This is a genomic window from Methylobacterium sp. Leaf361 (genome assembly GCF_001424445.1).
Lineage (GTDB): Bacteria > Pseudomonadota > Alphaproteobacteria > Rhizobiales > Beijerinckiaceae > Methylobacterium.
The window spans coordinates 52,060-160,329 of the sequence record NZ_LMPY01000012.1; the positions used below are offsets into that span (position 1 = coordinate 52,060).

Consider the following 108,270-nt stretch of genomic DNA (forward strand, 5'->3'; position numbering starts at 1 on the left):
AGCTCGTCTTCAAGGACGAGGAGTTGGACCTCATCAACGAAGAGGGCCGCGACCTCTACGTGGCGCGCATCGCGGCGTCCGAGGTGGTCCACCTTCGGCAGTGGCTGATCGACTTCCTGCCGGCGTCCGAGGCCGAGATCAGCGCGGGGCATGGCGTAGCGCCGCCCGTGAGCGTCACCGTTCCCGCGCCCGGCACCGAGGAACGGCTCTTCTGGCTGGAGGCGGCCGAGCAGCACGGCTTCGAGGCGACCGACGGCGAGGAGGAGCTGCCCGCCTTTGACCCGCCCGCCTACCTCGCCACCGAGGACGAGGTGCTGAAGCTCATGGCCGCGGCCCGTGAGCAGGGCCGCAAGGATGTCCTAGCGTCCCTCGCCCCCGCGACCGAAACGTCGGGAGCCTGAGAGATGGCGAGCGAAAATCTCAGCCGACAGGTCGCTGACCAGTGCCGCGTGGTGGCGCATCTCGCGACCGCCATTGCCAAGGTGCATTCCGACTACGCCGCCCTGATCGAAGCCGGCGCCATGTCGGATCTCCACGAGCGCATCGGCCGGCGCACGGCGTCGCTGATGGAACGCCTCGGCGACGCCCTCAACGGCATGGACGCGACCTCTGCGGATGACGACTGGACCTATCCGGTCTTCCGCGAGGCGCAGCGTCTCTTTCCTACCTCGGAGGCCTGAAGCCATGGCCGAAGCAACCAACCCGATCACCACCGCTTCCTGCCCGCGTGTCGGAGAAGACTGGGTTCTCGTGCCGCGCGTGCTGGATGAGCGCATGCGGAAGACCTTGCACAGCAGCGTGTCGATCCGCTGCTACCTCGACAAGCGCGAAGCCTCCATCCTGAACGATCAGGCTTGGTGGGAAGCTGTCCTTGCGGCTGCCCGCGCGCCCGTCGCCAACAGTCCGGCCGAACTCTCGGCGCTCGCCGAACTGTCGGATGCCGCCACGCCCGGCGCTTGGTACACCGTCGATACGCCCTGGGGCGACGGCACTTGGCTCGTCGCCGGCAACCCCGACCCGCACGCCGGCACGATGGTCTGCGACTGCCAGGACGTGAACGAGAGCCGGCCGGAAGACGGCCCAGATGCGGCCGATGATGCCGCTTTCATTGCGGCCAGCGTGAACTACGTCCGGAAGCTGCTCGCCCTCCGCACCCTTCAGGCTGGCGGGGAGGTGCGCAATGGGTGAGATCGCATCCATGATCCTCGACGGCACGCTGGATAGCGAGACCTTCGAATATCTCGGCGAGCCAGTGGGCTATCCCCGCACTGCCCACGATGAGCAGGCCGAGCGCCGCGTCAAGCGCACGAAGGAACGCCGCGAGCGCCGGAAACGGTCGAAGGCTCGTGCTGCCCGCAAGGATGGAGGCTCCAATGCCTAATCTGATCGCAGCAGATCGCACCCCGAGTTTCACGACGGCGCTGGCGCCTCTGGACGATGAGAGCCGTCCGCTCACAGACAGCGCCCTGCCGTCCAGCATGATCTGGGCAGGCGGGGAGGCATACGACGAACTGCGGCGCAGGTGCGCACTGCCGGCCGAAGATCCAGATGCCTTGGATCTGGATAGCTGCGCTCTCGCGGTCGGCATCTACCGGGCTATGATGAAGGCTTTGGTCGAGGATGTACCCAGGGTCTTTCTCACCCCCTCCGACGCTCCGTCCACCACGGGGGCGGATCGATGAGCGTACTTTCCGCTGTCCTCATTCTCATCGACACGCTCACCGACGAAGAGCGCCTGACGGTGCTCCGTCGCCTGCGACCCGAGGGCCATGTCATTGCAATCCGAGGTGACGTGTCAAGCCGCGTCGCCGAGGTGATCCGGCCCGGTCGCGAGTACGGCATCGACGAGATCGCCGTCGCCGTGCGGGCCGACGCTCCAGAGACCACCTACAAGCAGATCTACAACGCCCTGGCCTATCTCGTCCGCCATGGCGGCGTGCGCCGAGTCCGGTACGGCGTCTATCGCTCCTCCGAAGCTCTGGAGGCGGCGGAATGACGTCCCCCGCCCCCGATACCGGCCGGACGGCCGAGGACGAGATGGAGGCCGAGATCGGCTTTGCCTTCGCTCGCTACCTGAGTGCAAGCGATCTCGACGTGTCTTTGCGCAGGCGCGTCAAGGCGGCCGTCGAGCCGATCCTTGAAGACCTCATAGCTGCACGGAAGGAGCGGGATGAGGCACTTGTTCGATCCACTGAGGACGAGATCGCCTCAAGCTGGGATCAGGCCATTTCGGACCTGACCAAGGGCATGCTCGCGAAGTCCGAAGCCAACCTCATCACCCTCGCCAAGATGTACGGCGAGGCGTGCCGGGAGCTAGCGAAGGCTCGCTTGGATGCTCACCAGCAGCGCTTGGTCGTGGACGCCTGCCAGCAGGTCGCCGGCAAGGCCCTCGGCTACCCGTGGTTCAAGGACGACCAGAAGAACTTCCCCGGCAGCACCGAGGAGCACGGCGTCTGCATCGGCGAGCACGTCGAAGAGACCATCGTCGAGGAGCTGGCCAAGGCATACGCCCACCTCCGCGCCGAGAACGCCAACCTCCGGGATAGGGTGAGGGAAGCGGAGAAGGCCCTCAAGCCGTTCGCGGACGTCTGCGACGCTGACCACATGCGGTACGTCAAGGACGAGCAGGTTCTTGAGCTTTCGACCCGTGCCGAGGTGCCGGTCAGCGAGAAGCTGCGGGGCCGGGATTTCAGAGCCGCCCGCTTCGCTCTCGTCGCCAAGGCCGCTCCTCTCCCCGACAGTGACACAGGAGGATTCCGTGATTGACCCCGCGCGCAGTGTCGTGCCGTTCCAGGCGGCCGCTCGCGAGTTAGGCCTGCACCCGGCGACGCTTCGTCGGATGTGCAAGACCGGTCGCGGTCCTACGCTTCTTCGGCTTAGCGAGCGGCGGCTCGGGATCCGTCGCGGCGACCTGGAGGACTGGATTAAGACTCGTCACGAAGCCCCCGAGCGCGTCTAGGGCCTCGCGCTTCTCCGTGGCGTAGACCGCCCGGTTGTAGATGCCGGCCACGCCCGCCTTGTGGCCGGAGATGTGGTTGAGCACCGCCTCGACGACGTGCGGGAGCACCTTGAGCCGGTCGGTCATGAGCGTCGCGGCCGTGCGTCGGAGATCGTGCAGCCGCCACCCCGTGACGCCGGACCGCTTGTCGAGCGCGGCCTTCGCCTTCGAGAAGCCCTGGAACCCGTTCCCACCCTGGCCGAACACGAACGCCTGCCCCTCGATGTCCTGCATAGTCGAGAGGATCTGCAGGGCAGGGGCCGACAGTGGCACGTCGTGGTCGAGGCCGTTCTTCACCCGGGCCCCGGGCAGCGACCAGAGGGCGCCCGCGAGATTGAGCTCCGGCCACATCATCTCGGCGACCTCGTCGCGCCGCTGCCCGGTCAGGAGCAGCAGCCGCACGATCCGTCCGAAGTCGTCGTCCCGGCAGGCCTTCAGCACCCGGGCGATCTCGTCCTCCGAGAGCACCCGCGCGCGCCGCACTTCCGGCGCCGGCTTCGGCACCCCCATGACGGGGTTCAGCTCGGCCTTGCCCGTCCCGACGAGCCACGCGAAGTGCGCCGACAGTGCTGACCGGGCGCGGTTGGCCGCGTGCGGCCCGGTCTCGCGCCGGATCTCGGCGAGCCGGTCCGAGATCTTCTGGCGGTCGACCGTGTGAAGCGGCACTTTGTGCAGTGGCTTCCAGACGGTGCGGAGGTATCGCGTCGCCTCGGCGTGGTAGGCCGGCCGCATGTTCGGCTCCGCCGCCTCAAGGTAGGGATCGACGACGGCGCCGAGGGTGATCGCCGCGCGCGCTTTGGCCTTCGCCTTCTCGGCGTGCGGGTCCTCGCCGAGCTTCGCCCGGGCCAAGCGCTCGCCGGCGGCCCGGCGCGCATCGGCGGCCGTCAGCACCCCAACCTTGCCGAGCGTCTCTCGTTTCGATTGCCCGAGCGCATTCCGGTACTGGACGACCCAGGCCCGCGAGCCGCCCTGGCTCACGCTCACCCCGAACCCAGGCAGGTCGTCGTCGAACACCACGACCTTGTCGCGCCCAGCCGGGACCTGGAGGGCGAGGGCGGTCTGGTTGGTGAGGCGCATGGGGATCCGGTAAGCAGATAGTAAGCGGTAAGCACGCGGCGGGTTAGCAAGTCGGCTCGCACCATGAGAGGGTACACGTACACAAGCCTCTCAGCGCCTTAGGCTTCTGCGGTCCGGTAAGCAGTCCTGTCAACTAATTCCCTGTATACCCCGTGTTTCGTAATGAGGGGGTCGGGGGTTCGAATCCCTCTTGCGGCACCACTTCCCCCGGACGTTTCCCGAAAGCATACACGAGCGAGCCGCTGGCCGACGTCCTGTGCCGGCTCGAGCGGGCGTGAGCCCGTCGGCTGAGGCGCGCGGCGACGGGCTCGCTCAGGCTATGGCCAGCACGGCCGCGATCGCCGCCACGCCCACGGCGAGCCAGGCGGCGTAATCGCCAATCAAGCCGCTATGGAGCATTTCCAGCGCGCGGGTCGGCGCCGATTGCGTCGCGCTGACCGGCCGGACCACGAACGCGGGCAGGTGTCTGCGGAACAGCCCGTAGCCCGCGCCGACCAGGGCGGCGGCGACCGAGGCCCAGGGGAGCCCGCCGGGCCCCTCCGCCAGCGCGTGCACGGTCGACCGATGCATGAAGGCCGACGCCGCCCGCGGGAGGGCGTGCTCGATGAGAGCCGCCGGCAGAGCGATATCGAGCGCGAGGAGAAGGCAGCACGGCGCCAGCATCAGCCAGAGCGGCCGGTTGGCCTTCTCGCGCTCGTCCGCGCTCGGGGCGCCGGCTTCGTCGCCGGGATCGGGCCCGAGCCCGAGGAAGATCCGGCCCGCGGCCCGCAGCACCGCGGCCCCGGTCAGCGCCGCGCCGATGGCACCGGCCGCCGGCGCCACCCCGTGCCCCTGCTGCCAGAGCGCGCCCTGGATGAGGCGCGTGCCCTGGTCGAGCACACCGAGGGGCAGGCCGCAGAGCAGCAGCCCGGCCAGGGCCATGGCGACGCCGGCGGGCCAGATCCCCCGTCCGAGGCCGCGCAGGGCGATCTCGTCGATGCTGGCCTGGGTGGCGAGCAGGATGCCGGCGATCATGAACAGGGCGCCCTTCACCAGCCCGTGCCCGACCACATAGACGAGCATCCCGCCGGTCCCGTCGACCGAGAGGGCGCCGAGGCCGGTGAGCATGATGCCGGCATGCGAAATGGTCGAGAAGGCGAGCAGCCGCTTGAGGTGCCGCTGCAGCAGCGCCATCCAGCCGCCCAGGAGGGCGGTGAAGCTGCCCAGGCCGATGAGGAGCCCCGGCAGGGCGTGCTGGACCTGATCGGAGCCGCCGAACACGACGGCGCTCACCTTCGCGAGGCCGAACAGGCCGAGCGAGACCATCGATCCGGAGAAGATCACCGAGACCGGGCTCGGCGCGACCGCGTGCGCGTCGGCGAGCCAGAACTGGAACGGCACGATCGCGCCTTTGATCATCAGGGCGGCCGCGACGAGGCAGAACGCCCCGGCCACCACCGGATCCCGGCCGCCCCGCGCCACCGCCGCCGCGATGCCCTCGAAGTCGAGCGTGCCGGTCTGGGCGTAGATCAGCCCGATGCCGCCGAGCATCAGGAAGCCCGCGAGGCTGTTCACCACCGTGAAGTTGATGGCGCCCGCCAGCGACGACTCCGCCAGGTGGTAGGCCGTGAGCGCGAAGGCCGCGACGCTCATCACCTCGAACCACACGAACAGGTTGAACATGTCGCGGGTGAAGCAGAACCCGACCATGGCGGCCAGGAACAGCAGCATCAGGATGTGGAAGTGGCCGTGGGTGCGGTCGAAGAAGCCCCAGGCGAACACGAAGGTCAGCGCGTAGAGCAGCCCGATGAAGGCCGCGACCCAGCCGCTGGCCTCGTCCACCGAGAAGCCGATCCCGAGATGGACGCCGTCGCGCGGCTCCCAGCCGCCGAACCAGTAGACCAGCGGCCCGTCGGCGGCGTGTGTGGCGATGACGCCGCAGAGCACCGCGACGGTGAGCGCCGCCAGCGTCGCCAGGATGTCGGGCAGGCGGCCGGGCAGGACGTGCGCGGTCGCCAGCATCGCGGCGCAAACCACGAGCGGGACGGCGACGGGCAGGGGCAGGAGGGCGGCCGGGAAGGCGGTCACGGGGCGTTCCGCTCCGCGTCGCGCACGCGGCCGGATCCCGCATCGCGCCCGGACTTGCCGCCCGCGCGCATGGGCCGGAGCTTCTCCGGGTCCAGGCTGCCGCCGCGCTTGTAGGCCTGGATGGTCAGGACGAGGAGGAGGGCGGTGAGCGTCGCGCCGACCACGATGTCGGTGAGCACCAGCGCCTGCATCACCGGGTCCACGGCGGGCGTCCCCGGCGGATGGTCGTAGAAGATCGGCGCGATGCTGCCCCAGCGATAGCCGAGGCCGAGCAGCAGCACGTAGGTCGCCGATTGGCACACGCCGAGGCAGCCCACGAGGTGGATGAAGTTGCGGCTCGTGGCGATGCCGTAGAGGCCGATCCCGAACAGCCACGCGGCGACCGCGTAGGGCAGGACACTGGTGACCGCACTCACGCGGATTCCTCCCCCGGCTCCTCGGGCGCGTCGGCCTCGCGGGTCTCCTCCATGAATTCTAGGAAGAGCTGCGTGAAACCGCCCGTCACCGCGAGGGCGACGCCGAGGTTCTCGACCAGCATCAGGCCGCCGGAGAACAGGTCGCGGAAGGTGCCGAACGGCAGGATGTTCTGCATGAAGGCGGCGCCGGTGAGCATCGGCACCAGCCCGCACAGCGCGAAGAGCAGCGCGCCGCCCCCCTCCAGGGCGTCGAGCCAGTGGCTGCGGATGGCGTCGCGCCAGCCGGCATAGCCCTCGCCGAGGTAGATCAGCAGGGTTCCGGAGGCGAGGATGACGCCGCCCTGGAAGCCGCCGCCCGGCGTGACGGTCGCGTGCAGCACGACGTAGAGGCCGAACAGCGCGGTGAGCGGGCCGGCGACGCGGCACGCGAGCACGACGGCCTCGGAGCGCGGGATCACGGCCCGGCCGGGCCGGCGCATGGCGCGCTCGGAGTTGCCCTCGCCGCGCCGCCCGCGCAGCAGCACCACCGTCCCGGTGATGGCGGCGAGCAGCATGAACTCCTCGCCGAGGGTGTCGAGGCCGCGCAGGTCGAAGTTGATGGCACTCACCATGTTGGCGACGTGCCGGGCCTCCGGAACGATCGCGTTGATGCGCGCGCCGTACTGGGCGATCGTCGATCCGAAGGGCGGCAAGCCGGCGATCACCGCGGCCGCGCCCGGGAGGAGGACGAGGCCCGCGACGGCCAGGAGGGCGACGCGGGCGCGCGGGCTCACGATTCCTCCTCGGGCGGCTGCGTCCGCACGGCCATCAGGGCCACGAGGAAGAGGAGCGGCACCGCCGCCGAACCGACCGCCAGCTCCGAGAGCGCGACGTCTGGGGCCTGGAGGGCGTCGAATAGGATCGCCAGGATGAGCCCGTTGACCGCGATGGCGAAGACCTGCCGCGCGGGGTCGCGCACGAGGACCACGGCGGTTCCGGAGACCGCGGTGAGCAGGAAGAGCAGCGGCAGGATGACCGTCATGCCGAGCGGCCCTCGCGCATCAGCACGGCCCGGCCGGAGACGTGCGACAGCACCGCCGCCCAGGCGAGGAACACCACCATCATCACCAGGATCTTGAGCGAGCGCCCGGAGACGCCGTCCGCGAGGAAGGCCGCCACCGTCACGAGGATCGCGGCCGCGACGTTCAGGAACGCGGGCGCGTGAATCCGGTCGAGCGCCCGGGGCAGGCGCCAGAGGGCGAGGGCCGCGAGCCACGCGGCCGCCACGGCAAGGGCCAGGACCGAGCCGATCGCGACGCTCATATCCAGCGCTCCAGGAAGACCGCGAGCAGCATCGTGCCGGGCAAGTTGAGCAGGACCAGGGTGAGGGCGAGATCGGTGATCGACGCCTGATCGGTGGCGAAGGCCATCAGCGTCAGGATCAGGACCGTGACGCTGCCGGCGAGCTGGTAGGCGGCGAAACGCTGACCGGGTCTGCCCCGCCACGCGAGCACCGCGGCCACCGCGAGCGGCGGCAGCAGCGCCAGGATGGCGACCGTCCAGACGCTCATCGCGCCTCCTCCAGGCCGTGCGTCACCACGGTTCCGTGCGCGCGGTCGAGGGTGAGCACGTAGCTGTCGGGGGCGAGCGACGCGGCCAGAAGCCCGACCGCCCGCGCGGCCGGCGCCGCCTCGCCCTCCGGCGTGGCCCAGGCGATCTCGGCGGCGCTCCGCTCCCGGGTCGCGCCGCCGCCGGCGCGACCGAGGACCGCGCGCAGGAGGTGCAGCCCGACGCGGGCGCTCTGGCGCGGCATGTCGCGGATGGCGGGGCCGAGCGGGCGGAGCGCCTCACGGTCGAAGCGGAAGCGCAGCCCGCCGCGCCGTCCGACGCCCCACCACCAGAGTGTGCCGAGACTGGCGCAGCCGACGGCGGCCATCCCCTCGTTCAGGCTCACCGAGCCGGCGAAGACCATGTAGGTGAGGGCGAGGACGACCCAGATCGCTGCGCCGTCGCGCCGCGAACGCTTCCCGAGCCCGCCGATCGGTCCTGCCTGCGTCGATCCTGCCCGCATCGATCCTGACCGGCGCGCCCCGCGGAAGCGTGACCATGCGCGTGTCCGACCAAACGTGGCCGCGGTCGTCGGCGTTCCCGGAACCCGGGGACACGGTTCCGTGTAGGGCGATGAGGAGTGGGAGTGCCCATGAAAGCCGAGATCCTCACTATCCGCTTCGTCCACGAGGGCTGGAGCCGCTTCGGGATTGCGCGGGTGCGCCTCGCCGACGGGGCCGTCGTCGAGCGCGAGATCGAGGACCACGGCAACTCGGTCGGGATCCTGCCCTACGACCCGGAGCGGAAGGTCGCGACGCTCGTGCGCGAGCTGCGGGTGCCGCCGCTGTTCGCGGCCGGCGAGCAGGTTCAGCTGGAGGCCCCGGCGGGGCTGATCGACGCCGGCAGCCCGGAGGAGAATGCCCGCCGCGAGGCGCTGGAGGAGGTGGGCCTGCGCCTGCGGGCGCTCGAATTCGTCGGCGCCACCTATTCCTGCGCCAGCCTGACCACCGAGAAGATCCACCTCTACCTCGCGCCCTACGGCCGGGCGGATCGCGCGGAGGCGGGCGGCGGGGCCGAGGGCGAGCACGAGAACATCCGGGTGGTCGAGATGCCGCTGGCCGAGCTCGCCGCCCGCGCCGACCGCGCCGAGATCACCGACCTCAAGACGCTCACCCTGGTCCTGGCGCTCCGCGCCCGTCATCCGGAGCTGTTCGCCCTGTGAGACGCCGCCGCGCGTTCGCCCGGGGGCTGCTGACCGCGCTGGTGGTCGTCGGCGTCGCGTGGGTCGCTTTCCACCTGCGCTGAGCGGGGCCCGGGCGGCCATCGTGCGGAGGGGTCCAGCGCGTCGAAGAGCCCGCGCCCCGTCTTGATCGCCGGCCGCGACGGGCCCATCGTCCGGGCCACACACGGGAGGTCACCGGATGACGCGCGCCTGCATCGTGGGCTGGGCCCACACCCCCTTCGGCAAGCTCGAGGAGCCCGATGTCGAGGGGCTGATCGCCCGGGTCTCGGGCGAGGCGCTGGCCCATGCCGGCGTCGAGGACGCGCAGGTCGACGGCATCTACGTGGGCTCGATGAACACCGGCTTCTCGAAGCAGGGCTTCGAGGGCTCGCTGGTGGCAGTGAACCGGCCGGGCCTCGCCCACGCCCCGGCAACCCACCTGGAGAACGCCTGCGCCACCGGGTCGGCGGCCCTCTACGCGGCCCTCGACTTCGTCGACAGCGGCCGCGGCCGGGTCGCCCTGGTGATCGGCGCCGAGAAGATGACGGCCAAGAGCGTCGCCGAGACCGGCGACATCCTGCTGGGCGCCTCCTACCGGAAGGAGGAGGCCGACATCGAGGGCGGGTTCGCGGGCGTGTTCGGGCGGATCGCGGCGGGCTACTTCCAGCGCTACGGCGACCGCAGCGAGGAGCTGGCCCGCATCGCCGCCAAGAACCACCGCAACGGCGTCGGCAATCCCTACGCGCATCTGCGCAAGGATCTCGGCTTCGACTTCTGCAACCGGGTCTCGGAGAAGAACCCCTACGTGGCCGCCCCCCTGCGGCGCACGGACTGCTCGCTGATCTCGGACGGCGCGGCGGCCCTGGTGGTGGCCGATGCCGAGACGGCCGAGGGCCTGGAGCGGGCGATCGGCTTCCGCGCCCGGGCCCACGTCAACGACATCCTGCCCCTGTCCCGCCGCGACCCGGCGGAGTTCAAGGGCGCGCGGATGGCTTGGGAGAGGGCGCGGGCCCAGGCCGGGATCGCCAACGAGGACCTCTCCTTCGTGGAGACCCACGACTGCTTCACGATCGCCGAGCTGATCGAGTACGAGGCGATGGGCCTCGCCGCGCCGGGCGAGGGTTTTCGCGTGGTGCGCGAGGGGCTCGCCGAGAAGGGCGGCCGGCTGCCGATCAACCCGTCCGGCGGGTTGAAGGCCAAGGGTCATCCTGTGGGGGCGACCGGCGTGTCGATGCACGTCATGGCCTGCCTCCAGCTCATGGGCGAGGCCGGTGAGATGCAGGTGCCCGGGGCGGAGCTCGCCGGGATCTTCAACATGGGCGGCGCGGCGGTCGCCAACTACGTGTCGATCCTGGAGCGGCGGCGCTGAGGCCGTCCCGGTTGCGGCCAATCCCTGCCCGCCGTGGCCGTCCTCGCGGGCAGCGCGAAGCAATCCAGCGGCCTCACGATCGTCGAGATCGCGCGGCTCTGGGTCGCTTCGCCGCGCTCGCGATGACGGACTAGAGGAGGCGATCCAGCGCCTGCTGGAGATCGGCGATGAGGTCGGCCTCGTTCTCCAGCCCGATCGACAGCCGCACGGTCTCGGGCCCGACCCGCGCGGCGGCCTTCTCGTGCTCCGGCAGCTGCCGGTGCGTGGTCGAGGACGGGTGGATCGCCAGCGACTTGATCTCGCCGATGTTCACCAAGTGAGAGATCAGCTCCAGGCCGGCGATGAACCGCAGCGCCGCCGGCTCGCCGCCCTTCAGCGCGAAGGTGAAGATCGAGCCCGGCCCGTCCGGGGTGTAGCGGCGGGCGAGGTCCTCGCCGGTCTGGCCCGGCAACATCGGGTAGCTCACCCAGGCCACGGCCGGGTGATCCTTCAGGAAGGCCGCCACCGCCCGGGCGTTGGCGCAGTGCCGCTCCATGCGCAGCGGCAGGGTCTCGATCCCCATGAGCGTCAGGAACGCGTTCATCGGCGACAGGCCGGGCCCGAGGTCCCGCAGACCGAAGAACCGGCACGCCGCCGCGAAGGGGGTCGCCGGGAAGGCTTCGGTGAGCACCAGCCCGTCGTAGTCCGGCCAGGGCTCGGTGATCAGGTTGTAGCCACCGGCCTTCGCCCAGTCGAAGCGCCCGGCGTCGCAGATCACGCCGCCGATGGTCTGGCCGGAGCCGCTCAGGAACTTCGAGGTGGAGTGCCAGACGATGTCGGCGCCGTGCTCGATCGGCCGGATCAGGGCCGGCGAGGCGAGGGTGTTGTCGACGACGAGCGGCAGGTTGTGGCGGCGGGCCACCGCGGCGATGCCGTCGAGGTTCACCACCGACGCGCAGGGGTTCACGATCGATTCGCAGAAGATGGCCCGGCAGTCCGGGGTGATCGCCGCCTCGAAATCCTCCGGGGCCATACCGCGCGCGAAGCGCGGCTTCAGGTCGTAGCGCCCGTCAAGCCGGCGCATCAGGCCGAGCGACCCGCCGAACAGGCGCGGCGACGCAACGTAGGCGTCGCCGCCCTTCAACAGCGTCATCAGAATGAGCTGCATGGCCGACTGTCCGGAGGACACCGCCACACCCGCCTTCGCGCCTTCCAGATCGGCGATCCGGCGCTCCAGCGCGGCGACCGTCGGGTTGGATCCGCGCGAGTAGGAGAAGCCGGTCCGGCGGCCCGCGAAGATGTCGGCGGCCTGCTCGGTCGAGTCGAAGACGAAGCCGTTGGTGAAGTAGATCGGCTGGACCCGGGCGCCCGTGGCGGGATCGGGCGCCGCGCCGGCGTGTATGGCCCGGGTCGCGAAGCGGTGCGGTCTATTCTTGTCCGTCATGGCTCTCGGTCGGGTGTTCAGGGCCCGGACCGGGTGTCAGCCCGAGCGGATCCGTGCGTCAAGCCGCGCGGCGGATGAAGGCCTGCAGGGTCCGGACCAGGGTGGTCGGCTCGTAGGGCTTCGGGATGAACCGGGCGCCCTCCGGCATGTCGTTGGGACCGGGCGTGCCCATGCCCGACACCACCAGCACGGGAATCGACGGCCAGCGATGCGCGACGAGGCGCGCCAGGGCGAAGCCGTCCATCGAACCCTGCGGCATGTCGACGTCGGTCATCAGGACCCCGACGTCGTCGCGGTTCTCCAAAACCTTCAGCGCCTTGTCGGCATGCGTCGCCTCGACGACGGTGAAGCCCGCATCCGCGAGGGTGTCCGAGGCCTCCATCAGAAGGAGGCCGTCATCTTCCACGAGGAGAACGACGGGGTGGTCGGACGGGCTATCTGACATCAGACCTGCGAAGGTGCGTCTCAATTCCGAAACCCGCGCCCTATTCCTCCGGGGCTCCCCCCGTCAAGGCGCGGGGCCGGATCCGTCAGGCCGCCTCCTCGCGCTTGCCGAGGCGCTTGTCGAGGTAGGTGTCGACCGTCTGTGTCAGTTCCTCGACCTTGCCGTCGAAGAAATGGTTGGCGCCCTCGACCATCTGGTGCTCGATGATGACGCCCTTCTGGGTCTTCACCTTCTCGATCACCGGCATGACCTCGCGGGCGGGCGCGACCCGGTCCTCGGAGCCGTGCACGAACAGGCCGGAGGAGGGGCAGGGGGCCAGGAAGGTGAAGTCGTAGCGGTTCGCCATGGCGGCGATGGAGATGAATCCCTCGATCTCGGGGCGGCGCATCAGGAGCTGCATCCCGATCCATGAGCCGAAGGACACGCCGGCGATCCAGCAGGACTTCGCCTCCGGGTTGACCGATTGCACCCAGTCGAGGGCGGCCGCGGCGTCCGACAGCTCGCCCGAGCCGTGGTCGAACGACCCCTGGCTGCGTCCCACCCCGCGGAAATTGAAACGCAGGGCCGCGAATCCGCGATTGGCGAAGGTGTAGAAAAGGTTGTACACAATTTGATTGTTCATCGTACCCCCGAACTGGGGGTGCGGGTGCAGGATGATGGCGATCGGCGCGCCGCGCTTCTTGGGGGCTTGATAACGGCCTTCCAGGCGGCCGGCCGGGCCAGTGAAGATCACTTCGGGCATCGCTCGTCTCTCGCTCCGGAGATCGCCCGCCGGGCGATCGGCGCGGCGGCGCAGCAGCCTTGACTCATCGCGCGCGCACCATAAAAGCAGTCTTAGAACAGTTCTAGGCGATTAGAACTGTTCTAAACAAGCCGTCCGAAGCACTGCGTTGGCTGCCACGCCGACCGTGCTGGGTCGGCGGGATCTCATTTTCTCGGCGCGCCTTAGCACGCCGAGCCGGCGCGCGGGCAAGGAATTGTGACGCGCCGCAGCAGAGGGCTTAACGGAACGCGGATGAGCCGGGCACGCGCCTATCTCGACTACAACGCCACCGCGCCGGTCCGCCCGGACGTCGCGGTGGCGGTCGCGCGCGCGCTCACGCTCCCCGGGAACCCGTCCTCGATCCACGCGGAGGGACGGGCGGCCCGGGCCGCCCTCGAAGCGGCCCGTACCCAGGTGGCGGCGCTCGTGAACGCCCGGCCCGAGCAGGTCGTCTTCACCAGCGGCGGGACCGAGGCGGCGAACGCGGTCCTGTCGGGCGCCCTCCGTCGCGGCGGCGCGGCGGCCCCGAGGCGGCTGCTCCACTCCGCCACGGAGCATCCCTGCGTCGCCGCCGGTCACCGGTTCCCTGACGCGGCCGTCGAGGAAGTCCCGGTCACCGCCGACGGCGTGGTCGATCTCGCCGCCCTGGAGGCGCGCCTGGGTGCTCTCGCCGACGAGACTCTGCTCCTCTCGGTCCACGCCGCCAACAACGAGACCGGCGCGGTGCAGCCGCTGGCCGAGATCGTCGGCCTGGCGCGGGCGCACGGCCGGACCCTGGTCCACAGCGACGCCGTGCAGGCCGTCGGCAAGATCCCCCTCGACATGGCGGCGCTCGGCCTCGACGCGCTGACCCTCTCGGGCCACAAGTTCGCGGCGCCCAAGGGGGTCGGCGCGCTGGTCCTGGCCGAGGGCGTCAGCCTGGAGAGCGCCTTCCTGCGCGGGGGCGGCCAGGAGCGGCGGCTGCGCTGCGGCACCGAGTGCCTGCCGGCCATCGTCGGCATGGGCGAGGCCGCCCGGATCGCCCGCGCGGCGCTCGACGCGGAGGCCGCGCGCCTCTCCGTCCTCCGGGACCGGATCGAGGCTGGCGTGCGCACCATGGCGCCCGACGCGGTGGTGTTCGCCGCCGGAGCGCCGCGCCTGCCCAACACCCTGAGTTTCTCGGTCCCGGGGCTCGACGCGCCCTCGGCCCTGATCGCCCTCGACCTCGCCGGCGTGGCGGTGTCGTCGGGCTCGGCCTGCTCGTCGGGCAAGGTCGCGCGCTCGGCGACGCTCGCCGCGATGGGCGTCGGTTCCGACCTCGCCGGGGGGGCGCTGCGCGTCAGCCTCGGCTGGAACACGGTGGACGAGGAGGTGGCATGCTTCCTCGACGCCTTCGAACGGGTCGTGGAGACCCTATATAGACGGCGAGGCCAGGCGGCCTGAGCGCCGCCCCCCCGCTTTCCGACAGACGCTTCCCGGTCCTTGACGCCGGAGATGCCTAGGAGACGCTGATGCCTGCTGTGCAGGAAACCATTGATCGGGTCCGCTCGATCGACCTCGACCAGTACAAGTACGGGTTCGAGACCACGATCGAGATGGAGAAGTCCGAGAAGGGCATCTCCGAGGACGTCGTCCGCTTCATCTCGGCCAAGAAGAACGAGCCCGCGTGGCTGCTGGAGTGGCGCCTCGACGCCTACCGGCGCTGGCTGACCATGAAGGAGCCGGAGTGGGCCCGCGTCTCCTACGACAAGGTCGACTACAACGACATCTACTACTACGCCGCCCCGAAGCGGCAGGGCCCGGAATCGCTCGATGAGATCGATCCCGAGATCCTGAAGACCTACGAGAAGCTCGGCATCCCGCTGCGCGAGGTCGAGGTGCTGGAAGGCATCGCGCCGGAGCGCCGGGTCGCGGTCGACGCCGTGTTCGATTCGGTCTCGGTGGCCACCACCTTCAAGAAGGAGCTGGAGAAGGCCGGCGTGATCTTCATGCCGATCTCCGAGGCGGTGCGCGAGCACCCCGAGCTGGTGCAGAAGTACCTCGGCTCGGTCGTGCCGGTGACCGACAACTTCTTCGCGACGCTGAACTCGGCCGTCTTCTCCGACGGGTCGTTCGTCTACATCCCGCCGGGCGTGCGCTGCCCGATGGAGCTGTCGACCTACTTCCGCATCAACGAGCGCGACACCGGCCAGTTCGAGCGCACGCTGATCATCGCCGACAAGGGCTCCTACGTCTCGTATCTCGAGGGCTGCACCGCCCCGAAGCGCGACGACAACCAGCTCCACGCCGCGGTGGTCGAGCTGGTCGCCCTGGACGATGCTGAGATCAAGTACTCGACCGTTCAGAACTGGTACCCGGGCGACAACGAGGGCAAGGGCGGGATCTACAACTTCGTCACGAAGCGCGGCGACTGCCGCGGCGCCCGCTCGAAGATCTCGTGGACGCAGGTCGAGACCGGCTCGGCGATCACCTGGAAGTACCCGTCCTGCATCCTGCGCGGCGACGATTCCCGCGGCGAGTTCTACTCGATCGCGGTGTCGAACGGCATGCAGCAGGTCGATTCCGGCACCAAGATGATCCATCTCGGCAAGAACACGACGAGCCGGATCATCTCGAAGGGCATCTCGGCCGGCCGGTCGCAGAACACCTACCGGGGCCTCGTCTCGGCGCACCGGAAGGCCAAGGGCGCGCGCAACTTCACGAACTGCGACTCCCTGCTGATCGGCGACCAGTGCGGCGCGCACACCGTGCCCTACATCGAGTCGAAGAACGCCTCGGCCGTCTTCGAGCACGAGGCGACGACCTCGAAGATTTCCGAGGAGCAGAAGTTCTACTGCCAGCAGCGCGGCCTCTCCGAGGAGGAGGCGACCGCGCTCATCGTCAACGGCTTCGTCCGGGACGTGCTGCAGCAGCTGCCGATGGAGTTCGCCGTCGAGGCCCAGAAGCTGATCTCGATCAGCCTGGAAGGCTCGGTGGGCTGACCACCTGGGCGGATACGACGACGACGTGCTGCGCGCGGCCCATCGGCACAGCGCGCGGCACGCCGACGAGGTCAGGAGCAGCGTCCTGTGCGGGTGCTTCTTCTGCCTCGAGGTTTTCGCGCCGGACGAGATCGCGGGCTGGATCGCCGATGAGGGCACCGCCCTCTGTCCCCGGTGCGGCATCGACGCGGTGATCGGCGACCTCTCCGGCTACCCGGCCGGGAGCGCCGCGTTCCTGCGGGCGATGCGGGACGAATGGTTTTGAAGGACTTGGACTGACATGCTGGAAATCAAGAACCTCGTCGTGCAGATCGAGGACAACCGCATCCTGAACGGCCTCAACCTGACCGTGAACGACGGCGAGGTCGCGGCGATCATGGGCCCGAACGGCTCGGGCAAGTCGACCCTCTCCTACGTCATCGCCGGCAAGGAAGATTACGAGGTTCTCGACGGCGAGATCCTGCTCGACGGGCAGAACGTTCTGGAGATGGCTGCCGACGAGCGCGCCGCGGCCGGCATCTTCCTGGCCTTCCAGTACCCGCTGGAGATCCCCGGCGTCGGCACCATGACCTTCCTCAAGGCCTGCCTGAACGCGCAGCGCAAGGCGCGCGGCGAGGCCGAGCTGTCGACCCCCGACTTCATCCGGGCGGTGAACGGCGCGGCCGACAAGCTCGAGATCAACAAGGAGATGCTCAAGCGCGCCCTCAACGTCGGCTTCTCCGGCGGCGAGAAGAAGCGCATGGAGATCCTCCAGATGGCGCTGCTGCAGCCGAAGTTCTGCGTGCTCGACGAGACCGATTCCGGCCTCGACATCGACGCCCTGCGGATCGTCTCCGAGGGCGTGAACGCGCTCCGCGACCAGGGCCGCTCGTTCCTGGTGATCACCCACTACCAGCGCCTGCTCAACCATATCGTGCCCGACACCGTGCACGTCATGTCGAAGGGCCAGATCGTGAAGACCGGCGGCAAGGAGCTCGCCCTCGAGCTCGAGGCCTCCGGCTACGCCGAGTACCGCACCGGGGAGGCGGCCTGAGCCATGGCCGACGTCACCAACCTCCGCTCCCCCGCCGAGGCCGGCCTGTCGAAGCTGTTCGAGTCGGCCCGCCAGAGCTTCGCCAGCGAGAAGGCGATCGCCCGCGAGGAGGCCTTCCGCTTCTTCGAGGCGACCGGCCTGCCGAGCCGGCGGGTCGAGGCTTTCAAGTACACGGACCTGCGCGCCGCCATCACGGAGGCCGCGCCCCCGGCCGAGGCGCCGAGCCTCGACGTCGCCCGGGCGGCCGTCGCCGGGGCGAAGGGCTTCTCCGGCATCGAGGCCGCGCGCCTGACCTTCGTGAACGGCCATCTCGTCCGCGAGCTGTCGGATCTCGACCGGATCCCCGAGGGCATCACGGTCGTCCCGATGTCCGAGGCGCTGACGAAGGCGCATGTCGACCTGAAACAGCTCGCGCCGGTGGCGCAGGCCCGGGAGAACCCGGTCTACCAGCTCAACACCGCCTTCCTGGCGGACGGCGCGCTGATCACGGTGGCGCCCGGCGCGAAGCCGGCGCGGCCGCTGCACCTGCGCTTCGTGGGCGCCGGGAACACGCCGTTCTCGACGGCGACCCGCGTGCTCGTCCAGATCGGCGAGGGCGCGGAGTTCGGTCTCCTGGAGAGCCACGAGGGTCCGGACGGGCTCACCTGCCAGCCGAACGACGCCCTCGACGTGGTGGTCGGCCCCAAGGCCGCCTTCCGGCACACCCGCCTGAACAAGCAGGGCGACGCCGCCATCGCGCTCTCGACCCTGTCGCTCAAGGTCGAGGCCGAGGGTCAGGTCGAGACCGTGAACCTCGTGACCGGAGCGGTCCTGTCGCGCCACCAGATCTTCGTCCACGTCGCGGGCGACGACACCAACGTCGTGGTCAACGGCGCCGCCATGCTGCGCAAGGGTCAGCTCGCCGACTCGACGCTGCTCGCCGATCACGCCGCTGTCGGCGGCGTCGGCCGCGAGCAGTTCAAGTGGATCATCGACGGCGACGCCACCGGCGTGTTCCAGGGCAAGATCATCGTCCGTCAGGCTGCCCAGCAGACCGACGGCAAGATGAAGTCCGACTGCCTCCTCCTCACCGACGAGGGACAGATGATGAACAAGCCGGAGCTGGAGATCTTCGCCGACGACGTCGCCTGCGGCCACGGGGCCACCTGCGGCGCGCCGGACGAGGATCTGCTGTTCTACCTGATGGCCCGCGGCCTGCCGCGCGCGACCGCCGAGAGCCTGCTCGTCCAGGCCTTCGTCGGCGAGGCCGTCGAGGCGGTCACGCACGAGGGCGCCCGCGCGGCGCTCATCGGCGAGATCGAGGCCTGGCTCCAGGCGCGCGGCTGATCGGACCCGGCCGGTCCGCTCCGCGGACCGGCCCTTCTCGATGCCTGATCCCGGCCTGAGGCCACCGCGGCAGCGCGCCTCGGGGCGGGGTCCAGGAATCGCAACGCCAGCCGGAGGCCTCCGAGGCCTCCGCTTCGCTCCGGCACCTCAGGATGAGGGCTGTTCCCGGGATCGGCGAAGTCTTCGGAAGGTCGCGACCATGAACGCACCCGTCCTCACCCCCACCTACGACGTCGCGGCGATCCGGAAGGATTTCCCGATCCTGGGCCAGCAGGTCTACGGCAAGCCGCTCGTCTACCTCGACAACGCCGCCTCGGCGCAGAAGCCCCGGCAGGTGATCGACGCGATGGTCTCCTGCATGGAGACCGGCTACGCCAACGTCCATCGCGGCCTGCACTACATGGCGAACGCCGCCACCGAGGGCTTCGAGGGCGCGCGCGAGACCACGCGCCAGTTCCTCAACGCCGCCTCGACGGACGAGATCATCTTCACCCGCAACGCCACCGAGGCCTACAACCTCGTGGCCTCGTCGATGGGCTGGGCCGGCCTGATCGGGGAGGGGGACGAGATCATCCTCTCGATCATGGAGCACCACTCCAACATCGTGCCCTGGCACTTCTTGCGCGAGCGCCGGGGCGCCGTGATCAAGTGGGCCCCGGTGGACGACCAGGGCAATTTCCTGGTCGAGGAATACGAGAAGCTGTTCTCGCCGCGGACCAAGATGGTGGCGATCACCCACATGTCGAACGTGCTCGGCACGGTGACGCCCGCCGCCGAGATCGTGCGCATCGCCCATGCCCACGGCGTGCCGGTCCTGCTCGACGGGGCCCAGAGCGCGGTGCACCAGCCCGTCGACGTGCGGGCGCTCGATTGCGACTTCTTCGTCTTCACCGGCCACAAGGTCTACGGCCCGACCGGGATCGGCGTGCTCTACGGCAAGAAGGAATGGCTGGAGCGCCTGCCGCCCTACCAGGGCGGCGGCGAGATGATCCGGACGGTCAGCGAGGACGCGATCACCTACAACGATCCGCCCCACCGGTTCGAGGCCGGCACCCCGGCCATCATCGAGGCGGTCGGTCTCGGCGCCGCGCTCGAGTACATGATGAATCTCGGGCGCGACGCGATCGCCGCCCACGAGGCGAAGCTCACGGCCTACGCGCAGGAGCGCCTCGGCGCGATGAATTCCCTGCGCCTCATCGGCACCGCACCGGGCAAGGGCGGCGTGATCGCCTTCGAGATGAAGGGCGCGCACGCCCACGACATCGCCACGGTGATCGACCGGCAGGGCGTGGCGGTGCGGGCCGGGACCCACTGCGCGATGCCGCTGCTCAACCGCTTCGGCGTCACCTCGACCTGCCGCGCCTCGTTCGGGCTTTACAACACGACCGCCGAGATCGATGCCCTTGCCGAGGCGCTCGGCAGAGCAGAAATGCTGTTCACCTGATACTGGGATGAGGCTGGTCCCGCCCGCGCGGGCCCGGGGAGAGTGAAGCGATGAGCACCGACGCCACCATCACGGGCGGCAAGAACGCCCCCGACGTCGCCGGCGACTCGACGATCCCGCAGGCGGAACTGGACCGCCTGACCGACGACATCGTCGCGGCGCTGAAGACGGTCTACGATCCCGAGATTCCGGCCGACATCTACGAGCTCGGCCTGATCTACAAGGTCGATATCGGCGACGATCGCGTCGTCGCGATCGACATGACCCTCACGGCGCCCGGCTGCCCGGTCGCGGGCGAGATGCCCGGCTGGGTCGAGAACGCGGTGTCCGCCGTGCCGGGGGTCCAGTCCTGCGCGGTGACCATGGTCTTCGACCCGCCGTGGGACCAGAGCCGCATGTCCGACGAGGCCCGCGTCGCCCTCGACATGTGGTAGCGCCCCCGCGGAGCGTCACGGCTTCCCGAAGGGACTCCCGGGCGCGACGCGCGGACCCTGCGCGTCGCCCGATCGTCGTTGCACGGGAAAGGCTCGCACCGCGCCCCGGTCGCGGGCGGCGAGTGTCGACGCCGGCGCGATCTGCGGACTTCTACGCAGCCGTTAAGGCCCCGCTAACCATGACCCCGCAGATCGGTGGCGGCCGCCGCGAGGGCGGCCTCTCCTCGATACAGTTGGTGGAAGCGGATGGCTGCGGGCTACGTGGTCGCGGCGTTCTTGGAGGCGGCCGGGCTGGCCGGCCTCGTGATCGCCGTGCTCAAGATGCGGACGGAGCGGCGGGCGCGGGCCGCGGACTTGCGGAGCTTCCTTCGCTCCGGACAGATCCCGTCCGTCGAGATCGGGGGGATGCGCCGTCCCGCGGACGCCGCCCTGCGGTTGATCGCCGTCCCGTACACGACCGGCCGGGGCGGCGCTTCGGCGGCTCGGCCGTCGGCCGCCCGCGCGGCGCTCGGACGCGCCTTCATGTCCGGCGGCGCGGCGCCGCGGGCCGGGTTGATTGGCGCGATCAGCGCAGGATGACGTCGAGGCCGCTGCCGAGCAGGACCACGGCGCTGAGCGTCAGCATGAACTTCAGGTCTTCGAGACGGGCGCTCATGATCGATCCTCGATGTTCGGCTGAAGGGCCGCCGTTCCGATGACCGATGATCACCAGATTAACGAATTTTTCGCGAGTCCTTTCAGGATCCGTTAGGGATTTACCGACGGTTTCCCTTTGCTAACGTTACCGATGTGTTAAGGCGCCTTCCGGAGCCGCCGGCTCAATCTGGTCCGGCGAGGCGGCACGACACGCGCCGGCCGGCACTCACGAAGGTTCGAGCCATGTCTCCTCGTCCGCGCACGACCTTCGGGCGGGCCGTCGACTGGATGTTTCGCGACCGGACCACCGGCGCGATCACCGTGGCGCAGTGGCCGAACCTGCCGCTCTGGCTGTTCGCGGGCCTGAGCCTCGCGGCCTGGCTGGCCCAGGACAGGGGAGAGCTGGCCCCCTGGCTGCCGGCCTCCTCTCTGTCCTTCGGGGCCGATATCGCGCTGACATGGTGGGCGATCGACGAGCTCCTGCGCGGCGTGAATCCCTGGCGCCGGATCCTCGGTGCAGCGACCCTGATCGGCCTGGCCGCGCTGATCACGCTTCGGCGAGCGGCCTAGTGCCGGAACCATGCTACCGGCAATTGTATTTCTGGATGTTGATTCGGAACGGAGGCTGAACCGACTTCGCCGATTACAGATGAGCGGCACAAGATCTCGGTCCGGGGTGGCTGTCCGCGCGTTCTGGACAGTGCGGCCCTGCCAAGCTGATACCATAACGGTAGGTTGCACCCGCCGAGAAAGTGTGGATGGTCGTGCCGCGCGCCGCGTGAGCAGCGTCCGTGGGCATCCCGTGCATCCGAGCTCGGCCGAAGGACTGGTTTCGAAGAGATCATGACGGACGCGGGCGGATTCGATCTCGACGGCACGGCGAACTCCGCTCATGAGCGGGAAGTGCTGCTTCGCCAGATCGCCCACGCGCTGAACGTCCCGGTCTCGATCTTCCGCGGGCCGCCGGGGTCCCCGGCAGCCGGCGGCCCGAGCGCCGCGGAATGCGCCGCCCTGCTGACCGCCTTCTCGCGCATCGAGGATCCGGAACTCCGCAAGGAGTGCCTCGCGCTGGCGGAGCGCCTCGGCCGCCGGTGAGCGGCGGGCGCCCTCGCGGTGCGGTGGCGCACACGGGCTCGGTCAGCGCCGGTCATTCACCATGCTATAGGGGCGCCCGCCGCCGGAGGCGTCCCGCTCGGCCGGCCCCTCGCGTGTCCGGCGCCTGAGCATGGTTGCCGGACCCGTGCACGCTCCCGCTCGCACCAGGCTCTGATGCCGATCATCTCCATCTCGAAGCTGTCGAAGACCTACACGTCCGGCTTCACAGCCCTGCGCGACATCGACCTCGCCATCGAGCGCGGCGAGATCTTCGCGCTGCTCGGTCCGAACGGAGCGGGCAAATCCACGCTCATCAACATCGTCTGCGGGATCGTCACCGCGAGTGCGGGGACCGTCCTGGTCGACGGCCACGATATCGCGGCGGATTACCGCGCCGCGCGCCGGGCCATCGGGCTCGTCCCGCAGGAACTCACCACCGACGCCTTCGAGACGGTGCTGAACACCGTGAGCTTCTCCCGCGGCCTGTTCGGGCTGCGGCCGGATCCCGGGCATATCGAGCGGATCCTCCGGGCGCTGTCCCTCTGGGACAAGCGCGACAGCCGGCTGATGACCCTGTCGGGCGGCATGAAGCGGCGGGTGCTCATCGCCAAGGCGCTGTCGCACGAGCCCCGGGTGCTGTTCCTCGACGAGCCCACGGCGGGCGTCGACGTGGAGCTGCGCCAGGACATGTGGCGCCTCGTGCGCGACCTGCGCCAGCAGGGCGTCACCGTCATCCTCACCACCCACTATATCGAGGAGGCCGAGGAGATGGCCGACCGCATCGGCGTGATCCGCCGGGGCGAGATCATCCTCGTGGAGGAGAAGGCCGCGCTGATGCGCAAGCTCGGGCGCAAGCAGCTGACGCTCCACCTCCAGCAGCCGATCGCCGCGGTACCGCCGGAACTCGCCGATTACGGCCTGGCGCTCGGCGGGGAGGGGACCGAGCTGGTCTACACCTACGACACCCGCGCCGAGCGCACCGGCATCACCGGGCTCCTGACCGGCCTCGCGGCGGCGGGCATCCGCTTCAACGACCTCCACACCGAGCAGAGCTCGCTGGAGGACATCTTCGTCGGCCTCGTGCGCGAGGAGAGGGCACAGCCATGAGCGCGGCGTTCAGCATGAACTGGCCGGCGATCCGGGCCATCTACCTGTTCGAGATGGGCCGCTTCTGGCGCACCGCCGGGCAGAGCATCCTGGCCCCGGTCATCTCGACGACCCTGTACTTCGTGGTGTTCGGCGCGGCGATCGGCTCCCGGGTCTCGGCGGTCGACGACGTGCCCTACGGGCTGTTCATCGTGCCCGGCCTGATCATGCTCTCGCTGCTGACGCAGAGCATCTCCAACGCCTCGTTCGGCATCTACTTCCCGCGCTTCGCCGGCACGATCTACGAGATCCTGTCGGCACCGATCTCGCCGCTGGAGGTGGTGCTGGGCTTCGTCGGCGCCGCGGCCTCGAAGTCGATCCTGATCGGGCTGATCATCCTGGCCACCTCGGCCCTGTTCGTGCCGCTGCGGATCGACCACCCGCTCTGGATGATCGGGTTCCTGCTGCTCACCGCGGTGACGTTCAGCCTGTTCGGCTTCGTCATCGGCCTGTGGGCGGACGGGTTCGAGAAGCTGCAGCTGGTCCCGCTCCTCGTGGTGACCCCGCTCACTTTCCTGGGCGGCAGCTTCTACGCGATCAGCATGCTGCCGCCGTTCTGGCACGCGGTGAGCCTGCTGAACCCGGTCGTGTACCTGATCAGCGGGTTCCGCTGGGCGTTCTTCGGCAAGGCCGACGTGAACATCGCGGTCAGCCTCGGCATGACCGCGCTGTTCCTGGTGATCTGCCTCGGCCTCGTGACCTACATCTTCCGCACGGGCTACCGGCTGAAGAGCTGAGGCCTCAGGGCTGCGCGGCCAGGAAGGCCAGCACCCCGTCCCGGTGCGGCTTGGCGCCGACCGCCGTGGAGTGGTCCTTGCCCTCGATCTCGAGGGCCCGGGCGTCCGGGATCAGGGCGGCGAGGGCCGGCCCAGAGCCCGCGACCGTGTCGAGGGTCCCGACCGAGACCAGGACCGGCACCTCGATCTGCGCGAGCTCGCCCCGGCTGAGCGTCTGGCGCGAGCCGCGCATGCAGGCGGCGAGCGCCCGCAGGTCGCTCCGGGTCTGCTCGGCGAACATCCGGAAGGCCGCCGCCGTGGGGTTGGGCGCGGGCGTCCCGGCGGGCGCCTCCAGGGCCTCGGCGATGCCGGAGGGCAGGCCCTTGCCCTCGATCAGGTGCATCCCGAGGCCGCCGATCAGGGCCGAGCGCACCCGGTCCGCGTGGTCGAGCGCGAGATGCGCGGTGATCCGCCCGCCCATCGAGTACCCCATGACGTGGGCGCGGCCGATCCCGAGATGGTCGAGGAGCCGGACCGCGTCGCCGGCCATCGCCTCGGAGCTGTAGGCGGCCGGATCGTAGAGCTTCTCGCTCTCGCCGTGGCCGCGGTTGTCCAGCGCGATCGCGCGGTAGCCGGCCTGAGTCAGGGCCTTCACCCACTGGGTGTTGACCCAGTTGACCGCGTGGTTCGACGCGAATCCGTGGATCAGCAGGATCGGCTTGCCCGGACCGTCCGCCGGCGGGACGTCGATATAGGCGATCCGCACGCCGTCGGAATTGAAGGACTCCATGCCGCGCAACCTGTGTTCATCAAGCTCGGCCACGGCTTAGACCACCCGGGCGCGCGGGAGCAACGCGGATCGATCCGCTTGCGGGTCGGAGCGCCGGCTGGCAAACCGCCCCGGTCATGACGGACACGCAGCCCTACGGCACCTACGAACCGTCCGGCCTCGTGGCGGCGATCACCCGCCGCACGAACCGGATCCCGGCCGAGTCCTGGTACGGGCGGCGCCTCGCGCTGTTCCTGCGCCGGATCGCGATCGCGCGCCTCGGGGGCAAGCCCCTCGACGTGACCCGCTACGGCGCGCGGATGCGGCTGCACCCGTACAACAACAACTGCGAGAAGAAGGTGCTCTTCACCCCGCAGTTCTTCGACCCGGAGGAGCGGGCGCTGCTGCAGGAGCGCCTGCCGCGGGACTGTGTGTTCCTCGACATCGGCGCCAATGTCGGCGCCTACGCGCTGTGCGTGGCCGCCTTCTCGGGGCCGGGCGCGCGGATCGTCGCGGTCGAGCCGCAGCCGGACGTGTTCGACCGCCTGACCTACAACATCGCCCAGAACCCGTTCCACACCGTCAAGGCGGTCGCCTGCGCGGTGGCCGACAAGGCCGGCGAGCTGACCCTGTTCATCGATCCGCGCAACCGCGGCGAGTCGAGCCTGCGCATCGTCGGCACCAACGAGGGCGCGCGGATCACCGTGCCGGCGGTGACGCTCCTCGACCTGCTGCGCAGCGAGGGCCTCGACCGCGTCGACGCCATCAAGCTCGACGTCGAGGGCGCCGAGGACCTGATCCTGGAACCGTTCCTCCGCGAGGCGCCGGACGCGCTCCTGCCGCGGATCCTGCTGGTCGAGAACGGCACCGGCCAGTGGCAGCTCGACCTGCTGCGGCATCTGGGGCGCTACGGCTACCGCGAGATCGCGCGCTCGCGTCTCAACCTGATGTTCGAGCGCGGCGCCGTCAGGCCGGCGTGATCACCGGGATCTCCTCGGCGATGGCGACGCCCTCCGGCGCGACGGCGCAGCGATAGGCACGGACCGCCACGCCCGCCGCGCGCGCCTCGCGGAACGCCCGGTCGAAGGCGGGATCGATGTCCCGGGCGACGTCGAAGGCCTCGGCCCGCAACTGCACGACGATGACCACCAGCGCGCGACCGCCCTCGGCCACGACCTGGGCCAGGTCGCGCATGTGCCGGGCGCTGCGGGCCGCCTTGCAGTCCGGGAACTCGGCCAGGCCCGCCCGCCGCATCAGGTGGCAGTTCTTGACCTCGACGTGGCATGGCCCCGTAGCCGCGCCGCTCGCGAGGAAGTCGACCCGGCTGGCCGCGGCGTAGCGCACCTCGGGCCTCAGCGCGTCGTGGCCGTCGAGCGCCGCGATCGCGCCGGCCCGGAAGGCCTCGGCCACGAGCGCGTTCGGCCGCATCGTGTTGATGCCGACCCACTGCGCCCCGCCGGGGAGGTCGGCCTCCACCAGCTCCCAGGTGAGCGGCAGCTTGCGCGCGGGGTTGCTCGAGCGCGACAGCAGCACGCGCGCGCCCGGCGTATTGAGCCCGAGCATGGCTCCGGGATTGGGGCAGTGAACGGTGACGCGGCCGTCATCGGTGTCGATATCGGCGAGGAAGCGCTTGTAGCGCTGCACGAGCCGTCCCGGCACCAGCGACGCGGCGAACTGCATGGGATCCTCGGGGTTCACGTAGTCGCGGGCCGCGGTCGCGCTATCTGCCTGCAGGACCCGCCCGACGCCAGAGTTCCATGAACCAGCCTTCCGAATCCGTCACCGCCGCGATCCTCGTCATCGGCGACGAGATCCTCTCGGGTCGCACCAAGGACAAGAACATCGGCACCATCGCCGACTTCCTCACCGCCGCCGGGATCGACCTGCGCGAGGTGCGGATCGTGCCCGACGAGGCGGCCATGATCGTCGAGGCGGTCAACGCCCTGCGCGCCCGCTACACCTACCTGTTCACCACCGGCGGGATCGGCCCGACCCACGACGACATCACCGCCGACTGCGTGGCCGAGGCCTTCGGGGTCGGCATCGACGTCGACGAGCGCGCCCGGGCGATGCTGCTGGAGCGGCACAAACCCGAGGATCTCAACGAGGCCCGCCTGCGCATGGCGCGGATCCCGTTCGGGGCCGACCTGATCGCCAATCCTGTCTCGAAGGCACCGGGCTTCCGCATCGGCAACGTCCACGTGATGGCCGGCGTGCCCAGCATCATGCAGGCCATGCTGGACTCGATCGCCCCGACGCTGACGGGCGGCGCCGCGATGCTGTCCGAGACGATCGAGGCGGCCGGCCTCCCGGAGGGCAGCTACGCGGGCGGCCTCGGCGAGATCGCGAGGGCGCGGCAAGCCGTCTCCATCGGCTCGTACCCGGCGATCACGCCGGAGGGCTTCCGCAACCGGATCGTCGTGCGCAGCCGGGACCCGGAGGCCCTCGCCGAGGCGCGCGGCGCCGTCGAGGCCCTGCTGGCGCGGCTCACGGCCTGACTCGTCCCGTCCGATCGATCGTGTTGCGTAGCGGAGCTGTCGGATGGTGCGGGATAGGGACAAGCGGGCCGACCCCGAGACGCGCCGGGACGAGCTGCTGAAGGAAGTCTCCGAGATCGGCCGGCCCGACGCCTACGTCCTGCACGAGGTCATCCGGCTCGAGGGCGACGAGGAGCTGCGGCGCCACGGCCTCGCGCTGTTCCTCTCGGCCTTCGCGGCCGGGCTCAGCATCGCACTGTCGCTGATCGTGCCGGGCGTCCTGCGGACCCACCTGCCGGAAACCGACTGGGCCAAGATCGTCGGCTCGATGGGTTACGCGGTCGGGTTCCTGGTCGTCGTCCTGGGGCGCCAGCAGCTCTTCACCGAGAACACCATCACGCCGATCCTGCCGCTCCTGCACGACCGCTCCGTGAAGACGGCGCTCCGCGTCGTCAGGCTCTGGATGATCGTGCTGTCGGGCAACATCCTGGGCACACTCGCGATCGCGACGGTGCTGGCCTATTCGGGCGCCTTCGAGCCGCCGGTCCTCAGGGCCTTCGCGGAGATCAGCCACGACGCCATCGCGCACGGGTTCTGGGCGACCTTCGTCAAGGCCGTCTTCGCCGGATGGATGATCGCCCTGATGGTCTGGTTCCTGCCGGCCACCGCCAGCGCGGCGCCGTTCGTGATCCTCCTGATGACGTGGCTGGTGGCGCTCTGCAGCCTCGCCCACATCGTGGCCGGCTCCGTCGAGGCCTTCTACCTCGTGGTCACGGGCGCCGCGTCGCTGCACGATTACGCGGTGAAGTTCTTCCTGCCGACGCTGCTCGGCAACACGTTCGGCGGCGTGGCGCTGGTGGCGGTGCTGAACTACGGGCAGGTCGCCCCCGAGGTCGAGGAGACCAAGGCGGTCGAGGGCGAGCGTCCGGACTGAGGCCGAGGACTCGGGCCGAGGACCGGGCAGCCGGGCGGCACCGCCCGCCGCCCGCGACGACGGATCCGCGCCGGCCGCCTCAGTCGAGCCGCACCGGCGGGCTGATCAGGTGGTCGAGATCGTCGAGGACCCAGGTCATCGTCCCGCGCAGCGGGCCGTAGAGCCCGATCTGGTGCTGCCGGTAGAGGAGGTCGTGCGTCAGCCGCGCCGAGAGCCCGTTCAGGCGCCCGCCGCCGAACGTGTAGCGGCCGAGCGTGCCCCAGCCGTTGAAATCCGCGAGCGAGACGATCGCGCCCTTCTCGGCATAGCGGAACGGAGGCAGGTCCGCGTCGGGCGCATCCCCGCGGGCCAGCGCGCGGCCGAGATGGCGCGCGAGATGCTGCGCCTGCTGGCGTGCGGCCTGCGCCGTTGCCGGAACGGGGTGGCCGGTCCGGGAGTCGGTGAGGCTGGCGCAGTCGCCGAGGGCGACGATGGCCGGATCCCGGGTCGTGCGCAGGTCCGGGCGGACGACGAGTTGCCCGGCCCGCGAGCGCTCCAGGCCGTCGAGGCCGGCAAGCACGTCCGGCGCCTTGACGCCGGCGGCCCAGACCTTCAGCCCGGCCGGGATGCGGCGGCCGTCCTTCAGGATGAACCCGTCCGCGTCCGCGGCCGTCACCGTCGCGCCGGTCCGGACCTCCACGTCGAGATCCGACAGGGTGCGGGCGGCGGCGCGCGACACCTTCTCGGGGAAGGCCGGCAACAGGCGCGGCCCGCTCTCGATCAGCGTCAGGCGCAGGCGCCCTGGCAGGTCGGGCGAGCCGTAGGCCGCGAAGAGGTTGATGGCGTGCTTGAGCTCGGCGGCCAGCTCGACGCCGGTCGCACCGCCGCCCACGATGGCGATCTCCAGCAGGCCGCCGCCGTCGAGCCGGGCCAGGAGATGGCACCGCAGCTGTTCGTGGAAGTGCTCGGCCTCGGTCAGGTCGTCGATGGTCAGACAATGCTCGGCCACGCCCGGCGTGCCGAAATCGTTGGCGCGGCTGCCGATGGCGAGCACCAGCAGGTCGTAGGCGCGCTCCACCTCCGGAACCCCCTCCGCGGCCTCGACCGCGAGCCGGACGCGCCTGGCCGCCCGGTCGATGCCCACGAGGGCGCCGGGCTGGAATCGGAAGCCGTTGCGGCGCGCCTGGGCGAAGAGATCCACCTTCTGCCGGTCGGCTCGGGCCGTACCCGCCGCGAAGGTGTGCAGCATCGGCTTCCAGACGTGCGAGAGGCTGCGATCGGCGAGGGTGACGTCGGCCCGGCCGCCGCGTCCGAGGCTGGTCGCCACCTCGATCCCGGCGACGCCGCCGCCGACGATCACGATCCGTGGTCTCTCCGCCATGACGTCTCCGCATCCTCACGGGTCGGGAACGCCGGTCACGGCCTCGATGTTCGCCTCGGCGCGCGCCGATTCCGCCCGGCGTCGGAAGCGCTTCCTGCGCGGCCCGTCGACCATGAAAAAAGCCGCCCGGAGGCGGCTTTCGTGAACGTCGCGCTGCTTGCTGCGTCCGGATCAGGAGCGCATGCGGGTCCGCACCTCGCCGAGGCTCGCGCGGATCAGGTTCTGGGCGGCGTCGCCCTGCATCCGCTCGCGCAGGATCGTCTCCGAGACCTTCACGGCGGCCTCCGCGGCGGCGGCGCGGACCTGAGCCTCGGCCTGGGCTTCCGCTTGGGCGATCTTCGTCTCGGCGGCCTTGGTGCGGCGGGCCAGGAAATCGTCCAGCTTGCGGTGGCCTTCCTCGGCGGCGCGCTGGGCCTCCTCGCGGGCACCGGCGACGATCGACTCGGCCTCCTTCTCGGCCTCGGCGCGGCGGCGCTTGTAGTCGGCCAGCACGGCGGCGGCCTCCTCGCGCAGGCGCTTGGCCTCGTCGAGCTCGTGGCGGACGCGGTTGGCGCGCCCGTCCAGGCCCTTGAGCATCGTCGAGAAGGCGCCGGCCTTCCAGGCGATGCCCATGAAGATGACGAACGCGACGGCGACCCAGAATTCGGCTTCGAGCAGCATCGTGGGATCCCGTCAGTGTGCGGTGGCGTCGAGGGCGCGGTCGAGGCTCGTCCGGTCCGGGGCCTGCCCGGTCAGACGCTCGACGATGGCCGACGCGGCCTCACCCGCGATCGAGCGGACGTTGCCCATGGCGGCCTCGGTCCGCGTGCGGATCGTCGCCTCGGAGGCGGAGAGCTTGGCGTTCAGCTCGTCCTCCAGCGCCTTGCGCTTGGTCTCGGCCTCCGCGGCCAGTTCGTTCCGGGTGGTCTGCGCGATGTCGCGCGCCTTGCCCTGGGCGTCTCGGAGGGCGGTCTCGAAGGCCACGCCGGCGGCATCCGCCTCGGCCTTCATCGCCTGCGCCTGGTCCAGGTCGGCACGCAGGCGCTCGGCGCGGGCGTGCAGGATCGACTGGATCCGCGGCAGCGCGATCTTGTCCATCAGGTAGTAGAGGAGGCCGAAGGCCAGGGCGAGCCAGATCAGCTGCGCCAGGAAGCCCGAGGTCTCGAAGGGCGGGAAGGCGCCGGAATGCGCTTCCGTATGCTCGACATGGCCCGGCACGACCTGCGTGTCGGCGCCCGGGGGCGGCGTGGTGAGGGGATTGGGCTGCGCCATGAGACCGCTACACTGACACCGTTCGCTGAGGCCACCGCCGGCGCGGTGACGGACGAAGGCGGACGCCCCGTCGCGGGAGCGTCCACCCGTTCATCGGGCCGGGGCCCGGGAGGAGACCGCGGGGACCGCGGCCTCCGGCGCCGATCAGACGGCGAAGAGCAGCAGCAGCGCGATCAGCAGCGAGAAGATGCCGAGCGCCTCGGTGAGGGCGAAGCCCAGGAGCAGGGTGGCGCGCTGGCCGTCGGCCGCGGACGGGTTGCGAAGGGCGCCGGCGAGGAACTGACCGAACAGGTTGCCGAGGCCGATGCCCGCACCCGCCATGCCGAGGCAGGCGAGGCCGGCGCCGATGTACTTCGCAGCGACGGGATCCATGGTAACTCCTGAGGTCTCTTCAGATCGAAACGTGCGGTGACGTTTGCGGCGGGTGGAGCCGGCCGATCAGTGGCCGGGGTGAAGGGCGTCGTTGAGGTAGATCGCCGTCAGCGTCGCGAAGACGTAGGCCTGAAGCGCCGCAACGAGGAACTCGAGAGCGGTCAGCGCGATCGTCAGGAACAGCGGGAGCGGCGATAGCACGCTCCAGGCGCCCGCGAGAAGGAGCTGGACCACGAAGAACGCGAAGATCTTCATCGCGATGTGGCCGGCCAGCATGTTGGCGAACAGACGGACCGACAGGCTGATCGGGCGCGAGATGAACGAGATCACCTCGATCGGGACCAGGATCGCGAGGAGCGGCTTCGGCACGCCCGACGGCACGAACAGGCCGAAGAAGTGGGTGCCGTGCTTCATCACGCCGAAGATCACCACGGTGGAGATCACCAGCGCGGCGAGGCCGAAGGTGATGATCAGGTGGCTGGTCACCGCGAAGGCGTAGGGGATCATCCCGAACAGGTTCAGGACGAGCACGAACATGAACAGCGAGAACACGAGCGGCATGAACCGCTTGCCGCCGTCGCCCGTCGCCTGGTGCACGGTGTCGGCGATGAATTCGTAGAAGATCTCGGCCAGCGACTGCATGCGGCCCGGAACGACCGAGCGGGACGCGGTCGCCACGATGGTGATGAGCGCGATCACGCCGACGGCGGCGAACATGTAGAGGGCCGACTGCGTGAACGCGAGCTGCTGGTGGCCGATATGGCCCAGCGACACGAGCGGCTTCAGCTCGAACTGATGGATCGGGTCGATCGTGACCGCCATTCCCGCTTCCGCCCTTCTTGTCCGGCGCGCCGACGGGTGTCGGCCGCCCCACATTCCCCACTGACCGGCGCGCCTTATGGCTCCTGCCGATCGCGCCGTCCCGGACGCGCGCCGGCGAAACCCGACGCCCGCATCACGTTGTAGACCCCCGCGACGAACCCCAGCATCAGGAGGACGATCAGGCCCCAGGGCTTCGTCCCGAAGACATGATCGACGATCCAGCCGAGTATGCCCCCCGCGATCACGCCCGCGACGAACTCCGTGGAGAGCGTCATGGCCTGGCCCAGCGAGGATGGCCCGCCGTCCCGAGGGCGCGTGGAATGACCGGGAGCAGCCTGCGGCCGCTTCCGTTCGATCTGCGTCTCGAGACGTCTGAGCCTCGCGGAGAGTTCGCTGTCCGTCGGCGTCTGCTCGGTCCCTCTCCCATCCCTCGGATCGTCGCCGTTCACGGCTCAAAACTCATCGGGCGGGAGGCTGTGGAACCGGCTGGACACCCCCAGCAAGCGGGGCGCACCATAGTTTCGCCTATCTTGAGTGTCAAGGCGAACCCCATACACCGTAAGTAATTGATTTTAGTTTGGTATTCCAACTTTGTGCGATGCGCCGGAGCCGCGCCGCGCGCGAGGCCCCGGCGGGTCGATCAGGCGCCGATGATCGGCTTGATCACCTTCTCCATCCCCTCGACGGTCATCTCGCCGGTGTAGCGCTCGCCGTTGATGAAGAAGGTCGGGGTCGAATCCACCTTGAAGACGTCGAGGCCGCGCTGCTTCACGGCGTTGACCGCGCTGTAGATCTTCTGGTCCTTCAGGCAGGCCTCGAAGGTCTGCTTGTTGTAGCCCGCCTGCCGGAGCATCTGCTCCAGCGCGTCCACGGGCTTCGGCGTGAAGGCCCAGGCCGCCTGCTGATCGAACAGCAGGTCGGTGATCGGGTAGTACTTGGCATCGCCCTGGCAGCGCGCCAGCATGAAGGCCGCCGTGGCCAGCGGGTCGAGAGGGAATTCGCGCAGCGTGAACCGCACCTTGCCGGTGTCGATGTAGCGCTCCTTCAGGGTCGGCCACGTGGTCCGGTGGAAGGCCGCGCAGTGCGAGCAGGTCATCGAGGCGTACTCGATGATCGTGCACTTGGCGTCCGCCGGGCCGAGCCAGACATCGCCGAGCGGGCCCGGCTGCAGCAGGGCCGCCATCTCGGAATTCTGCGCCCGGGCGGGCCGCCCGAGATACGGCAGGGCGAGGCCGGCGCCGAGGGCGAGGCCGGAGAACTTGAGAGCGTCGCGTCGCGTCGTCATCGGGCAGGCTCCGCCGGATTGATCAGTCGTGGCGTCCGGATGCCGGTACTCGGGCGCGACCGTCCTGGCAAGGTGACCGAATCGACCGTTCACCGCTCCGGGCGCGTCGCCACGGCGGCGGTACCGAGGCGGTCGAGGGCCGCGCGCAGGCCGTCATCGGCGATTCCCGCCACGGCGCGCTTGACCTCGACGGCGGCGGCCGGGTCGACCCGCGCGCGGGCGGGCGCCCGGCCGGCGCGCCCGACCCGGTCCTGCTGCAGCACGATCCGGGAGACGCAGGCCCAGCCGTAATGGGCGTTGATCCGCTGGATCACCACCGGTGCGAGATGCTGCAACTCGAGCGCGAAGACGCCCTCGACGCGCACGACCAGCGTGCCGGATTCGGGCGCGGCGGACTCGCTCCGGCGGCGCTTCGGCCATTCCAGCTTGGACGGGCGGCAGTAGCGGGCCAGCCGCTCGCCGACGATCTCCGGCCACGCGGCCAGGATGTCGGTCGAGGCGAAACCCTGCGCCGCGAAGGCCGGCCCGATGCAACTCTCGATCAGTTCGGCCAGCGGTTTGACGCGCGCCATGGTGGTTCCGGCCCCGTGGATCCGCGGAGGTTAGCGCAGGATGGTTGACGAAGGGAGCACGCGCCGGCGCTTTCGCCGCCCTATGATCGCCGCGGCGCTCCGGCTATGCAGCGCGACCCCTGTCGACCCGCCCATGCCACCTCGCACAGCCACGGATCCTGAAGCCGGTCCCGGACCGCGCGCCGACGACCTGCTCGCCTGGTACGACCGGCATCGGCGGGTGCTGCCCTGGCGGGCGCTCGCCGGCGCGGTCGCCGATCCCTACCGGGTCTGGCTGTCCGAGGTGATGCTGCAGCAGACCACCATCGCGGCGGTCCGGCCGTATTTCGAGCGCTTCCTGACGCGCTTCCCCGATATCTTCGCCCTGGCCGAGGCCCCCGAGGAGGCGGTGATGTCGGCCTGGGCCGGCCTCGGCTACTACTCCCGCGCGCGCAATCTGCATGCCTGCGCGAAGGCGGTCGCGGCGGCCGGGGGGCGCTTCCCCGACACCGCCGAGGGCCTGCGCAAGCTCCCGGGAATCGGCGCCTACACGGCCGGCGCGATCGCCGCGATCGCGTTCGACCGGCCGGAGGCCGCCGTCGACGGCAATGTCGAGCGGGTCCTGAGCCGGGCCTACGCGGTGGAGGCGCCGCTCCCGGGCAGCCGGCCGGAGATCCGCCGCCTGACGCAGGCGCTCGTCCCGCAGGAGCGGCCGGGCGACTTCGCCCAGGCGCTCATGGATCTCGGCGCGACGATCTGCACGCCCAAGCGCCCCGCCTGCGCGCTCTGCCCGTGGATGCGGCCCTGCCGGGCGCGGTCGCTCGGCACGCAGGAGACCTTCCCGCGCAAGATCAGGGTCGCCAAGGGGGCGCTCCGCCGCGGCGCCGCCTTCGTGGCGATCCGCAGCGGCGACGAGGCGGTGCTGCTGCGGACCCGCGCCCCCGAGGGGCTGCTCGGCAACATGGCCGAGCCGCCGGGGAGCGCCTGGGAGCCGGATTACGACGTGGCCGCCGCCCTGCTGGACGCGCCCCTCGACGCGCGGTGGAAGCGGCTCCCGGGCCTCGTCCGCCACGGCTTCACGCATTTTCCCCTGGAGCTGACGGTGTTCGTGGCCCGCGTCGCGCTGGCGACGCCGGCTCCGGCCGGCATGCGCTTCACGCCGCGCGGCGCCCTCGCGGACGAACCGCTGCCCGGCCTCATGCGCAAGGTCCTGGCGCACGCCTTCGACCCGAAGCCGGAGCCCGAGAAGAAGCCGCGCGGGCGCCCGCGGAAGGAGCCGCCGCCGATGCCGCTGCTGGCGGCGATGGAGGCGCCGATCTCGATGCCGGATCCCGAGCCCCGACCGCGCGTGCGGGCCGTCCCGAAGCCCCAGCCGAAGCCGGCGCCGGTGCCGCCGCAGGAGACGGACGAACTGTTCGACGGGGAGGTCGAACCATCGCCCGCACCGGCGCGGGCCCGGTCATCGCCGCGGCGGCCGGGGCCGGCCCGGAAGCGGTAGCCGACCGTCATCGCGAGCGCAGCGAAGCGAAGCGACCCAGGGCAGCGCGACATCTGTCTGCGTGGCGCTGCTGGATTGCTTCGCTCCGCTCGCAGAGACGGTGTGCTGGCTCAGCCGTTGGCCATCGCCTGCCGGAGACCGGCCCGGTAGCTGTCGATCACCACCGGCTTGCCGCCGCGCTCCACGTGCCAGAACGTCCAGCCGTTGCAGGCCGGCAGGCCCTGCACCAGCGCGCCGATCTTGTGGATCGAGCCGATGACGAGGCCGTTGTCGAGCTGGCCGTCCGGGCGCACCGTGGCGCGGAACCGGCGGCGCTCGTCGGTCACGGTCTCGCCGGGGCGGATGTGGCCCGCCTCGATCACCGACAGGAACGGGACCCGCGGCTCGGCGCGCTTGGTCGGCGCCACCATGAGGGCGGCCCTCGACAGGGTCTCCACGGCGGCGATCCGCTCCCGGGCCGCCTCGGCGTAGGTCGCCTCGCGCTCGATGCCGATGAAGCGGCGGCCGAGGCGCTTGGCGACGGCGCCGGTCGTGCCGGTGCCGAAGAACGGGTCAAGCACCACGTCGCCGGGATTGGTCGCCGCGAGCAGCGTCCGGGCGAGCAGAGCCTCGGGCTTCTGGGTCGGGTGGACCTTGCGGCCCTCCGCATCCTTCAGCCGCTCCTCGCCGGTGCAGAGGGGGATGAACCAGTCCGAGCGCATCTGGAGGTCCTCGTTGCCCCCTTTCAGCGCCTCGTAATGGAAGGTGTAGCCCTTCGAGTCGGCCGAGCGCGAGGCCCAGATCAGGGTCTCGTGGGCGTTGGTGAAGCGCTTGCCGCGGAAGTTCGGCATCGGGTTGGCCTTGCGCCAGACGATGTCGTTGAGGATCCAGTAACCGAGATCCTGCAACGCGCTCCCGACCCGGAAGATGTTGTGGTACGACCCGATCACCCAGAGGGTCGCGTTCGGCTTCATCACGCGGCGGCAGGCGGCGAGCCAGTCCCGGGTGAAGGTGTCGTAGGCCTCGAAGGTCGCGAACTTGTCCCAGTCGTCGTCGACCGCGTCGACGCGGCTCTGGTCCGGGCGCAGGAGGCCGGCGTCGCCGAGCTGAAGGTTGTAGGGCGGGTCGGCGAACACGCAGTCGACGCTCGACGCCGGCAAGGCGTTCATGGCCGCGATGCAGTCCCCGACGAGTACCTGGTCGAGGGGCAGAGAACGCTGGGCGGGTACGAGACCCATCCGTGGCGCCGACGCGGGCCGCCCGGCACGCGAGACCTGTTTCCGGGCGACGGCGTCGGCAGCCACGGTACGCGGGGAAGCCATGGCAAACACCGGTTACGCGACTGACCGGCAGACCATGCGCCGGGTACGGTAAAGGTCACGTTGTCGATTTCGCGTCCGGCGCGTCCCGTTCTGGGGCTGCAGATTTTGCCGACCGGGCGCCCGGACAATCCTCCGACAGATTAAGCAACCGTTACCCGGCCGCGCCGCGCCGCCGGGATCGGGCGACAACACTCTATCCCTGCGGGTCGCGCGCGGCCGCGGCAGCCTGTGCTTGGGAAACAGCCGCGCACGACAATCATCGTCGTGCCACGGGCGCCGGGCGGGTCGCGCTTCCACCTCAGCGGGACGCAGGGTCACGCTCCGCGCAAGACTTAAGAATGATATCCTATTTTGCATCCTCCCCGACGGAGGCGAGCAGTTCTTGCTGAATACGCAGAACCACACGCCAATGCATCACCCGCAACAAGAGCGGAAATAAACTGAAATAAGCCGCCATGTAATGGGGATGACCAGCGCGAAATCGGCCAAAATGTGACCCCGACAGCCAGAAAAAGCCTGCCATATTCCGGCCCGTTTCGGGCACGACTGGCGCCGCCCCGACAAAAACAATGGGAATGCGTCGAGAATGTCTTTCGGTTTCGGTAAGCTCGTTGTCTCGCTTGGAATGCTGTCCACCGTCGTCGGAACAAGCCTCCCGGCCGCCGCCCAGAGCGGAGCGGCCTCCTGGTACGGGAGCGGCCATCGCACCGCCAACGGCGAGCGTTTCAACCCCAACGGACTAACCGCCGCCCATCGCAGCCTGCCGTTCGGCACCCGGGTCCGCGTCGAGAACAAGCGGACCGGCCGCTCGATCGTCGTGCGCATCAACGATCGCGGTCCGTTCGTGCGCGGCCGCATCATCGACCTGTCGCGCGGCTCCGCCCGCGCCCTCGGCATGGGCGGCGTCAGCTACGTGTCGCTGCAGGTCGTGCACTGACCCTTCACGGGCATCGAGCGCCCCGGCGCGCCTCCGCCCCGCGCGGGCGGGGCAGCCTCCGGGGCGTTGTCTGCCGGACCCGGACGCACCATCTGCTGCCGGGTTCAGCTCGGATCACCCGCCCATGCCCAAGCCCCTCATCGTCGACATCCCGCACGACCTCGGCCGCGACGAGGCCAAGCGGCGCCTGGAGCACGGCACGGATCAGGCGCGGGCCCTCCTGGCCAAGAGCGGAATCACGGTGGACCAGCTCGCCTGGACGGGCGACCGGCTCGATTTCGGCGTGTCCGCGGTGGCGCAGAAGATCGCCGGCACGATCGACGTGGGCGCGGAGAGCGTGCGCCTCGAGGTGAAGCTGCCGTTCCTCCTCGCCCTGTTCGCCGAGAAGATCCAGAAGGTGGCGAGCAAGGAGGGCAACCTCCTGCTGACGAAGAAGTAGCCCTCCGGAACCGGATCCGCCGCACTCTGTTTCCGCGGGACCGGTGCCGCTGTGCACCACCGGTCTCGCGGAGGATGACGGTGCCCGATTTCACGCTCGCCGACCCGGGGCAGGTCCCCGAGGTGCCGCCGCAGCCGACGCCGGTGCCGGACCGCCCCTACGATCCGCCGCAGGCGCCGACCCAGCCGCCCGGGCCGGAGATCCCCGGGAACACCCCGGCGGAGGCGCCGGGCATCCAGCCGCCCGAGATCCCCGTCAACGATCCGGGCGTGCCCGAGATCAGCCCGCCGACGGGACCGGCCAACCCGATCGCCTGACCGGGCGCCGACCGACGGGGGCGGCTCTGTTTGAACAGGCCGCCCCGCGCTGCCATAAGCCGGCCCATGGCCGCTCCCCCGCTCCTCACCCTCCAGGACGTCGCGCTCACCTTCGGCGGCACGCCGCTGATCACGGGCGCGAGCCTCGCCATCGCGCCGGGCGAGCGCACCTGCCTCGTCGGCCGGAACGGGTCGGGGAAGTCGACGCTCATGAAGATCGCCGCGGGCCTCACGGAGCCCGACCGGGGCCGGCGCTTCGTCCAGCCCGGCACGACGATCCGCTACCTCGCGCAGGAGCCCGATTTCACGGGCTTCGCCACCACCCTGGATTTCGTCGAGGCCGGCCTGCCGCCGGGCGAATCGACCCACCGCGCCCGCTACCTGCTGGAGAGCCTCGGCCTGACCGGCGCGGAGGATCCGAGCAAGCTCTCCGGCGGCGAGGGGCGCCGCACCGCGCTGGCGCAGGCGCTCGCCCCCGAGCCCGACGTGCTGCTCCTCGACGAGCCCACCAACCACCTCGACCTGCCGGCGATCGAGTGGCTCGAGACGGAGCTGAAGGGCACCCGCGCGGCCCTCGTGCTCATCAGCCACGACCGGCGCTTCCTCTCGGCGCTGTCGCGGGCCACGATCTGGCTCGACCGCGGCGAGACCCGCCGGATCGACCAGGGCTTCTCCAGCTTCGAGGCGTGGCGCGACGCCTTCTTCGAGGAAGAGGAGCGGGACCAGCACAAGCTCGACCGCAAGATCGCCGCCGAGGAGCACTGGCTGCGCTACGGCGTCACCGCGCGGCGCAAGCGCAACGTCCGTCGCCTCGGCAACCTGCACGAACTCCGGCAGAACCGCCGCGAGGTGCGCCGCCCCGTGGGCAGCGTCAGCATGCAGGCCTCGGACGCCGAATCTTCCGGGAGCCTCGTCGTCGAGGCCCGGGACATCGCGAAGAGCTACGGCGAGCGCAGGATCGTCGACGGGCTGTCCCTGCGGGTGATGCGGGGCGACCGGCTCGGCATCGTCGGGGCGAACGGTGCGGGCAAGAGTACCCTGATCAACCTGCTGATGGGCCGGCTCGCGCCGGATGCCGGGCAGGTGGTGCTCGGCACCAACCTGCTGCCGGTGGTGCTCGATCAGGCCCGCGCCGTGCTGGAGCCCGGGATGACCGTCACCGACGTGCTGACCGGCGGCCGCGGCGACAGCGTCACGGTGAACGGCCAGAGCCGCCACGTGATCGGCTACCTCAAGGACTTCCTGTTCACGCCCGAGCAGGCGCGCACGCCGGTCTCGGTTCTGTCCGGCGGCGAGCGCAACCGGCTGCTGATCGCCCGCGCCCTGGCCCAGCCGGCCAACCTCCTCGTCCTCGACGAGCCCACCAACGACCTCGACCTCGAGACCCTCGACCTGCTCCAGGAGATGCTGGGCGACTACCAGGGCACGCTGATCCTGGTGAGCCACGACCGCGACTTCCTGGACCGCGTGGCCGGCAGCGTGCTGGTCTCGGAGGGCGCCGGTCGCTGGGTCGAGTATGCCGGCGGCTACAGCGACATGCTGGTCCAGCGCGGCCAGGGCGTCGAGGCGCGGACCGTCGCGCCGAAGGCGAAGGAGTCGCGCGAGCGCGCCGCCGCGCCGGCCGCCCAGCCGTCGGGCAAGCCCAAGCTCGGCTTCAAGGACCAGCACGAATTGAAGACCCTGCCGGCCCGCATCGAGAAGCTGGAGGCGGCGATCGCCCAGCTCCGCACGATCCTCGCCGACCCCGAGCTCTACGCCCGCGACCCGGCCCGGTTCGACAAGGCCTCGACCATGCTGGCCCAGGCCGAGACCGAGCTGTCGCAGGCGGAGGACCGCTGGCTGGAACTGGAGATGCTTCAGGCGGGATGAGACCCGCCGCATCGCGCCGCGAGACGTACCCGACCGGAGATCGCATGACCGCCTATCAGACCCTCGAACAGCGCTTCGCCCGGCTCGCCGCCCTGGAGGGCGCGGCCGGGATCCTCGGATGGGACGCGCAGACGCTGATGCCGGACGGCGCCGCCGAGGCCCGCGGGGACCAGCTCGCGATCCTGCGCGGGCTCGCCCACGGGATGCTCACGGCCCCCGAGGCCGCCGAGGAGCTGGCGGCGGCCGAGCAGGGCGGGGGCCTCGAGCCCTGGCCCGCCGCCAACCTGCGGGAGATGCGCCGCGCCCAGGCCCACGCCACAGCGGTCCCCCGCGACCTCGTCGAGGCCAGCTCCCGCGCCGTGTCCCGCTCGGAGATGGTCTGGCGCGAGGCGCGGCGCGACGCCGACTTTGCCAAGCTCGAACCCCACCTCGCCGAGGTGCTGCGGCTCCAGCGCGAGATCGGCGAGGCGAAGGGCGCGGCCCTCGGCCTCGCCCCCTACGACGCGCTGCTCGACAGCTACGATCCCGGCATGCGCCGGGCGACGATCGACCCGCTCTTCGCGGACCTGACCGACTGGCTGCCGGCCCTGATCGCCCGCGCCCGGGAGATCCAGGCGTCCCGGCCGGCGCCGCTCCCGCTCGCCGGGCCGTTCGACGTGGCGGTGCAGCGCGACCTCGGCCTGAAGCTGATGGAGGCGGTCGGCTTCGACTTCACCCGCGGCCGGCTCGACATCAGCCTGCACCCGTTCTGCGGCGGCGCCACCGACGACGTGCGGATCACGACGCGCTACGACGCGGCCGATTTCGGCCGGGCGCTGATGGGCGTTCTCCACGAGACCGGGCACGCCCTCTACGAGCAGGGCCGGCCGGCGGCGTGGCGCAACCAGCCGGTCGGCGCGGCGCGGGGGATGAGCCTGCACGAGAGCCAGTCGCTCATCGTGGAGATGCAGGCCTGCCGGAGCCGGGAGTTCTTCACCTTCCTGGCGCCGCTCCTGCAGGCGGCGTTCGGGCGGTCCGAGCCCGAATGGTCGCCGGAGAACCTGCACGCGCTCAACACCCGGGTCGCGCCCGGCTTCATCCGGGTGGATGCCGACGAGGCGACCTACCCGGCCCATATCCTGCTGCGCTACCGGCTGGAGACCGCGATGATCGCGGGCGACCTCGCGGTGCGCGACCTGCCGGGGGCGTTCAACGACGGCCTGCGCGACCTCCTCGGGCTCACGGTGCCCGACGACCGGGTCGGCTGCCTCCAAGACATCCACTGGCCGAGCGGGGCGTTCGGCTATTTCCCGACCTACACCCTCGGCGCCCTGGCGGCCGCGCAGCTGTTCCGGGCGGCCCGCGCGGCCGAGCCGGCGCTGCCGGGCTGCCTCGCGCAGGGCGATTTCGGCCCCCTGCGGGACTGGCTCCGCACGCATGTCCACGCGGTGGGGAGCCTGCTCGACACCGACGACCTCCTCACCCGCGCCACCGGGACGAGGCTCGGCACGGCGGCGTTCCGGGCCCATCTGGAGGCGCGCTACCTCGGGGGTGCGGGCGCCTGAGACGCGGTGGCCGGGGAGGGGACGAACGACCCCTCCGCCGGCGACGCCTAGAGCGTCACCACGTCGACGGCGTCGCCGAGCCGGTCGCGAGCGATGTCCGCGACGTGGCGGTGGTGCGTGAACAGGATCGGCTGGACCCGGGCGCCGATCGCCGCGAGCGCATCGAGGCCGTAGCCGGTCCGGGTCTCGTCGAAGGTCGAGAACAGGTCGTCGCCGATGAAGGGGGCCGGCTCGGCGCGGCCGGCGTAATCCTCCAGATAGGCCAGCCGCAGGGCGAGGTAGAGCTGGTCGCGGGTGCCCTCGCTCATGCCCTCGATCCCGACCGTGCCGCCGCCGGCGCGCTGCCCGGCGAGCTTCGGCGTGTCGGCCTCGTCGTAGATCTGCGCCAGACCGGAGAACGCGCCGCCGGTGAGAGCCTGGAACAGCGCGCCCGCCCGGGTGACGAGCGGGTCCTGCTGTCCCGCGCGGTGGCGGGCGACCGCCTGCCCGAGCATCAGCCCGGCGAGCCGCAAGACGGCCCAGGAGCGGGAAGCCGCCTGGAGATCCGCCTCCGCGGCCTTGCGCTCCGCGAGGGCCAGCTCGGCGCCGGTGCCGCCCTCGAGCTCCGCCCGCCGCCGCTCCGCCCGGTCGCGGTCCGCGAAGATGACCTGCCCGCGCTCGGCCTGCTCGTCGGCCTCGAGCGACAGCCGCGCCAGCTCCGCCTCGATCGCCTCCGGCGACACGGTCTCCAGGCCGGCGCGCAACTCGGCCTCCGGAAGCCCGTCCGCCGCGCCCGCGAGCGTGCCGCGGAGCCGCAGGCGCTCGGCGCGCAGCGCTTCCCGCGCGCTGAGGCGGCCGAACAGCCGGTCGATCTCCGGCGTCGGTGCCGCAGCGAGGTCCGGCATCACCTCGGCCACCTGCCGGGCGAGCGTCGCCCGCGCCGCGTCGCGCGAGTCGCAGGCGCCGCGATGGGCGGCCTCGGCCTCGTCGCGGCGGCGGTCGAGCTCGGCGCGGCGCGCCTCGCGGGCCTGCGCGGCGACGAGGCGGCCGTGGAGCGATCGGACCGCGCCGGCGGGCGACACCTCCGCGAGGTCGGGCGCCAGGGCCTCGACCAGGGCGGCGGCGTTGGCTCGGAACGCCTCCATGTCCCGGCGGATCCCCGCCGAGCGGCGCTGCAGGGCGGCCCGCTCCGCCAGCCGGTCGGGCACGCTGCGCCACGCCTCCAGCGCGCCCTCGGCCTCCTCCGGACCGGCCGTGCCGTCGAGGCCGAGGGGCAGCAGCGCCGCCTCCCAGTCGGCCCGCCAGGCGGCGCGGCGGGCGGCGGTCTCCGCGAGGCTCGCCTCCAGCCGCGCGACGGACAGTCCGGCCGCGCGCAGCAGGCCGGCGGTCTGCAGGTTGGCCTCCCAGCGGCTCGCCAGGGCGGCGATCCGCGCTTCGAGACCGTCCAGCGCGGCGGCGATCTCGAGGTCCGGCGCGGCGTCGAGGCCGGCGCGGCTGCGCAGGTCGGACAACGGCGCCCGCGCGGCCTCGATCCGCGCCAGGAGGCGGTCCGCCTCGATCCGCTGCGCGGCGAGGCGCTGCTCGGCCTCGATCAGGCTCTCCACCTCGGCGAGCCAGGCCGCCATCTCGGCCGGGGGACCGGGCACGAGCCCGGCGGGCCGCCACGCCTCGCGCCACGCCGCCTCGCCCGCCGCGATCTCCGCGGCGAGACCGGCGAGGACGTCGTCGGCTCGCGCGGCCTCCGCCTCCTCGGCGGCGAGCCGTTCCAGGTCGGCCGCGTGGGCGGCGACCCGGGCGGCGTCGGAGGCGCGCTCGTCCGCGACGCGGTCGGCCTCGAGGAGCGCGCGCTCGAAGGCCGCGACCTCGGCGACGGCGGCCGCCCGGCCGGCCGCGAGGGCGTCGCGCAGCGGCGCGAACGCCGCGTCGCGGGTTGACCGCAGGGCGTCGAGCCGCTCCCGGGTGGCGACGGGCCGGCCGGCCTCGCGCTCGCGCAGCCGTGCCCGGGTGACCGCGACCTGCCGGCGGGCCGCGTCGCACCGGTCGGCGGCCCGTTCGTGCTCGCGGGTCTTCGCCTCGAGGCCCTGACGGTAGCGCGCGACCGTGTCGGGGGCGGGCAGGGGCGTCCGCACGAGGGCGGCGAGGTCGGGCACCGGCGGCGACAGCCGCTCGGCCTGGTTGCGCAGCAGCGCCGCCTCCCGGCGGATCGCGCCGTCGAGGGTGTCGCGGGCGGCGATCCACTCGTGCAGTCGGGCGAGGGGCTTCAGCGCCTCCCGGAGCGGGGTCGGATCCCGGGCCGCGTCGGCCGCCTCCACCTCGCGGGCGAGGCGTTCCTGCTCGGCGCGGGCGGCGGCGAGATCGCGGGCGATCTGCTCCTCGGCGGCCGCCAGGGTCCGGCCGTCGCGGATCAGCCGCTCGGTCCGCGCCCGCGCGGCGTCCGGGGGCTGGCGGGCCTCGAGCGCGGCGAGGTCGGGCACGCCGATCCGGGCGCGCAGCCGCTCCAGATCCAGCCCGACCTTGTGGGCGTCGCCCTCGATGCGGGGCAGGTCGGTGCCGCCCTTCTCGAACTCCCGGGTGCCGCTGAACGCCGCCAGGATCTCGTCCGCCCGATGGGTCAGCCCCGGCTCGACCGGCACCGATTCGGCCTCGCCGCGGGCCCGGTCGCGCGCGGTCTCGGCCCGCTCCGCCTCGGCGTCCGCGGCGCGGCACGCGTCCAGGGCCGCCCCCAGGCGGGCGATCCAGGCGGGATCCGCGTCGACGAGGTCGGTCTCGGCGGCGATGCGCCGCTCGAGCGCGTCGATCTCGGCGATGATCGGGCGGACGCGCTTGAACCGTTCAAGCCGCGCGCGCGCGACCGCGCCGGCCTTCTGCTCGGACCGGAGCGCCTCGAGCTGCGCGGCCGCCGCGGCGATCTCGTCGTTCAGGGCGCGCCAGTCGCCGGCGCGCAGGCCCCGCTCGCGGATCGCCCGCCGGGCCGTCTCGTGGCGCTCCAGCGCCTGGTAGAAGGTCCGGTGCTTGGCCTGGCGCGGGGCGAAGATGGCGTCGGCCTCCGCGTCGAGCGTCGTCTGCAGCTCCGTGAGGCCGCGCAGGCCCGAGCCCGCCGCGAACAGGCTCGCGCCGACCTCGCCCTCCACGTCGACCATCTCGCGGCCCCCGGCCCGGAGGCTCGCCGCGTCGAGTCCGAAGGCCCGGCAGAACACCGTCCGGGACAGGCCGCCGAGGAACGGCGCCAGCGCGTCGTCGGCGAGCGGCGCGTCGTCGGCGTCGATGAGGGTACGGCTGTTGCCCTTCCGGCGGCGGAAGGACAGCCGGCGGCCGTCGGCGGCGGCGATCTCCGCGCCGAGGCGCAGCTGCGGCATGTCGTGCAGGAAGGCGTAGGGCGTCGTCTTCCCGAAGCCGAACAGCAGGTCGGTGACCGCCGCCAGCGCGGTGCTCTTGCCGGCCTCGTTGGCGCCCAGCACGACGTGCAGGCGCGCGTCTGGCCGGAACGCGACGGTGCGGTCCGTGAAGGCGCCGTAGCGCTCCAGGGCGAGGCGGATCAGGCGCATCGGGGGTCCATGGGCGCGCGCCTCAGCAGTGCCGGCCGCCGAGGCGCCCGAGGACGAGGGCCTCGGCCTCGGCGCAGAGCGCGTCGAACTCCGCGTCGAGGTCGGCCTCGGCGGCGGCCGTCCCGGGCATCCGGCCGCCGATCTCGGCCAGCGCCGCCTTCGCCCGGGCGCGGAACTCGGGGTCGCGGTCGAGGTCGGCGAGCAGGGCCGCGGGGTCGATGGCGGCGCCGGTCGGCTCCGCCGCGGCGCGCGGGCGGCGGGTCTCGATCTTCAGGCGCTCCAGCCAGATGTCCTCGTGCAGCCGGTGCGCGGCCGCCTGGATCTCGGCCGTCAGGGACTCGCGATCGGCCGCGAGGGCGTCGTGGGCCCGGGTCGTCCCGGCGAGGTGGACGCGGACCAGGAGCAGCCGGCGCGCCGCGATCCCGGCCAGGGGCCTCAGTGCCGCCTCGACGGCCTCGACGGCGCCGCGCGCGTCGGCCACCGCCGCGAGGTCGACCGTGATCTGCTCGAATCGCGCCCGGTCGAGGGGCAGGCGGCTGACGCCGGTCACCCGACCGTCGGCGACGTCGACCACGACGGCGCCCTTCTCGCCGCACTCGCGCACGCTCCGGCCCTGGAGATTGCCGGGGAACACGATCCAGGGATCCCGGGACAGCTCCGCGTACTCGTGGATGTGGCCCAGCGCCCAGTACTCGTAGCCCCGGGCCGCGAGGTCGGCGACCGAGCAGGGGGCGTAGGTCTCGTGGGCGGCGTGGCCGGTGCAGGAGGTGTGCAGGACCCCGAGGTTGAACCAGCCCGGCACGGCGGCCGGGTAGGTGAGCGAGAGGTTCTCCTCCACCGCCCGGCCCTGGAAGCTGCGGCCGTGGACCGCGACGCGGAGCGCGTCGAGGCGCAGGGTGCCGGCGCGGGCGGTCGGGAAGACGTGGACGGATTCCGGCAGCGTGATCGAGCGCGTGATGACGCTCTCGGCGTCGTGGTTGCCGCGCACGAGGATCGTCCGGATACCGGCGCGGTCGAGGCGGGCGACCTGCCGGGCGAAGAACAGGCCGATCGTGGTGTCGGCCCAGTCGCCGTCGTAGACGTCACCCGCGACAACCACGAAGGCGACCGACCGCTCGATCGCCTGGGTCACCAGATCCTCGAAGGCCTGCCGGCTCGCCGCGGCGAGGCGCCGGGCCAGTTCCGCGTCGCGCGCGGCGAGGCCCGACAGCGGGCTGCCGAGATGCAGGTCGGCGGCATGGATGAAGCTGAACGCCGTCATGGCCTCCGGACGGGATCGGTGGGATGGCGGCGCGCGGCACTCCGCGGAGCGGCCGGCGTCGCCCTGCCGGCTCTTAGGCCGCCGACCGGGTCCGCCTCAAGCGGCGCCCGGCGATGGGCTGTGGGGCGCCCAGGTCGGACCGCGCCGGCGCCGACCGCGGCGCGCCCGCGCCCGGCGCGCATGCGGTCGAACGTCCCGGCTCCGGGCGCGTTAGAGCGTGGCGGTGGCGGGAGCGCCGCGCGTTGAGGTACGAGACCGGCCCGATGAATCCTGCTGCACGCCCGGCCCGCTCCAACACCGCACCGTCACCCGTCACGCCGATCCGCCCCGCCGAGCGGCCGCACCAGCCCTTCAAGATCGTGAGCTGGAACCTGCTGCGGCGCACCGGCGCGGCGGTGGACGACGTCGCCGCCCTCGTGGCGCAGGAGAAGCCCGACCTGCTGCTGATGCAGGAGGCGACCCGCGCCATCGGCTTCCTGCTGGACCGGATCGGCGGCCACTACGCCTGGGCGCCCCTGCCGGGCCGGATCCACGGGCTCGCCATGTGGAGCCCGAAGCCCTGGGCGGCGCCGCCCCGGGTCATCGCGCTCCCCTCCGGCGCCCTCGTGCACCGGGTCTGCCAGATCCTCGATCTCGGCGAGTTCGGCGTGGCCAACGTCCACCTGTCGCACGGACAGATGCTGAACCGGCGCCAGCTGCGGCGCATCGTCAGCGAGCTGCCGCCGCGAGCGGCCGTGCTCGGCGACTACAATATCGTCGGCCCGGCGCTGATCCCGGGCTTCCGCGACGTCGGACCGCGGCAATCGACCCACGCGATGGTCGAGGTGCTGCCGCTGCGGCTCGACCGCTGCCTCGCCCGCGGGCTCGTCTGCCACGCGCACGCGGTGCTGCCGCGGGGACGCTCCGATCACCGGCCGATCGTCGTCCATCTCGGCCCAGCGCCGGAGGCGCACGCCCCCGCCCGGTTCAAAGGTATGGCAGCAGCAGTCGCACGCCTGCGTCGCGCAGACGGATCGGCAGGCCGCGCGCGGCGAGATCCTCCCGGCTGAGCCGCGCCTCCATCTTGCCGCGCATGAACCGGTCGAGGTCGGCGGCGAGGTCGGCGTCGATGATCTCGACGTTCAGCTCGAAATTGAGCCGGAAGCTGCGCATGTCCCAGTTGGCGCTGCCGACGAAGCACCAGATGTCGTCGACCACCATCGCCTTGGAATGGTCGAAAGGCGGCTCGTCGAGCCAGACGTTCACGCCGGCCCGCAGCAGCGGGTCGAGATGCGCCCGGGTCGCCCAGTCGATGTAGGGATGGTCGCTGACCCGCGGGATGATCACGTCGACGGTGATGCCCCGGGTCGCGGCCTGGGCCAGGGCGCCGGTCACCAGCTCGTCGGGCAGGAAGTAGGGCGTCACGAAGCGCACCGACCGGCGCGCGCAGGCGAGCGCCTGGAGGATGACCTGCTCGATCTTCTCGACGTCCGCGTCCGGGCCGGAGGTCACCGCCCGGGCGACGCTCGGTCCGCAGGGCTCGAGGTCGACGAACCACCGGGGGCCGTCGAGGATCTCGCCGTCCACGAAGGCCCAGTCGGCCGCGAACGCGGCGGCGAGCTGCTCGACCACGGGGCCGGTCATCCGGAAATGGGTGTCGCGGATCGGGTGCTCGGGCTTCAGGGCGACGCGGTTCGGGTGCGAGATGTTGAGGCCGCCGGTGAAGGCGATCCGCCCGTCGACGATCAGCAGCTTCTTGTGCGAGCGCAGATTCAGGAACGGCATCCGCCAGGGGAGGGCGGAGTGCATGAACAGGGCGGCCGGCACCCCGGCGGCCGTCAGGCGGTGGTAGACCGGCGCGCGGAAATAGCCGCCGCCGATCCCGTCGATGATGACGCGGACCTGCACGCCCCGGGCCTTCGCCTCAACGAGGGCGTCGCAGAACTCGCGGCCGGTGGCGTCGTCCCGGAAGATGTAGCTCGACAGGCCGATGCTGGACCGCGCCTCGCGGATCGCCGCCAGCATCACCGGATAGCCGGCGTCGCCGTTGCGGAACATCTGCACGGTGTTGCCCGCGAAGGCCGGCAGGCTCGTGATCCGCCGGATGGCCCGGTCGAGGGGCCAGAGCGCCTCCGGCACCACGGCGTCGTCGGTGTCGGGCAGCTGCGTCGCGTCGGACGGCTTGGTCCGCAGCCGCCGCGCGCGGCGCGAGACCCGGTTGATGCCGAAGGTCAGGTACAGGGCGGTCCCGAAGATCGGCGACAGCCACGCGAGCCCGATCCAGCCCACCGCCACGCTGACCCGGCGCTTGCGCAGCAGGGCGTGCAGGGTGACGCCGATCGCCAGCGCGAAGCCGATCAGAGCCTCGACATCCGACCGCATCAGGGCGGTCGACTGGACCCAGCGGGTGATCGCGTTTTCCAAGGTGAGGCTATCCGGGTTCGCGTCGGGAGGCGCCGGATCGACCTGAAGCGCATGCGGCGGGCGGATTAATCCGCCGGCTTGGCCGGATGCGCAATGGCCGCGGCGGCCGCGGCGGCCGCGGGCCGCTCGCAGCGATAGGGTCCGCTGCCGTCGAGGGCCCCGTACAGGACCCGGCCGCCGGAGGCGATGCAGCGCGCCTTGGCCTCGGCATAGGGCCGGTGGAAGCTCCAGATGGTGATCATCGGCCCGATCGTAGCGAGGCAGACGCCGCCGAAGATCACGGCGGCGGCCCAGGTGGCGCCGTTGCGGTTCGGCCGCGGGGGCCGCGGCGGCGGCATCGTGCCGTAGAAGGACAGCGTCAGACCGAGCAGGTCGAGGGTGCTCATCAGCCGTTCCGCGTGGCGGCGCCGAGCCCGGCAGGGTCGGACAGGCCCCTCATCCTAGGGCAGGGCGGCGCCATCACCTATGCGCGTCGCGCCGGAGGGCCTGCGTCGTATCGCGCCAGTGCGCGGACCGGGACGCCGGCTCACGGCTCCCAGCGGGGCGGCCGCTTGCCCAGGAACGCGTCGATCCCCTCCTGCGCGTCGGCCATCATCATGTTCCGGGTCATGACCTCGGCTGTGTAGCCGTAGGCGTCCTCCAGGCCCATCTCGATCTGCCGGCCGAACGCCTCCTTGCCGATCGCCAGGACGCGCCGGGCCTTCCCGGCGATCCGGGCCGCCAGGGCGCCCGCCGCCGCGTCGAGCTCCGCCTCCGGCACCACGCGGTTGACCAGCCCGATCCGCAGGGCCTCCGCGGCGTCGATCGGCTCACCGACCAGCAGCATCTCCAGGGCGGCCTTGCGCGATACGGCGCGCGACAGGGCGACCATCGGGGTCGAGCAGAACAGGCCGATCTGCACCCCCGGCGTGGCGAAGCGGGCGGTCTCGGCGCACACGGCGAGATCGCAGGTGGCCACGAGCTGGCAGCCGGCGGCGGTGGCGATCCCGTGCACCCGGGCGATCACCGGCTGCGGCAGGCGCGTGAGGCTCAGCATCAGCCGGGCGCAGGTGCGGAACACCGCCTCGGTCGCCTCGCGGGACGGATCGGCGCGCATCTCCTTGAGGTCGTGCCCGGCGCAGAAGGCGGGGCCGGCCCCCTCCAGGATCACCACCCGCACGGACGGATCCGCGCGGATCGCGTCGAGCTGCTCCTGGAGCGCGCCCATCAGGGCCATCGACAGGGCGTTGCGGGCCTGCGGCCGGTTCAGCGTCAGCGTCGCGACCCCGTCGGCGTCGCTGCGCAACAGCACCGGCGCCTCCGGGCTGGCGGCGTGGGCCGTGGCAAGGGCTGCGGTCATGGCGGCGTCTCCCGGCGCCGGCCTCCCTGGCACGGGGCCGGTCGCGTCGCCGGACGGTAGCACGCAGGGTTCAGGTCCGCGACGGTGCCGCGGCCCGCGATCCGCGATGCGGCGGTTGTCAGGCGTGCTCGGCGAGGGCGAGGTCGAGGCTCGCGTAGTCGGCGCCCGGACCGTTCCACCACACCGCCGGATAGGCGGTGAGCCGGCCCATCACGCCGGCATAGGCGTCGGCGAGCGCGGCATCGACCACGACCAGCCCGGCGCCCGACTGCGCGAGGCTTTCCGCCAGCGCCGCGTCGCGGCCGGCGCAGTCGAGGCAGACCACGCGCAGCCCGAGGCGGGTGAGGCCGAGGCGCATGGCCTCGAGCTGCCCGAGATCCTGCACCATGAGCGCCACGGCCTGCCCGGCCCGCAGGCCCTCGCCCCAGGCCCAGCGCGAGACGCGGTGCGGACAGACCGCCGCGACCGGCAACGCCGCCGCGCCGCGCCGCTCCGCGCTGGCGGCTCCTTGCGCACCCGGCCGGGCGCGCCGGTCGGCGTCGCGAGCCGGGAGTGGGATGGAGGCCGCCGGGTGATGGACGCCGTACATGCGATGCGGACCGCCTGAATCTGGACACACTGCAGGTCCTGGCGTGACGCGAGCAGGTTAACACTCTCTCTCACCCGGGCGTTCCGTCGAAAAACGACCGTCTTTTCGTCGACGCGCGGGCCGGCGACTGGACCTATGGCGAACGGGCCGTGAACCGGGACGGGTGAATTGCCGACATCTCGGGTCGCATCTTCGGTCGCATTGGCGCGCGCGCGGGTCCGGCCTATGTCCCGCCCGCCAGAGGCGGCCCGCGAGAGGCCGCCCCCGATCGAGGAACCGCCGCGCATGCGCCCCACAACGACCCGGATCACACTCCTCGCCGCCGTCACGCTCGCGGCCCTGCCGGCGCAGGCGCAGATCCGGAACGCCCCGTCGCCGCGGGCCCTGGAATTCGCCGCCTACATCTTCGCGGCCTCGAACGTCTGCGGCTACCGGATCGGCAGCGACCAGTTCGAGGCCCTGCTGGCGAAGCAGAACGTGCAGATCGGCGACGTCCAGCCGCGCGGACCGTTCGGCAACCGGGTGCAGACCATGTTCACGCTGATGTCGAACCAGATGGCGCAGAACCGCGACCAGGCCTGCCTCGCGGTGGCCGGCGAGTACGGGCCCGAGGGCACGGTGGCCAAGAACGTGCTCCTGCCCGCCGGCCAGGACCCCGCCGCGCCGGCGAAGCCCGCCGAGCCCGCCAAGCCGCAATAGCCCATTCGCGGGATCGCCGCCGGCCTCAGCCGAGGCGCCAGTCGATCGGCGGGCGCCCGTGCGCGGCGAGCCACCGGTTGGCCCGGCCGAACGGGTCGGAGCCGGGGAAATCCCGCGCCCGGTTGAGCGGCGACGGGTGTCCGCTCTCGAACACGCCGTGGCGGGTCGCGTCGATGAGCGCGGCCCTGGCCCGCGCCTGGGCGCCCCAGAGCAGGAACACGGCGGGCTCCGCGCGGGCCGAGACGGCGCTCACGGCCTGATCGGTCAGCGCGGCCCAGCCGTAGCGCAGGTGCGCCCCGGCCTTGCCGGCCTCGACGGTGAGCGCGCTGTTGAGCAGGAGCACGCCCTGCCGCGCCCAGGGCGTCAGGTCGCCGCCGGCGGCGCGGTCGGATCCCGCCTCCGCCAGGATCACCTTCAGCGAGGCGGGCAGGCGACCGGAGCCCACGAACGAGAAGGCGAGGCCGTTGGCGTCGCCCGGTGTCGGGTAGGGGTCCTGCCCGAGGATCACGGCCCGCACGTCCGGCTGCGGGGTCTCGGCCAAGGCGCGGAAGATCCGGTCCGGTGCCGGCAGGACGCGGGCGCCCGCGGCGATTCGGGCATCGACCCGCGCCGCCACGGCGTCGGCCTCCCCGCCGGCGAAGAACGGCAGGCTCAGCCAGGGCGAACCGGAGGCGCGGAAGGCCGTGAGGGCGTCGGCGACGGGTGTGGCGGCCATGGTCTCTCGCGATCGGTTTCCACGCCGAGATAGGAGGCGGACGCGCACCGTCATCGGCGCGGCGGTTGCGGCCGGGAGCCGCCCGTGTTTAGGGACGGGGGTCGAGCGCGCGGCCTGTCGCGGTGCGGCATGTCGCGTCCGCCCTTCGCCGGGCGGCTTCGCACCCTACATGGAAGCGCACCCGACGGGGTTTAAGCGCCGGCCAAGCCGAGGCGTACCAGGGCGTACGCGCCGGCCGCCGGATATCGGAAGCCAGAGGAAGGATCTCGGCGCGCGGCGCCGGAACGCTGCCATGAACGAACGCGTCGAACCCGCCGCGCTGGCGAATGGCCGGCCCCTCGCACCGCTGCAGCCCGCGGCGAGCACCCTTCCGGCCGACCACCCGAAAGTGGCCTGGGGCCGCGTCGGCGTGCTCCTGATGAATCTCGGGACACCCGAGGGCACGTCCTACTGGCCGATGCGCCGGTATCTCAAGGAGTTCCTGTCGGACCGCCGGGTGATCGAGGTGCCGCGGCTGATCTGGTGGCCGCTCCTCAACCTGATCATCCTGACGAAGCGCCCCGGGCCGAAGGGCCGCGACTACGCCAGCGTCTGGAACAACGCGCTCAACGAGGGGCCGCTGAAGACGATCACGCGCGGCCAGAGCGAGCGCCTCCAGGCGGCCATGGGCGAGTCCGTGGTCGTCGACTGGGCGATGCGCTACGGCAAGCCCGAGGTCGCCGGCCGGATCCAGGCGCTGCTCGACCAGGGCTGCGACCGGATCCTGCTGGTGCCGCTCTACCCACAATACGCCGCCGCGACCTCGGCCACGGCCTGCGATCAGGCCTTCCGGGCGCTGATGGACATGCGCTGGCAGCCCACGGTGCGGGTCTCGCCGCCCTATCACGACGACCCGGTCTACATCGCTGCCATGGCCGATTCGATCCGCGAGGGCCTGGCCAAGCTCGACTTCGAGCCGGAGGTGATCCTCACCTCGTTCCACGGCGTGCCGCGGAGCTACCTGCTCAAGGGCGACCCGTACCATTGTCAGTGCCACAAGACCGGGCGCCTGATCCGCGAGGCGCTCGGCCTGTCTCCGGAGAAGATGCGGGTCACCTTCCAGTCGCGCTTCGGCAACGAGGAGTGGCTGAAGCCCTACACCGACGAGACGGTGATGGAACTCGCGAAGTCGGGCGTGAAGCGGATGGCGATCGTCGCCCCGGGCTTCACGGCGGACTGCCTGGAAACCCTCGAGGAGCTCGACGGCGAGAACCGGCACTATTTCGAGGAGAACGGCGGCGAGCGCTTCGCCTACATCCCCTGCCTGAACGACAGCGACCTCGGCATGCGCGTGATCGAGCACGTCGTGCGCCGCGAGCTCCAGGGCTGGATCTGAGATCCCGGCCGGGATGCCGCTTGCGGCGCGGCCCGGCCCGCCTATTATTTTCCTAAGCCGAACGGGCCCATCGGTTCGGCGCGGGAGGATCACATGGCGTTCTTCATCGGCATCGCGTGTCCGTGGCTGCTGATCGCGGTGCTCGACAGAATCGCCGAGGGGCGCCGCGGCGCCGAGCTCTCGGCCCTCGGCATCACGCCCCAGCCGGCCCCGGCGCGATCCAGCTACCTCGTCCCGGATCGGCCGTACTGACGACGGGGCGCGGCCCCGCGGGGCCGCGCCTGTCAGCCTTGAACCGTCACTTCTTCGGTTCGGGCGCGGTCTGAGCCGCCGGCGGCGTGTCGGCGCGGTCGATCTTGGCCTCCGAGCGGAGCTTCAGGATCATGTCCTGCTGCGCCTTGCGGATCAGGTGCTGGTCGATCTGCTCCTTGAGCTCGTCGAAGGTCGGCTGCGGCTTGGTCCGCTTCTCCTCGACCTTGATCACGTGCCAGCCGAACTGGGTCTTGATCGGGTCGGAGACCTGGCCGGGCTTCATCGCGAAGGCGGCGTTGGCGAAGTCGGGCACCATCCGCTCCTTGGTGAACCAGCCGAGATCGCCGCCCTCGGCCTTCGAGCCCGGGTCCTTGGACGCCTCGGCGGCGACCTTGGCGAAGTCCTCGCCGCCCTTGATGCGCGCGGCGATCTTCTTCGCCTCGGCCTCGTTGTCCACGAGGATATGGCGGGCGTGCACCTCCTCCTCGGGCTTCATCAGCTTGACGGTCTGGTCGTAGATCGCGTGCTCCGCCTCGGGCGTGACCGCGCGCTTGGCCTCCTGCTCCAGGTAGTCATCGAGCAGGAGCTTGTCGCGGAAGTAGGCGAGCTTGCGCTTGAACTCGGGCGAGTCGCCGATCTTGGCGGCCTCGGCGGCCTGCGCGCCGACGCGGAGGTCGACCATGTAGTCGACGAGCAGGCTCTTCTTCTGGGCCTCGTCGACGCCGGGCAGTGACAGGGCCGGGTCATCGGCCGCGATGGCGAGGTCGCCCTGCGTGATCGGCTTGCCGTTCACGCTCGCCACGACCGCATCGGCGCCCGGCACGGCGGCTGGGGCGGCGCTCTGGGCGGCGGGGGAAGCGGCGGCCGGCGTGTTGGCGGCCGGCGTCGGGGCCCTCTGGGGTGCCTGGGCCAGCGCCAGTCCCGGCATCGCGACCATGACGGCGAGCGCGCTGACGCGCCGGAGAAGGGCGGTGTTCGGCATACGGGCGAAGTCCTCGGCTCACGTCTCGGCGCCGCGCCGGATCGGCCGGGCGTCGCGCCGCGGCACAGGTGGCCCGCGTCGGGCGAGAAGGCAAGCGCGGCCATTTCACCGGTGCCGGAACCGTGACCGTACCGGCATGCGTTGAGGGCTGCCCCTTCCAGGTGCGCCGGGCGATGTTTACCTCTATAAGCCCGGCCAACTCCGTCCAGGCCGGCCCGCCACGCTCACCCGTGGGCGGGCTCGCGCGTCCGCAGGTCTATGATGCTCGGCTCCATCGCCAAGAAGATTTTCGGCTCCTCGAATGACCGCCGCGTCAAGGGCTACCGCCCGCGCGTCGCGCAGATCAACGCGCTGGAACCGGAGATCCAGGCCCTCTCGGACGAGGCCCTGCGCGCCCGCACCGACATGCTGAAGGCCGAACTCGCTAACGGCAAGAGTCTCGACGACATCCTCGTGCCGGCCTTCGCCACGGTGCGCGAGGCGGCCAAGCGCGTCTTCGGCCAGCGCCACTTCGACGTGCAGCTCATCGGCGGCATGGTGCTCCACGAGGGCGGCATCGCCGAGATGAAGACCGGCGAGGGCAAGACCCTGGTGGCGACGCTGCCGGTCTACCTCAACGCTCTGGAGGGCAAGGGTGTCCACGTCGTCACCGTGAACGACTACCTCGCCTCGCGCGACGCCGAGTGGATGGGTCAGGTCTACCAGTTCCTGGGCCTCTCCGTCGGCACGATCGTGCACGGGCTCGACGATGCGCAGCGCAAGGAGGCCTACGCCTGCGACATCACCTACGGCACCAACAACGAGTACGGCTTCGACTACCTGCGCGACAACATGAAGTACGAGCTGTCCCAGCTGGCACAGCGCGGGCACAACTTCGCGATCGTCGACGAGGTCGATTCGATCCTGATCGACGAGGCGCGCACGCCGCTGATCATCTCAGGGCCGGTGGATGACCGGTCGGAACTCTACGTGGCGGTCGACGCGCTGATGCCGCGCCTGCGCAAGGAGTTCTACGACCTCGACGAGAAGCAGCGCACGGTCTCGCTGACCGAGGAGGGCAACGAGTTCATCGAGGAGGCGATGCGCGAGGCCGGCCTCCTGAAGGAGGGCGACCTCTACGACGCCCACAACGTCACGCTGGTCCACCACGTGAACCAGGCCCTGCGCGCCCACACGCTGTTCACCCGCGACAAGGACTACATCGTCAAGAACGACGAGGTGGTGATCATCGACGAGTTCACCGGCCGCATGATGCAGGGCCGGCGCTACTCCGAGGGGCTCCATCAGGCGCTGGAGGCCAAGGAGCGGGTCACCATCCAGCCCGAGAACCAGACGCTGGCCTCGATCACCTTCCAGAACTACTTCCGCCTCTACAAGAAGCTCGCCGGCATGACCGGAACCGCCTCGACCGAGGCCGACGAGTTCGCCGAGATCTACAAGCTCGACGTGGTCGACATCCCGACCAACAAGGAGGTCGAGCGCGTCGACGAGGACGACGAGGTCTACCGCACCGTCGGCGAGAAGTACGACGGCATCATCGCGGAGATCGACAAGGCGCATAGCCGCCATCAACCGATCCTGGTCGGCACCGGCTCGATCGAGAAGTCGGAGCACCTCGCCGAGATGCTCAAGAAGGCCGGCTACAGCCTGCTCGACTACTCCGACCCGAACGCGCTGACCGACGTCTACGCCGCCGCCCGCGAGGGCCGGGTGACCAAGCGCTTCGCCGTGCTCAACGCCCGATTCCACGAGCAGGAGGCCTACATCGTGGCCGAGGCGGGCGTGCCGGGCGCGATCACCATCGCCACCAACATGGCCGGCCGCGGCACCGACATCAAACTCGGCGGCAACCTCGAGATGCGGATCGAGAAGGAGCTGGGCCACCTCGCCGACGGTCCGGAGCGCGACGCCGCCATCGCGGCGATCAAGGCGGAGATCGCCGAGAACCGCACCAAGGTGCTGGCCTCGGGCGAGCCGGCCGATCCGGAGGCGGGCCGCAAGAAGGCGCTGCCCGGCGGCCTCTACATCATCGGCACCGAGCGTCACGAATCGCGGCGCATCGACAACCAGCTCCGCGGCCGATCCGGGCGCCAGGGCGATCCCGGCCGCTCGAAGTTCTACCTGTCGCTTCAGGACGACCTGATGCGCATCTTCGGCTCCGACCGCATGGACGGGATGCTGCAGAAGCTCGGCCTGGAGCAGGGCGAGGCGATCATCCACCCCTGGATCAACAAGGCGATCGAGAAGGCGCAGCAGAAGGTCGAGGCGCGCAACTTCGACATGCGCAAGAACGTGCTCAAGTACGACAACGTCATGAACGACCAGCGCAAGGTCGTGTTCGAGCAGCGCCGCGACTTCATGGGCCAGGACAGCGTCCGCGAGACCGTGGACGAGATGCGCGAGGGCGTGATCGACGACCTCGTCGCCCGCCACATCCCGGAGAACGCCTACGCCGAGCAGTGGGACGTCGCCGGCCTGCGCGAGCAGGTGAAGGAGATCCTCAACCTCGACGTGCCGGTCGAGGACTGGGCCAAGGAAGAGGGCATCGCCGACGAGGAGATGCGCGAGCGCCTGCTCAAGGCGGCCGAGACCGCCTACGCCGAGCGGACCGAGAAGAACGGCGCCGAGGTCACGGCCTATATCGAGAAGCAGGTCCTCCTGCAGACGCTCGACCATCTCTGGCGCGAGCACCTCGTGACGCTGGACCACCTCCGGCAGGTGATCGGCTGGCGCGGCTTCGCCCAGCGGGACCCGCTGAACGAGTACAAGTCCGAGGCCTTCGACCTGTTCAACGGTCTCGTGACCGCCCTGCGCGAGCAGGTGACCGCGCAGCTCTCGCGGGTCGAGATCATGATGCAGGAGCCGCAGGAGGAGTACCCGCCCGGCGGTCCGGCGCTGCCGCCGATGTTCGCCCAGCATCTCGACCCGGTCACCGGCGAGAACGAGATGGACTACGCCGGCCTCGGCTCGGGCAGCGACGGCGGCGGGGGACCGGCCTACGGCTTCGCGGCGCAGGGCCTCGCGGCGGATGGCGCCGTGCTGGAGCGCGACCCGACCGACGCCGCCACCTGGGGCCGCGTCGGCCGCAACGAGCCGTGCCCGTGCGGCTCGGGCAAGAAGTACAAGCACTGCCACGGCAGCCTCCAGGCCTGAGGCGGGGATGCCCGCGCGGGCGCTGTTCATCGCCGGGGCCGGGACCGAGATCGGCAAGACCTACGTCACCGCCGCCCTGACCCGCCGCCTGCGGGCGCAGGGCCGGGCGGTCCGGACGGTGAAGCCGCTCGCGAGCGGTGTCCCGCCGCTCAGCGATCCCGGCTTCGTCGAGAGCGACACCGCCCGGCTGCTGGACGCGCAGGGGCTCGCCCTGGACGAGGAGGCCGTGGAGGCCTGCTCGCCCTGGCGATTCGCGGCACCGCTCTCGCCGGATCAGGCCGCCGTGCTGGAGGGGCGCACCCTGGACCTCGCCGACCTCGTCGGCTGGTGCCGGGCTGAGATCGCCCGCACCCAGGACACGCTGCTGATCGAGGGTGTCGGCGGGCTCATGAGCCCGGTCACGGAGGCCGCCACCGGCCTGGACTGGCTCCGCGCGCTCGGCGTCCCGGCGCTCCTCGTCTCGGGGAGCTATCTCGGGGCGATCAGCCACGCGCTCACGGCCTGCGAGACCCTGCGGCTCCACGATGTGCCGCTGCGCGCGGTGGTGGTCAGCGAGAGCCTGGGCGCGCCGGCGCCCGCCGCGACCGTGGCCGCGGCCATCGCCCGTCATGCCGGCGCGCCCGTATTCTGTCTGCGCCGTGGCGACGCCTGCCCGGAGGAGCTGACCGGCTCGATCTGAGCGCCGCGAGAGCGTCGCTGGACAGCGCGGCCGTGGCCCCTAGCTTTACCGCCACGGCGTCGCGCCCGGCGCCCGGATGGTCGAGGCCGGGTGGCGCCGTGGGGGAATCCTGCGGTGAGCCAGACCCTTGCCCCGGCGGCGAGTCCCCGATCCGAGACCGGCGCGGTCGACGCGGAAGCGGCGCGTGACAGGCTCCGGCCCGCCCTCGTGTTCGGCGCGCTGGGCGTCGTGTACGGCGATATCGGCACGAGCCCGCTCTACGCGTTCAAGGAGGCGGTAAAGGCCGCGACCGCCGGCGGCCTGATCCTGATCGTGTCGCTGAAATACGCGGTGCTGATCCTGCGCGCCGACAACCGCGGCGAGGGCGGCATCGTCGCCATGCTGGCGCTGCTCGGCGCCCGTCAGGCCCGGCCTGGCACGTGGAAGGCGCTGCTCCTGGTGGTCGGGCTGGTGGGCGCGGCGCTGCTCTACGGCGACGGCGCGATCACGCCGGCGATCTCGGTGCTGTCGGCGATCGAGGGCCTGAAGGTCGACGCGCCGTCACTCGGGCCGTACGTCGTGCCGATCACGCTGGTGATCCTGGTCGGGCTGTTCCTGGTCCAGCACAAGGGCGTCGCCGCCATCGGCCGGGTGTTCGGACCGGTCATGCTCGTCTGGTTCGTTGTCCTCGGGCTCCTCGGGATCGCCGGGATCGTCGCCAAGCCCGAGATCCTGGCGGCGGCGAACCCGTTCCGGGCCGTCGATTTCATGCTCCATGCCGGCTGGCACGTCAGCTTCGCGATGCTCGGCGCGGCCTTCCTGGCGGTGACCGGCGGCGAGGCGATGTACGCCGATCTCGGCCATTTCGGCGCCCTGCCGATCCGCATCGCGTGGTTCGCGCTGGTCCTGCCGGCGCTGGTGCTCAACTATTTCGGCCAGGGCGCCCTGCTGATCGCCGCGCCCGACGCCCTGGAGAACCCGTTCTTCCGCCTCAGCCCCGACTGGGGCCATCTGCCCCTGGTCGCGCTCGCCACGATGGCGACCATCATCGCCTCGCAGGCGATCATCTCGGGCGTGTTCTCCCTGACCCAGCAATCGGTCCAGCTCGGCTTCCTGCCGGCCATGCGCATCGTCCAGACGGCGCACGAGGAGCGCGGCCAGATCTACGTGCCGGCGGTGAACTGGCTGCTCGCCGTGGCGACCCTGACGGCCGTGGTGGTCTTCGGCTCCTCCGACGCCCTGGCCGGCGCCTACGGCATCGCGGTCTCGATGCTGATGGGCATCACCACGCTGCTCGCCGCGCTGATCGCGCTCCGCTGGGGCTACAACCCGATCCTGGTCTTCGTGGTCAACGGCTTCTTCCTCGGCATCGACCTCGTGTTCTTCGCCGCCAACAGCGTGAAGATCCTCGAGGGCGGCTGGTTTCCCCTGGTGCTCGCCGGGCTCGTCGCCGCGATGATGCTGACCTGGAAGAAGGGAAACGAGCTGGTCGAGGAAGCGAGGGCCGCCCTGCGCCTGCCGGAGGACGTCTTCCTCGGCGGTCTCCAGCACCGTGACCTGCTGCGGCTGCCGGGCACGGCCGCGTTCCTCTCGGCGGCCGAGCACGGCATCCCGCTGCATCTCTCGCGCTTCGTCGAGCGCAACCACGCCCTGATGGAGCGCATCCTGATCATCACGGCGCTCTACGAGGAGACGCCCACCGTCCCGCGGGACCGGCGCGCCCACGTGACGATCCTGGCGCCGGATTTCTACCGGGTGATCCTCCGCTACGGCTTCATGGAGGAGGCCTCGATCCCCGAGGGGCTGGCCTGCGCGGTGGAATCGCGCCACCTGCCGCCGCACGTCCTCGACGACATGACCGTCTTCGTCGGGCACGAGACGATCATCCCGCGACGGGACAAGCGGGGCATGGCGCCCTGGCGGGAGAACCTGTTCGCCTTCATGCAGCGCAACGCCGAGCGCACCGGCGCCTTCTTCGGCGTGCCGACCCGGCAGGTCGTCGAGGTCGGCACCGAGATCGAGATCTAGGCCTCGGCCCGAGACGTTCCCGCCGCCTGGCAAGTCACCGCGGCGGCGCGATCCAGAACAGGCCGAGTCGTGCGCAGAGATCGGAGCACCCGCCCGGCCGCGATGTGCCTCGATCTGATCCCGGCGATTGACGCCGCGCCCCTCCTGGACGCTTCGCCGGTCCGGACCTGTTTCCAGCGCCGGCTCGCCGATGCACGGAAACTTGAGGCCGTTCCGCCGCTCCTCAGGGAACCGTAGCCTTCCGCCGTCGTTCCGCCCCGACGCAGGCGTCGCGTCCCCGGGGCGCGCGCCGGAATGGAGAGACAGCATGAACAGGGATCATCTCGAGGGCGGCGTTCGCCATCTGCGCGGCCGGATCAAGACGGCGGCGGGCGCGGTGCGCGGCCGGGCCGTCGACCAGCTCGACGGCGCCTACGATCAGGCCGCCGGCGCTGCCCAGTACGCCTACGGCGAGGCCCGGGATACGGTCCGCGACCTGCGCGACGGCGGCGAGCACCTCGTCGAGGAGGGGCGCGCCCGGTTCCGCGACGCCAGCGAGCGCGGGCACGCCCTGGCGGACGAGGCGCTCGAGCGCGGCCAGCACTACCGCGACCGCGCCGTGCGCCACGGGCGCACCCTCGCGGCGCGCGCGGACGAGAACCGCGGCACGACCCTCGCCCTTGTGGCCGCCGTCGCGTTCGGCCTCGGGTGGCTGGCGCGGCCGACCCGCTGAGCGGCGGGCGGGACCTGATCCGGGGCGGGGCGGGCGTTCGCGCGGCCGCCCCGCCGATCAGAACGCATAAAGACATCTTTATGTCTTGATTGCTTCGTAGGCCGCGCGGTGGTAGGGGGTTGCCCCGACCCGCAACGCGAACACGGAGCCATCGACTCATGGCCAAGGATTTTATCGTCAAGGATATCGGGCTGGCCGATTACGGCCGGAAGGAGATCTCGATCGCCGAGACGGAGATGCCGGGCCTGATGGCGGTCCGCGAGGAGTACGGCGCCGCGCAGCCCCTGAAGGGCGCGAAGATCGCCGGCTCGCTCCACATGACGATCCAGACCGCCGTGCTGATCGAGACCCTGAAGGCGCTCGGCGCCGACATCCGCTGGGTCTCGTGCAACATCTACTCGACCCAGGACCACGCCGCCGCCGCCATCGCGGCCGCCGGCATCCCGGTCTTCGCCGTGAAGGGCGAGACCCTGGAGGAGTACTGGGACTACACCTCGCGCCTGTTCGACTGGCACGACGGCGGCATGCCGAACATGATCCTCGACGACGGCGGCGACGCGACCATGTTCGTCCATCTCGGCCTGCGCGCCGAGAACGGCGACACCGCGTTCCTCGACAAGCCGGCCAGCGAGGAGGAGGAGGTCTTCTTCGCGCTCCTCAAGCGCAAGCTCGCCGAGAAGCCGAAGGGCTGGTTCGCCGGCCTCGCCGACAGCATCAAGGGCGTCTCCGAGGAGACCACCACGGGCGTCCACCGCCTCTACGTGCTGGCCAAGGAGGGCAAGCTGCTCTTCCCGGCGATCAACGTGAACGACTCGGTCACCAAGTCGAAGTTCGACAACCTGTACGGCTGCAAGGAGTCGCTGGTCGACGGCATCCGCCGCGGCACCGACGTTATGATGGCCGGCAAGGTCGCGATGGTCGCGGGCTTCGGCGACGTGGGCAAGGGTTCGGCCGCGTCCCTGCGCAACGCCGGCTGCCGCGTGCTCGTGTCGGAGATCGACCCGATCTGCGCGCTCCAGGCCGCGATGGAGGGCTACGAGGTCGTGACCATGGAGGATGCGGCCCCGCGCGCCGACATCTTCGTCACCGCCACCGGCAACAAGGACATCATCACCATCGACCACATGCGGGCGATGAAGGACCGGGCGATCGTCTGCAACATCGGCCACTTCGACAACGAGATTCAGGTCGCCGGCCTGAAGAACCTCAAGTGGTCGAACATCAAGCCGCAGGTGGACGAGATCACCTTCGCGGACGGCCACCGCATCATCCTCCTGTCGGAGGGTCGCCTGGTGAACCTCGGCAACGCCACCGGTCACCCGTCCTTCGTGATGTCGGCCTCGTTCACCAACCAGACGCTGGCCCAGATCGAGCTCTGGTCCAACCCGGGCAAGTACCAGAAGCAGGTCTACACCCTGCCGAAGACCCTCGACGAGAAGGTCGCCGCCCTGCATCTGGAGAAGATCGGCGTGAAGCTCTCGAAGCTCCGCCCCGATCAGGCCGCCTATATCGGCGTCTCCGAGAGCGGCCCGTTCAAGCCCGAGCACTACCGCTACTGAGCCCGCATCGCCGGTGGCGCGGACGGCCTCGTTTCCGGGGCCGGCACCGTGCCACCGCGATCCGGCGGCGCGGCCCGGTGGAGAGATTTGGAGGCCCGGCGCGCTGCGCCGGGCCTTCTCGTTTGTCAAGCGCAGACGGCCGAATCGAACTGTGTCTTCTGTGTGTCGTTAACGGCTGATTATGCCGACTTTGCCCAAAGCCACGCTTCGTTCCCCTTCCGGGGCGATTCCGCCGCACCTAGAGTGCGGGCGAATCTTAGATCGATGGGGCTGCGGCGGTTGGGGAGAATCGCCGCGGGAACGGTGCCTTCTGCGCCGCGCGGCGACGCGCGCCGGTCGGACAGCCATCGGGTACGGGGGCGGGGCAAACCATGGGTGTCGGTCGTGCGACACACGTTCGGATCGGCGTGGGCGCGCTCGCGCTGACGACGGCGAGCGCGGCCTTCGCCGAGCTGCCGGAGGCCGCCGCCGCGCATCCCGCGCGGGAGATCCACAGCGTGGCCGCCCTGGCGATCTTCGGCGGCCTCGTGGCCTTCGCGGTGATCCTGTCGCTTCTGCACCTCTACGAGCGCGGCCGGTGGACCCGCCGCGAGCGCGAGCTCGCCGCGACGCTCGACGTCCTGCGCGGCGCCCATGACCGGGCCGAGATGCTCCTCAACGCCGAGCGGCAGATCATCGTCACCTGGGATCATCGCAGCGAGCCGGTGGTCGAGGGCGACATCAGCCTCGCGATCCACGGCGAGCGACCGACCTCCGGTTACGCCCGCCGCGTCCTGGCCTTCGGCACGTGGCTCGTCGCCGCGGACGCGGCCGCCGTCGAGGCCGCCGTGGAGACCCTGCGGGCGCGCGGCACCAGCTTCGCGCTGAGCCTGCGGACCCAGACCGGCCGCAACATCGAGGCCCACGGGCAGGCCGTGGCGGGGCGGGCGCTCCTGCGCTTACGCGAGACCAGCCAGGAGCGCTGCGAGATCGCCGACCTGCGCGCGACCCTGGACGAGACCCGCCGGGGACTGTCGGCCCTGTCGGGGCTCCTCGACGCGATTCCCCAGCCGGTCTGGCGGCGCAACCGCGACGGTGGCCTGAGCTGGGTCAACGCCGCCTACGTGGCGGCGGTCGAGGCGGAGAGCCGCGAGGCCGCCCTCGATGCCGGCCTGGAGCTGTTCGACCGGCCGGCCCGCGAGACGATCGCTCGCGAGGAGGCAGCCCGGTTCGCCGGCCTGACCCGGAGCGTCCCGCGCCTCTCGGCCATCGTGGCCGGGAACCGGCGGATGCTCGACGTATTCGAGACCGGGCTGGAGACCGGCCGCGTCGGCATCGCCATCGACGTGTCGGAACTCGAGAGCGTGCGCGCCGACCTGCAGCGGCAGATGAACGCCAACGTGCGGACCCTGGACCAGCTGCCGACCGCGGTCGCGATGTTCGACGTCTCGCAGCGGCTGATCTTCCACAACGCCGCCTACCGGCAGCTCTGGGACCTCGACCAGGCCTTCCTCGACGGGCGTCCCTCTGACGGCGAGATCCTCGACCACCTGCGGGCGGAGCGGAAGCTCGAGGAGCACGCGGATTTCCGCGGCTGGAAGCAGGGCGTTCTGTCCGCCTACCGGGCCGCGGAGGCGAACCAGACCTGGTGGTACCTGCCCGACGGCCGGACCCTGCGCGTGGTCGCGGACCCGAACCCGCAGGGCGGCCTGACCTACCTGTTCGACGACGTCTCCGACCGCCTGAACGCCGAGTCCCGCTACAACGCCCTGCGCCGCCTGCAGGCCGAGACCCTGGACACGCTGGCCGAGCCGGTGGCCGTGTTCGGCGCGGACGGGCGCCTGTCCCTCGCCAACCGCGCCTTCTTCACCGTGTGGCGGCTCGACCCGGAGATGATCGAGGAGCGCCCGCACGTGGACGCGGTGATCGCCGCCTGCCGGGCGCTCGCCCCCGTCGAGGAGCCGTGGCTCGACATCCGCGACGCGGTGGTCGGCCTCGAATCGCGCACGGCCCGGACGTGCCGCCTCGAGGTGGTCGACGGCACCGTGCTCGACTGCGCCGCGCAGCCGCTCCCGGAGGGCGCGACGCTCCTGACCCTGATCGACGTCACGGCGAGTGTGAACGTCGAGCGGGCGCTCACCGAGAAGAACGATGCCCTGGAGAAGGCCGCGCAGCTGCGCGACACCTTCGTGCACCACGTCTCCTACGAGCTGCGCTCCCCGCTCACCAACATCATCGGCTTCACCCAGCTTCTCGGCGACGAGACCGTCGGCGCGCTCAACGAGCGCCAGCGCGAGTATTCCGACCACATCATGCGCTCCTCGGCGGCGCTGCTCGTCATCATCAACGACATCCTCGACCTCGCCTCGATCGACGCCGGCTCGCTGGAGCTGCAGCGGGAGGAGGTCGACGTCCAGGCCACCGTCGAGGCCGCCGTCCGCGGCATCGAGGACCGGCTCGCCGAATCGCACATCACCCTCGCCCTCGACGTGCCGGAGGATATCGGCAGCGTCCACGCCGACGGGAAGCGGGTGCGCCAGATCCTGTTCAACCTGCTCTCGAACGCCGTCGGCTTCTCGGATGCCGGCCAGCGCGTGGAGGTCCATGCCCGCCGGACCGCGCAGGAGCTTCTCCTCAGCGTGCGCGACCACGGCCGGGGCATGCCGCCCGAGATCGCCGATTCGGTGTTCAACCGCTTCGAGAGCCACACCCTCGGAACCCGCCACCGGGGCGTCGGCCTCGGCCTGTCGATCGTGCGCTCCTTCGTCGAGCTGCACGGGGGACGGGTGCAGCTGGAGACCGCGCCGGGCAGCGGCACCCGCGTCACCTGCACGTTCCCCACCGACCTCGCGGGCGAGGGCCGGCGCGCGCCGCCGCTCGAACCCGAGCCGCCCGTCCTGTCGCCGCCGCCGCCGCCGCCGCCGCGCAAGCCGACCCTGACGCTGCAGTCGAGCAGACCGGAGCCGCCGACATCCGACCGGCGAACGTCACCGTAGCGCTTGATTCCGCGGCCGGTCCCGCGCAGCAGGAGGCATGTCCGCGCATGATCGTTCCGGCTGGGCCGTCTTCGGCATCGGCGACTTCCGCCTGTTCGGCTCGGCCCGGTTCCTCACGGGCCTCGCCTACCAGATGCAGGCGGTGGCGATCGGCTGGTACGTCTACGACCTGACCCATTCCGCCCTGGCGCTGGGCCTCGTGGGCCTCGCGGGCTTCCTGCCGGCGGTGCTGTGCGCGCTGATCACCGGCCACGTCGCCGACGCCTACGACCGGCGCCTCGTCGGCGCCGCCGCCTTCGCGCTCCAGAGCGCCGCGAGCCTCGGCCTCCTCGCCTGCGCCCTCGCGGGCGTGCACTCCGTCTGGCCGATCTACGCCCTGGTCATCGTCGTCGGCACGGCCCGGGCCTTCGCCAACCCGGCCCTGCAGGCGCTGCTCCCGACCCTGGTGCCCGGGCCGCTTTTCGGCTCGGCGATCGCGTGGAACGCGTCCCTCTGGCAGAGCGCGTCGGTGATGGGGCCGGCGCTCGGCGGCTTCCTCTACGCCCTCGGACCCGCCGTCGTGTTCGGTGGGGCAGGGGGCAGCTTCGCCCTGGCCAGCGCCTTGACCCTGCTGATCCGCTACCGGCCGGCGGCGGTGAGCGAGCGGCCGCCGATCACCTGGGCGGCGCTCTCGGCCGGGATCGACTACATCCGCTCCCAGCCGGTGGTGCTCGGGGCGATCAGCCTCGACCTGTTCACGGTGCTGCTCGGCGGCGCCACGGCGCTGCTGCCGATCTACGCCGCGGAGGTCTTGCACGTCGGCCCGCTCGGCCTCGGCGCGCTCCGGAGCATGCCGGCCTTCGGGGCTGTCGCCATGGCGGTGCTGCTGGCGAACTACCCCCTGCGGCGCCACGCGGGCGTGCGCATGCTCCGCGCCGCCGCGGTATTCGGGGCCGCCACGGTCGCGTTCGGGCTGTCGACGTCGCTGCCGCTGTCGATGGCCTGCCTGTTCGTCACGGGCGCCGCCGACATGATCTCGGTCTACGTGCGCCAGACCTTCGTGCAGGGCGAGACGCCGGACGCGATGCGCGGCCGCGTCTCGGCGGTGAACACGGTATTCATCGGCGCCTCGAACGAGCTCGGCGAGTTCGAATCGGGGCTGCTCGCCGCCGCGATCGGCGCGGTCCCGGCGGTGGTGGTCGGCGGCGCCGCGACGGTCGGGGTCGCGCTGCTCTGGGGCAGGCTCTTCCCGGCGCTGAGGGCCCGCGACCGGCTGATGATGCAGGGCTAGCGCGCCATCGCGCGGCTCGGGACGCGACGCGTCCCGGATGACGGCCGTGGCGATCGTGGCCCCGCGAGCCGGCGCCGCACGAAACGCGGGTCCCCTCTCCCGTGTAGGGGAGAGGGGTAAGGCGCAGCTCTCTCGACCGGAGCTGCCGTCCTGCCGAACCGTTGCACCAGGATCGGGAACGGTCCCGGAGCCCGCCTCGTGAGCCGGGCTCCGCGACGCGCTCAGCGGCCCGACAGCAGCGGCGACCAGGTCGGGTCGGACGCGTAGGCGGGCGTCGGGACCGGCTGCTCCACCTTGCCGGTAATGTCGACCATGAACAGCTTGCCGCCGCCCTGGCCGCCCGGATCGCGGAAGAACAGCACGTACTGGCCGTTCGGCGCGAAGGTCGGGCCCTCGTTGTGGAAGCCCTCGGTGAGCACGCGCTCGCCGGAGCCGTCGGGCTTCGAGACGCAGATGGCGAAGCCGCCGTTGCGCTGGCGGGTGTAGGCGATCAGGTCGCCCCGGGGCGAGAAGGCCGGCTGCGAGGCCGAGCCGGGCCCGAAGGTGATCCGGTGCGGGTTCGAGCCGTCCGCCCCCATCACGTAGACCTGCTGGGAGCCGCCGCGGTCGGACTCGAAGGCGATCTGCGACCCGTCCGGCGAGTAGGTCGGCGAGGTGTCAATCGCCATGCCGTTGGTGATCGAGCGCTGGGCCTTCGAGGCGAGGTCCATCGTGACGATGTCGGCGTTGCCGCCCTGCTGGACGCTCATCACGATCTTGCGGCCGTCCGGCGAGAAGCGCGGGCTCGCGCTCATCGAATCGACGTTGCCGAGCGCCTGGCGGGAGCCGGTCTCCAGGTTGATCATCTGCACCCGCGGCTGGTGGCCGGTGGCCTGGGCCATGAAGGCGATGTCCTGCGTGGCTGGCGAGTAGCGCGGGGCCACGATCGACATCTCGCCGGTGGTGATCGCCCGGACATTGGCGCCGTCCTGGTCCATGACCATCAGGCGCTTGCGGCGGTTCTCCTTGGGACCGGTCTCGTCCACGAAGGCGATGCGGCTGTCGAACCAGGGTCCGAGGCCGGTGATCTTGGTGTAGACCCCGTCGGCGATCAGGTGGCCGGTGCGCCGGACGTTGGCGGCGTCGGTGCCGTATTGCTGGCCGGTCATCTGCTGGCCGTTGGTCACGTCCCAGAGCCGGAACTCGACCTTGACCCGGCCGCCCTCGCGGACGACCCGGCCGGTGACGAGGCCCTGCACGCCGGTGGCGCGCCACTTCTCGAAGTTCGGCGCGGCGTCGAAGTTCGGCTGCTCGGGGAAGCGGGCGTGGTCGAGCGGCGTGAAGTAGCCGGAGCGGCGCAGGTCGTTGGTGACCACGCCGGAGACGAGGCCCGCGAGGCTCGGGTCGCCGCCGAAATCCGCGATGGCGATGGGCATCGGCTGGAAGTTGCCGCCGCCGATGCGCAGCTGCAGCTGCGCCTGGGCCGGCCCCGCCAGGAGGCCCGTCAGCATCACGAGGAGCGCGAGCAGGCGCGTGGCATAGGACGTCAGGAGGCGCCCGACGGAGGGGAGGTGCAGCATGGTGGGTCGGATCCGAGTGACGATCAGACGGGAACGCGGGGACGGCGGGACACTGGCTGGAAGACCTCAGGTCGCCGTGAACTCGAACTCCGCGTTGATGGCCTTCCAGTCGTTGTAGTACGGCGCGTAGGTGGCCGGAATGTTGTACGGCGCGCAGCGGCGGACCGCCCGGAGTGCGGCCTGCGCGATCGACTGGTCGACCGCGCTCGCCCCGCCGCGCATGATCCGCGGCTCCGTGCTGAGCGAGCCGTTCGGGTTCAGGCGGATGTCGAGCACCGGCAGGACCACGCCCTGGGCCGCGCCGGGGGGCGCCGAGTAGCACCGCTCGATCTGCTGCTGGAGCAGGCCGACCAGGGCGTCGCGCAGCGACGGCGAGAGGCGCTGCGCGTTGCCGGTCGCGGCGCCGAGCGCCGCCACCTTCTGCACCGCGTGGCCGGTGGCGCCGGTCGACTGCGACGGCGCCTTCGAGGCGAGCATCGAGCGGATGTCGCCGGCGTTGAACTTGTCGGCGAGTTCGGCCTGCTTGCGCGCCTTGGCCTCGGCATCGGCCTTGGCCTTCGCGTCCGCCATGGCCTTCGCCTTCGCCTTGGCGGCGGCCTCGGCTTTGGCGGCCGCCTCGGCCTTCGCGGCCTCAGCTTTCGCCTTGGCGGCGGCCTCCGCCTTCTCGCGCTCGGCTTCGGCCTTGGCCTCCGCGATCTCCTTCTGACGCTCGGCTTCGGCCTCGGCCTTGGCCTTCGCGTCGGCGGCCTTCTTGGCCGCTTCCTTGGCGGCTTCGGCCTTCTTCGCGGCGGCGGCCTTCTGGGCGGCCGCCGCGGCCTCGGCCTCCTGCTTCTCGATCAGCTTCTCGAGCTGCTCGCGCTTCTCGGCCTCGGCCTTCGCGACCGCCTCGGCCTTGGCCTTCGCCTCGGCCTTGGCGGCGGCAGCCTTCTCCGCGGCGGCCTTCTCGGCCGCTTTCTCGGCCGCCTTGGCGGCAGCCTTCTCGGCGTCGCGCTTCTCCTGCGCCGCCTTCTCCGCCGCCTTGGCGGCCTGGGCCGCCTCCTGCGGATCGGGCTCAGCGCGCAGCGGCATCTCGTCCGCGTTGGCGAGCTTCATCTCGGCCGTGCGGGTCGGGGCGGTCGGCGCGTCCTGCTTGGAATTCTCGGGCTCGCGGTCCTCGAACTTCTCGGCCTTGCGGTCGGCCCGCGAGGTGGCGTTCGGCATCGGCTTGTCGGCCTGACGCTCGCCCTTTGTGATCTCGGAGAACTGGTTCTCGGTGATCACCTCGACGGGCACGCCCTCCTGGGCCTCCGGCAGGGCCGGGGCCGCGACGCTGACCAGCGCCAGCGCGAGGAGCGCGACGTGGGTGCCGGCGGAGATCCAGACACCCGGTTCCTTGCGGTCGAAGCGGAACTCCACGGGACGGCCCTACTGATGCTCAGGCTCGGTGACGAGGGCGACCTTCTTGAAGCCGCCGCCGGTCACGATCGCCATCACCTGCGCCACGCGGCCGTAATCGACCCGCTTGTCGCCGCGCACGAAGACGCGCTCCTCGGTCCCGGACTTGGCAGTCTCCATGAGCTTCGGCACGATCGAGTCGTCGGTGAGCTCGTCCTCGCCGAGGAAGACCTGGCCGGTCTGGCGGATCGACAGGGTGATCGGCTTCACGTCGGAATTGAGCGGCGAGGCCTTGGATTGCGGCAGGTCGAGGGGCACGCCCACGGTCATCATCGGCGCCGCGACCATGAAGATGATCAGGAGCACGAGCACGACGTCGATGAACGGCGTCATGTTGATCTCGTTGATGGGTCCGCCGCGGCGGCCCCGGCGCCGGCGGCGCTTGCCGCCCTGCGATGCGCCCGCTGCCATGCCCATGGATCGGTCTCCTCTGGATCAGCCGGTTCAGGCGGCGAGCGGCAGGCGCTCGTCGATCTGGCGGGAGAGGATGGCGGAGAACTCGTCGGCGAAGCTCTCCAGCCGCGACTGCGCCTTGGAAACCTCGGCCTGGAGCTTGTTGTAGGCGAGCACCGCCGGGATCGCGGCGAACAGGCCGATGGCGGTGGCGAACAGCGCCTCGGCGATGCCGGGGGCGACGACCGCGAGCGAGGTGTTCTTCGAGGCCGCGATCGAGGTGAACGCGGTCATGATGCCCCAGACGGTGCCGAACAGGCCGATATACGGGCCGGCCGAGCCGATCGAGGCGAGGAACAGCAGGCGCGACTCGAGCCGCTCGACCTCGCGGTGGATGGTGACGTCGAGCTGCTTTTCGATGCGCTGCGACAGCGACTGGATCTGCCGACCGGAGCCCTCGAAGCTGCGCTTCCACTCGCGCATGGCGGCGACGAAGACAGCGGCGAGGCCCGTGGCCGGCCGGTCGTTGAACGAGCGGAACAGCTCCTCCAGGGAGCGGCCGGACCAGAAGGCGTCCTCGAACGCGTCCATCTCGGCCTTAGTCCGGCGGAACAGCAGCGTCTTGTCGACGATGATCGACCAGCACCAGATCGAGGCGCTGAGCAGCCCGATCATCACGATCTTCACGACGAAGTGGGCCTGCAGGAACAGGCCGAGCAGCGTCATGTCGGCGACAGGCGCGGCCTGCATCGCGTCGGCTGGGTTCATCCGTCGAGGTCTCCTGCTCCGGATCGCGATGCGCCGGGCGAGGCCCGCGTCCGTCGGATCCGTGAGCGATATCAACGCTGTCGCCCGCGAATCTGTCGAAAGTAAGGGCCGTCGACGGCCCCCGCGCCCCGCCGTGGCATCGCCTCCGTTAAGGGCGCGGCAGGGTTAAGGATCGGTTTCGATCCGGGCGATCCTGAGGCATGTGCCGCCGTCCGACGGGCCGTCCGGGCTGGACCTGCCGAAAGCGCCTCCCGTATGGTCGCGGCCCACGGCGCCGAGTCGACAGCCCTGAGATACGCAGGACGCGCATGACCCTCCCCGTTCCCAGCCTGCCCGATCTGCTGCCCACCGGCCCGGCCCGGTTCCTGGGCTGGTCCATGATCGCCGATCCGATGCTGGCCGGCTTCCTGGCGCGCGCCGGCTTCGACGCCGTCCTGCTGGATCAGCAGCACGGCACTTACGACTACAAGACGTCGTGTGCGGCGATCACCGAGGTCGCCCTCGCCGGCAAATCGACCCTGGTGCGCGTGCCGGTGGGCGACTTCGCCATGGTCTCGCGGATGCTCGACGCGGGCGCGGCCGGCGTCGTGGCGCCGATGATCAACACCGTCGCGGATGCCGAGGCCCTGGCCGCGGCCGCGAAATTCCCGCCGGTCGGGCAGCGGAGCTGGGGACCGGACCGGGCCATGTGGCTCTCGGGGCTCCGGAACGGCGCGGACTACCTCGCGGGCGCCAACGATCGGGCGCTCACGATCGCCATGTGCGAGACCGAGGCGGGGATCGCCGACCTGGAGGCGATCCTCGCCGTGCCGGGCATCGACGGCGTCCTGGTCGGCCCCGCCGACCTGTCGATCGCCCTGTCGAAGGGGGCGGCCATCGACCCGCTGGGATCGGCAGTCACGGCGGCCCTCGGGGAGATCGCGCGCAAGACCCGGGCGGCGGGCAAGATTCCCTGCGCCTTCGCGCCGTCGCCGGCGCGCGCCCGGGAGATGGTCGGGATGGGCTACCAGCTGGTCTCGGTCGAGTACGACGTGCTGACCATCGTCAACGCCTTCGCGCGGGTGCTCTGCGAGGCCGACCCGGCGCGGGCCGGCTGAGGTCTAGGCGGCCTCGCCGGGCGCGAGCCGCCGCCGCAGCGCGTCCGGGAGGCGGACGGCGCGGCTGTCCCGCACGCAGGCGACCGTGACCTCCGCGGAGACCAGCACTTCGTCGCCCCGTCGGACGTCCTGGGCGAGCTGCATCGAGGCGCCGCGCAGGGCGCGCGTGCGGGTCACGACGGTCAGCAGGTCGTCCATCCGGGCCGGCCGGAGGAAATCGAGGCTCATGCGCCGCACCACGAAGACGAGGCCGCGTGCGTCGCGGTGCAGGTCCGACTGGTCGCCGGCGAGTTCCCGCAGCAATTCGGTGCGGCCGCGCTCGAGGAAGCGCAGGTAGCTGGCGTGGTAGACGAAGCCGGAGAAGTCTGTGTCTTCGTAGTAGACGCGCACGCCCATCCGGTGGTGCGGGGCACCGTCCTCCGCGGGTCCGTCACTGGCGGGCTCGATCGCGCTCATGCGCCCCTTTAGCGACGGGCGGTGCGACGGCGCAACACGACGAGGGCCGCCCTGGGGCGGCCCTCGCGCAGATCACGCCATGCGCGGCGCTCAGCCGCCGATGCGGGCCGCGAGGCTCGCCGAGTGGGCGTGCTCGTCGGCGATGTAGGGCAGGGCCTCGGTGGCGAACTTGCGGCCCTGGGCGTTGTCGCCCTGCTTGGCGTAGGCGTCGTAGAGCGCCAGGGTGCGGGCGTCCGAGCGGGCCTGCTGGTCGATGTAGGTCCGGTCGAAGGCCCGGCCGTTCGGGGCCGCCTGGAGCTGCGCCAGACGCGCTTGTCCGCGCTCGCCGAGGGCCACGCGGCGGCCCGGTTCGGCCGGGCTGTTGTCGACGATGCCGACCGCGCCGAGGGCGCCGCCGACGATGCCGGTGCCGATGTTGGCGGCCACCGTCACCGGCGCGAGCACCAGGCCGACCGGGTTGCTCAGGTCGGTGCGGATGCCCTGGTTGTCGGAGACCACCGAGCCGTTGCGGGTGAGGGAGGTGTTCGGCGGCAGCAGCGCGTCGGTGGTCGCCTTGCGCTCGACGAGGACGCGGTTGGCGTAGTTGCGGACCCGGGGGTTGCGCGACCGCTGGAGGGCGATCCGGCTCGCCTCGATGCTGGCGGCGTCCGAACGCAGCGCCTCGGCCCGGAAGGCGGGCGTCTCGGTCGCGGCGGCGCCGACGCCGTCCTGATTGGCGAAGGGCAGCACGCGGATCGGCAGGGCGTCCTGCGCGAAGGCGGGCGCCGAGATGGCGGCGACGGACAGGCCGAGCACGGCGAGCGTGAGTTTCTTCATGGCGGAAGTTTATCCCTGACGTTGTTCTTGAGATCGCGAAGATCTGCCGCGATCGGAGGGCAGGACCCTGATCGGGACAGCCTTGCCGGCGCCGAGCGAACCCGGCGCGGTCGCCTCCCCAACTGTCGCGTTTCGGCGCTGTTCCACGCACTCCGGCAGTTTTTACACGTACGTGATCGGCGAGACGCCCGCCTAAGCTTGGCAATATTGTTTCGAGACCGTCGAAAAAACGGCTGTTCCGGCAGCGACTTGCCGAGGTCGCGACGCGGAACCCACCATGGCGCTGCGCGCAGCACCGCCCGTCCGGAGCATGTCCCCGGTGAAATGCTGGTCCGAATTCAATGCATGGAGACGCGTTGACCGGTCCTCAGGGCTCTCCGTCACCGAAGAAGCCGAACTGCCCGGGCGTCTCGCGCTTCGGTTCCGGCATCTGCATGTGCCGGTAGGCGTGCCGGGTGAGGACGCGTCCGCGGGGTGTGCGCTGCACGAAGCCGCGCTGGATCAGGTAGGGCTCGATGATGTCCTCGATCGCGTCCCGCGGCTCCGACAGNCGGGTGAGGACGCGTCCGCGGGGTGTGCGCTGCACGAAGCCGCGCTGGATCAGGTAGGGCTCGATGATGTCCTCGATCGCGTCCCGCGGCTCCGACAGCGCCGCCCCGATCGTCTCGATGCCCACCGGCCCGCCCCCGAACGAACGCGCGATCAGGCTCAGGTACTTGCGGTCCATCACGTCGAGACCTGCCCCGTCCACGTCCAAGAGCTGCAGCGCCCGGTCGGCGATCGCCCGCGTCACCGTCTCGGCCTCCGCCACCACCGCGAAGTCCCGCACCCGCCGCAAGAGCCGCCCSGCGATCCGCGGCGTGCCCCGCGCCCGACGGGCGATCTCGTTGGCSCCCTCCGCCGACATGCCCAGACCCAGCACCCGCGCGCCGCGCGCCACGATCTGCTCCAGCTCGTCGATCTCGTAGAACTCCAGCCGGATCGGGATGCCGAACCGGTCGCGCAGCGGCGTCGTCAGCAGCCCCGCTCGCGTCGTGGCGCCGACCAGCGTGAACTTCGGCAGCTCGATCTTGACCGAGCGCGCCGCCGGATTGGCGATCGATTCGCAGAAGATCGCCTTGGTGCGCGGCGTGATCGCGGATCGGGATCCCGAACCGGTCGCGCAGCGGCGTCGTCAGCAGCCCCGCTCGCGTCGTGGCGCCGACCAGCGTGAACTTCGGCAGCTCGATCTTGACCGAGCGCGCCGCCGGGCCCTCGCCGATGATCAGGTCGAGCTGGTAATCCTCCATGGCCGGGTAGAGGATCTCCTCGACCGCCGGGTTGAGCCGGTGGATCTCGTCGATGAACAGGACGTCGCGCTCCTCCAGGTTGGTGAGCTGGGCGGCCAGATCCCCGGCCTTGGCGATCACCGGCCCGGAGGTCGAGCGGAAGTTCACGCCGAGTTCGCGCGCCACGATCTGCGCCAGCGTGGTCTTGCCGAGCCCGGGCGTGACCCTTTGGGGCCATAGCTCAGCTGGGAGAGCGCGTGNCTCCAGGTTGGTGAGCTGGGCGGCCAGATCCCCGGCCTTGGCGATCACCGGCCCGGAGGTCGAGCGGAAGTTCACGCCGAGTTCGCGCGCCACGATCTGGGCGAGCGTGGTCTTGCCGAGCCCGGGCGGCCCGACGAACAGCACGTGGTCGAGCGCCTGCCCAGTCTTCCTCGCCGCCTCGATGAACACCTGCATGTTCGCCCGCGCCGCGCGCTGACCGATGAACTCGGCAAGGCTCAGGGGGCGGATCGTCTGATCGACGTCCTCGGTGCGCTTCTCCGGTGTCAGGAGCGCGTTGGTCGGAGGCTTCGACTTGCTCATGAACCCTGCTTCGTGGACCGTGCCGCGGCCCGCGATGGGCGGTCTCGCAGGACGGCTGGGCACCGGCGCGTCCGGTTTTGTTCTTCCTTACCCGTGAAAGCCGGGAAGTCTAAGCGCCGCGGCCGGGCAAGGTGGCCAAGTGTCGTGGCCAGGTGTCGTGGCCGGGCGTCAGCCCGTGTGGCGCCACCGGCGATGTGAGCGAGCGCACGGGCCGTCGCGATCGACGCAACCGGGATGCAACCGAACCGCCGGCCCGCGCATTCCTGGACCAAACCTCCAAGCATGGCCGCAGGGCGCTTCTCCCCGATGAAACTCCGTACGATCGCTGCCGCCGCAGCCGGCACCGTCATGCTCGCCGTTCCGCTCGCGGCTCAGGCCGCCAACGGTCCGGCCGAGACCAAGGTCGCCGAGGCCAACCCGCAGGTCCATCCCGTATCGGCGGAGCGGGAGGACGACGTCACCTGCAGCCGGGCCCGCCGCCGTCTGTGGATCGAGGGCGAGGGCTGGGTGGTCCGGCGGATCACCACCTGCCGCTGACCGGTGCGCACCCGGGGGCCGATCGGCTGGGCATGACGGGACCGTTACGCACTCTGCGCGACTGGAGACGCGGAACGGCCAATGATCCGGTCTGTTGGCCCAGCACCCGGAGCGCACCGCGCCCGCCGACACCCCTCGGAGCCGGACCCATGGCCAACCGGACGATCGTGACCCTGCTCGCTCTGGCGGCGGCGGCGCCCGCGTCGGCGCAGACCTTCCGGAGCGCTGATCCCTACGCTCCGGTCGCCTACGCGCCCGGTTACGCCGCCGATCCGGGCTTTGCCGGCGAGTTCGTGCGGGGCACCTATATCGGCGCCCCGCTGACCCGCGTGCCGCGCCCGACCCAGATCGTGCCCACGCCCTGGAGCTACGGCACCTACGGCGTCCCGACGGTGACCGGCATCCCGGCCGCTCCGGCGGCCGAGCCGACCCTGACGGTGATCAACGCCGCCCCCTACGGCCGCCGCGGCGCGCGCGCCGTCGGGGCCGACCCGGTCGCGGGGGCCCGGGTCATCGCGGTTCAGGTTCCCCGGCGCTGAGCGCCGCGAACCACGCCGCGTAGGGCGTGTTGCGGACGAGGTGCCGGTTGAGGTCGGGCGCGCCGTCCGTCCACCAGACCGGGCCGCGCTCGCCGAGTCCGACCTTCGCCGCATCGACCTCGGCCCTGGCGGCGGCGAGCGCCTCCGCGGCGCCCGGCTCGTCCGCGCGCTCGGCCCGCTTGGCCTCCTTCACGCCCCGGCGCGCCGCCATCAGGCGCTGCACCAGCGCGGCCCGACAGGTTTCCGACAGGTCGGGATTCGCGCGGCGCCACAGACGCGCCCGGACAACGATATAGCGCCGATCCGGAGTGGTAATGGCCACGCTCATACCGGGGTTCAGCTCCGTTGGGGGGCGGTTAAGCCTTCCAGCTTACACCGCGGATATCGGGTGCGGGTCACGCCATGCAGATCGTCATCGTCGACTCGAGCCGCGTCGTGCTGCAGATCATCGCGTCCCTGATCGAGCCGCGCGGCCACGCGGTGCACCCGTTCACGGATTCGGAGCGGGCGCTGGAGTTCCTGGCGGCGACGCCCGCGGTCCGGGTCCTCATCACCAGCCTGGAGGTGCGGCCGCTCTGCGGGCTCGAGCTCTGCTGGTCGGCCCGGCTCCTCGCCGAATCCCGCGGGCCGCTGCACGTCATCACCATGTCGTCGGCCCGCAACGTCCGCAGCCTGGCCGAGGCTCTCGACAGCGGCGCCGACGACTTCATCGAGAAGCCGCCGAGCGCCGAGGAGCTGAACGCGCGCCTGCGCGCGGCCGAGCGCCTGACCACCATGCAGGAGGAGCTGATCCGCCTCGCCGAGACGGACCCGCTGACCGGCTCCTACAACCGGCGTGCCTTCTTCAAGCGCGCGCGGGCCGCCGCGGCGCGAGACCCGAGACCGGGCGCCGTCTCGGCGATCCTCCTCGACATCGATCACTTCAAGCGCATCAACGACGAGCACGGGCACGATGTCGGCGACGTGGCGATCAAGGCCGTGGCCGAGTTGATCGCCGGTGCCGGGATCGCGGGACGCCTCGGCGGCGAGGAATTCGCCGTCATCCTGCCCGGCCACGGGCTCGCGGAGGCCGTGGCGCAGGCCGAGCGCCTGCGCGCCGACGTCCAGGCCCTGCGGATCAGCGGGGCGCGGGGTCCGATCGCGCTGAGCTGCAGCTTCGGCGTCAGCACGTGGTGCGACGGCGACAGCGTCGAGGCCCTGGTCAAGCGGGCCGATGTCGCGCTCTACGCGGCGAAGGGCGGCGGCCGGAACCGGGTGGTGCCGGATCAGAGCGAGGCTATCCGCGCCGTCGCGGGCTGAACCGGACCGCCCGTCCCGGATCGGCACAGTCCGTCGAGCGGTGTCCCACCGTCGTCCCAGATCGGCGCATTGATTCGCCGAGTATCCGTTTCTGGGGAGCGATTCGGCCAATATAAAGCTTAATATTCGCGAGTTGTTGCTGGAACGGATCTTGGAACTTCGCCTTCGATCCCGGCCGCCTGTATCAAGCCGGGAGAGAGAGGTGCGAGGTCATGAGTACGGCCGTTGGCGTCCTGATCCTGGATGAGCCGGAGGACCTGAGCGCGACGGTTCGCGCCACCCTCGAGCACATGCCCGAATTCCACACCATCGGCGAGGCAGATCTCGACCGCGCCGACGCCGGCAGCAGCGTCGCCTTGGTCTTCCTCGACGAGATCCGGCTGGCCGACGGGATCGCCCGCATCGTCGCCTTGAAGGAGCGCCAGCCGGCGCTCCGCACGCTGGTCGCCTTCGGCGCGCTGACGGCGGACGACCTCCGCGCCCTGCTGGCCGCCGGCGCCGACGCCTTCGTGGCGCGCTCCAAGTCGCCGCGGGACCTCGGCGCGGCGCTGCTCGCCCTGGCGGAAGGCTCGGACGTGCTGGTCCCGCCGGAGCAGCCTGTGGCGATGCCGCCGGAGGCGGGCGAGAGCCTCGGGCTGACGCCCCGCGAGGCCGAGGTGCTGCGCTTCCTGAGTTCCGGGTTCAGCAACAAGGAGGTCGCGCGGCGGCTGGCGCTCAGCGTGCGCACGGTGGAGACCCACCGGCTCAACCTGCGGCGCAAGACCCAGACCGGCCGGCTCAAGGACCTGGTCTCTCTGGCCCGCCAGCTCGGCCTGGCCCCCGTGGTCGATTCCAGCGATCAGGTTCGGCGCGGCACCGACAACCGGTCCTCGGGCAACGACAACCAGTCCCGGCACTGAGAGGGGGATCGGGCGGTCTCGGCGAGACCGCCCCCCTAAGCGGCCGCGGCCGCCTTCCGGGCACCGGACGCGCGCTTGGCTGCCGTCCCGCTCTTGGACCGCTCTGGCGTCTTCGCCCCGCGTTTCCGAGCGGCCGCCGGCTTGACCCGACCTCCGGCCTTGACGGCGTCCTCGGCGGCGGAGAGGCGCGCCTGCAGGAGTCCCAGCACCGCCGCCTCCTCGGGCCGCAGGCTCGACAGGTCCTCGCTCAGCTCCGATTCGACCGCGTCCTTCACCTGCAGGAGCAGGCCGCCCTCCAGGTAGCAGTCGAGGATCTGCGGGTGGATGTAGCACTTGCGGCAGATCGTCGGCGTGTTGCCGAGGCGGCCCGCGACGTTCTCGATGGCCGCGCGGATGTTGCGCTTGGCTCCGGCCTCGCTGTCGAAGCTCTCGAACTCCCGCAGCGCCAGCGCCGCCAGCACCGTGCCGGCCCAGGTCCGAAAATCCTTGGCGGTGAAGTCCTCGCCGGTGATCTCACGCAGGTACGCGTTCACGTCCGAGGAGGTGACGTCGCGCTGGGTGCCGTCCGGGTCGAGATACTGGAACAGCTCCTGGCCCGGCAGGTCCTGGCAGGCCTTGACGATCCGGGCGACCCGCCGGTCCTTCAGCGACACGTCCCAGGTCTTGCCGCTCTTGCCCTTGAAGCGGAACGACAGGGCCGAACCCTCGACCCGGACGTGGGGATCGCGCAGGGTCGTCAGGCCGTAGCTCTTGTTGGTCCGCGCGTAATCGTCGTTGCCGACGCGGATCAGCGTGGTCTCGAGCAGGTGGACCACGGTGGCCAGCACCTTGTCGCGGGGCAGGCCCGGCCGCCTCATGTCGGCGTCGACGCGCCGGCGAATGCCCGGCAGCGCGTCCGCGAAGGCCATGATCCGCGAGAACTTGTTCGCCTCCCGCGCCTGCCGGAAATCCGGGTGGTAGCGGTACTGCTTGCGCCCCTTAGCGTCGCGGCCCGTCGCCTGGATGTGGCCGTTGCGGCGCGGGCAGATCCAGACATCCGTGTAGGCCGGCGGGATCGCGAGGCCGCGGATGCGGGCCAGCACGGCCCTGTCGCGCACCGGCGCGCCCTTCGCGTCGCAGTAGCGGAAGCCGGTGCCGCTGCGGCGGCGGGTCAGCCCGGGCCGGCCGTCATCGACGTAGACGAGCCCGGCCTCCTCGGCCGCGGCGCGGAGGTCTCCGCCGCTCTCCGCCGTCTCGACGCACGCCATGAACAGCCCCTCCCATCGACGCCGCCGGGCTGCCTCGCCCGGCGAGAAGGCCTTGGACAACCGGCGGCACGGGATCGCCGTTCCGGGCCTGCACATCCGTCGCAGGACGGGCCCCGCCGCCGTGCTAGAGGGAACGGATGCAGTCCGATGCCGAACCCGGGAACCTGCCCGTTCCGATGCGCCGCCTGGTCTTCGTGGTGACCGAGGACTGGTTCTTCGCCTCGCATTTCCTGCCGATGGCCCGCGCCGCCGTCGGCATGGGTCTCTCGGTCGCCGTGGTGACGCGGGTCCGCCTCCACCGGGCCGCCATCGAGGCGACCGGCGCGCAGGTCGTCAACCTGGAGGCCGAGCGGGCGAGCCTCAACCCGATGGCCGCGGGCTACGCGGCCGGGCAGCTCGCGGCGATCCTCAAGGCGCTGAAGGCCGACATCGTCCACTGCATCGCCCTGCGCGGCATCCTGGTCGGCGGCACGGCCGCCGCCATGGCGGGCATCCCGTCTCGCGTCTTCGCCCTGACCGGCCTCGGCCTCGTCGGCGCCCGGAGCGACCGCCTCGGCCGGGCGGCACGCCTCGCCCTGCGGGCGCTGATCCGGGGGCCGCTGGCCTCGTCGCGGACGCGCTTCCTCTTCGAGAACCCCGACGACGCCCTGGCCCTGGGCCTGGACCCGCTCGACCGGTCGGTGACCGTGGTGGGCGGCGCCGGCGTCGATCCCGCGATCCTCGTCCCGCAGCCGCTGCCGCCGATGCCGCCGCTGCGGGTGGCCGTCGTCGCCCGGATGCTGTGGTCGAAGGGGATCGACGTCGCCGTCGAGGCCGTCCGCCTCGCCCGGAGCCAGGGCGCGCCGGTGGAGCTGGCGCTGTACGGCGCGCCGGACCCGTCGAACCGGCGGGCGATCGGCGCCGACACCCTGCGCGCCTGGAGCCGCGACGGCATCGTCTGGCACGGGCCGACGACCGACGTCGCGGGGGTCTGGGCCGGCCACCACGTCGCCTGCCTGCCCTCGCGCGGCGGGGAGGGCCTGCCGCGGACGCTGCTGGAGGCCGCCGCCTGCGGCCGGGCGCTGGTCGCGTCCGACGTCCCGGGCTGCCGCAGCCTCGTGCGCGACGGCGTCGAGGGCCTGCTCGTTCCCCCGGACGACGCGCCGGCTCTGGCCGCCGCGCTGGCGCGCCTGAGCGGCGATGCCGGTCTCGTCGCCGGCCTGGGCGCGGCCGCGCGGGCGCGGATCGAGACCGGGGGCTTCACCGAGACCGCGGTGACCGACCAGGTCCGCGCCGTGTGGCGCGACCTGCTGGAGGCCTGACCGTGCGCGCACCGGACGATCCCGCCGGCTTCATCCGCGACAACACCCGCCTGCTGCCCGTCCCCCACGCGCCCGAGATCCGCCTGCACGTCGCCGACGAGGCGACCGATCTCTGGCAGCGGACCGAGGAGGAGTTGCAGGCGATCGGGCTGCCGCCGCCGTTCTGGGCGTTCGCCTGGGCGGGCGGCCAGGCGCTCGCCCGCTACGTCCTCGACAACCCGGACGTCGCGGACGGCGCGCGCGCGGTGGATTTCGCCTCGGGGTCCGGCCTCGTCGCGATCGCGGCGGCCCGCGCCGGGGCGCGCCACGTCGTCGCCAGCGACCTCGACCCCTTCGCCGTCGCGGCGATCGGGCTGAACGCCGCGGCCAACGGCGTCGGCGACCGCGTCGCCGCGATCGCCGACGATCTCCTCGCCACGGATCCCCGGGCCGACCTCGTCCTGGCGGCCGACGTGTTCTACGAGCGCGACCTCGCCGAGGCCGTGACCGCCTGGCTCGTTCGCCTGCAAGCGCGCGGCGTCACCGTGCTGATCGGCGATCCGGGCCGCACCTACCTTCCGCGGGACCGCCTCGACTGCCTCGCGACCTACGAGGTTCCGGTCTCGCGCGCGCTGGAGGATTCCGAGATCAAGCGCAGCCACGTCTGGCGGCTCCGCGGATGACGGATCCGCCGAGACGGTCCCGCCGAACCGCCGCCCGCGCGGCCGCGCCGAGGCTTTATCCGGCGCGGGAATGCGTTACCGTCGAATCGACCCGCGTCGCGTGCCGCGCATGCGCCAGGGTGTTCGGAGTCCCGGATCAGGGCGTGCTGCGGCGGAAGGTTTCGTGGTGAGTGTCGAGTCGAGTGTGAAGCCCAGCCGTGCCCGCGTCGTCGCCTTCTCGGGCAGCGCCAAGCGACCCTCGCGCACCCGCATCCTGGTCGAGGCCCTCGGCGCCGAACTCGGTCGCCTGCGCGGGATCGACCTCGCCGTGTACGACCTGATGGATGCCGGCCCGGGCCTCGGCGCGACGCAGCGGGACGACCTCTCGGCGCCCGCCGCGCGCCTCGTCGAGGCGATCGAGGCGGCGGACGCGCTGATCGTCGGGACGCCTGTCTACCAGGGCGGCTATGCCGGGCTGTTCAAACACGTCTTCGACTTCGTCGACCCGGCCCGGATGATCGGCATGCCGGTGGCGCTGACCGCCACGGGCGGGGGCCTGCGCCACGCCCTGGTGGTCGAGCACGGGCTCCGACCCCTGTTCGGCTTCTTCGCGGCCCACGTCGCGCCGACCTCGGTCTATGCCGGGTCGGACGACCTGGTGGACGGCCGCATCGTCGACGAGACCGTGGCGATCCGGCTGCGCGCCGCGGCCACGGAACTCGCCGCCTTGCTCGACGTGTCGCGGGCGACCGCGACCGGCGTATCCGTCTGACGGGAGACTATTCCGGCCGGAGGCGGGCCCTAGATCGCAGAGGGACCACGCTCTTCCGCGAGGGATCATGTCAGGCTCTCCGCTCACGGCCGGCAAGGCGCCGACCGCGCTGCCCGCCACCTACGTCACGGCATCCGGACTGCCGCGCTACCACCCGGTCTCGCAGGCGCTGCACTGGCTGAACGCCGCCCTCGTCCTGGCGGTGCTGCCGCTGGCCTGGGTCGCGATCAGCCTGCCGCCGACGCCCGCCAAGGGCAGCATGTTCGTGCTGCACAAGTCGGTCGGCCTGACGATCCTGGCGATCGTGGTCGTGCGGATCCTCTGGCGGATGATCCGGCCCGCGCCGCCGGACCCGCAGGCGCCCCGGCTGCTGACGCTGATCGGGCGCATCAACCATTTCCTGCTCTACGCGATCTTCCTGATCATGCCGATCAGCGGCTACCTGCTCAGCGCGCTGTCCGGGCGCGACACGCCGTATTTCTGGCTGTTCACGATCCCGGGACTGCCGAAGGACGACGCGACGCAGAAGATCTTCGAGTCGATCCACGTGTTCGGCCAGTGGCTCGTCTACGCCCTGGTCCTGCTGCACGTCGCCGGCACGGCGTGGCACTTGGTCATCCGCCGCGACGGTCTGCTGGAGCGGATGCTGCCGGTCCAGGACGGGCGCGGCTCGTCGCGCTGACGCGCCCGTCATCGAGCGCGCGGTCGCCGCCGCGCGGTGCGCTCAATCGACGCGGCGCAGGACGAAGGTGGTGCCGACCTCGGGATCGCGCCGCCACCGGCCGTCGCCGCTCGGCACGAGGTCGATGCTGTGGCCCCGCTTGGCGGTCAGCGTCATCCGGCCCTTCGCGTAGCGCCAGCGCACCGGATCGAACACCTCCAGGCCGCTGTCGTGGCAGCCGGGGACGATGCGCACGCCGCCGCCGGTGCCGTCGAGGTTGATCCGGCAGGTGTCGCGCTGCTGGAAGCGGTCGAGGGCGTAGAGCCCCGGCGCCGGCGCCGCCGAGGCGGTCGCGGCCGAGGCGGTCGCCGGCGGCTGCAGCTCGGCCGGCACCGGGGCCGCGGTCTGGAGCGGGGAGGGGGCCGGGCTCGCCGGATCCGTCGGCGCGGTCTCGGGCGCGGCGGCCGCGTCGGCCGGCCGCATCGCGACGATGTCGAGGGGAACGAGACTGTAGCGCTCGCCGCCCTCGGCCTGGGCGACGAGGCTGCGCTGGTCCGGCCGCTTGGCGAAATCGAGGACCGGGCGGACGTTGCGGTCGACGAGGCGGACGGCCCCGTCGACGAAGAGCCAGCCGGCGACGCTGTTCAGGACCGGCAAGGCCCGTCGGCATCCGGCCGGGAAGCGCAGCCGCTGCCCCGCCTCGCCGCTGTCGAGCACCAGCGTCATGACGCAGCGGCGGTTGGTGCCGTCCCGCGACAGGTCCCAGGTTCCAGGCACCTGCCCGAGCTTCTCGGGGAGGCTCGGCGGCGCGGTCGGAGCCGGGGGCGCCGCGAGCGTCTCCGCGGCCGGAGGAGGGGACGGCGGTGCGGCCTCCTCGGTGGCGGCGGGCACGTCCTGGGCGGCGGCCGGCCGGACGATCGCGGCGGTCGCGATCAGCGCCGATGCGGCCAGCAGGGCGGCCCGAGCCTGTCTCACGCGGTCGGTCTCCAGGGTGTCTCGGCGACGGGCGTCAGCGGACCCCGTCCCTCGAACCACGAGACGACGTTGTCGACGACGAGCTGGGCCATCGCCGCGCGGGTGTGCTCGGAGGCCGACCCGACATGCGGCAGCAGCACCGTGTTGTCGAGGGCGGCGAGGTCCGCGGGCACGTGCGGCTCGTTCTCGAAGACGTCGAGGCCGGCGCCGAGGATCGTGCCCGCCTTCAGCGCCGCGGTCAGCGCCGCCTCGTCGACCAGGGTGCCCCGGGCGACGTTGATCAGGATGCCCTCGGGACCGAGCGCCTCCAGCACGGCCGCGTCCACGAGGTTGCGCGTGTCGGCGCCGCCGGGCGCCACCACGATGAGGATGTGGACCGCGCGGGCGAGGCCGATCAACGTATCGTGATACGTGTAGGGTATGTCGGCCTGCCGGCTGCGGCCGTGATAGTCGATCGCGACGCCGAAGCTCTCCAGGCGGTGGGCGATCGCCCGCCCGATCCGGCCGAGACCGAGGATGCCGACCCGCCGCCCGCGCAGCGATGCCGTGAGCGGGAAGGGCGCCTTGGGCCAGTGGCCGTCCCGCAGGTAGCGGTCGGCCTGGGGGATCCGCCGCAGGGTAGCGAGGGTGAGGCCGAGGGCGAGGTCGGCGACCTCGTCGGTGAGGACGTCCGGCGTGTTGGTGACGACGATCCCGCGCCGCTGCGCCCCAGCGGCGTCGACGGCGTCGTAGCCCACGCCGAAATTCGCGATCAGCTCGAGGTTCGGCAGCCGGTCCATCAGCGCCCCGTCCACCCCGCCGCCGACGCAGAGCGCCCGGATCCGCGGGCCGATCTCGGCGAGCAGGGCCTCCGGGTCCGCGGCCTCAGCCAGCCGGTGGACCCCGTACCGCCCCGCGAAGGCCTTCTCCACGAGCGGGTGCATCTTCCGGAGCAACAGGATCTCGACCGGGGCCTCAGCCATCGTTCACTCCCACGTTCGGCCGCGCGTCGGTGTCGGCCGCCTCCCCCGTCCCGGCATAGAGCCTGTGCGGGGTGGGGCGCCAGCGCGCAGGAGTGGCCGGCGGTGACAACCGCGCGGATCAGCCGGGCGGCCGTTCGGCCGGCACAGGGCTCGCCTCTTTCGAAAACCGCGCGCGATGCCTACTAAGGACCACGCATCATCGCGAGAGTTCTGCACCGACCCCAATCGCCGAAGACGAAGACCGATGACCAGCCCGCGCACCCTCTACGACAAGATCTGGGACGACCACGTCGTCGATGTCCAACCGGACGGCTCCAGCCTCCTCTACATCGACCGGCACCTCGTCCACGAAGTGACGAGCCCGCAGGCCTTCGAGGGTCTTCGCGTGGCCGGCCGCAAGGTGCGCCATCCGGAGAAGACGCTGGCCGTCGTGGACCACAACGTCCAGACCTCGGACCGCTCGCAGGGCATCGAGGATCCCGAGAGCCGCACGCAGCTCGAAGCGCTCGCCGAGAACGTGCGCGACTTCGGCATCGAGTTCTACGACGCCCTCGACCGACGCCAGGGCATCGTCCACATCATCGGCCCCGAGCAGGGCTTCACGTTGCCCGGCCAGACGATCGTGTGCGGCGATTCGCACACCTCGACGCACGGCGCCTTCGGGGCGCTGGCCCACGGCATCGGCACCTCGGAGGTCGAGCACGTGCTCGCCACCCAGACCCTGGTGCAGCGCAAGGCCAGGAACATGCGCGTCTCCGTCGATGGCACGCTGCCGCCCGGCGTGACCGCGAAGGACATCATCCTGGCGATCATCGGCGAGATCGGGACCGCCGGCGGCACCGGCCACGTCATCGAGTATGCCGGCGAGGCGATCCGCGCGCTCTCGATGGAGGGCCGGATGACGATCTGCAACATGTCGATCGAGGGTGGCGCCCGCGCCGGCATGGTCGCCCCCGACGCGACGACCTTCGCCTACGTGAAGGACCGCCCGAAGGCGCCGAAGGGCGCCGCCTTCGACGCGGCCCGCCGCTACTGGGAGAGCCTCGTCACCGACGCGGGCGCGCATTTCGACCGCGAGGTGCGTCTCGACGCGGCCAACCTGCCGCCGATCGTCAGCTGGGGCACGAGCCCCGAGGACGTGATCTCGATCCAGGGCCGCGTGCCGGACCCGTCCGAGATCGCCGACGAGAACAAGCGGCAGTCGAAGGAGAAGGCGCTCGCCTACATGGGCCTGACGCCGGGCACCCGGATCACCGACATCACCCTGGACCGGATCTTCATCGGCTCCTGCACCAACGGCCGCATCGAGGATCTGCGCGAGGTCGCGCGGGTCGTCGGCGACCGGAAGGTGCACGAGGGCGTCTCGGCGATGATCGTGCCGGGCTCCGGCCTCGTGAAGGCCCAGGCCGAGGCCGAGGGTCTCGACAAGATCCTGAAGGCGGCGGGCTTCGACTGGCGCGAGCCGGGCTGCTCGATGTGTCTCGGCATGAACCCGGACAAGCTGCGTCCGGGCGAGCGCTGCGCCTCGACGTCGAACCGCAACTTCGAGGGCCGCCAGGGTCCCCGCGGACGCACGCACCTCGTGTCCCCGGCCATGGCGGCGGCCGCGGCGGTCACCGGGCACTTCGTCGACATCCGGGAGTGGCCGCAGGGCTGAAATCGCGATTGACGCCGGCGGCTCCGTTGCCTAAACGGAGCCGTCGCCGGCCGATGGCCGACGGCGAGCCCAGGTGGCGGAATTGGTAGACGCGCTGGTTTCAGGTACCAGTCTCGCGAGAGGTGAAGGTTCGAGTCCTTTCCTGGGCACCAAATGCATGACAGCAGCCCGCCAACGCATTGGCGGGCTTTGTTGTTTCTAGGGTCCGGGATCCGCGGACCGAGGATGCGGGCGCCCGCAGCGCCTCTCGGGCTTTCAAAGCCCGACCCACTGTCCGCGTATCAGTCGCCCCGTTCGACCGACCGGCCCCGGTGCTGCGCCACCGTTTCCTTGGCCGAACGACGCGGCCGTGGCGAGCCATGCGATCGCGTCGCAGATGACGGGGCGGCGGGGAGGCACGGCTGTAGGAGTGGTTGTCCGGGCCTCAGGGGGCACCGTTCGACCTGGAGACCGGAACCGCGCTGCCATCCCGCGCGTAGACGAGGTCTCGACATTCCCCCAGCGAGATCACCTCGAACCGCCCGGCTCCGGCCGCGGCGGTTTTTTCGTGCCCCGCGCTTCGATCGCGCCCTACTCGCAGCGGCGTGACGTTCCTCCGGGATCCAGGCAAACCCGCCGGCACGGCCGCGCGGGCTTTTCCCGATCACGCTGCGGTGACGCGCCGGTAGCTCGCCGCGAATGCCTGGGCTTCCTCGTGCGTCAGATCGGTGACCACCAGCCCCGGCGCGTAGACCGTCCAGCGGCCGTCGTTGTCCTCCGACATACGGATCTCGACCACCGCGGACCTCCTCGATTGCGAGTGGAAGCTCACCGCTACTCTCGCGAATTCTTGTGAGGGCGCAATACCTCTTAAGGTGCTGGGGTTTCCTCCGGCACGAAGGCGCGGCGGCGTCCATGGGAGCGCGTTTCCCGACCCGGGCACGCCCCGCGTGACCGCTACAGCCAGCGCTCGTCGAGGTCCGTGGCGTTCCGGTCCGCGACGGGCTGCGTCTCGTCACCCTCGGCGAACACCACCACGTCGTCCGGTCCGACGTCGCGGGTCGCGTAGAAATCCCAGCGCCGGTGGATCACGCGCGGGCCGCCGAAGATCCGGTAGGCGTTCCAGTACCGGTCGTCCCGGAAGCCGACATAGTGGACGCAGCGGGTCGCCATCGGCTCACCGGCGGCGGGCCATCAGCCGGGCCAGGCGCGGCCGCACCGGCAGCGACAGCCGGTAGGCCAGCTCGGCGACCGGCAGAATCGGCCGGACACCGAGGACGCGCAGGTCGACCAGGCGACCGAGCCAGCGCCAGCCGGGCAGAGTCCGCCAGAGGCGCGCGAACGCGGCGGCGCCGGAGATCAGCTGCCCGTCCGCGGTCCGGACATGGAAGCGGCGCAGGGCCCGGGCTCGGTCGAGATCCGCGCCGAGCGCCGGCTCGGGCGCCCCGGAGCCGACATCGACGAAGGCGAGCCGGTCCGCGCCGGCGCACCGGCGATACTGGTCGATCTCGGCCCGGCACAGTGGGCAGCCGCCGTCGTAGTAGACGCTGAGCCGCCCGTCGGAGCGATCCTCGGCCATGGCCGCGCCGGTACTCAGGGGCTCAGTTCGCGGGCGGGCTCAGGACGAGCTTGCCCTTGAAGGGCGCGTCGGCGTTGCGCGTGCTGGTGCAGGCGTACTCCTCCTGCCCGGCCTTCATCGTCCGCAGGCGCAGCGTGCCCTTGCCGTTCTGCTTGACCGTGTAGCCCTTCTCGCTGGCGACATGCACGAGGTCTCCGTCGGCGTGCAGCACGAGGCCGTTCTCAAACTGCCCGGGCGCGGTGATCGTCACCGGCGCGTCGGCGCTGCTCACGATCTTCAGCGCGACGTTGGTGTCGGCTGGAAGCTTGAGCTCGGCCGGGTCGCAGACCGGCTTGCCGTCCTTCAGGCTAATCGTCAGCTCCACGGGCGGCATCGCGTCTGTGGCGGGCGGCGGCAGGGGCTTGCCCTGAGCCAGGGCCGGCCCTGCGGCCAGGACAGCAGAGAGAGCCAGGAGCGTCGCCGATCCGCGCGCGAGTGTCAGCATGTGGGTTCAGTCCCGATTGGAGGGGCAGCGCGCTCCGCCGAGCACACCGCCGGGAAAGGCGGCGCGGTCAGCGACGTTCCCGGGCGCAACGCCGCACCCGGGCGGATGCCAGCGATCGCGCCCGCGGGTCCCGCCGCCGGATCAGCCGGCATATCCCGGGGGCGTCACGCGGTATAAGGACCCGCTTCGGTTTTGAGTGAGGTCGATTCGCGTGCGGTCCGGTTCAAGGCTCTCCGAGCGCTGGTTCACGCTGGCGCTCTGGCTCGTCGCGCTGGTCTTCGCGTGGTTCCTGATCGGGCTCGGCTCGCTGGTCGTCGGCGATCTGCCGCAGGTTGAGCACCGCTACACTCTCGACCAGTTCCTCGACACCGACCAGGGCACGGCGTCGGCCGAGGCCCTCAAGCAGATCCGCCGGGAGCAGGACGACAACCGCCGGACGGTCGAGCAGGACCAGCTCGCCCTCGAGGCTGCGCAGGCCGCCTCCGAGGGCGCGCGCGAGACCTTCGCCAACTGGCTGAAGACCCGCGACGCCACGCAGCGGGTCGACCAGGATCCCGGGCTCATCGCGCGCACGCAGCAGCTCGACGCGCTGAAGGCCGCCGAGCGCACCATCGAGGAGCGGCTCGCTGCCCTGGCGCGGACGGGGCTCGACCTGTCGGAGCGCGAGGCGGCGCAGCTGCGCGTGGACACCGATCTGCGGGCCGCCGCGCAGACGCGCCTCGACGCGGCCGAGCGCGGCCAGGAGCTGCGCGTCTTCGGCTATCGCCTCGCCCTGACCCTGCCGCTGCTGGCCCTCGCCGGATGGCTCCTGCTCAAGCGCCGCCGCACCCGCAACTGGCCCTTCGTGTGGGGCTTCGCCTTCGCGGCGGCCTTCGCGTTCTTCGTCGAGCTCGTGCCCTACATGCCGAGCTACGGCGGCTACGTGCAGTACGGCGTCGGCGTGATCGTCACCCTGGTCGCGGGCCGGGCGGCGATCAACGCGCTGCACGCCTACCGCGCCCGGCAGGCCGTAGTGGAGGCGCGCCCGGACGCCGAGCGGCGGACCGAGATCGCCACCGACCAGGCCCTGGCGCGCCTCGCCAAGAAGGCGTGCCCGGGCTGCGAGCGGCCGATCGCCCTCGACGACGCGAGCACGAATTTCTGCCCCCATTGCGGGCTCGGCATCTTCGCGCACTGCCCGTCCTGCGCGCAGCGCAAGAGCACCTTCGAGCGCTTCTGCCGGGCCTGCGGCACCCGGAGCCCGGATCTCGCGAGCGAGGCGCCCTGAGGCCGCCCAGGCACCCGGGCACGCCTCAGGCGTTGTCGCCCCGGATCGCCGCGATGACCGCGTCGGTGACCTGACGGGTCGTCGCTGTGCCGCCGAGGTCCGGCGTGTGCAGGTTCGGATCCGCGGTGACCCGCTCGACCGCGCGCATCAGCCGGTCGGCCGCCGGCTTCTCGCCGAGGTGCTCCAGCATCTGGCACGCCGTCCAGAAGGTCGCGACCGGGTTGGCGATACCCTTGCCGGCGATGTCGAAGGCCGAGCCGTGGATCGGCTCGAACATCGACGGGTAGGTCCGCTCCGGGTTGATGTTGGCGGTCGGCGCGATGCCGAGCGACCCGGCGAGCGCCGCCGCGAGGTCCGAAAGGATGTCCGCGTGCAGGTTCGTCGCCACGATCGTGTCGAGGGTCTCGGGCTTCGTCACCATGCGCATCGTCATGGCGTCGACCAGCATCTTGTCCCAGGTCACGTCCGGGAAGTCCTTCGCGACCGCGGCGGCGATCTCGTCCCACATCACCATGGCGTGGCGCTGGGCGTTGGACTTGGTGACCACGGTGAGCAGCTTGCGCGGACGGGAGCGGGCGAGCTCGAACGCGTAGCGGATGATCCGGTCGACCCCCGAGCGGGTCATCATCGAGACGTCGGTGGCGACCTCGTTGGGATGGCCCTGGTGGACCCGTCCGCCGACGCCGGCATACTCGCCCTCCGAGTTCTCCCGCACGATCACCCAGTCGAGCTCCGGACCCGAGACGTTGCGCAGCGGGCTGGTGATGCCCGGCAGGATCCGGGTCGGGCGGACGTTGGCGTACTGGTCGAAGGGCTGGCAGATCGCGAGCCGCAGGCCCCAGAGGGTGATGTGGTCGGGCACGTCCGGCGCCCCAACCGCGCCGAAGAAGATCGCGTCGTGGTTCCGGATCTGGTCGCGGCCGTCGGCCGGCATCATCGCGCCGTGCCTCTTGTAGTAGTCCGATCCCCAATCGAAATGGTCGAACTGGAAGGCGAAGGAGCCGGTCTTCTCGGCCAGCGCGTCGAGCACCTCGATGCCGGCGGCGATGACCTCGACGCCGATGCCGTCCGCGGGGATGGCCGCGATGGTGTAGGTCTTCGTCATGGGTGTCTTCTCGTGTGTCTTCGGGGGCGAGACGAGAAAGCGAGCGCGTGACGGTGGGCGCGGGCTCGGTGTCCGGATCGGGACGTGTAACGTTTTGTGACACTGTGCAGTTTCGCGTTGCCGTGCCGCCGGCCGCCCCTATGCTCGCCCCATGCACGAGGGCACCACCATCGCCATCGTCGAGGACGATCCCGACATCCGCGCCCTGCTCGCCGGCTACCTGGAGGGCGAGGGGTTCCGCGCCGTCGCCCTCGACGGCGGCTCGGCCCTCGACCGCCTGATCGCGGCGGGCCCCGCGCCCGACCTCGTCGTCCTCGACTGGATGCTGCCCGGCGAGGACGGCCTCTCCATCTGCCGCCGCCTCCGCGACGCCGGTGGGCCGCCCGTCGTCATGCTGACCGCCAAGGACGAGGACATCGACCGGGTCCTCGGCCTGGAGATGGGCGCCGACGACTACGTCTCGAAGCCGTTCAACCCGCGGGTCCTGCTGGCCCGGATCCGCGCGGTCCTGCGACGGGCCCACGGCGCCGGCGGCCAGCCCGCCGCGGCCGCCCCCGAGCGTCTCAGTGTCGCCGACCTCGTCGTCGATCTCGCGGCCCGCACCGTGATCACCGGCGATCCCGCCGCCGAGATCCCGCTGACCAGCGCCGAGTACGACCTGCTCCACTGCTTCGTCACCCGGCCACAGCGGGTGCTCTCGCGCGACCAGCTCCTCGACTGGACCCGGGGCCGGACCGCCGACGCCTTCGACCGCACCATCGACGTCCAGGTCAGCCGCCTGCGGCACAAGCTCGACGCCTCGGGCAGTCAGGCCGCGTCCCTGCTCAGGACCGTGCGCAATGCCGGCTACATCCTGGCCGCCCCGGTCCGCTCCGGAACGCCGTGATGGGCCGCGTCGGGCTTCTCGGGCGCATCATGCTGCTCCTGCTCGGCGCCCTCTCCCTGCTCGTCCTCGCCACCGTGGCCCTGGATCACTGGCAGCGCCGGGAGGAGCGGCTGCCCGCGGGCTCGCGCTTCCCGCGGGTCGACCAGGCCGCCGGCATCATGACGCTGCTGCGCGACGCGGATCCCGCCCAGAGGCCGGCCATCCTGAAGGCGGTCAGCGGCGAGGTGCTGCGGGCCGAGATCGTCGACGCGCCGCCCGACACCGTCGACCTGATCCGCGAGCCCCGCCTGGAAACCCGGATCCGGCGGATGACGGCCGAGCCGGCCGACCGCGTCCAGGCCTACACCGACGCCGCCCTGCTGCGCCGCGGCGTCGATCCGGCCAACATCGCGCAGGCCGAGCGCGCCGGGCCGATCGGACGCCTCGCGCTGGCGACCTACCGGCTGCCCGACGGCCGGTACGCCGTGATCAGCGCGGCCGAGCATCATCGCTCGCTCATGCCGTGGCTGTTCGGCCAGCCGCTGAGCCTCTGGGTCGCGGTGCTCGGCGCCGCGGCGGCCGGTCTCGTCCTGGTCGGCACGCGCCACGAACTCGCGCCGCTGCGCCGCCTCACCGACGCGGTCTCCCGGTTCGACGGCCGCGCCCCGGAGCGGGTGAGCGCGCCCCGGGGGGCGCCCGAGATCCGGCGTCTCGCCCAGGCAGTGCAGGGCATGCAGGAGCGGATCGCCGGCCTCATGGCCGAGCGCTCGCTGCTGATCGGCGCCATCTCGCACGACCTCAAGACCTACCTGACGCGGCTGCGCCTCCGCGCCGAAGTGGTGGCGGAGCCGATGCTCCGGGACAAGCTCGTGGCGGATCTCGACGCCATGACCGAGCTGATCGAGGCGTCCCTGGGGTTCGCCCGCGGCACCGCCGTCGAGGCGACCCGGGCGCCGGTGGATCTCGCCGATCTCGTCGCCGTCGAGGTAGCCGAGCACGCCGCCCAGGGCGCCACGATCAGCCTGACCGGCGAGGAGGTGCGGGACGCCACGGTGGCCGGCGACGCGGTCGCCCTGCGCCGGGTCGTGGCCAACCTGATCGGGAACGCCGTCAAGTTCGGACGCTCCTCGGTGGCGGTGGCGGTGAGCCGGGCCGGGACGGTCTGCCGCATCGTCGTCGAGGATGACGGTCCGGGCATTCCCGAGGCGGAGCGGACGGCGGTGTTCAGCCCGTACTACCGGGTCGAGCGCTCGCGCAGCCGGCAGACCGGCGGGACCGGCCTGGGCCTCGCCATCAGCCGGCAGATCGCCGAGGCCCACGGCGGCACGGTGGTGGCGGAGGCCGGCGCGGACGGCGGCGCGCGGCTCGTCGTGACCCTGCCAAGCCTGTCCTGACGGCGGGCCGCAACGGGCCCGCAACCGGCCGTTACACATCGTTACAGGACGGCGCTCCCCGGTCACATCCGGGCAGCGCGCGCGGACGAACCTTCGCTCACACGCCGCGGCGGATCCTCCGTCCCGGCGGCGGCAGCCGGCCCCGGGCCGCGCTGACCGATCGAGCAGACGGAGATCACCGATGTTGAAGGTTCTCGCTCCCGCCGCCCTCCTCGTGAGCCTCGCGGTGCCCGCCTCGGCGCTGCCGCTGGTGCAGGACGCCGTCTCCGACGGCGCCGACGGCGCCCGGATCATCCAGGTCTACGGCGGCTGCGGCCCCTACGGCCATCGCGGCCCGTACGGCGGCTGCCGCACCGGAGGCCAGTGGGGCGGCTACATCCGCGGCCGCTCGTGCCCGGCGGGCTTCCACATCGGCCCCTACGGCCGCCGCTGCTGGCCGAACTGAGACGCCGGGACGCTCGATCGCGTCCCCCGTTCCGCGTCCGGCCCCGCGGCCGGACTCCCGTGGAGACACTCCCGGAGTTGAGTCATGATCCGCACTCTCGTCATGCCCGTGGCGCTCGCCGCGGGGGTCCTGTTGGCCGGCTCGAGCGCCGAGGCGCGCGACGGCTGCGGGCCCGGCTTCCACCGCAACGTCTACGGCTGGTGCCGGCCGAATCTGGGCTACAGGCCGTTCGTCTACGTCCCGGTCTATCCGCGCGTCGGCTACCGGTGGCACTACGGCTACCGCTGGCACCGACGCTTCGCGTGGGGCGGCGGCTATCGCTGGGGCGGCTTCCGCCATGCCGGCTGGCATGGGGGATGGCATGGGGGATGGCGCGGCGGCTGGCATCGGGGCTGGCACGGTGGCTGGCACCACGGCGGCTGGCACCATCGCTGGTGAGCCCGGGGCGGATCCGGCCGCGCTCGTCCGCTACGGCAGGACCAGGCCGGAGGCCGCGTAGGTCAGGGCCGCGACAAGGGCCGCGGCCGGCATCGTGATCACCCAGGCGATCACGATGCCCTGCGCGACGTTCCAGCGGACCGCCGAGACCCGGCGCGCGGCGCCGACGCCGACGATGGCGCCCGTGATCGTGTGGGTGGTCGAGACCGGGACGCCGAAGGCCGTCGCGGCGAACAGCGTCGCGGCGCCGCCGGTCTCTGCGCAGAATCCCTGCATGGGCGACAGCCGCGTGATCTTCGACCCCATCGTGTGGACGATGCGCCAGCCGCCCATCAGGGTGCCGAGGGCCATGGCGGTCTGGCAGGACAGCACCACCCAGAGGGGCACGTGGAAAGCCCCGCTCTCGCCGTGGGCGTAGAGCAGGGCCGCGATGATGCCCATGGTCTTCTGGGCGTCGTTGCCGCCGTGGCCGAGGGAGTAGAGCGAGGCCGAGACGAACTGCAGGCCCCGGAACACGCGGTCCACGGCGTGCGGCGTCGAGCGGACGAAGATCCACGAGACCGCCAGCATCAGCAGCAGCCCGAGGGCGAAGCCCAGGGCCGGCGAGAGGACGATGGCGGCGCTGGTGGCGATGACGCCGGGCCAGACGATCACGCCGACCCCCGCCTTGGCGATGCCGGCGCCGAGCAGGCCCCCGATCAGGGCGTGGGAGCTGGAGGACGGGATGCCGGCGTACCACGTGACCAGGTTCCACGTGATGGCGCCGCCGAGCGCGCCCATGATGACCCGGTCGTCCACCGTCGCGACGTCGATGATGCCCGAGCCGACCGTGCCGGCGACGTGCAGGCCGAAGACCAGGAAGGCCACGAAGTTGAAGAACGCCGCCCAGAACACGGCGTAGCGGGGCGCCAGCACCCGCGTCGACACGATCGTGGCGATGGAGTTCGCGGCGTCGTGCAGCCCGTTCAGGAAGTCGAAGACCAGGGCGAGGACGATGAGGACGACGAGGAGCGTCACGCGGCGACCTGCGGCTCAGACATGTTCGACGACGATGCTGCTGATCTGGTTCGCCACGTCCTCGAACCGGTCCATGACCTTCTCCAAGTGGCCGTACAGCTCGGACCCGACGAGGAAGGCCATGGGGTCCCGCCCCGAGGCCTTGAACAGGGCCTTCAGCCCGTCATTGTGCAGGTCGTCGGCCCGCCCCTCCAGCTCGATGACGCGCTCGGTCAGGCTGTTCAGCGCGGCGGCGTTCTCGCCGAGGGCCCGCAGCTTCGGCAGCGCCTCGGCGGTGACCTGCGCGGCCTCCTGGATGACCGCGCCCATCTCGCGCATCGCCGGCTCGAAGGTGGTCACCTCGAAGAGCTGGACCGCCTTGGCGGTCTTGAGCATCTGGTCGATGGCGTCGTCGAGGGAGCCGACCAGGGCCTGGATGTCGCCGCGGTCGAACGGCGTGATGAAGGTCCGGCGGACCGCCAGCAGCGCCTCGCGGGTGATCCCGTCGGCCGCGTCCTCGTGGGCCGCGATCGCCGCGTAGGCCGCCGGGACGGCCTGAGTCCCGTCGAGAAGTCCTCGCAGGGCGGCCGCGCCGTCCTCGAGCGTCCGCGCGTGACGCTCGAAGAGATCGAAGAACCGGTCCTCCCGCGGCATCAGGGCGCGAAACCAAGCCAGCATGGCGTGTCCGGATCGAGAGGTCGGCGCGGCGGCCGGGTGCGACGGCACCCGGCAGCAGGCACAACGGGCGAGAGCGCCGACCCGATCCGGGAGCCGGCAAACAATCTGCCGGCGGGGTGGCGCCGGCCGGCGCCGCTCAGCGGACCGGGCTGGCGGCGGCGTGGAGCCAGCCGAAATCCACCGGGTAGCCGAGCCCGTGCAGCATCTTGACCCGCTTCCAGGAGGCCGACCGCGCCGCGGCCGCGTCCTGCCCGGCGTCGATCTCGGCGCTCTCCATCTCCTGGAGCTCGCGGGTCAGCGACTCGCGGAGGCCTGCGGCCTTCATGTTGCCGAGCGCGGCGGTGAAGGCCTGCTCGGCGATCCGAACCTGATCACAAATCTGACGCACGCTCATCAGTACCGATCCCTCCAGCCCGGCGTGAACACTGCATTTCCGCAGTGAACAGATAGCTATCACGCGAGCCGGCGGCGGGAGATGTACGTCTTTGGTGCAGCGCTAGTCACCGCATGGGGAGCAGGCCGGGTCGCCGCATCGTCCGCGGCGGACGCGCCCAGCGCCGCTTGCGCCCGAAGGTGCGGCGCGGATCGGAGAGGCGCGCGTCCATCTCCATCTTGCGACCCAACCGCGGCTGGACGCTGGCGCCGATCGCCACCAGCGCGGCCGAACCGATCAGCGCGACGAGTACCGCACCCCAGAACACGCTCTCGAACATCAGGCACTCCCGGTCTGGAGCCCCGCCGCGGACCGTTCCGGACTGCGGACGATTGCTGATGAAGCTAGACCATTCCCGCGAATGTAATCAACGCCCTGTATCGCCCGGTATTCAACTGTCGACAACTGATTGCGCCCAACCCGAGACACCCGCGCTCGTGGCGGGCGTCCCGTCCTTGCGCGGGATCAATGCGCGCGCCGCCCCGGTCTCCCACGATCCCCGCGCCCAACCGGAGCCCGGACCATGCGCCTCTATCGCGTCACCTTCTACAAGACCGTCGCGGACGATACCGGCCACGAGCACCGGGTGCGGCAGCGCGCGATCCTGGTCCGGGCGCCGTCGGAGGTGTCGGCCGTCTGGCAGGCCAAGGCGCTGCTCTGCGCGGGGGCCCGGGTGGTCGACTGGCGCCTGCGCGCCGACAGCTGCGAGGTCGCCGCCCTGCCGGCCGCCGCGTAGGTCGACCGGACCTGCGGGCACCGGGACCGGCCCGGATCCGCACCGGCCATCGACCTCTCACCCGAGCCCGTCCCTCTCGCTTCCGGGACGTGCGGGTGGATCCGAGACGACGGGGTGCGGCCTCCGCGCTCGGCCTCGTGACCGGGACCGCGCCCCGGCCGCAACGTCAGCGGGTGCGGCACCGCACGCCGCGGGACCGGGCCCGTCCCGCTGCGGCCCCATTCCGCTGCGACACGGCCCCGGTCGGCGAGGCGATCGCCAGCGCCCGCTCCCTCTGCCTCGCGGTGGCGGCGACGATCCCGACGCCGGACCCCCGCTCCCCGCCGAGCCCGCCTCGGCGGGCCGGGCCGATCGGGGCGGATTTTACCAAGCGTTCATCCTCCGGGTGTCCGATCCGGAGGGTCACAGGCGGGAAAGCGGAAGCGATGCCGAGCGAGACGAACCGAGCGATTCAGGATGCCCCGGCGCAGGAGCCGATCCTGGAACTGTGGCGCATCCTCGCCCTGGCGCTCATCGTCGCGGCCGGCATGCTGTTCGTCCATCTGGTCGTTCCCGCCGAGGCCGACGCGTCGTCGGCACCGCTCGCGACGGTCCATAAAGCGGCCAGCCACACCCCGCGGTGAGGCGCGCGGCCCCGGAGGGCGACCGACGCGGCGCCTGAGCGACGCGGTCCGCTGAAACGGCACAGCGGACGACCGGTCAGCCCGGACCGGGCATCACCCGACGAAGCCTCGGCGGCGCGCGAGGCGCCGCGTCACTGCATCGGCAGCGGCACCGCCTCCACGGCGACGTCGCCAATGCCCCGGGCGGCGAGGGCCGCGCGCAGGGCGTCGGTCAGGCAGGTGCCGGCCGTGAAGGCGCCGAGCGCCGAGCCGTGCCGGTCCGCCTCGCGGGGGAGGGGGCCGATCAGCTGCACGACGCGCCGGGCGATGGCGGGCGCCGGGTCGATCCAGGTCACCGGCCAGGGCGCGACCGCCTGGAGGCGCGGCAGCAGCAGCGGATAGTGGGTACAGGCGAGGCAGACCACGTCGGTGCGCCGCCCGTCCGCCTCGGTGACGAAGCAGGGGGCGATCTCGGCGGCGAGGGTGGCGTCGTCCACCGGCGCGCCCGCGAGCTCGGTCTCCGCGAAGCCGGCGAGGTTCTGCGAGCCGACCAGCGTCACCGCGCAGGAGCCCGCGTAGGTCGCGATCAGGTCGTGGGTGTAGGAGCGCGCCACCGTGCCGGGCGTCGCCAGCAGGGTCACGAGCCGCGAGCGCGTCGCCTCGGCGGCGGGCTTGATCGGTGGGACCACCCCCACGAAGGGCGTCGTGAAGCGCTGGCGCAGCGCCGGGAGCACCAGCGTCGAGGCTGTGTTGCAGGCGATGACCACGAGGTCGGGCCGGTGGGTCGCGACCAGCCGCTCCATCACGGCGAGGACGCGGGCGACGAGGGTCGCCTCCGAGAGCCGGCCGTACGGGAAGGCGGCGTCGTCGCCGACATAGACGTAGCGGGCATCCGGGCGGGCGCGCCGCACCGCGTCGAGGACGGTCAGGCCGCCGAGGCCGGAATCGAACACCAGGATGGTCGGCTCTGCGGCGCAGCGCAGAGCGGCGGCGGACAGGCTGGCCCCGGCCATCAGATCGATCCGCATGAGAACCCCGGACTCCTCGAAGAGCGTCCCAAAATCTCGGCAGCGAGGGTTAAGGCGGTGTCACTGCGGCGAGAGAAAGACCCGTGATCCCCAACCCGTTCCGTTAACCGGCGCGCCGACGCGGCGAAGAGGCCCGGTGGGCCGAGCGGCGACCGCGCGTCGACCAGGCGCACGCGAAGCCGCCGCGTCCGCTCTTGCAGAGGTTGTCGGAACACGGCCGGAACATATCTTCTGCGCGCCGGCCGGGGTCGAGAAGACGGTTCTCGGTCAGGCCCGAAAAAAGGGATCATCGTCATGGCAGCGACAGCCGCACTGCGCCCGGACGAGAGACGCGACCCCGCGGCACCGGCCTTCCCGCCGCCGCACGTCACGGCCCGGCCGATCGACCGGGCCGCCTGGATCGCCGCCTACCGGCAGGTCCGGAGCGAGACCGAGCGCCGCGCCGCGCCGCTCTCGCCGGAAGACCAGCAGGTCCAGTCGATGGCCGATGCCAGCCCGACCAAGTGGCACCGGGCGCACGTCACGTGGTTCTTCGAGCAGTTCCTGCTGCGGGAGCACCTGCCGGGCTACGCGATCTACGACGCGCGGCTGCACTACCTGTTCAACTCGTACTACGTGGCGGCCGGTCCCCGTCAGCCGCGCATCCAGCGCGGCATGATCACCCGCCCGACCATGGCGGAGGTCGCGGCCTACCGCGCCCATATCGACCGGGCGGTCGAGGCCCTGCTGGGCCAGGCCTCCGAGCGCGCGCTCGAGGCGGTGCTGCCGATCCTGGAGATCGGCCTCTACCACGAGCAGCAGCACCAGGAGCTCCTCCTCACCGACATCCTGCACGCCTTCGCGCAGAACCCGCTGAACCCGGCCTACGACCCGGACTGGCGCTTCCCGAAGGCGGCGGCGCAGGCCGGCCAGGTCACCCTCGACCGCGCGATCGCGTGGATCGGGCATGCGGGCGAGGGGTTCTCGTTCGACAACGAGTCGCCCCGGCACGAGACGCTGATCCCGGCCGGCCGCCTCGACCGGGCGCTGGTGACGAACCGCCAGTGGCTCGCCTTCATGGAGGATGGCGGCTACGCCAAGCCGGAGCTGTGGCTCTCCGACGGCTGGTATGCCGGGCCGGCGGAGGGCTGGGAGGCCCCCGGCTACTGGCGCCGGGACGGGGAGGGGTGGGCGACCATGACGCTGGGCGGCGAGCGCCCGGTGGATCTCGACGCCCCTGTCACCCACGTCAGCTACTACGAGGCCGACGCCTACGCCCGCTGGGCCGGCCGCTTCCTGCCGACCGAGTTCGAGTGGGAGGTCGCGGCCCGCGACGGCAGTCTGCCGGACGCCTTCGGCCTCGTCTGGCAATGGACCCGCAGCGCCTACGTCCCCTACCCGGGGTACCGGCCGCTCCCGGGGGCGCTCGGCGAGTACAACGGCAAGTTCATGGCCAACCAGTTCGTGCTGCGGGGCTCGTCGGTGGCGACCCCCGAGGGCCATGCCCGGCTGCCGTACCGCAACTTCTTCTATCCGCACCAGCGCTGGCAGTTCACCGGCCTGCGCCTCGCCGACGCCGCCTGACGCGCCCCGGAGCCGCCCTTGACCATCAAGCCCACCTTCGCCGACGCGACGCCGGTCACGCTGGACGCGCCGCCGCTGAGCTTCCTCGACGACGTCCGCGCGGGCCTGTCCAAGCCCCAGAAGGCCCTGTCGCCGAAATACTTCTACGACGAGGCCGGGTCCGCGCTGTTCGAGGCGATCACGCGGCTCCCGGAATACTACCCGACCCGGACCGAGATCGGCATCATCGACGCCTGCGGGCCCGAGATCGCCGCGCTGCTGCCGGCCCACGCGGCGCTGGTGGAGTTCGGCAGCGGCTCGACCGTGAAGCTGCGCCGTCTCCTGCGCCACCTCGACACCCTCGCGGCCTACGTGCCGGTGGACGTCTCCGGCGAGTTCCTGCGCGGGCAGGCGGAGGTCCTGCGGGGCGACTTCCCGGACCTGCGGGTCGAGCCGGTCGTGGCCGACTTCACCCGCGACTTCGACCTGCCGGACAGCCTGAACGGCCTGCCGCGCGCCGGGTTCTTCCCGGGCTCGACCATCGGCAACTTCGACCCGCACGAGGCCGAGGCGCTGCTGCGCCGGTTCGGGCGGATCCTGGGGCCGGGCGCCCACATGATCGTCGGCGTCGACCTCGTGAAGGACCCGGCGGTGCTGGAGACCGCCTACGACGACGCGCAGGGCGTGACGGCGGCCTTCAACCTCAACCTCCTGACCCGGATCAACCGGGAACTCGCCGGCCGCTTCGAGCCCGGCGCGTTCAGCCACCGGGCGGTGTTCAACACCGACGCCTCGCGGATCGAGATGCATCTCGTCGCCCGCGACGCCCAGGCGGTGCGGGTCGGCGCCGACACCTTCGCGTTCGCGGCGGGCGAGACGATCCACACCGAGAGCAGCTACAAGTACACGCCGGCCACGTTCCGCGCGCTGACCGAGCGGGCGGGCTGGACGTGGCTGACGGTCTGGACCGACCCGGACCAGCTGTTCTCGGTCCACGCGCTCCGGCTGGACTGAGCGGGGCCGGGCGGGGCACGCGAACCCATGCGCTTCGGCCCGCGCTGGTTCCTGCTGGTGGCGCCCGCCCTGGGAGCCCTGGCGGGGCTCCTCTACGGGGTGATCTTCGGGATCGCCCCGCTGACCGGGACGGCGATCCGCGGCGCGATCATCGGCACGCCGATCCTGCTCTACGAGCGGCAGCTGCTGGCGCCGCGCCTGCGCGACCGCATCCGCGGCCTCGCGACGCCGCTGTTCCTGCTCGCCACCGTGGCGCTCTACATCGCGCTGATCGTGGTCGGGAACGCGGTCGCCAGCACGGTGCTGAACCAGCTGTTCCGCTTCATGTACAGCGAGCGGAACGCGATGCTGATGTCGCAGTCCGGCCTGCTCTACGCGCTCGGCATCTCGGCCCTGGTGGTGTTCGTGTTCCGGGTCCGCGACCTGATCGGCCCCGGCGTCTTCGCCAACCTGCTGATCGGGCGCTACCACCGGCCGATCAGCGAGGAGCGGATCTTCCTCTTCCTCGACGTGACCGGATCGACGCGCTTCGCCGACCGCCACGGCGACCGGGCGGCGCAGGCCTATCTCGGGCAGGTGTTCAACGCCCTGGCGCTGCCGGTGGCCCGCGCCCGCGGCTCCATCGACGACTACGTCGGCGACCTCGCGCTGGTGACCTGGACGATGGAGCGAGGCCTGCGCGACGCCGCCTGCCTGCGCTGCGTCTTCGCGTTCCAGGAGCGCCTCGCCGCCGAGGCGGAGAGCTGGCGGGATCGCTTCGGGCAGGTGCCGCAGTTCCGCGCCGCGCTGCATTGCGGTCCGGTCGTGACCGCGGAGATCGGGCTGGAGCGGCACAAGATCGCGTATTTCGGCGACGTCGTGAACACGACGGCCCGGCTGGAGGCCCTGTCGAAGACCTTGGGGGTCGACGTCCTCGTCTCGGCCGACCTCCTCGCCCGGCTCGGCCCGCTGCCGGACGACCTCGTGGCGGAGGATCTCGGGGCGCACGCCCTGCGCGGCCGCGCCGAGCCCCTGGCAGTGGCGGCGATCCGGCGCCGGGCCGCCGTCGCGGCACCCGCGCGGCCGCTGCCGAGCCGCGCCGCGACCGCCTGAGCGGGCCGCCAAGACGGATGGCCAACACGGATAGCCGAGACGGATGGCCGAGACGGGCCGCTCAGGCGCCCAGCGCCTTCAGCACCGCCCGGGCGGCGCGCTCGCCGTCGAGGGTCGCCCCGCCCACCGTCATGGCGCCGCCGCCCGCCAGCGCCTCCCCGGCGAAGAACACGCGCCCGCCGACCGGCGCGCGCAGGCGGTCGCGGGCCTCCGCGTGGCCGGGGGCGGCGATCGAGTAGGAGCCCCGGGCGTGCGGGTCCGTCCACCAGCCGGCGAGGCGCCCGGCCTGGACGGCGCTGCGGGCGCCGCCGCCGAGGACCGCGACCAGGCGCTCGGTGGCGAGCGCCACCGCCTCCGCCTCGCCGGCCCGGCACAGGTCGCGCGCGAGGTCGCCGCCGAGATTGGCCACCGCCAGGGACCGGCCGAAGGGCTGCATCTCGAAGTAGATCGTCGGGCCGCCCGTCGCCACCGAGACCGCGTCGCCGAGGTCGGCGCCGTCGAGGCGCGCGGGGTCGAGGCGCAGGCCGATCTTGGTGTAGGCGCCCATCGACAGGCCGTCGAGCGCCGTCCGGGCGGCGTCCGGCAGGTCCGGCGCGAACGCCACGGCTCCGGCCTTCAGCACGCCGACCGGCACCGTGACGATGGCGGCGGCGGCCGCGATCGTGCCCCGCGCCGTCTCGACTCGGACCCCGCGGCCCGACCAGTCGATCGCCCGTACGGGGCAGTTGAGGCTGACCGGCAGGTCGGCGAAGTGCCGCGCCACGAGGTCGCCGTAGCCGTCGATCCAGAGGTCGGAGCCGGACCAGAGCCGGTCGTAGTCCACGGCCGAGACCCGCTCGGGATCCTCGCCGAGGGAGAGCCGGCTCAGGCCGGCCGCCGCCAGGGCGGCGTCGGGGCCGCCGGCCCGGGCCGCCTCCGCCAGGGACGGGTCGCCGCCCTTCGGGGCGAGCAGCGCGTCGAGGCCGGAGAAGCCGGCGCGCCGCTGCGCCGCCTCGGCGGCGGTGGCGGGACGGCCGTCGACGACGAGCCGGCGCGCCCAGCCGTCCTCGCGGGCGACGTGCGCCCCGGCCGCCCGGGCGATGGGCGCCCAGGGATTGCGCTCGGCCCAGTGGATGTACTCGGCGCCGGCGTCGAACCGGCACGCGGCGCCGAGCGCCCGGTCGGTGTAGGCGCGGCCGCCGATCCGGTCCCGGGCCTCGACGAGGGTGAAACTCTGCCCGGCCGCCCGCAGAAGGGCGGCGGCCGCGAGCCCCGCGGCCCCGGCGCCGACGACGACCACGGATCCGCCGCCGGCGCGGGCCCGGAGGGCCGGCATCGCCAGGAGAGGGGCGGCGAGCAGCGATCGACGGGTCGGTGTCATGGGCGCGCCCGCTCGGAACCGTCCGGAGGCGTCGCCTCCCTCGCGCCGGGACCCGCGGCGGCGCGCTAGCCGCGCGCGCCCTGCGGGCCCGAACGCTTCTCCATCATGGCCTTGACCTGCATCAGCTGGTCCCAGACCTGGCCCGGCGAGGTGCCGAAGAAGTCGAAGCCGGCGGCGATGCCCCAGTAGATGCCGAAGCAGATGAACGGCACGAGCACCCAGGCCAGCACCTCCTCGCCGCGGCGGCGCCGCTGGCGACGCCGGCGCCGCTCCTCGCGCCGGGTGAGCTTCTTGGGGGGCGCCGGCTGCGCGACGGGGGACAGAGGTCCCTCGTGCAGGTTGTCAGTCATCGGGCGCCTCCTCGCCGCGGCGCATGCGCGTCGCGGCGGTCATAGACCGGCGGCCCCCGAGTCCGGAAGGCCGCCGGCCGGCCTGCACACCATTAGGCGCGCACGAGTGGCACCTTCGGCACGGTCCGGACGCCGCCGCCCGAGCTGCCGCCGCCGCCCTTGTTGTCCTTCGGCGTCTTCTTCCGCGCCGCGGTGCGGGGCTTGGCGCGCTTGTGGCGCTTGGCGGCGTTGGTCACGTCCTTCTCGGGCTTGGGCGTCACGGGACCCGCCGGGAAGTCGAAGCCCAGGCTGTCCTTGGCGCCGGCCTTGGCCTCGCCGTCCTCCGGCTTGCGGACGACCACGCGGACCGCGCCGCCGTCCTTCAGCTTGCCGAACAGGACCTCGTCGGCGAGCGGCGTCTTGATGGTCGACTGGATCAGCCGGGCCATCGGGCGCGCGCCCATCGCGTCGTCGTAGCCGTGCTCCACCAGCCAGTCCCGGGCCTCGTCGGAGAGCTCGATCGTGACGTTGCGGTCGGCGAGCTGCGCCTCGAGCTGGAGGACGAACTTGTCCACCACCTTCGCCACCACGTCCTTCGGCAGGTGGCCGAACGAGATGATCGCGTCGAGCCGGTTGCGGAATTCCGGCGCGAACAGCCGGTTGATCGCCTCGACGTCGTCACCGGAGCGCTTCGACTGGGTGAAGCCGTAGGCCGCCTTGGCCAGGTCCGAGGCACCCGCGTTCGACGTCATGATGATGATGACGTTGCGGAAATCGACCTGCTTGCCGTTGTGGTCGGTCAGCTTCCCGTGGTCCATCACCTGCAGCAGGATATTGAACAGGTCCGGATGCGCCTTCTCGATCTCGTCGAGCAGGAGCACGCAGTGCGGGTGCTGGTCGATCCCGTCGGTGAGCAGGCCGCCCTGGTCGAAGCCCACGTAGCCGGGGGGCGCGCCGATCAGGCGGCTCACCGTGTGGCGCTCCATGTACTCCGACATGTCGAAGCGCAGCATCTCGACGCCGAGCGAGGCGGCGAGCTGCTTGGCGGCCTCGGTCTTGCCGACGCCGGTCGGGCCCGCGAACAGGTACGAGCCGATCGGCTTGTCCGGGTCGCGCAGGCCGGCCCGGGCCAGCTTGATCGCCGAGGTGAGGGCCTCGATGGCGTTCGGCTGTCCGTAGACCACGCGCTTCAGGTTCTCGGTCAGGTGCTGGAGCACCACCGCGTCGTCCTTGGAGACCGTCTTCGGCGGGATCCGGGCCATCGTGGCGATGGTCGCCTCGATCTCCTTGATGCCGATGGTGCGCTTGCGGCGCGCCTCCGGCACCAGCATCTGCGAGGCGCCGGTCTCGTCGATCACGTCGATCGCCTTGTCGGGCAGCTTGCGGTCGTTGATGTAGCGGGCCGACAGCTCCACCGCGGCCTTCACGGCCTCGGTCGTGTACTTGAGCTTGTGGAACTCCTCGAAGTACGGCCGCAGGCCCTTCACGATCTCGATCGTGTCGGGGATCGACGGCTCGTTGACGTCGATCTTCTGGAACCGCCGCACCAGGGCACGGTCCTTCTCGAAGTACTGGCGGTACTCCTTGTAGGTGGTCGAGCCGATGCAGCGCAGCGTGCCGGAGGCGAGCGCCGGCTTGAGCAGGTTCGACGCGTCCATGGCCCCGCCCGAGGTCGCGCCGGCGCCGATCACCGTGTGGATCTCGTCGATGAACATGATCGCGTTCGGGTGCGCCTCGATCTCCTTCATCACCTGCTTGAGGCGCTCCTCGAAGTCGCCCCGGTAGCGGGTGCCGGCGAGCAGCGTGCCCATGTCGAGGGAGAAGACGGTCGCGTCGGCGAGAACCTCCGGCACCTCGTGCTGGATGATCTTGCGCGCCAGACCTTCGGCGATCGCGGTCTTGCCGACGCCGGGATCGCCGACCAGCAGCGGGTTGTTCTTCTGCCGGCGGCAGAGGACCTGGATCGTCCGCTGGACCTCGCTCTCGCGGCCGATCAGCGGGTCGATCTTGCCGTCGCGGGCCTTCTTGTTGAGGTTGACGCAGTAGGCGTCGAGCGCGTCGCCCTTTTTCTTGGCACCGCGGGGATCGCCCTCGTCGCTCGGACGCTCGGACGCGCCCTCCTCGTCGGCGCCGCGCACGGGCTTCGCCTCGGAGGCGCCGGGCCGCTTGGCGATGCCGTGGCTGATGTAGTTGACCGCGTCGTAGCGGGTCATGTCCTGCTCCTGCAGGAAGTAGGCGGCGTGGCTCTCGCGCTCGGCGAAGATCGCCACCAGCACGTTGGCGCCGGTCACCTCCTCGCGGCCCGACGACTGGACGTGGATCACGGCGCGCTGGATCACGCGCTGGAACCCGGCCGTGGGCTTGGCGTCCTGCCGGCCATCGCCGGTGAGGTTGGAGAGCTCGGTGTCGACGTAGTCGACCAAGCTGCGCTTGAGCGTGTCGATCTCGACGTTGCAGGCGCGCATGACCGCGGCCGCATCTTGGTCATCCACCAGGGCGAGCAGGAGATGCTCCAGCGTCGCGTATTCGTGCCGGCGCTCCCCGGCGAGCGCCAGGGCGCGGTGGAGGGCTTGTTCTAGGCTGCGTGAGAAGCTTGGCAAAGCTGGCCTCTGTCCTTCGTGCCTACCGCGAGCGGCGCCTATTTCTTTTCCATAACGCACTGGAGAGGATGTTGGTGTTTGCGTGCGAAGTCCATGACCTGCGTCACCTTGGTCTCCGCCACCTCGTAGGTGAAGACCCCGCACTCGCCGACCCCGTTCTGATGCACGTGCATCATGATCTGGTAGGCGTCCTCGTGGCTCTTGTTGAAGAACCGCTCGACCACCAGGACCACGAACTCCATCGGCGTATAGTCGTCGTTCAGAAGGAGTACCCGGTACAGACTCGGCCGCTTGGTCCGCGGCTTCGTGCGCGTGATGATCGCGGTGTTGGACCGGTCGTCGCCCCCGGGCGTGCGCGAACCGGATGCCGTGACCGCGATACGCGCCGGCCGGTGCTCCCTGGTCGAACTCGCGGTGCCCTGCATGGGGACCTGTCTCATGTGCGTCGAACCGATCCCTTGCTCGGAGCGGGCGCCGCCGGCCCTCACGGCCGATCCTGATCCTGGCCTGCCGGGAGCAGCGCTCAGCTCCACGCCGGTTAATCTACAGACGGTGAGCCGACTTCGCCAGACGCCTGTGCGCACTTGTCCGCCCTGCACCGCGCGTCCCCGGCGCATGATGGCCGACCCGCTAGCGCGCCGGGCCGGGACGGGCCGCGGCCGGTGCCACCGCCTTCGGCCGCACAAACGCGCCGGTCAGGCCCAGCAACGCGTCGCCGGCGGCGGCCGAGCGGGCCGCGGCGCGCTCCCCGGCCCGCTGCAGGTACGCGGCCTGCACCGCCAGGATCTCGGTCGGGCTGCGGGCCGTCGCCAGCGCCCCCCAGGTCGCCCCGAGATCGTCGAGGGCCTTCTTGACCGAGTCGAGATACTCGATGCCGAGGGTCTGGGTCGCCCGGCTCGCGATCCCGAACCGCCGCAGGGGCGTCCCGAAGCCGGAGGCGACCGGGCTCAGGGGGAGGGCAGGGGGTCTCTGCATCGCCGATCTCCGGTCCGCCGCCGAGCCGGCCCGCCATCCGCGACCGACAGTTTCGGATCGCCGCGAGAGTGTGCGGCACGACAGCCAGCGTCAAGCTCGGGCCTGTAAGAGCGGCCGGCCGCGACCGGCACGGCATGGCCGACCGGCAA

117 protein-coding genes, 1 tRNA gene and 2 pseudogenes (1 of these 120 only partly in view) are annotated in these 108,270 nt (G+C 71.6%); 62 read left to right on the top strand and 58 right to left on the bottom strand.

Features of this window, described 5'->3' with window-relative positions; translation table 11 throughout:
• The 7 genes in view from ASG32_RS09755 to ASG32_RS09785 are tightly spaced (at most 4 nt apart) and all read left to right on the top strand, a layout consistent with a single transcriptional unit that may run on beyond the window.
• A protein-coding gene (locus tag ASG32_RS09755) for a hypothetical protein (RefSeq protein WP_056525180.1) crosses the window boundary here: on the top strand, positions 1 to 401 show its 3' portion. It extends 445 nt beyond the left edge of the window; 401 of the gene's 846 nt are visible here — the last part of the coding sequence; the start codon falls outside the window, past its left edge; its stop codon occupies positions 399 to 401.
• Between the two features lie 3 nt (positions 402 to 404).
• Positions 405 to 680, top strand: coding sequence for a hypothetical protein (locus tag ASG32_RS09760; protein WP_056525183.1), 276 nt, complete (start codon positions 405 to 407; stop codon positions 678 to 680).
• 4 nt (positions 681 to 684) lie between these two features.
• Entirely contained in the window at positions 685 to 1,188 is a 504-nt protein-coding gene (locus ASG32_RS09765) for a hypothetical protein (protein ID WP_157861938.1), read from the top strand.
• Positions 1,181 to 1,381 (top strand): hypothetical protein, encoded by a 201-nt coding sequence (locus ASG32_RS09770; protein ID WP_056525189.1) that lies wholly within the window; start codon positions 1,181 to 1,183, stop codon positions 1,379 to 1,381. Before ASG32_RS09765 ends, ASG32_RS09770 begins: the two co-directional genes overlap by 8 nt.
• Positions 1,374 to 1,682 (top strand): hypothetical protein, encoded by a 309-nt coding sequence (locus ASG32_RS09775; RefSeq protein ID WP_056525192.1) that lies wholly within the window; start codon positions 1,374 to 1,376, stop codon positions 1,680 to 1,682. The genes ASG32_RS09770 and ASG32_RS09775 overlap by 8 nt, the downstream gene beginning before the upstream one ends.
• On the top strand, positions 1,679 to 1,996 hold the full coding sequence (locus ASG32_RS09780) for a hypothetical protein (protein ID WP_056525195.1): 318 nt from the start codon (positions 1,679 to 1,681) through the stop codon (positions 1,994 to 1,996). The genes ASG32_RS09775 and ASG32_RS09780 overlap by 4 nt, the downstream gene beginning before the upstream one ends.
• Entirely contained in the window at positions 1,993 to 2,766 is a 774-nt protein-coding gene (locus tag ASG32_RS09785; protein ID WP_056525197.1) for a hypothetical protein, read from the top strand. Before ASG32_RS09780 ends, ASG32_RS09785 begins: the two co-directional genes overlap by 4 nt.
• A gap of 43 nt (positions 2,767 to 2,809) precedes the next feature.
• Here ASG32_RS09785 and ASG32_RS09790 read toward each other — a convergent pair whose 3' ends face one another.
• The 8 genes from ASG32_RS09790 to ASG32_RS09825 form a co-directional block, all read right to left on the bottom strand.
• Positions 2,810 to 4,075 (bottom strand): site-specific integrase, encoded by a 1,266-nt coding sequence (locus ASG32_RS09790; protein ID WP_082557821.1) that lies wholly within the window; start codon positions 4,073 to 4,075, stop codon positions 2,810 to 2,812.
• 312 nt (positions 4,076 to 4,387) lie between these two features.
• On the bottom strand, positions 4,388 to 6,142 hold the full coding sequence (locus ASG32_RS09795) for a proton-conducting transporter membrane subunit (RefSeq protein ID WP_056525200.1): 1,755 nt from the start codon (positions 6,140 to 6,142) through the stop codon (positions 4,388 to 4,390).
• The gene (locus ASG32_RS09800) at positions 6,139 to 6,558 is read right to left on the bottom strand and encodes a cation:proton antiporter subunit C (RefSeq protein ID WP_056525203.1); all 420 of its coding nucleotides are present in this window, start codon (positions 6,556 to 6,558) and stop codon (positions 6,139 to 6,141) included. The genes ASG32_RS09795 and ASG32_RS09800 overlap by 4 nt, the downstream gene beginning before the upstream one ends.
• Entirely contained in the window at positions 6,555 to 7,331 is a 777-nt protein-coding gene (locus ASG32_RS09805) for an MnhB domain-containing protein (protein WP_056525207.1), read from the bottom strand. The genes ASG32_RS09800 and ASG32_RS09805 overlap by 4 nt, the downstream gene beginning before the upstream one ends.
• Positions 7,328 to 7,579, bottom strand: a complete 252-nt coding sequence (locus ASG32_RS09810; protein ID WP_056525210.1) for a DUF4040 domain-containing protein — start codon at positions 7,577 to 7,579, stop codon at positions 7,328 to 7,330. Before ASG32_RS09810 ends, ASG32_RS09805 begins: the two co-directional genes overlap by 4 nt.
• Complete coding sequence (locus ASG32_RS09815; RefSeq protein ID WP_056525213.1) at positions 7,576 to 7,860, bottom strand: monovalent cation/H(+) antiporter subunit G; 285 nt, start codon at positions 7,858 to 7,860, stop codon at positions 7,576 to 7,578. The genes ASG32_RS09810 and ASG32_RS09815 overlap by 4 nt, the downstream gene beginning before the upstream one ends.
• The gene (locus ASG32_RS09820; RefSeq protein ID WP_020093421.1) at positions 7,857 to 8,108 is read right to left on the bottom strand and encodes a monovalent cation/H+ antiporter complex subunit F; all 252 of its coding nucleotides are present in this window, start codon (positions 8,106 to 8,108) and stop codon (positions 7,857 to 7,859) included. The genes ASG32_RS09815 and ASG32_RS09820 overlap by 4 nt, the downstream gene beginning before the upstream one ends.
• Positions 8,105 to 8,608: a hypothetical protein gene (locus tag ASG32_RS09825; RefSeq protein WP_056525216.1), complete on the bottom strand. Its 504-nt coding sequence runs from the start codon at positions 8,606 to 8,608 to the stop codon at positions 8,105 to 8,107. Before ASG32_RS09825 ends, ASG32_RS09820 begins: the two co-directional genes overlap by 4 nt.
• A gap of 129 nt (positions 8,609 to 8,737) precedes the next feature.
• On the opposite strand from ASG32_RS09825, the gene ASG32_RS09830 reads away from it, so the two are divergent.
• Both ASG32_RS09830 and ASG32_RS09835 read left to right on the top strand, forming a co-directional pair.
• A complete protein-coding gene (locus ASG32_RS09830; protein WP_056525219.1) occupies positions 8,738 to 9,307 on the top strand; it encodes an NUDIX hydrolase in 570 nt (189 codons plus the stop codon).
• Between the two features lie 199 nt (positions 9,308 to 9,506).
• Entirely contained in the window at positions 9,507 to 10,676 is a 1,170-nt protein-coding gene (locus ASG32_RS09835; RefSeq protein ID WP_056525223.1) for an acetyl-CoA acetyltransferase, read from the top strand.
• 130 nt (positions 10,677 to 10,806) lie between these two features.
• Here ASG32_RS09835 and ASG32_RS09840 read toward each other — a convergent pair whose 3' ends face one another.
• From ASG32_RS09840 to ASG32_RS09850, 3 genes are all read right to left on the bottom strand, one after another.
• Complete coding sequence (locus ASG32_RS09840; protein WP_056525226.1) at positions 10,807 to 12,099, bottom strand: O-acetylhomoserine aminocarboxypropyltransferase/cysteine synthase family protein; 1,293 nt, start codon at positions 12,097 to 12,099, stop codon at positions 10,807 to 10,809.
• Between the two features lie 58 nt (positions 12,100 to 12,157).
• Entirely contained in the window at positions 12,158 to 12,544 is a 387-nt protein-coding gene (locus ASG32_RS09845; protein WP_026604970.1) for a response regulator, read from the bottom strand.
• Positions 12,545 to 12,629: 85 nt separating this feature from the next.
• On the bottom strand, positions 12,630 to 13,286 hold the full coding sequence (locus ASG32_RS09850; protein WP_010686946.1) for an alpha/beta hydrolase: 657 nt from the start codon (positions 13,284 to 13,286) through the stop codon (positions 12,630 to 12,632).
• Positions 13,287 to 13,559: 273 nt separating this feature from the next.
• Here ASG32_RS09850 and ASG32_RS09855 point away from each other — a divergent pair, with 273 nt between their 5' ends.
• The 12 genes from ASG32_RS09855 to ASG32_RS09910 all read left to right on the top strand — a co-directional run bounded on the left by ASG32_RS09855 (position 13,560) and on the right by ASG32_RS09910 (position 24,118).
• Complete coding sequence (locus ASG32_RS09855; RefSeq protein WP_056525229.1) at positions 13,560 to 14,729, top strand: cysteine desulfurase family protein; 1,170 nt, start codon at positions 13,560 to 13,562, stop codon at positions 14,727 to 14,729.
• Positions 14,730 to 14,797: 68 nt separating this feature from the next.
• The gene (gene sufB, locus ASG32_RS09860) at positions 14,798 to 16,267 is read left to right on the top strand and encodes a Fe-S cluster assembly protein SufB (RefSeq protein ID WP_026604969.1); all 1,470 of its coding nucleotides are present in this window, start codon (positions 14,798 to 14,800) and stop codon (positions 16,265 to 16,267) included.
• Between the two features lie 25 nt (positions 16,268 to 16,292).
• Entirely contained in the window at positions 16,293 to 16,532 is a 240-nt protein-coding gene (locus ASG32_RS09865; RefSeq protein ID WP_020093413.1) for a hypothetical protein, read from the top strand.
• Between the two features lie 15 nt (positions 16,533 to 16,547).
• On the top strand, positions 16,548 to 17,300 hold the full coding sequence (sufC, locus tag ASG32_RS09870; RefSeq protein ID WP_020093412.1) for a Fe-S cluster assembly ATPase SufC: 753 nt from the start codon (positions 16,548 to 16,550) through the stop codon (positions 17,298 to 17,300).
• Positions 17,301 to 17,303: 3 nt separating this feature from the next.
• Positions 17,304 to 18,626: a SufD family Fe-S cluster assembly protein gene (locus tag ASG32_RS09875; RefSeq protein ID WP_056525231.1), complete on the top strand. Its 1,323-nt coding sequence runs from the start codon at positions 17,304 to 17,306 to the stop codon at positions 18,624 to 18,626.
• Positions 18,627 to 18,825: 199 nt separating this feature from the next.
• Positions 18,826 to 20,070: a cysteine desulfurase gene (locus tag ASG32_RS09880; protein WP_056525234.1), complete on the top strand. Its 1,245-nt coding sequence runs from the start codon at positions 18,826 to 18,828 to the stop codon at positions 20,068 to 20,070.
• 50 nt (positions 20,071 to 20,120) lie between these two features.
• Positions 20,121 to 20,504: an SUF system Fe-S cluster assembly protein gene (locus ASG32_RS09885; protein WP_020093409.1), complete on the top strand. Its 384-nt coding sequence runs from the start codon at positions 20,121 to 20,123 to the stop codon at positions 20,502 to 20,504.
• Between the two features lie 195 nt (positions 20,505 to 20,699).
• Positions 20,700 to 21,083, top strand: coding sequence for a hypothetical protein (locus ASG32_RS09890; RefSeq protein ID WP_244491888.1), 384 nt, complete (start codon positions 20,700 to 20,702; stop codon positions 21,081 to 21,083).
• 300 nt (positions 21,084 to 21,383) lie between these two features.
• On the top strand, positions 21,384 to 21,710 hold the full coding sequence (locus tag ASG32_RS09895) for a hypothetical protein (protein WP_056525240.1): 327 nt from the start codon (positions 21,384 to 21,386) through the stop codon (positions 21,708 to 21,710).
• Positions 21,711 to 21,983: 273 nt separating this feature from the next.
• A complete protein-coding gene (locus ASG32_RS09900) occupies positions 21,984 to 22,235 on the top strand; it encodes a hypothetical protein (protein WP_056525243.1) in 252 nt (83 codons plus the stop codon).
• A 171-nt stretch (positions 22,236 to 22,406) separates the two neighbouring features.
• Entirely contained in the window at positions 22,407 to 23,342 is a 936-nt protein-coding gene (locus ASG32_RS09905; RefSeq protein ID WP_042673784.1) for an ABC transporter ATP-binding protein, read from the top strand.
• A gap of 14 nt (positions 23,343 to 23,356) precedes the next feature.
• Positions 23,357 to 24,118 carry an ABC transporter permease gene (locus ASG32_RS09910; protein WP_042673785.1) on the top strand — a complete coding sequence of 254 codons (762 nt, stop codon included), beginning with the start codon at positions 23,357 to 23,359 and terminating at the stop codon, positions 24,116 to 24,118.
• A gap of 4 nt (positions 24,119 to 24,122) precedes the next feature.
• On the opposite strand, the gene ASG32_RS09915 is transcribed toward ASG32_RS09910, so the two are convergent.
• A complete protein-coding gene (locus tag ASG32_RS09915; RefSeq protein ID WP_056525246.1) occupies positions 24,123 to 24,887 on the bottom strand; it encodes an alpha/beta hydrolase in 765 nt (254 codons plus the stop codon).
• Between the two features lie 116 nt (positions 24,888 to 25,003).
• Between ASG32_RS09915 and ASG32_RS09920 the strand changes: the two genes are divergently transcribed.
• Entirely contained in the window at positions 25,004 to 25,846 is an 843-nt protein-coding gene (locus tag ASG32_RS09920; protein ID WP_020093401.1) for an FkbM family methyltransferase, read from the top strand.
• On the opposite strand, the gene sfsA is transcribed toward ASG32_RS09920, so the two are convergent.
• Complete coding sequence (gene sfsA / locus ASG32_RS09925) at positions 25,833 to 26,546, bottom strand: DNA/RNA nuclease SfsA (RefSeq protein ID WP_056525248.1); 714 nt, start codon at positions 26,544 to 26,546, stop codon at positions 25,833 to 25,835. The genes ASG32_RS09920 and sfsA overlap by 14 nt on opposite strands.
• 77 nt (positions 26,547 to 26,623) lie before the next feature.
• Here sfsA and ASG32_RS09930 point away from each other — a divergent pair, with 77 nt between their 5' ends.
• Together ASG32_RS09930 and ASG32_RS09935 are read left to right on the top strand one after the other, a co-directional pair.
• Positions 26,624 to 27,364, top strand: coding sequence for a molybdopterin-binding protein (locus ASG32_RS09930; RefSeq protein WP_056525250.1), 741 nt, complete (start codon positions 26,624 to 26,626; stop codon positions 27,362 to 27,364).
• A 43-nt stretch (positions 27,365 to 27,407) separates the two neighbouring features.
• Positions 27,408 to 28,277 carry a formate/nitrite transporter family protein gene (locus ASG32_RS09935; RefSeq protein ID WP_056525253.1) on the top strand — a complete coding sequence of 290 codons (870 nt, stop codon included), beginning with the start codon at positions 27,408 to 27,410 and terminating at the stop codon, positions 28,275 to 28,277.
• A 79-nt stretch (positions 28,278 to 28,356) separates the two neighbouring features.
• Here ASG32_RS09935 and ASG32_RS09940 read toward each other — a convergent pair whose 3' ends face one another.
• The 8 genes from ASG32_RS09940 to ASG32_RS09975 all read right to left on the bottom strand — a co-directional run bounded on the left by ASG32_RS09940 (position 28,357) and on the right by ASG32_RS09975 (position 33,939).
• Positions 28,357 to 29,637 (bottom strand): NAD(P)/FAD-dependent oxidoreductase, encoded by a 1,281-nt coding sequence (locus ASG32_RS09940; RefSeq protein WP_056525256.1) that lies wholly within the window; start codon positions 29,635 to 29,637, stop codon positions 28,357 to 28,359.
• A gap of 171 nt (positions 29,638 to 29,808) precedes the next feature.
• Positions 29,809 to 30,294 (bottom strand): ATP F0F1 synthase subunit B, encoded by a 486-nt coding sequence (locus ASG32_RS09945; RefSeq protein WP_170855147.1) that lies wholly within the window; start codon positions 30,292 to 30,294, stop codon positions 29,809 to 29,811.
• Positions 30,295 to 30,309: 15 nt separating this feature from the next.
• On the bottom strand, positions 30,310 to 30,888 hold the full coding sequence (locus ASG32_RS09950; RefSeq protein WP_020093395.1) for an ATP synthase subunit b 2: 579 nt from the start codon (positions 30,886 to 30,888) through the stop codon (positions 30,310 to 30,312).
• 144 nt (positions 30,889 to 31,032) lie between these two features.
• Positions 31,033 to 31,260: a F0F1 ATP synthase subunit C gene (locus tag ASG32_RS09955; RefSeq protein WP_007566773.1), complete on the bottom strand. Its 228-nt coding sequence runs from the start codon at positions 31,258 to 31,260 to the stop codon at positions 31,033 to 31,035.
• A gap of 66 nt (positions 31,261 to 31,326) precedes the next feature.
• A complete protein-coding gene (locus ASG32_RS09960) occupies positions 31,327 to 32,082 on the bottom strand; it encodes a F0F1 ATP synthase subunit A (protein WP_020093394.1) in 756 nt (251 codons plus the stop codon).
• Between the two features lie 74 nt (positions 32,083 to 32,156).
• Entirely contained in the window at positions 32,157 to 32,531 is a 375-nt protein-coding gene (locus tag ASG32_RS09965) for an AtpZ/AtpI family protein (RefSeq protein ID WP_056525259.1), read from the bottom strand.
• Between the two features lie 191 nt (positions 32,532 to 32,722).
• Positions 32,723 to 33,367 carry a DsbA family protein gene (locus tag ASG32_RS09970; protein WP_020093392.1) on the bottom strand — a complete coding sequence of 215 codons (645 nt, stop codon included), beginning with the start codon at positions 33,365 to 33,367 and terminating at the stop codon, positions 32,723 to 32,725.
• Positions 33,368 to 33,456: 89 nt separating this feature from the next.
• The gene (locus ASG32_RS09975) at positions 33,457 to 33,939 is read right to left on the bottom strand and encodes a DciA family protein (RefSeq protein WP_056525262.1); all 483 of its coding nucleotides are present in this window, start codon (positions 33,937 to 33,939) and stop codon (positions 33,457 to 33,459) included.
• A 133-nt stretch (positions 33,940 to 34,072) separates the two neighbouring features.
• Here ASG32_RS09975 and mutY point away from each other — a divergent pair, with 133 nt between their 5' ends.
• Complete coding sequence (gene mutY / locus ASG32_RS09980) at positions 34,073 to 35,416, top strand: A/G-specific adenine glycosylase (RefSeq protein ID WP_056526112.1); 1,344 nt, start codon at positions 34,073 to 34,075, stop codon at positions 35,414 to 35,416.
• A 110-nt stretch (positions 35,417 to 35,526) separates the two neighbouring features.
• On the opposite strand, the gene ASG32_RS09985 is transcribed toward mutY, so the two are convergent.
• Complete coding sequence (locus tag ASG32_RS09985; protein WP_280141568.1) at positions 35,527 to 36,717, bottom strand: site-specific DNA-methyltransferase; 1,191 nt, start codon at positions 36,715 to 36,717, stop codon at positions 35,527 to 35,529.
• 586 nt (positions 36,718 to 37,303) lie between these two features.
• On the opposite strand from ASG32_RS09985, the gene ASG32_RS09990 reads away from it, so the two are divergent.
• From ASG32_RS09990 to ASG32_RS10010, 5 genes are all read left to right on the top strand, one after another.
• On the top strand, positions 37,304 to 37,654 hold the full coding sequence (locus ASG32_RS09990; RefSeq protein ID WP_020093388.1) for a septal ring lytic transglycosylase RlpA family protein: 351 nt from the start codon (positions 37,304 to 37,306) through the stop codon (positions 37,652 to 37,654).
• Positions 37,655 to 37,778: 124 nt separating this feature from the next.
• Positions 37,779 to 38,093 carry a polyhydroxyalkanoic acid system family protein gene (locus ASG32_RS09995; RefSeq protein ID WP_020093387.1) on the top strand — a complete coding sequence of 105 codons (315 nt, stop codon included), beginning with the start codon at positions 37,779 to 37,781 and terminating at the stop codon, positions 38,091 to 38,093.
• Between the two features lie 80 nt (positions 38,094 to 38,173).
• Positions 38,174 to 38,410 (top strand): hypothetical protein, encoded by a 237-nt coding sequence (locus ASG32_RS10000; RefSeq protein WP_026604965.1) that lies wholly within the window; start codon positions 38,174 to 38,176, stop codon positions 38,408 to 38,410.
• Positions 38,411 to 38,476: 66 nt separating this feature from the next.
• The gene (locus ASG32_RS10005; RefSeq protein WP_056525268.1) at positions 38,477 to 40,279 is read left to right on the top strand and encodes an ATP-binding cassette domain-containing protein; all 1,803 of its coding nucleotides are present in this window, start codon (positions 38,477 to 38,479) and stop codon (positions 40,277 to 40,279) included.
• Between the two features lie 44 nt (positions 40,280 to 40,323).
• On the top strand, positions 40,324 to 41,823 hold the full coding sequence (locus tag ASG32_RS10010; protein ID WP_056525271.1) for a carboxypeptidase M32: 1,500 nt from the start codon (positions 40,324 to 40,326) through the stop codon (positions 41,821 to 41,823).
• A 47-nt stretch (positions 41,824 to 41,870) separates the two neighbouring features.
• Here the strand turns inward: ASG32_RS10010 and ASG32_RS10015 are convergent, their stop codons facing one another.
• Positions 41,871 to 45,347 carry a YhaN family protein gene (locus tag ASG32_RS10015; RefSeq protein ID WP_056525274.1) on the bottom strand — a complete coding sequence of 1,159 codons (3,477 nt, stop codon included), beginning with the start codon at positions 45,345 to 45,347 and terminating at the stop codon, positions 41,871 to 41,873.
• A 22-nt stretch (positions 45,348 to 45,369) separates the two neighbouring features.
• A complete protein-coding gene (locus ASG32_RS10020; protein WP_056525277.1) occupies positions 45,370 to 46,608 on the bottom strand; it encodes a DNA repair exonuclease in 1,239 nt (412 codons plus the stop codon).
• A 263-nt stretch (positions 46,609 to 46,871) separates the two neighbouring features.
• Between ASG32_RS10020 and ASG32_RS10025 the strand changes: the two genes are divergently transcribed.
• A complete protein-coding gene (locus ASG32_RS10025) occupies positions 46,872 to 47,657 on the top strand; it encodes an endonuclease/exonuclease/phosphatase family protein (protein ID WP_175556264.1) in 786 nt (261 codons plus the stop codon).
• Here the strand turns inward: ASG32_RS10025 and ASG32_RS10030 are convergent.
• The 4 genes from ASG32_RS10030 to ASG32_RS10045 form a co-directional block, all read right to left on the bottom strand.
• On the bottom strand, positions 47,575 to 49,011 hold the full coding sequence (locus ASG32_RS10030) for a phospholipase D-like domain-containing protein (protein ID WP_056525280.1): 1,437 nt from the start codon (positions 49,009 to 49,011) through the stop codon (positions 47,575 to 47,577). The genes ASG32_RS10025 and ASG32_RS10030 overlap by 83 nt on opposite strands.
• Before the next feature lie 65 nt (positions 49,012 to 49,076).
• Entirely contained in the window at positions 49,077 to 49,397 is a 321-nt protein-coding gene (locus ASG32_RS10035) for a hypothetical protein (protein WP_056525283.1), read from the bottom strand.
• Between the two features lie 140 nt (positions 49,398 to 49,537).
• Positions 49,538 to 50,350 carry an enoyl-CoA hydratase gene (locus ASG32_RS10040; RefSeq protein WP_020093378.1) on the bottom strand — a complete coding sequence of 271 codons (813 nt, stop codon included), beginning with the start codon at positions 50,348 to 50,350 and terminating at the stop codon, positions 49,538 to 49,540.
• Positions 50,351 to 50,468: 118 nt separating this feature from the next.
• Positions 50,469 to 50,939: a hypothetical protein gene (locus ASG32_RS10045; protein ID WP_056525286.1), complete on the bottom strand. Its 471-nt coding sequence runs from the start codon at positions 50,937 to 50,939 to the stop codon at positions 50,469 to 50,471.
• Between the two features lie 285 nt (positions 50,940 to 51,224).
• Between ASG32_RS10045 and ASG32_RS10050 the strand changes: the two genes are divergently transcribed.
• Complete coding sequence (locus tag ASG32_RS10050) at positions 51,225 to 51,638, top strand: hypothetical protein (protein WP_020093376.1); 414 nt, start codon at positions 51,225 to 51,227, stop codon at positions 51,636 to 51,638.
• A gap of 25 nt (positions 51,639 to 51,663) precedes the next feature.
• On the opposite strand, the gene ASG32_RS10055 is transcribed toward ASG32_RS10050, so the two are convergent.
• A complete protein-coding gene (locus tag ASG32_RS10055) occupies positions 51,664 to 52,353 on the bottom strand; it encodes a uracil-DNA glycosylase (protein ID WP_056525289.1) in 690 nt (229 codons plus the stop codon).
• Positions 52,354 to 52,645: 292 nt separating this feature from the next.
• Here ASG32_RS10055 and hemH point away from each other — a divergent pair, with 292 nt between their 5' ends.
• Positions 52,646 to 53,728 carry a ferrochelatase gene (hemH, locus tag ASG32_RS10060; protein ID WP_042673806.1) on the top strand — a complete coding sequence of 361 codons (1,083 nt, stop codon included), beginning with the start codon at positions 52,646 to 52,648 and terminating at the stop codon, positions 53,726 to 53,728.
• Between the two features lie 93 nt (positions 53,729 to 53,821).
• Positions 53,822 to 53,980 (top strand): hypothetical protein, encoded by a 159-nt coding sequence (locus tag ASG32_RS34425; RefSeq protein ID WP_020093373.1) that lies wholly within the window; start codon positions 53,822 to 53,824, stop codon positions 53,978 to 53,980.
• Between the two features lie 46 nt (positions 53,981 to 54,026).
• Here ASG32_RS34425 and ASG32_RS10065 read toward each other — a convergent pair whose 3' ends face one another.
• Positions 54,027 to 54,962 carry a peptidylprolyl isomerase gene (locus tag ASG32_RS10065; RefSeq protein ID WP_056525292.1) on the bottom strand — a complete coding sequence of 312 codons (936 nt, stop codon included), beginning with the start codon at positions 54,960 to 54,962 and terminating at the stop codon, positions 54,027 to 54,029.
• A 261-nt stretch (positions 54,963 to 55,223) separates the two neighbouring features.
• Between ASG32_RS10065 and secA the strand changes: the two genes are divergently transcribed.
• From secA to ASG32_RS10100, 7 genes are all read left to right on the top strand, one after another.
• Positions 55,224 to 58,115, top strand: coding sequence for a preprotein translocase subunit SecA (gene secA, locus ASG32_RS10070; RefSeq protein ID WP_056526115.1), 2,892 nt, complete (start codon positions 55,224 to 55,226; stop codon positions 58,113 to 58,115).
• 7 nt (positions 58,116 to 58,122) lie between these two features.
• The gene (bioD, locus tag ASG32_RS10075) at positions 58,123 to 58,794 is read left to right on the top strand and encodes a dethiobiotin synthase (RefSeq protein WP_042673817.1); all 672 of its coding nucleotides are present in this window, start codon (positions 58,123 to 58,125) and stop codon (positions 58,792 to 58,794) included.
• 114 nt (positions 58,795 to 58,908) lie between these two features.
• Positions 58,909 to 60,801, top strand: a complete 1,893-nt coding sequence (locus ASG32_RS10080; RefSeq protein WP_056525294.1) for a KUP/HAK/KT family potassium transporter — start codon at positions 58,909 to 58,911, stop codon at positions 60,799 to 60,801.
• A gap of 307 nt (positions 60,802 to 61,108) precedes the next feature.
• The gene (locus tag ASG32_RS10085) at positions 61,109 to 61,513 is read left to right on the top strand and encodes a hypothetical protein (protein ID WP_056525297.1); all 405 of its coding nucleotides are present in this window, start codon (positions 61,109 to 61,111) and stop codon (positions 61,511 to 61,513) included.
• 158 nt (positions 61,514 to 61,671) lie between these two features.
• Positions 61,672 to 63,072 carry an adenosylhomocysteinase gene (gene ahcY, locus ASG32_RS10090; protein ID WP_056525300.1) on the top strand — a complete coding sequence of 467 codons (1,401 nt, stop codon included), beginning with the start codon at positions 61,672 to 61,674 and terminating at the stop codon, positions 63,070 to 63,072.
• Positions 63,073 to 63,443: 371 nt separating this feature from the next.
• Positions 63,444 to 66,047 carry a PAS domain-containing sensor histidine kinase gene (locus ASG32_RS10095; protein ID WP_056525303.1) on the top strand — a complete coding sequence of 868 codons (2,604 nt, stop codon included), beginning with the start codon at positions 63,444 to 63,446 and terminating at the stop codon, positions 66,045 to 66,047.
• Between the two features lie 37 nt (positions 66,048 to 66,084).
• Positions 66,085 to 67,317 (top strand): MFS transporter, encoded by a 1,233-nt coding sequence (locus ASG32_RS10100; protein WP_056525306.1) that lies wholly within the window; start codon positions 66,085 to 66,087, stop codon positions 67,315 to 67,317.
• 221 nt (positions 67,318 to 67,538) lie between these two features.
• Here ASG32_RS10100 and tolB read toward each other — a convergent pair whose 3' ends face one another.
• The 4 genes from tolB to tolQ form a co-directional block, all read right to left on the bottom strand.
• Complete coding sequence (tolB, locus tag ASG32_RS10105; protein ID WP_056525309.1) at positions 67,539 to 68,876, bottom strand: Tol-Pal system beta propeller repeat protein TolB; 1,338 nt, start codon at positions 68,874 to 68,876, stop codon at positions 67,539 to 67,541.
• A gap of 66 nt (positions 68,877 to 68,942) precedes the next feature.
• Positions 68,943 to 70,271 (bottom strand): cell envelope integrity protein TolA, encoded by a 1,329-nt coding sequence (gene tolA / locus ASG32_RS10110; RefSeq protein ID WP_056525312.1) that lies wholly within the window; start codon positions 70,269 to 70,271, stop codon positions 68,943 to 68,945.
• Positions 70,272 to 70,280: 9 nt separating this feature from the next.
• Positions 70,281 to 70,727, bottom strand: a complete 447-nt coding sequence (locus ASG32_RS10115) for an ExbD/TolR family protein (protein WP_056525315.1) — start codon at positions 70,725 to 70,727, stop codon at positions 70,281 to 70,283.
• Between the two features lie 27 nt (positions 70,728 to 70,754).
• Positions 70,755 to 71,471 (bottom strand): protein TolQ, encoded by a 717-nt coding sequence (gene tolQ / locus ASG32_RS10120; RefSeq protein ID WP_012317751.1) that lies wholly within the window; start codon positions 71,469 to 71,471, stop codon positions 70,755 to 70,757.
• 308 nt (positions 71,472 to 71,779) lie between these two features.
• Between tolQ and ASG32_RS10125 the strand changes: the two genes are divergently transcribed.
• Positions 71,780 to 72,568, top strand: a complete 789-nt coding sequence (locus ASG32_RS10125; RefSeq protein WP_056525316.1) for an aldolase/citrate lyase family protein — start codon at positions 71,780 to 71,782, stop codon at positions 72,566 to 72,568.
• 3 nt (positions 72,569 to 72,571) lie between these two features.
• Here the strand turns inward: ASG32_RS10125 and ybgC are convergent, their stop codons facing one another.
• The 5 genes and pseudogenes from ybgC to ASG32_RS32360 form a co-directional block, all read right to left on the bottom strand.
• Positions 72,572 to 73,024, bottom strand: coding sequence for a tol-pal system-associated acyl-CoA thioesterase (gene ybgC / locus ASG32_RS10130; protein ID WP_056525319.1), 453 nt, complete (start codon positions 73,022 to 73,024; stop codon positions 72,572 to 72,574).
• Between the two features lie 90 nt (positions 73,025 to 73,114).
• Positions 73,115 to 73,840 carry a DUF4142 domain-containing protein gene (locus ASG32_RS10135; RefSeq protein ID WP_042669273.1) on the bottom strand — a complete coding sequence of 242 codons (726 nt, stop codon included), beginning with the start codon at positions 73,838 to 73,840 and terminating at the stop codon, positions 73,115 to 73,117.
• Positions 73,841 to 74,207: 367 nt separating this feature from the next.
• Positions 74,208 to 74,390 (bottom strand): Holliday junction DNA helicase RuvB C-terminal domain-containing protein (locus ASG32_RS34990; protein WP_280141569.1); only part of this gene is annotated, 183 nt, incomplete at its 5' end.
• Position 74,391: 1 nt separating this feature from the next.
• Positions 74,392 to 75,306, bottom strand: a pseudogene (locus ASG32_RS35790) (Holliday junction branch migration DNA helicase RuvB); the annotation flags it as partial.
• Between the two features lie 63 nt (positions 75,307 to 75,369).
• Positions 75,370 to 75,690: pseudogene (locus ASG32_RS32360) on the bottom strand (AAA family ATPase); the annotation flags it as partial.
• Between the two features lie 306 nt (positions 75,691 to 75,996).
• Here ASG32_RS32360 and ASG32_RS10155 point away from each other — a divergent pair.
• Positions 75,997 to 76,227 carry a hypothetical protein gene (locus ASG32_RS10155; RefSeq protein ID WP_026605348.1) on the top strand — a complete coding sequence of 77 codons (231 nt, stop codon included), beginning with the start codon at positions 75,997 to 75,999 and terminating at the stop codon, positions 76,225 to 76,227.
• A 149-nt stretch (positions 76,228 to 76,376) separates the two neighbouring features.
• Positions 76,377 to 76,766, top strand: a complete 390-nt coding sequence (locus ASG32_RS10160) for a hypothetical protein (protein WP_056525327.1) — start codon at positions 76,377 to 76,379, stop codon at positions 76,764 to 76,766.
• Here the strand turns inward: ASG32_RS10160 and ASG32_RS10165 are convergent.
• Entirely contained in the window at positions 76,738 to 77,094 is a 357-nt protein-coding gene (locus ASG32_RS10165) for a hypothetical protein (RefSeq protein WP_056525330.1), read from the bottom strand. The genes ASG32_RS10160 and ASG32_RS10165 overlap by 29 nt on opposite strands.
• Positions 77,095 to 77,168: 74 nt before the next feature.
• Between ASG32_RS10165 and ASG32_RS10170 the strand changes: the two genes are divergently transcribed.
• On the top strand, positions 77,169 to 78,065 hold the full coding sequence (locus tag ASG32_RS10170; protein ID WP_056525335.1) for a diguanylate cyclase: 897 nt from the start codon (positions 77,169 to 77,171) through the stop codon (positions 78,063 to 78,065).
• A 212-nt stretch (positions 78,066 to 78,277) separates the two neighbouring features.
• On the top strand, positions 78,278 to 78,964 hold the full coding sequence (locus ASG32_RS10175; protein ID WP_020095849.1) for a response regulator transcription factor: 687 nt from the start codon (positions 78,278 to 78,280) through the stop codon (positions 78,962 to 78,964).
• A gap of 35 nt (positions 78,965 to 78,999) precedes the next feature.
• Here ASG32_RS10175 and ASG32_RS10180 read toward each other — a convergent pair whose 3' ends face one another.
• On the bottom strand, positions 79,000 to 80,211 hold the full coding sequence (locus tag ASG32_RS10180) for a DNA topoisomerase IB (RefSeq protein WP_056525338.1): 1,212 nt from the start codon (positions 80,209 to 80,211) through the stop codon (positions 79,000 to 79,002).
• Between the two features lie 137 nt (positions 80,212 to 80,348).
• On the opposite strand from ASG32_RS10180, the gene ASG32_RS10185 reads away from it, so the two are divergent.
• The 4 genes from ASG32_RS10185 (at position 80,349) to ASG32_RS10200 (ending at position 83,607) form a co-directional block, all read left to right on the top strand.
• Complete coding sequence (locus tag ASG32_RS10185; protein ID WP_056525341.1) at positions 80,349 to 81,512, top strand: glycosyltransferase; 1,164 nt, start codon at positions 80,349 to 80,351, stop codon at positions 81,510 to 81,512.
• Between the two features lie 2 nt (positions 81,513 to 81,514).
• Entirely contained in the window at positions 81,515 to 82,174 is a 660-nt protein-coding gene (locus ASG32_RS10190) for a methyltransferase (protein ID WP_056525344.1), read from the top strand.
• Between the two features lie 184 nt (positions 82,175 to 82,358).
• A complete protein-coding gene (locus tag ASG32_RS10195) occupies positions 82,359 to 82,925 on the top strand; it encodes an NAD(P)H-dependent oxidoreductase (protein WP_056525347.1) in 567 nt (188 codons plus the stop codon).
• A gap of 67 nt (positions 82,926 to 82,992) precedes the next feature.
• Positions 82,993 to 83,607: a cytochrome b gene (locus ASG32_RS10200; protein ID WP_056525349.1), complete on the top strand. Its 615-nt coding sequence runs from the start codon at positions 82,993 to 82,995 to the stop codon at positions 83,605 to 83,607.
• A gap of 42 nt (positions 83,608 to 83,649) precedes the next feature.
• Here the strand turns inward: ASG32_RS10200 and ASG32_RS10205 are convergent, their stop codons facing one another.
• Entirely contained in the window at positions 83,650 to 84,561 is a 912-nt protein-coding gene (locus tag ASG32_RS10205; RefSeq protein ID WP_056525352.1) for an AprI/Inh family metalloprotease inhibitor, read from the bottom strand.
• Positions 84,558 to 85,523, bottom strand: a complete 966-nt coding sequence (locus ASG32_RS10210; protein ID WP_056525355.1) for a 2-hydroxyacid dehydrogenase — start codon at positions 85,521 to 85,523, stop codon at positions 84,558 to 84,560. Before ASG32_RS10210 ends, ASG32_RS10205 begins: the two co-directional genes overlap by 4 nt.
• A 244-nt stretch (positions 85,524 to 85,767) precedes the next feature.
• On the opposite strand from ASG32_RS10210, the gene leuC reads away from it, so the two are divergent.
• On the top strand, positions 85,768 to 87,180 hold the full coding sequence (gene leuC / locus ASG32_RS10215) for a 3-isopropylmalate dehydratase large subunit (protein ID WP_042673866.1): 1,413 nt from the start codon (positions 85,768 to 85,770) through the stop codon (positions 87,178 to 87,180).
• A gap of 67 nt (positions 87,181 to 87,247) precedes the next feature.
• Positions 87,248 to 87,332, top strand: a tRNA-Leu gene (locus ASG32_RS10220).
• Between the two features lie 491 nt (positions 87,333 to 87,823).
• On the opposite strand, the gene ASG32_RS35590 is transcribed toward ASG32_RS10220, so the two are convergent.
• From ASG32_RS35590 to ASG32_RS10235, 4 genes are all read right to left on the bottom strand, one after another.
• Complete coding sequence (locus ASG32_RS35590; protein WP_280141570.1) at positions 87,824 to 87,958, bottom strand: hypothetical protein; 135 nt, start codon at positions 87,956 to 87,958, stop codon at positions 87,824 to 87,826.
• Between the two features lie 158 nt (positions 87,959 to 88,116).
• Complete coding sequence (locus ASG32_RS10225) at positions 88,117 to 88,332, bottom strand: hypothetical protein (protein ID WP_012317770.1); 216 nt, start codon at positions 88,330 to 88,332, stop codon at positions 88,117 to 88,119.
• A gap of 4 nt (positions 88,333 to 88,336) precedes the next feature.
• Positions 88,337 to 88,738 (bottom strand): DUF393 domain-containing protein, encoded by a 402-nt coding sequence (locus ASG32_RS10230; RefSeq protein WP_056525358.1) that lies wholly within the window; start codon positions 88,736 to 88,738, stop codon positions 88,337 to 88,339.
• Between the two features lie 22 nt (positions 88,739 to 88,760).
• Positions 88,761 to 89,222, bottom strand: coding sequence for an anaerobic typically selenocysteine-containing protein (locus ASG32_RS10235; RefSeq protein ID WP_020095838.1), 462 nt, complete (start codon positions 89,220 to 89,222; stop codon positions 88,761 to 88,763).
• Between the two features lie 211 nt (positions 89,223 to 89,433).
• Between ASG32_RS10235 and ASG32_RS10240 the strand changes: the two genes are divergently transcribed.
• A complete protein-coding gene (locus ASG32_RS10240) occupies positions 89,434 to 90,489 on the top strand; it encodes a zinc ribbon domain-containing protein (protein ID WP_056525360.1) in 1,056 nt (351 codons plus the stop codon).
• Positions 90,490 to 90,514: 25 nt separating this feature from the next.
• Here ASG32_RS10240 and ASG32_RS10245 read toward each other — a convergent pair whose 3' ends face one another.
• Positions 90,515 to 91,594: a tartrate dehydrogenase gene (locus ASG32_RS10245; RefSeq protein WP_056525363.1), complete on the bottom strand. Its 1,080-nt coding sequence runs from the start codon at positions 91,592 to 91,594 to the stop codon at positions 90,515 to 90,517.
• Between the two features lie 151 nt (positions 91,595 to 91,745).
• Between ASG32_RS10245 and ASG32_RS10250 the strand changes: the two genes are divergently transcribed.
• The 4 genes from ASG32_RS10250 to ASG32_RS10265 all read left to right on the top strand — a co-directional run bounded on the left by ASG32_RS10250 (position 91,746) and on the right by ASG32_RS10265 (position 94,736).
• Positions 91,746 to 92,480, top strand: a complete 735-nt coding sequence (locus ASG32_RS10250; protein WP_056525365.1) for a response regulator — start codon at positions 91,746 to 91,748, stop codon at positions 92,478 to 92,480.
• Positions 92,480 to 93,853, top strand: a complete 1,374-nt coding sequence (locus ASG32_RS10255; RefSeq protein WP_056525369.1) for a HAMP domain-containing sensor histidine kinase — start codon at positions 92,480 to 92,482, stop codon at positions 93,851 to 93,853. Before ASG32_RS10250 ends, ASG32_RS10255 begins: the two co-directional genes overlap by 1 nt.
• Before the next feature lie 181 nt (positions 93,854 to 94,034).
• Positions 94,035 to 94,298, top strand: a complete 264-nt coding sequence (locus tag ASG32_RS10260) for a hypothetical protein (RefSeq protein WP_042673859.1) — start codon at positions 94,035 to 94,037, stop codon at positions 94,296 to 94,298.
• A gap of 84 nt (positions 94,299 to 94,382) precedes the next feature.
• Positions 94,383 to 94,736 carry a hypothetical protein gene (locus ASG32_RS10265; protein WP_056525375.1) on the top strand — a complete coding sequence of 118 codons (354 nt, stop codon included), beginning with the start codon at positions 94,383 to 94,385 and terminating at the stop codon, positions 94,734 to 94,736.
• Positions 94,737 to 94,766: 30 nt separating this feature from the next.
• Here ASG32_RS10265 and ASG32_RS10270 read toward each other — a convergent pair whose 3' ends face one another.
• The 4 genes from ASG32_RS10270 to ASG32_RS10285 form a co-directional block, all read right to left on the bottom strand.
• Entirely contained in the window at positions 94,767 to 95,753 is a 987-nt protein-coding gene (locus ASG32_RS10270; protein ID WP_056525378.1) for an inorganic phosphate transporter, read from the bottom strand.
• A gap of 15 nt (positions 95,754 to 95,768) precedes the next feature.
• The gene (locus ASG32_RS10275) at positions 95,769 to 96,410 is read right to left on the bottom strand and encodes a DUF47 family protein (RefSeq protein WP_042673855.1); all 642 of its coding nucleotides are present in this window, start codon (positions 96,408 to 96,410) and stop codon (positions 95,769 to 95,771) included.
• A gap of 136 nt (positions 96,411 to 96,546) precedes the next feature.
• Positions 96,547 to 96,804 carry a hypothetical protein gene (locus tag ASG32_RS10280; protein ID WP_042673854.1) on the bottom strand — a complete coding sequence of 86 codons (258 nt, stop codon included), beginning with the start codon at positions 96,802 to 96,804 and terminating at the stop codon, positions 96,547 to 96,549.
• A 106-nt stretch (positions 96,805 to 96,910) separates the two neighbouring features.
• Positions 96,911 to 97,123 carry a hypothetical protein gene (locus ASG32_RS10285; RefSeq protein ID WP_056525381.1) on the bottom strand — a complete coding sequence of 71 codons (213 nt, stop codon included), beginning with the start codon at positions 97,121 to 97,123 and terminating at the stop codon, positions 96,911 to 96,913.
• Between the two features lie 243 nt (positions 97,124 to 97,366).
• Between ASG32_RS10285 and ASG32_RS10290 the strand changes: the two genes are divergently transcribed.
• Both ASG32_RS10290 and ASG32_RS10295 read left to right on the top strand, forming a co-directional pair.
• Positions 97,367 to 97,579: a hypothetical protein gene (locus ASG32_RS10290; protein ID WP_020095827.1), complete on the top strand. Its 213-nt coding sequence runs from the start codon at positions 97,367 to 97,369 to the stop codon at positions 97,577 to 97,579.
• Positions 97,580 to 98,004: 425 nt separating this feature from the next.
• A complete protein-coding gene (locus ASG32_RS10295; RefSeq protein WP_056525384.1) occupies positions 98,005 to 98,202 on the top strand; it encodes a hypothetical protein in 198 nt (65 codons plus the stop codon).
• 131 nt (positions 98,203 to 98,333) lie between these two features.
• Here ASG32_RS10295 and murI read toward each other — a convergent pair whose 3' ends face one another.
• A complete protein-coding gene (gene murI / locus ASG32_RS10300) occupies positions 98,334 to 99,209 on the bottom strand; it encodes a glutamate racemase (RefSeq protein ID WP_042674021.1) in 876 nt (291 codons plus the stop codon).
• Between the two features lie 294 nt (positions 99,210 to 99,503).
• Between murI and egtB the strand changes: the two genes are divergently transcribed.
• Genes egtB through ASG32_RS10315 form a run of 3 tightly spaced genes read left to right on the top strand, consistent with a single transcriptional unit; the run spans position 99,504 to position 102,857 of the window.
• Positions 99,504 to 100,772 carry an ergothioneine biosynthesis protein EgtB gene (gene egtB / locus ASG32_RS10305; protein ID WP_056525387.1) on the top strand — a complete coding sequence of 423 codons (1,269 nt, stop codon included), beginning with the start codon at positions 99,504 to 99,506 and terminating at the stop codon, positions 100,770 to 100,772.
• Positions 100,773 to 100,790: 18 nt separating this feature from the next.
• The gene (egtD, locus tag ASG32_RS10310) at positions 100,791 to 101,765 is read left to right on the top strand and encodes an L-histidine N(alpha)-methyltransferase (RefSeq protein WP_056525389.1); all 975 of its coding nucleotides are present in this window, start codon (positions 100,791 to 100,793) and stop codon (positions 101,763 to 101,765) included.
• 27 nt (positions 101,766 to 101,792) lie between these two features.
• Positions 101,793 to 102,857, top strand: a complete 1,065-nt coding sequence (locus ASG32_RS10315) for an adenylate/guanylate cyclase domain-containing protein (protein WP_056525392.1) — start codon at positions 101,793 to 101,795, stop codon at positions 102,855 to 102,857.
• A gap of 61 nt (positions 102,858 to 102,918) precedes the next feature.
• On the opposite strand, the gene ASG32_RS10320 is transcribed toward ASG32_RS10315, so the two are convergent.
• The 5 genes from ASG32_RS10320 to ASG32_RS10340 form a co-directional block, all read right to left on the bottom strand.
• Positions 102,919 to 104,217, bottom strand: a complete 1,299-nt coding sequence (locus ASG32_RS10320) for an FAD-dependent oxidoreductase (protein ID WP_056525394.1) — start codon at positions 104,215 to 104,217, stop codon at positions 102,919 to 102,921.
• Between the two features lie 65 nt (positions 104,218 to 104,282).
• Positions 104,283 to 104,567 (bottom strand): hypothetical protein, encoded by a 285-nt coding sequence (locus ASG32_RS10325; protein WP_020095819.1) that lies wholly within the window; start codon positions 104,565 to 104,567, stop codon positions 104,283 to 104,285.
• A gap of 92 nt (positions 104,568 to 104,659) precedes the next feature.
• Positions 104,660 to 107,146 (bottom strand): ATP-dependent Clp protease ATP-binding subunit ClpA, encoded by a 2,487-nt coding sequence (gene clpA / locus ASG32_RS10330; protein WP_026605345.1) that lies wholly within the window; start codon positions 107,144 to 107,146, stop codon positions 104,660 to 104,662.
• Between the two features lie 38 nt (positions 107,147 to 107,184).
• Positions 107,185 to 107,571, bottom strand: a complete 387-nt coding sequence (gene clpS / locus ASG32_RS10335; protein WP_026605344.1) for an ATP-dependent Clp protease adapter ClpS — start codon at positions 107,569 to 107,571, stop codon at positions 107,185 to 107,187.
• Between the two features lie 205 nt (positions 107,572 to 107,776).
• Complete coding sequence (locus ASG32_RS10340; RefSeq protein WP_056525396.1) at positions 107,777 to 108,121, bottom strand: phasin family protein; 345 nt, start codon at positions 108,119 to 108,121, stop codon at positions 107,777 to 107,779.
• Between the last annotated feature and the right edge of the window lie 149 nt (positions 108,122 to 108,270).

Bases quoted from the DNA above. Each gene is read 5' to 3' on its own strand.
- ASG32_RS09760 (WP_056525183.1), top strand. From the start codon at position 405: ATGGCGAGCGAAAATCTCAGCCGACAGGTCGCTGACCAGTGCCGCGTG.
- ASG32_RS09765 (WP_157861938.1), top strand. From the start codon at position 685: ATGGCCGAAGCAACCAACCCGATCACCACCGCTTCCTGCCCGCGTGTC.
- ASG32_RS09770 (WP_056525189.1), top strand. From the start codon at position 1,181: ATGGGTGAGATCGCATCCATGATCCTCGACGGCACGCTGGATAGCGAG.
- ASG32_RS09775 (WP_056525192.1), top strand. From the start codon at position 1,374: ATGCCTAATCTGATCGCAGCAGATCGCACCCCGAGTTTCACGACGGCG.
- ASG32_RS09780 (WP_056525195.1), top strand. From the start codon at position 1,679: ATGAGCGTACTTTCCGCTGTCCTCATTCTCATCGACACGCTCACCGAC.
- ASG32_RS09785 (WP_056525197.1), top strand. From the start codon at position 1,993: ATGACGTCCCCCGCCCCCGATACCGGCCGGACGGCCGAGGACGAGATG.
- ASG32_RS09790 (WP_082557821.1), bottom strand. From the start codon at position 4,075: ATGCGCCTCACCAACCAGACCGCCCTCGCCCTCCAGGTCCCGGCTGGG.
- ASG32_RS09810 (WP_056525210.1), bottom strand. From the start codon at position 7,579: ATGACGGTCATCCTGCCGCTGCTCTTCCTGCTCACCGCGGTCTCCGGA.
- ASG32_RS09815 (WP_056525213.1), bottom strand. From the start codon at position 7,860: ATGAGCGTCGCGATCGGCTCGGTCCTGGCCCTTGCCGTGGCGGCCGCG.
- ASG32_RS09820 (WP_020093421.1), bottom strand. From the start codon at position 8,108: ATGAGCGTCTGGACGGTCGCCATCCTGGCGCTGCTGCCGCCGCTCGCG.
- ASG32_RS09825 (WP_056525216.1), bottom strand. From the start codon at position 8,608: ATGCGGGCAGGATCGACGCAGGCAGGACCGATCGGCGGGCTCGGGAAG.
- ASG32_RS09830 (WP_056525219.1), top strand. From the start codon at position 8,738: ATGAAAGCCGAGATCCTCACTATCCGCTTCGTCCACGAGGGCTGGAGC.
- ASG32_RS09835 (WP_056525223.1), top strand. From the start codon at position 9,507: ATGACGCGCGCCTGCATCGTGGGCTGGGCCCACACCCCCTTCGGCAAG.
- ASG32_RS09840 (WP_056525226.1), bottom strand. From the start codon at position 12,099: ATGACGGACAAGAATAGACCGCACCGCTTCGCGACCCGGGCCATACAC.
- ASG32_RS09845 (WP_026604970.1), bottom strand. From the start codon at position 12,544: ATGTCAGATAGCCCGTCCGACCACCCCGTCGTTCTCCTCGTGGAAGAT.
- ASG32_RS09850 (WP_010686946.1), bottom strand. From the start codon at position 13,286: ATGCCCGAAGTGATCTTCACTGGCCCGGCCGGCCGCCTGGAAGGCCGT.
- ASG32_RS09855 (WP_056525229.1), top strand. From the start codon at position 13,560: ATGAGCCGGGCACGCGCCTATCTCGACTACAACGCCACCGCGCCGGTC.
- sufB (WP_026604969.1), top strand. From the start codon at position 14,798: ATGCCTGCTGTGCAGGAAACCATTGATCGGGTCCGCTCGATCGACCTC.
- sufC (WP_020093412.1), top strand. From the start codon at position 16,548: ATGCTGGAAATCAAGAACCTCGTCGTGCAGATCGAGGACAACCGCATC.
- ASG32_RS09875 (WP_056525231.1), top strand. From the start codon at position 17,304: ATGGCCGACGTCACCAACCTCCGCTCCCCCGCCGAGGCCGGCCTGTCG.
- ASG32_RS09880 (WP_056525234.1), top strand. From the start codon at position 18,826: ATGAACGCACCCGTCCTCACCCCCACCTACGACGTCGCGGCGATCCGG.
- ASG32_RS09885 (WP_020093409.1), top strand. From the start codon at position 20,121: ATGAGCACCGACGCCACCATCACGGGCGGCAAGAACGCCCCCGACGTC.
- ASG32_RS09895 (WP_056525240.1), top strand. From the start codon at position 21,384: ATGTCTCCTCGTCCGCGCACGACCTTCGGGCGGGCCGTCGACTGGATG.
- ASG32_RS09900 (WP_056525243.1), top strand. From the start codon at position 21,984: ATGACGGACGCGGGCGGATTCGATCTCGACGGCACGGCGAACTCCGCT.
- ASG32_RS09910 (WP_042673785.1), top strand. From the start codon at position 23,357: ATGAACTGGCCGGCGATCCGGGCCATCTACCTGTTCGAGATGGGCCGC.
- ASG32_RS09915 (WP_056525246.1), bottom strand. From the start codon at position 24,887: ATGGAGTCCTTCAATTCCGACGGCGTGCGGATCGCCTATATCGACGTC.
- ASG32_RS09920 (WP_020093401.1), top strand. From the start codon at position 25,004: ATGACGGACACGCAGCCCTACGGCACCTACGAACCGTCCGGCCTCGTG.
- sfsA (WP_056525248.1), bottom strand. From the start codon at position 26,546: ATGCAGTTCGCCGCGTCGCTGGTGCCGGGACGGCTCGTGCAGCGCTAC.
- ASG32_RS09930 (WP_056525250.1), top strand. From the start codon at position 26,624: ATGAACCAGCCTTCCGAATCCGTCACCGCCGCGATCCTCGTCATCGGC.
- ASG32_RS09935 (WP_056525253.1), top strand. From the start codon at position 27,408: ATGGTGCGGGATAGGGACAAGCGGGCCGACCCCGAGACGCGCCGGGAC.
- ASG32_RS09940 (WP_056525256.1), bottom strand. From the start codon at position 29,637: ATGGCGGAGAGACCACGGATCGTGATCGTCGGCGGCGGCGTCGCCGGG.
- ASG32_RS09950 (WP_020093395.1), bottom strand. From the start codon at position 30,888: ATGGCGCAGCCCAATCCCCTCACCACGCCGCCCCCGGGCGCCGACACG.
- ASG32_RS09955 (WP_007566773.1), bottom strand. From the start codon at position 31,260: ATGGATCCCGTCGCTGCGAAGTACATCGGCGCCGGCCTCGCCTGCCTC.
- ASG32_RS09960 (WP_020093394.1), bottom strand. From the start codon at position 32,082: ATGGCGGTCACGATCGACCCGATCCATCAGTTCGAGCTGAAGCCGCTC.
- ASG32_RS09970 (WP_020093392.1), bottom strand. From the start codon at position 33,367: ATGACGACGCGACGCGACGCTCTCAAGTTCTCCGGCCTCGCCCTCGGC.
- ASG32_RS09975 (WP_056525262.1), bottom strand. From the start codon at position 33,939: ATGGCGCGCGTCAAACCGCTGGCCGAACTGATCGAGAGTTGCATCGGG.
- mutY (WP_056526112.1), top strand. From the start codon at position 34,073: ATGCCACCTCGCACAGCCACGGATCCTGAAGCCGGTCCCGGACCGCGC.
- ASG32_RS09985 (WP_280141568.1), bottom strand. From the start codon at position 36,717: ATGGCTTCCCCGCGTACCGTGGCTGCCGACGCCGTCGCCCGGAAACAG.
- ASG32_RS09990 (WP_020093388.1), top strand. From the start codon at position 37,304: ATGTCTTTCGGTTTCGGTAAGCTCGTTGTCTCGCTTGGAATGCTGTCC.
- ASG32_RS09995 (WP_020093387.1), top strand. From the start codon at position 37,779: ATGCCCAAGCCCCTCATCGTCGACATCCCGCACGACCTCGGCCGCGAC.
- ASG32_RS10005 (WP_056525268.1), top strand. From the start codon at position 38,477: ATGGCCGCTCCCCCGCTCCTCACCCTCCAGGACGTCGCGCTCACCTTC.
- ASG32_RS10010 (WP_056525271.1), top strand. From the start codon at position 40,324: ATGACCGCCTATCAGACCCTCGAACAGCGCTTCGCCCGGCTCGCCGCC.
- ASG32_RS10015 (WP_056525274.1), bottom strand. From the start codon at position 45,347: ATGCGCCTGATCCGCCTCGCCCTGGAGCGCTACGGCGCCTTCACGGAC.
- ASG32_RS10020 (WP_056525277.1), bottom strand. From the start codon at position 46,608: ATGACGGCGTTCAGCTTCATCCATGCCGCCGACCTGCATCTCGGCAGC.
- ASG32_RS10025 (WP_175556264.1), top strand. From the start codon at position 46,872: ATGAATCCTGCTGCACGCCCGGCCCGCTCCAACACCGCACCGTCACCC.
- ASG32_RS10035 (WP_056525283.1), bottom strand. From the start codon at position 49,397: ATGAGCACCCTCGACCTGCTCGGTCTGACGCTGTCCTTCTACGGCACG.
- ASG32_RS10040 (WP_020093378.1), bottom strand. From the start codon at position 50,350: ATGACCGCAGCCCTTGCCACGGCCCACGCCGCCAGCCCGGAGGCGCCG.
- ASG32_RS10045 (WP_056525286.1), bottom strand. From the start codon at position 50,939: ATGTACGGCGTCCATCACCCGGCGGCCTCCATCCCACTCCCGGCTCGC.
- ASG32_RS10050 (WP_020093376.1), top strand. From the start codon at position 51,225: ATGCGCCCCACAACGACCCGGATCACACTCCTCGCCGCCGTCACGCTC.
- ASG32_RS10055 (WP_056525289.1), bottom strand. From the start codon at position 52,353: ATGGCCGCCACACCCGTCGCCGACGCCCTCACGGCCTTCCGCGCCTCC.
- hemH (WP_042673806.1), top strand. From the start codon at position 52,646: ATGAACGAACGCGTCGAACCCGCCGCGCTGGCGAATGGCCGGCCCCTC.
- ASG32_RS34425 (WP_020093373.1), top strand. From the start codon at position 53,822: ATGGCGTTCTTCATCGGCATCGCGTGTCCGTGGCTGCTGATCGCGGTG.
- ASG32_RS10065 (WP_056525292.1), bottom strand. From the start codon at position 54,962: ATGCCGAACACCGCCCTTCTCCGGCGCGTCAGCGCGCTCGCCGTCATG.
- secA (WP_056526115.1), top strand. From the start codon at position 55,224: ATGCTCGGCTCCATCGCCAAGAAGATTTTCGGCTCCTCGAATGACCGC.
- bioD (WP_042673817.1), top strand. From the start codon at position 58,123: ATGCCCGCGCGGGCGCTGTTCATCGCCGGGGCCGGGACCGAGATCGGC.
- ASG32_RS10085 (WP_056525297.1), top strand. From the start codon at position 61,109: ATGAACAGGGATCATCTCGAGGGCGGCGTTCGCCATCTGCGCGGCCGG.
- ahcY (WP_056525300.1), top strand. From the start codon at position 61,672: ATGGCCAAGGATTTTATCGTCAAGGATATCGGGCTGGCCGATTACGGC.
- ASG32_RS10095 (WP_056525303.1), top strand. From the start codon at position 63,444: ATGGGTGTCGGTCGTGCGACACACGTTCGGATCGGCGTGGGCGCGCTC.
- ASG32_RS10100 (WP_056525306.1), top strand. From the start codon at position 66,085: ATGTCCGCGCATGATCGTTCCGGCTGGGCCGTCTTCGGCATCGGCGAC.
- tolB (WP_056525309.1), bottom strand. From the start codon at position 68,876: ATGCTGCACCTCCCCTCCGTCGGGCGCCTCCTGACGTCCTATGCCACG.
- ASG32_RS10115 (WP_056525315.1), bottom strand. From the start codon at position 70,727: ATGGGCATGGCAGCGGGCGCATCGCAGGGCGGCAAGCGCCGCCGGCGC.
- tolQ (WP_012317751.1), bottom strand. From the start codon at position 71,471: ATGAACCCAGCCGACGCGATGCAGGCCGCGCCTGTCGCCGACATGACG.
- ASG32_RS10125 (WP_056525316.1), top strand. From the start codon at position 71,780: ATGACCCTCCCCGTTCCCAGCCTGCCCGATCTGCTGCCCACCGGCCCG.
- ybgC (WP_056525319.1), bottom strand. From the start codon at position 73,024: ATGAGCGCGATCGAGCCCGCCAGTGACGGACCCGCGGAGGACGGTGCC.
- ASG32_RS10135 (WP_042669273.1), bottom strand. From the start codon at position 73,840: ATGAAGAAACTCACGCTCGCCGTGCTCGGCCTGTCCGTCGCCGCCATC.
- ASG32_RS10155 (WP_026605348.1), top strand. From the start codon at position 75,997: ATGAAACTCCGTACGATCGCTGCCGCCGCAGCCGGCACCGTCATGCTC.
- ASG32_RS10160 (WP_056525327.1), top strand. From the start codon at position 76,377: ATGGCCAACCGGACGATCGTGACCCTGCTCGCTCTGGCGGCGGCGGCG.
- ASG32_RS10165 (WP_056525330.1), bottom strand. From the start codon at position 77,094: ATGAGCGTGGCCATTACCACTCCGGATCGGCGCTATATCGTTGTCCGG.
- ASG32_RS10170 (WP_056525335.1), top strand. From the start codon at position 77,169: ATGCAGATCGTCATCGTCGACTCGAGCCGCGTCGTGCTGCAGATCATC.
- ASG32_RS10175 (WP_020095849.1), top strand. From the start codon at position 78,278: ATGAGTACGGCCGTTGGCGTCCTGATCCTGGATGAGCCGGAGGACCTG.
- ASG32_RS10180 (WP_056525338.1), bottom strand. From the start codon at position 80,211: ATGGCGTGCGTCGAGACGGCGGAGAGCGGCGGAGACCTCCGCGCCGCG.
- ASG32_RS10185 (WP_056525341.1), top strand. From the start codon at position 80,349: ATGCAGTCCGATGCCGAACCCGGGAACCTGCCCGTTCCGATGCGCCGC.
- ASG32_RS10200 (WP_056525349.1), top strand. From the start codon at position 82,993: ATGTCAGGCTCTCCGCTCACGGCCGGCAAGGCGCCGACCGCGCTGCCC.
- ASG32_RS10210 (WP_056525355.1), bottom strand. From the start codon at position 85,523: ATGGCTGAGGCCCCGGTCGAGATCCTGTTGCTCCGGAAGATGCACCCG.
- leuC (WP_042673866.1), top strand. From the start codon at position 85,768: ATGACCAGCCCGCGCACCCTCTACGACAAGATCTGGGACGACCACGTC.
- ASG32_RS10225 (WP_012317770.1), bottom strand. From the start codon at position 88,332: ATGGCGACCCGCTGCGTCCACTATGTCGGCTTCCGGGACGACCGGTAC.
- ASG32_RS10230 (WP_056525358.1), bottom strand. From the start codon at position 88,738: ATGGCCGAGGATCGCTCCGACGGGCGGCTCAGCGTCTACTACGACGGC.
- ASG32_RS10235 (WP_020095838.1), bottom strand. From the start codon at position 89,222: ATGCTGACACTCGCGCGCGGATCGGCGACGCTCCTGGCTCTCTCTGCT.
- ASG32_RS10245 (WP_056525363.1), bottom strand. From the start codon at position 91,594: ATGACGAAGACCTACACCATCGCGGCCATCCCCGCGGACGGCATCGGC.
- ASG32_RS10250 (WP_056525365.1), top strand. From the start codon at position 91,746: ATGCACGAGGGCACCACCATCGCCATCGTCGAGGACGATCCCGACATC.
- ASG32_RS10255 (WP_056525369.1), top strand. From the start codon at position 92,480: ATGGGCCGCGTCGGGCTTCTCGGGCGCATCATGCTGCTCCTGCTCGGC.
- ASG32_RS10260 (WP_042673859.1), top strand. From the start codon at position 94,035: ATGTTGAAGGTTCTCGCTCCCGCCGCCCTCCTCGTGAGCCTCGCGGTG.
- ASG32_RS10265 (WP_056525375.1), top strand. From the start codon at position 94,383: ATGATCCGCACTCTCGTCATGCCCGTGGCGCTCGCCGCGGGGGTCCTG.
- ASG32_RS10275 (WP_042673855.1), bottom strand. From the start codon at position 96,410: ATGCTGGCTTGGTTTCGCGCCCTGATGCCGCGGGAGGACCGGTTCTTC.
- ASG32_RS10280 (WP_042673854.1), bottom strand. From the start codon at position 96,804: ATGAGCGTGCGTCAGATTTGTGATCAGGTTCGGATCGCCGAGCAGGCC.
- ASG32_RS10285 (WP_056525381.1), bottom strand. From the start codon at position 97,123: ATGTTCGAGAGCGTGTTCTGGGGTGCGGTACTCGTCGCGCTGATCGGT.
- ASG32_RS10290 (WP_020095827.1), top strand. From the start codon at position 97,367: ATGCGCCTCTATCGCGTCACCTTCTACAAGACCGTCGCGGACGATACC.
- ASG32_RS10295 (WP_056525384.1), top strand. From the start codon at position 98,005: ATGCCGAGCGAGACGAACCGAGCGATTCAGGATGCCCCGGCGCAGGAG.
- murI (WP_042674021.1), bottom strand. From the start codon at position 99,209: ATGCGGATCGATCTGATGGCCGGGGCCAGCCTGTCCGCCGCCGCTCTG.
- egtB (WP_056525387.1), top strand. From the start codon at position 99,504: ATGGCAGCGACAGCCGCACTGCGCCCGGACGAGAGACGCGACCCCGCG.
- ASG32_RS10315 (WP_056525392.1), top strand. From the start codon at position 101,793: ATGCGCTTCGGCCCGCGCTGGTTCCTGCTGGTGGCGCCCGCCCTGGGA.
- ASG32_RS10320 (WP_056525394.1), bottom strand. From the start codon at position 104,217: ATGACACCGACCCGTCGATCGCTGCTCGCCGCCCCTCTCCTGGCGATG.
- ASG32_RS10325 (WP_020095819.1), bottom strand. From the start codon at position 104,567: ATGACTGACAACCTGCACGAGGGACCTCTGTCCCCCGTCGCGCAGCCG.
- clpS (WP_026605344.1), bottom strand. From the start codon at position 107,571: ATGCAGGGCACCGCGAGTTCGACCAGGGAGCACCGGCCGGCGCGTATC.
- ASG32_RS10340 (WP_056525396.1), bottom strand. From the start codon at position 108,121: ATGCAGAGACCCCCTGCCCTCCCCCTGAGCCCGGTCGCCTCCGGCTTC.